Origin of the sequence: Bacteroides propionicifaciens DSM 19291 = JCM 14649 (genome assembly GCF_000375405.1) — a bacterium.
Classification (GTDB): Bacteria; Bacteroidota; Bacteroidia; order Bacteroidales; family Bacteroidaceae; genus Bacteroides_E; species Bacteroides_E propionicifaciens.
Genome location: NZ_AQWS01000003.1, coordinates 1 through 115343 on the forward strand (window position 1 = coordinate 1; position 115343 = coordinate 115343).

The 115343-nt window shown below is 37.9% G+C and carries 90 protein-coding genes, 2 tRNA genes and 1 pseudogene (1 of these 93 running past the window's edge); 46 read left to right on the top strand and 47 right to left on the bottom strand.

Annotation, left to right across the window (positions count from 1 at the left end; translation table 11 throughout):
• From B091_RS0101270 to B091_RS0101280, 3 genes are all read right to left on the bottom strand, one after another.
• Positions 1-241 (bottom strand): SoxR reducing system RseC family protein (locus B091_RS0101270; protein ID WP_018108194.1); only part of this gene is annotated, 241 nt, incomplete at its 3' end.
• 401 nt (positions 242-642) lie between these two features.
• Positions 643-2094 (bottom strand): DUF3078 domain-containing protein, encoded by a 1452-nt coding sequence (locus B091_RS0101275; RefSeq protein ID WP_018108195.1) that lies wholly within the window; start codon positions 2092-2094, stop codon positions 643-645.
• Between the two features lie 144 nt (positions 2095-2238).
• The gene (locus tag B091_RS0101280; RefSeq protein WP_025069356.1) at positions 2239-2871 is read right to left on the bottom strand and encodes a LuxR C-terminal-related transcriptional regulator; all 633 of its coding nucleotides are present in this window, start codon (positions 2869-2871) and stop codon (positions 2239-2241) included.
• Between the two features lie 465 nt (positions 2872-3336).
• Here B091_RS0101280 and B091_RS0101285 point away from each other — a divergent pair, with 465 nt between their 5' ends.
• The 3 genes from B091_RS0101285 (at position 3337) to dpp5 (ending at position 9127) form a co-directional block, all read left to right on the top strand.
• Positions 3337-4938, top strand: a complete 1602-nt coding sequence (locus tag B091_RS0101285) for a CTP synthase (RefSeq protein ID WP_018108197.1) — start codon at positions 3337-3339, stop codon at positions 4936-4938.
• Positions 4939-4985: 47 nt separating this feature from the next.
• On the top strand, positions 4986-6857 hold the full coding sequence (gene yidC / locus B091_RS0101290; RefSeq protein WP_018108198.1) for a membrane protein insertase YidC: 1872 nt from the start codon (positions 4986-4988) through the stop codon (positions 6855-6857).
• 203 nt (positions 6858-7060) lie between these two features.
• A complete protein-coding gene (dpp5, locus tag B091_RS0101295) occupies positions 7061-9127 on the top strand; it encodes a dipeptidyl-peptidase Dpp5 (RefSeq protein ID WP_026166280.1) in 2067 nt (688 codons plus the stop codon).
• A gap of 98 nt (positions 9128-9225) precedes the next feature.
• Here the strand turns inward: dpp5 and B091_RS0101300 are convergent, their stop codons facing one another.
• Both B091_RS0101300 and B091_RS0101305 read right to left on the bottom strand, forming a co-directional pair.
• A complete protein-coding gene (locus tag B091_RS0101300) occupies positions 9226-10299 on the bottom strand; it encodes a PspC domain-containing protein (protein WP_018108200.1) in 1074 nt (357 codons plus the stop codon).
• 4 nt (positions 10300-10303) lie between these two features.
• Positions 10304-10645 (bottom strand): PadR family transcriptional regulator, encoded by a 342-nt coding sequence (locus B091_RS0101305; RefSeq protein WP_018108201.1) that lies wholly within the window; start codon positions 10643-10645, stop codon positions 10304-10306.
• A gap of 297 nt (positions 10646-10942) precedes the next feature.
• Here B091_RS0101305 and B091_RS11630 point away from each other — a divergent pair.
• The 7 genes and pseudogenes from B091_RS11630 (at position 10943) to B091_RS0101340 (ending at position 19847) form a co-directional block, all read left to right on the top strand.
• Positions 10943-12258: pseudogene (locus tag B091_RS11630) on the top strand (NAD(P)-dependent oxidoreductase).
• Between the two features lie 222 nt (positions 12259-12480).
• Positions 12481-13137, top strand: a complete 657-nt coding sequence (gene nth / locus B091_RS0101315; protein WP_018108202.1) for an endonuclease III — start codon at positions 12481-12483, stop codon at positions 13135-13137.
• A 118-nt stretch (positions 13138-13255) separates the two neighbouring features.
• Positions 13256-14515, top strand: coding sequence for a phosphoglycerate kinase (locus tag B091_RS0101320; protein ID WP_018108203.1), 1260 nt, complete (start codon positions 13256-13258; stop codon positions 14513-14515).
• A gap of 103 nt (positions 14516-14618) precedes the next feature.
• Positions 14619-15683 (top strand): hypothetical protein, encoded by a 1065-nt coding sequence (locus B091_RS0101325; protein WP_018108204.1) that lies wholly within the window; start codon positions 14619-14621, stop codon positions 15681-15683.
• 28 nt (positions 15684-15711) lie between these two features.
• A complete protein-coding gene (locus B091_RS0101330) occupies positions 15712-16626 on the top strand; it encodes a glutaminase (RefSeq protein WP_018108205.1) in 915 nt (304 codons plus the stop codon).
• A 142-nt stretch (positions 16627-16768) separates the two neighbouring features.
• Positions 16769-17350, top strand: a complete 582-nt coding sequence (locus B091_RS0101335) for a 3'-5' exonuclease (protein ID WP_018108206.1) — start codon at positions 16769-16771, stop codon at positions 17348-17350.
• A 316-nt stretch (positions 17351-17666) separates the two neighbouring features.
• Positions 17667-19847 carry a tetratricopeptide repeat protein gene (locus B091_RS0101340; RefSeq protein ID WP_018108207.1) on the top strand — a complete coding sequence of 727 codons (2181 nt, stop codon included), beginning with the start codon at positions 17667-17669 and terminating at the stop codon, positions 19845-19847.
• 19 nt (positions 19848-19866) lie between these two features.
• Here B091_RS0101340 and B091_RS0101345 read toward each other — a convergent pair whose 3' ends face one another.
• The 4 genes from B091_RS0101345 to B091_RS0101360 are packed head-to-tail and all read right to left on the bottom strand — an operon-like array spanning position 19867 to position 22309.
• A complete protein-coding gene (locus B091_RS0101345; protein WP_018108208.1) occupies positions 19867-20448 on the bottom strand; it encodes a Maf-like protein in 582 nt (193 codons plus the stop codon).
• Between the two features lie 12 nt (positions 20449-20460).
• On the bottom strand, positions 20461-20982 hold the full coding sequence (locus tag B091_RS0101350) for a KdsC family phosphatase (RefSeq protein ID WP_025069353.1): 522 nt from the start codon (positions 20980-20982) through the stop codon (positions 20461-20463).
• A complete protein-coding gene (locus B091_RS0101355) occupies positions 20982-21770 on the bottom strand; it encodes a Rossmann-like and DUF2520 domain-containing protein (protein ID WP_155888227.1) in 789 nt (262 codons plus the stop codon). The genes B091_RS0101350 and B091_RS0101355 overlap by 1 nt, the downstream gene beginning before the upstream one ends.
• A complete protein-coding gene (locus B091_RS0101360; RefSeq protein WP_018108211.1) occupies positions 21770-22309 on the bottom strand; it encodes a nitroreductase family protein in 540 nt (179 codons plus the stop codon). The genes B091_RS0101355 and B091_RS0101360 overlap by 1 nt, the downstream gene beginning before the upstream one ends.
• A gap of 540 nt (positions 22310-22849) precedes the next feature.
• Here B091_RS0101360 and B091_RS0101365 point away from each other — a divergent pair.
• From B091_RS0101365 to B091_RS0101445, 17 genes are all read left to right on the top strand, one after another.
• A complete protein-coding gene (locus tag B091_RS0101365) occupies positions 22850-23842 on the top strand; it encodes a GNAT family N-acetyltransferase (protein WP_018108212.1) in 993 nt (330 codons plus the stop codon).
• Between the two features lie 188 nt (positions 23843-24030).
• Positions 24031-24435 (top strand): methylmalonyl-CoA epimerase, encoded by a 405-nt coding sequence (gene mce, locus B091_RS0101370; RefSeq protein ID WP_018108213.1) that lies wholly within the window; start codon positions 24031-24033, stop codon positions 24433-24435.
• Positions 24436-24478: 43 nt separating this feature from the next.
• The gene (locus B091_RS0101375) at positions 24479-26032 is read left to right on the top strand and encodes an acyl-CoA carboxylase subunit beta (protein WP_018108214.1); all 1554 of its coding nucleotides are present in this window, start codon (positions 24479-24481) and stop codon (positions 26030-26032) included.
• 19 nt (positions 26033-26051) lie between these two features.
• The gene (locus tag B091_RS0101380; RefSeq protein WP_018108215.1) at positions 26052-26969 is read left to right on the top strand and encodes an OadG family transporter subunit; all 918 of its coding nucleotides are present in this window, start codon (positions 26052-26054) and stop codon (positions 26967-26969) included.
• A 30-nt stretch (positions 26970-26999) separates the two neighbouring features.
• Positions 27000-27425 (top strand): acetyl-CoA carboxylase biotin carboxyl carrier protein, encoded by a 426-nt coding sequence (locus B091_RS0101385; RefSeq protein ID WP_018108216.1) that lies wholly within the window; start codon positions 27000-27002, stop codon positions 27423-27425.
• Between the two features lie 12 nt (positions 27426-27437).
• Positions 27438-28598 (top strand): sodium ion-translocating decarboxylase subunit beta, encoded by a 1161-nt coding sequence (locus B091_RS0101390; protein WP_018108217.1) that lies wholly within the window; start codon positions 27438-27440, stop codon positions 28596-28598.
• Positions 28599-28879: 281 nt separating this feature from the next.
• Positions 28880-29596, top strand: a complete 717-nt coding sequence (locus B091_RS0101395) for an ABC transporter ATP-binding protein (protein WP_018108218.1) — start codon at positions 28880-28882, stop codon at positions 29594-29596.
• A gap of 12 nt (positions 29597-29608) precedes the next feature.
• Complete coding sequence (locus B091_RS0101400; protein ID WP_018108219.1) at positions 29609-30859, top strand: ABC transporter permease; 1251 nt, start codon at positions 29609-29611, stop codon at positions 30857-30859.
• Positions 30860-30866: 7 nt separating this feature from the next.
• The gene (locus tag B091_RS0101405) at positions 30867-32114 is read left to right on the top strand and encodes an ABC transporter permease (protein WP_018108220.1); all 1248 of its coding nucleotides are present in this window, start codon (positions 30867-30869) and stop codon (positions 32112-32114) included.
• A gap of 33 nt (positions 32115-32147) precedes the next feature.
• Entirely contained in the window at positions 32148-33245 is a 1098-nt protein-coding gene (locus B091_RS0101410; protein ID WP_018108221.1) for an efflux RND transporter periplasmic adaptor subunit, read from the top strand.
• A gap of 56 nt (positions 33246-33301) precedes the next feature.
• Positions 33302-34585 (top strand): TolC family protein, encoded by a 1284-nt coding sequence (locus B091_RS0101415; RefSeq protein ID WP_018108222.1) that lies wholly within the window; start codon positions 33302-33304, stop codon positions 34583-34585.
• Between the two features lie 356 nt (positions 34586-34941).
• Positions 34942-37254, top strand: a complete 2313-nt coding sequence (locus B091_RS11635; protein WP_018108223.1) for a GH92 family glycosyl hydrolase — start codon at positions 34942-34944, stop codon at positions 37252-37254.
• A gap of 120 nt (positions 37255-37374) precedes the next feature.
• Positions 37375-37836, top strand: a complete 462-nt coding sequence (locus B091_RS0101425) for a GNAT family N-acetyltransferase (protein ID WP_018108224.1) — start codon at positions 37375-37377, stop codon at positions 37834-37836.
• Positions 37837-38041: 205 nt separating this feature from the next.
• Positions 38042-38635: a cytochrome c nitrite reductase small subunit gene (gene nrfH / locus B091_RS0101430; RefSeq protein WP_018108225.1), complete on the top strand. Its 594-nt coding sequence runs from the start codon at positions 38042-38044 to the stop codon at positions 38633-38635.
• A 13-nt stretch (positions 38636-38648) separates the two neighbouring features.
• Entirely contained in the window at positions 38649-40148 is a 1500-nt protein-coding gene (nrfA, locus tag B091_RS0101435) for an ammonia-forming cytochrome c nitrite reductase (RefSeq protein WP_018108226.1), read from the top strand.
• 74 nt (positions 40149-40222) lie between these two features.
• Positions 40223-41470 (top strand): cytochrome c biogenesis ResB family protein, encoded by a 1248-nt coding sequence (locus B091_RS0101440; protein ID WP_018108227.1) that lies wholly within the window; start codon positions 40223-40225, stop codon positions 41468-41470.
• Entirely contained in the window at positions 41467-42249 is a 783-nt protein-coding gene (locus tag B091_RS0101445; RefSeq protein WP_018108228.1) for a cytochrome c biogenesis protein, read from the top strand. Before B091_RS0101440 ends, B091_RS0101445 begins: the two co-directional genes overlap by 4 nt.
• Here the strand turns inward: B091_RS0101445 and B091_RS0101450 are convergent.
• Positions 42240-43535, bottom strand: a complete 1296-nt coding sequence (locus B091_RS0101450) for a bifunctional folylpolyglutamate synthase/dihydrofolate synthase (RefSeq protein WP_018108229.1) — start codon at positions 43533-43535, stop codon at positions 42240-42242. The genes B091_RS0101445 and B091_RS0101450 overlap by 10 nt on opposite strands.
• 133 nt (positions 43536-43668) lie before the next feature.
• On the opposite strand from B091_RS0101450, the gene B091_RS0101455 reads away from it, so the two are divergent.
• Positions 43669-44991 carry a PhoH family protein gene (locus tag B091_RS0101455; protein ID WP_018108230.1) on the top strand — a complete coding sequence of 441 codons (1323 nt, stop codon included), beginning with the start codon at positions 43669-43671 and terminating at the stop codon, positions 44989-44991.
• A gap of 115 nt (positions 44992-45106) precedes the next feature.
• Positions 45107-47017, top strand: a complete 1911-nt coding sequence (locus B091_RS0101460; protein WP_026166283.1) for a polysaccharide biosynthesis protein — start codon at positions 45107-45109, stop codon at positions 47015-47017.
• 589 nt (positions 47018-47606) lie between these two features.
• On the opposite strand, the gene dnaB is transcribed toward B091_RS0101460, so the two are convergent.
• Entirely contained in the window at positions 47607-49130 is a 1524-nt protein-coding gene (dnaB, locus tag B091_RS0101465; RefSeq protein ID WP_018108232.1) for a replicative DNA helicase, read from the bottom strand.
• Positions 49131-49363: 233 nt separating this feature from the next.
• On the opposite strand from dnaB, the gene ispE reads away from it, so the two are divergent.
• Entirely contained in the window at positions 49364-50179 is an 816-nt protein-coding gene (gene ispE, locus B091_RS0101470; RefSeq protein ID WP_018108233.1) for a 4-(cytidine 5'-diphospho)-2-C-methyl-D-erythritol kinase, read from the top strand.
• 499 nt (positions 50180-50678) lie between these two features.
• Here the strand turns inward: ispE and galE are convergent, their stop codons facing one another.
• A complete protein-coding gene (gene galE, locus B091_RS0101475; RefSeq protein WP_018108234.1) occupies positions 50679-51713 on the bottom strand; it encodes a UDP-glucose 4-epimerase GalE in 1035 nt (344 codons plus the stop codon).
• A gap of 198 nt (positions 51714-51911) precedes the next feature.
• Between galE and ric the strand changes: the two genes are divergently transcribed.
• Positions 51912-52637 carry an iron-sulfur cluster repair di-iron protein gene (gene ric / locus B091_RS0101480; protein WP_018108235.1) on the top strand — a complete coding sequence of 242 codons (726 nt, stop codon included), beginning with the start codon at positions 51912-51914 and terminating at the stop codon, positions 52635-52637.
• A gap of 117 nt (positions 52638-52754) precedes the next feature.
• Here the strand turns inward: ric and B091_RS0101485 are convergent, their stop codons facing one another.
• The 9 genes from B091_RS0101485 to B091_RS0101525 all read right to left on the bottom strand — a co-directional run bounded on the left by B091_RS0101485 (position 52755) and on the right by B091_RS0101525 (position 68522).
• Positions 52755-54608: a glycoside hydrolase family 13 protein gene (locus B091_RS0101485; protein ID WP_018108236.1), complete on the bottom strand. Its 1854-nt coding sequence runs from the start codon at positions 54606-54608 to the stop codon at positions 52755-52757.
• A gap of 90 nt (positions 54609-54698) precedes the next feature.
• Positions 54699-56873, bottom strand: coding sequence for a glycoside hydrolase family 97 protein (locus B091_RS0101490; protein ID WP_018108237.1), 2175 nt, complete (start codon positions 56871-56873; stop codon positions 54699-54701).
• 46 nt (positions 56874-56919) lie between these two features.
• Positions 56920-58788 (bottom strand): alpha-amylase family glycosyl hydrolase, encoded by a 1869-nt coding sequence (locus tag B091_RS0101495; protein ID WP_018108238.1) that lies wholly within the window; start codon positions 58786-58788, stop codon positions 56920-56922.
• A 58-nt stretch (positions 58789-58846) separates the two neighbouring features.
• Entirely contained in the window at positions 58847-60883 is a 2037-nt protein-coding gene (locus B091_RS0101500) for a SusE domain-containing protein (RefSeq protein WP_018108239.1), read from the bottom strand.
• Between the two features lie 19 nt (positions 60884-60902).
• A complete protein-coding gene (locus B091_RS0101505; RefSeq protein ID WP_018108240.1) occupies positions 60903-62531 on the bottom strand; it encodes a RagB/SusD family nutrient uptake outer membrane protein in 1629 nt (542 codons plus the stop codon).
• Between the two features lie 11 nt (positions 62532-62542).
• Entirely contained in the window at positions 62543-65623 is a 3081-nt protein-coding gene (locus tag B091_RS0101510) for a SusC/RagA family TonB-linked outer membrane protein (protein WP_018108241.1), read from the bottom strand.
• Positions 65624-65864: 241 nt separating this feature from the next.
• Positions 65865-67484 (bottom strand): DUF6377 domain-containing protein, encoded by a 1620-nt coding sequence (locus B091_RS0101515; RefSeq protein ID WP_018108242.1) that lies wholly within the window; start codon positions 67482-67484, stop codon positions 65865-65867.
• 49 nt (positions 67485-67533) lie between these two features.
• Positions 67534-67776, bottom strand: a complete 243-nt coding sequence (locus B091_RS0101520; protein WP_018108243.1) for a hypothetical protein — start codon at positions 67774-67776, stop codon at positions 67534-67536.
• A gap of 140 nt (positions 67777-67916) precedes the next feature.
• Positions 67917-68522: a nitroreductase family protein gene (locus B091_RS0101525; RefSeq protein WP_018108244.1), complete on the bottom strand. Its 606-nt coding sequence runs from the start codon at positions 68520-68522 to the stop codon at positions 67917-67919.
• 312 nt (positions 68523-68834) lie between these two features.
• Here B091_RS0101525 and B091_RS0101530 point away from each other — a divergent pair, with 312 nt between their 5' ends.
• The 3 genes from B091_RS0101530 to B091_RS0101540 are packed head-to-tail and all read left to right on the top strand — an operon-like array spanning position 68835 to position 74711.
• Entirely contained in the window at positions 68835-70382 is a 1548-nt protein-coding gene (locus B091_RS0101530; protein ID WP_018108245.1) for a type I restriction-modification system subunit M, read from the top strand.
• Complete coding sequence (locus tag B091_RS12790; RefSeq protein ID WP_018108246.1) at positions 70379-71560, top strand: restriction endonuclease subunit S; 1182 nt, start codon at positions 70379-70381, stop codon at positions 71558-71560. Before B091_RS0101530 ends, B091_RS12790 begins: the two co-directional genes overlap by 4 nt.
• Before the next feature lie 43 nt (positions 71561-71603).
• Complete coding sequence (locus tag B091_RS0101540; protein WP_018108247.1) at positions 71604-74711, top strand: type I restriction endonuclease subunit R; 3108 nt, start codon at positions 71604-71606, stop codon at positions 74709-74711.
• Positions 74712-74844: 133 nt separating this feature from the next.
• Here the strand turns inward: B091_RS0101540 and B091_RS0101545 are convergent.
• Positions 74845-74918: transfer RNA gene (locus B091_RS0101545), tRNA-Ala, on the bottom strand.
• A gap of 78 nt (positions 74919-74996) precedes the next feature.
• On the opposite strand from B091_RS0101545, the gene B091_RS0101550 reads away from it, so the two are divergent.
• The 3 genes from B091_RS0101550 to B091_RS0101560 are packed head-to-tail and all read left to right on the top strand — an operon-like array spanning position 74997 to position 77649.
• The gene (locus tag B091_RS0101550; protein ID WP_018108248.1) at positions 74997-75299 is read left to right on the top strand and encodes a DUF4286 family protein; all 303 of its coding nucleotides are present in this window, start codon (positions 74997-74999) and stop codon (positions 75297-75299) included.
• On the top strand, positions 75299-75868 hold the full coding sequence (ruvC, locus tag B091_RS0101555; protein ID WP_018108249.1) for a crossover junction endodeoxyribonuclease RuvC: 570 nt from the start codon (positions 75299-75301) through the stop codon (positions 75866-75868). Before B091_RS0101550 ends, ruvC begins: the two co-directional genes overlap by 1 nt.
• Complete coding sequence (locus B091_RS0101560; protein WP_018108250.1) at positions 75865-77649, top strand: alpha-amylase family glycosyl hydrolase; 1785 nt, start codon at positions 75865-75867, stop codon at positions 77647-77649. The genes ruvC and B091_RS0101560 overlap by 4 nt, the downstream gene beginning before the upstream one ends.
• Here the strand turns inward: B091_RS0101560 and B091_RS0101565 are convergent.
• Positions 77639-78670 (bottom strand): endonuclease/exonuclease/phosphatase family protein, encoded by a 1032-nt coding sequence (locus B091_RS0101565; RefSeq protein ID WP_018108251.1) that lies wholly within the window; start codon positions 78668-78670, stop codon positions 77639-77641. The genes B091_RS0101560 and B091_RS0101565 overlap by 11 nt on opposite strands.
• 72 nt (positions 78671-78742) lie before the next feature.
• A complete protein-coding gene (locus B091_RS0101570) occupies positions 78743-80203 on the bottom strand; it encodes an aminoacyl-histidine dipeptidase (RefSeq protein WP_018108252.1) in 1461 nt (486 codons plus the stop codon).
• Between the two features lie 168 nt (positions 80204-80371).
• Here B091_RS0101570 and B091_RS0101575 point away from each other — a divergent pair, with 168 nt between their 5' ends.
• Together B091_RS0101575 and B091_RS0101580 are read left to right on the top strand one after the other, a co-directional pair.
• Complete coding sequence (locus tag B091_RS0101575; protein WP_018108253.1) at positions 80372-80590, top strand: hypothetical protein; 219 nt, start codon at positions 80372-80374, stop codon at positions 80588-80590.
• Positions 80591-80647: 57 nt separating this feature from the next.
• Positions 80648-81268, top strand: a complete 621-nt coding sequence (locus B091_RS0101580; protein WP_018108254.1) for an OmpH/Skp family outer membrane protein — start codon at positions 80648-80650, stop codon at positions 81266-81268.
• Between the two features lie 102 nt (positions 81269-81370).
• Here B091_RS0101580 and B091_RS0101585 read toward each other — a convergent pair whose 3' ends face one another.
• From B091_RS0101585 to ettA, 23 genes are all read right to left on the bottom strand, one after another.
• Complete coding sequence (locus B091_RS0101585) at positions 81371-82768, bottom strand: hypothetical protein (protein ID WP_018108255.1); 1398 nt, start codon at positions 82766-82768, stop codon at positions 81371-81373.
• Positions 82769-83006: 238 nt separating this feature from the next.
• Positions 83007-83930 carry an NAD(P)-dependent oxidoreductase gene (locus B091_RS0101590; protein WP_018108256.1) on the bottom strand — a complete coding sequence of 308 codons (924 nt, stop codon included), beginning with the start codon at positions 83928-83930 and terminating at the stop codon, positions 83007-83009.
• 21 nt (positions 83931-83951) lie between these two features.
• Positions 83952-85025, bottom strand: coding sequence for a 3-phosphoserine/phosphohydroxythreonine transaminase (serC, locus tag B091_RS0101595; RefSeq protein ID WP_018108257.1), 1074 nt, complete (start codon positions 85023-85025; stop codon positions 83952-83954).
• Positions 85026-85204: 179 nt separating this feature from the next.
• Positions 85205-86536 carry a DEAD/DEAH box helicase gene (locus tag B091_RS0101600; protein ID WP_018108258.1) on the bottom strand — a complete coding sequence of 444 codons (1332 nt, stop codon included), beginning with the start codon at positions 86534-86536 and terminating at the stop codon, positions 85205-85207.
• A gap of 147 nt (positions 86537-86683) precedes the next feature.
• Positions 86684-87244, bottom strand: a complete 561-nt coding sequence (locus B091_RS0101605) for a Fe-S-containing hydro-lyase (protein ID WP_018108259.1) — start codon at positions 87242-87244, stop codon at positions 86684-86686.
• Between the two features lie 10 nt (positions 87245-87254).
• The gene (locus B091_RS0101610) at positions 87255-88103 is read right to left on the bottom strand and encodes a fumarate hydratase (protein ID WP_018108260.1); all 849 of its coding nucleotides are present in this window, start codon (positions 88101-88103) and stop codon (positions 87255-87257) included.
• On the bottom strand, positions 88100-89041 hold the full coding sequence (locus B091_RS0101615) for a lantibiotic ABC transporter (protein WP_018108261.1): 942 nt from the start codon (positions 89039-89041) through the stop codon (positions 88100-88102). The genes B091_RS0101610 and B091_RS0101615 overlap by 4 nt, the downstream gene beginning before the upstream one ends.
• A 2-nt stretch (positions 89042-89043) precedes the next feature.
• Positions 89044-89361, bottom strand: coding sequence for a DUF4387 domain-containing protein (locus B091_RS0101620; RefSeq protein ID WP_018108262.1), 318 nt, complete (start codon positions 89359-89361; stop codon positions 89044-89046).
• 19 nt (positions 89362-89380) lie between these two features.
• On the bottom strand, positions 89381-90742 hold the full coding sequence (locus tag B091_RS0101625; protein WP_018108263.1) for an acyclic terpene utilization AtuA family protein: 1362 nt from the start codon (positions 90740-90742) through the stop codon (positions 89381-89383).
• Between the two features lie 12 nt (positions 90743-90754).
• On the bottom strand, positions 90755-92014 hold the full coding sequence (locus B091_RS0101630; protein ID WP_025069346.1) for a methylaspartate ammonia-lyase: 1260 nt from the start codon (positions 92012-92014) through the stop codon (positions 90755-90757).
• Between the two features lie 19 nt (positions 92015-92033).
• The gene (locus tag B091_RS0101635; protein ID WP_018108265.1) at positions 92034-93500 is read right to left on the bottom strand and encodes a methylaspartate mutase subunit E; all 1467 of its coding nucleotides are present in this window, start codon (positions 93498-93500) and stop codon (positions 92034-92036) included.
• Positions 93466-94899, bottom strand: a complete 1434-nt coding sequence (gene glmL / locus B091_RS0101640; protein ID WP_018108266.1) for a methylaspartate mutase accessory protein GlmL — start codon at positions 94897-94899, stop codon at positions 93466-93468. Before glmL ends, B091_RS0101635 begins: the two co-directional genes overlap by 35 nt.
• 1 nt (position 94900) lies before the next feature.
• Positions 94901-95314: a methylaspartate mutase subunit S gene (gene glmS / locus B091_RS0101645; protein WP_018108267.1), complete on the bottom strand. Its 414-nt coding sequence runs from the start codon at positions 95312-95314 to the stop codon at positions 94901-94903.
• 606 nt (positions 95315-95920) lie between these two features.
• Positions 95921-97171: an NADH:ubiquinone reductase (Na(+)-transporting) subunit F gene (gene nqrF, locus B091_RS0101650; protein WP_018108268.1), complete on the bottom strand. Its 1251-nt coding sequence runs from the start codon at positions 97169-97171 to the stop codon at positions 95921-95923.
• Positions 97172-97191: 20 nt separating this feature from the next.
• Entirely contained in the window at positions 97192-97788 is a 597-nt protein-coding gene (nqrE, locus tag B091_RS0101655; RefSeq protein WP_018108269.1) for an NADH:ubiquinone reductase (Na(+)-transporting) subunit E, read from the bottom strand.
• 56 nt (positions 97789-97844) lie between these two features.
• The gene (locus B091_RS0101660; RefSeq protein ID WP_018108270.1) at positions 97845-98477 is read right to left on the bottom strand and encodes an NADH:ubiquinone reductase (Na(+)-transporting) subunit D; all 633 of its coding nucleotides are present in this window, start codon (positions 98475-98477) and stop codon (positions 97845-97847) included.
• A gap of 14 nt (positions 98478-98491) precedes the next feature.
• Positions 98492-99181 (bottom strand): NADH:ubiquinone reductase (Na(+)-transporting) subunit C, encoded by a 690-nt coding sequence (gene nqrC / locus B091_RS0101665; protein ID WP_018108271.1) that lies wholly within the window; start codon positions 99179-99181, stop codon positions 98492-98494.
• 16 nt (positions 99182-99197) lie between these two features.
• Complete coding sequence (locus B091_RS0101670; protein ID WP_018108272.1) at positions 99198-100376, bottom strand: NADH:ubiquinone reductase (Na(+)-transporting) subunit B; 1179 nt, start codon at positions 100374-100376, stop codon at positions 99198-99200.
• A gap of 22 nt (positions 100377-100398) precedes the next feature.
• Positions 100399-101748, bottom strand: coding sequence for a Na(+)-translocating NADH-quinone reductase subunit A (locus B091_RS0101675; protein ID WP_018108273.1), 1350 nt, complete (start codon positions 101746-101748; stop codon positions 100399-100401).
• A gap of 243 nt (positions 101749-101991) precedes the next feature.
• Entirely contained in the window at positions 101992-103395 is a 1404-nt protein-coding gene (locus B091_RS0101680) for a C1 family peptidase (RefSeq protein WP_018108274.1), read from the bottom strand.
• Between the two features lie 177 nt (positions 103396-103572).
• Positions 103573-105552 (bottom strand): choice-of-anchor J domain-containing protein, encoded by a 1980-nt coding sequence (locus B091_RS0101685; RefSeq protein ID WP_018108275.1) that lies wholly within the window; start codon positions 105550-105552, stop codon positions 103573-103575.
• 12 nt (positions 105553-105564) lie between these two features.
• Positions 105565-108303, bottom strand: a complete 2739-nt coding sequence (locus B091_RS0101690) for a TonB-dependent receptor (protein WP_018108276.1) — start codon at positions 108301-108303, stop codon at positions 105565-105567.
• Between the two features lie 192 nt (positions 108304-108495).
• Positions 108496-110184: an energy-dependent translational throttle protein EttA gene (gene ettA, locus B091_RS0101695; protein ID WP_018108277.1), complete on the bottom strand. Its 1689-nt coding sequence runs from the start codon at positions 110182-110184 to the stop codon at positions 108496-108498.
• Between the two features lie 137 nt (positions 110185-110321).
• Here ettA and B091_RS0101700 point away from each other — a divergent pair.
• The 7 genes from B091_RS0101700 to phoU all read left to right on the top strand — a co-directional run.
• Positions 110322-110394: transfer RNA gene (locus tag B091_RS0101700), tRNA-Lys, on the top strand.
• A 140-nt stretch (positions 110395-110534) separates the two neighbouring features.
• On the top strand, positions 110535-111212 hold the full coding sequence (locus tag B091_RS0101705; RefSeq protein WP_018108278.1) for an HD domain-containing protein: 678 nt from the start codon (positions 110535-110537) through the stop codon (positions 111210-111212).
• Between the two features lie 254 nt (positions 111213-111466).
• Positions 111467-112282: a PstS family phosphate ABC transporter substrate-binding protein gene (locus B091_RS0101710; protein WP_018108279.1), complete on the top strand. Its 816-nt coding sequence runs from the start codon at positions 111467-111469 to the stop codon at positions 112280-112282.
• Between the two features lie 10 nt (positions 112283-112292).
• Positions 112293-113483, top strand: a complete 1191-nt coding sequence (gene pstC, locus B091_RS0101715) for a phosphate ABC transporter permease subunit PstC (protein ID WP_025069342.1) — start codon at positions 112293-112295, stop codon at positions 113481-113483.
• 8 nt (positions 113484-113491) lie between these two features.
• Positions 113492-114349 carry a phosphate ABC transporter permease PstA gene (gene pstA, locus B091_RS0101720; protein ID WP_025069341.1) on the top strand — a complete coding sequence of 286 codons (858 nt, stop codon included), beginning with the start codon at positions 113492-113494 and terminating at the stop codon, positions 114347-114349.
• 12 nt (positions 114350-114361) lie between these two features.
• Positions 114362-115108 carry a phosphate ABC transporter ATP-binding protein PstB gene (pstB, locus tag B091_RS0101725; protein WP_018108282.1) on the top strand — a complete coding sequence of 249 codons (747 nt, stop codon included), beginning with the start codon at positions 114362-114364 and terminating at the stop codon, positions 115106-115108.
• An 11-nt stretch (positions 115109-115119) separates the two neighbouring features.
• A protein-coding gene (gene phoU, locus B091_RS0101730; RefSeq protein ID WP_018108283.1) for a phosphate signaling complex protein PhoU crosses the window boundary here: on the top strand, positions 115120-115343 show its beginning. Its footprint extends 460 nt past the window's final position; only the first 224 of its 684 coding nucleotides appear in the window; its start codon is at positions 115120-115122; its stop codon lies off the right edge, out of view.

Consider the following 115343-nt stretch of genomic DNA (forward strand, 5'->3'; position numbering starts at 1 on the left):
CAAAAGCAAGCAAGACTGCTTTAAGACCCATCGACGTTTGAGCTTCCAAAAGCACTACATCTCCCACTTTATAAGAGTTATTGGGCTCGGTGACATCAATAAACTTTTCCTTACTTTCCGAAGAGGAACAGTGCCCCTTAGCACTACATGATGCGCAGGCAGTTGTCTGAACAATGCGTACTTTAATTTCCGCACCTTCAATGCTTTCTACAATTCCTTGATGTTGGATAGTGTTCGTCATAATTGCAAACTATACTTTACAAATTCGAACAAATTTAAGTAATATTTGCGAACTTACGGAGTATATTCTATTTTTTATATTGAATAAGAAAGGAAGTTTTCACTTAAAAATCAGCCTCACAACCCTGAAACCATTTAAATACGCTGATTAACTTACACTTATACAAACCTACATTATACATTATCACCCAGTAATGTGTTGCATAACATATCTTAATCCAAAACAACTCTAGAATTTTGCAATAAATAATAACTAACCTTAGTTAGAATAGCTGAACGACTTACTCGTTTAGCTAAAGCAACCTAGTGGCAACCAGAAAGTGAGTAAGTCGTTTTTAAATTAAAAAGGAGAGCAATAAAATTACTCTCCTTATATATAATATTTAGTAAATCAGTAGGCCACTACCATTTATAGTTTATCCCAAAACTCAACAGCTCCTTGAGTTGAAAGTAGCTTCGACCAGGGATCTTTTTTACATTATCATCAAACCGTGCATGAACAAATATCTTTGTCGATAAGTATCTATTTAAGATAAAGTTAAAAGTATTTTCCCACTCAGCTTCAACTTTGTCGTAACTAGTAAAATACTCTAAACGCGTTGCCCAAGTAACAGTATTAATTATTTTCCACTCCATAATATACTTGAACCTCGAACCAACCTCATGTCTGACAGACTTACCCTCGTCAACACCGAACTGAGTCTCATCAACATCTTTACGACGTACATAACGCAGGTTATAATCGGCAGGCAATAACATCAGAGAGAGTTTAACCTTAGGTTTTTCAAGCTTATAGTCCATACCTAAACTGACAATGAAGTTCATCGGCGAAAGAAAGGCTGAAACCATATCCGTTGAATTCTTCTTATAGCTTGGCGAGAACTGTGTATTAATTTCGGCTGCAAGGGTATAGTACCACTTCTTAGCAGCCTGCAAACCTAGTTTCGATGTCAAACGAATAAGGTCAGTATTAATACGGTATTTACGAATAGTATCTGAAGATGCCGTATTAAACCCAAATTTGGCCTCGGCTAAATTCTCAAATTGTATTTTCTCCCTATCGTTATAGTTGGCAAACAAACGCAAACTAGCCAACATTGAATTGGTGCTCTCCCCTCCTTTATACCAGTTTTCTGAAATATAGTTTTGTGTGATCTGAAGAGAGCCATCACCACCCGTTAACCACCAGTTGGGCTTCTTTATAAGACTCTTAACCATCGAAAGATCCTCTTTTAAGTCCTCATCAGCTCTAAAAAAAGGTGTTACACTCTTTTTAGGTATATCTTTATCTTTTTCAACTTCAGAAAAGTAAATCTTCTGCCCCATTATACGGTCTTCAGTTGTAACAGCCAGACTAATATCATTGAGATACATAGAAAGAAGGGCTTTATCAACGAGTTTGTTTGCTCGATTTAATACCTCCCACTTACTAAGATTTAATGGGGGTATATTTTTAGGCTGATCTGACGACACAAAAGGATTATAAGGCTTTAGCTCCGGTAGTCCTAACTGTTTAATTGGTGAATTATAATAAGCCAAAGGCAATTGCAGCTTATAATAAAAAGGATTAGGGGCAATATAACGTGGAGGTACAGACTCATCATTTAAATATTCTAACTCCCCTATATACTGATTATACAAATAAGAAATAGTATCTATCCGTGGAGTATCTAGCTGCATATTCAAACGTACAAATAGGTATTTATTTAAATTAGAGGGTAAAGTATCAGATGCATGAATAGAAGTAAAGGCTGCTTCGTAATTATCATTATTAGAAGCACCATAAACATTTGTAATCCCCACACAAAGAAGGATTAGACTCAAGCAACTTAACCTTTTCAATTTATTTTTCATATAACTACAATAATACAACTCTACAAATGTACAGCAATATCAGAGAATAACCACGTTTTAGGTAATCAAATACGCAAGAATGTTGTCACAATGTAGCATTACGACAACACGCTACAAAATAAATAAAAACACGAAGAAATAAAACTAAAGCAGCTTCTTAGATATGACTACAGATATAGCTTCCGTGATACTTTCGACATCTAACTTTTTGAATATTGACTTTCGATAGAACTTTATTGTATCAAATGATTTGTTGAGTTTTTTTGCAATAGAACTAATCGTAAAGCCTTGTGCAGAGAGGCGAATGACCTCCTTTTCAATATCTTTTAGCTCAACATTGGGTTGTAATAACCACTTCATCTCTTGTCTGTCGTATGTCCAAAGTTCTTTATTGTTCTTATGAGCCATCTCGATGGTTCCCATTTTAGGATATGGAGACATAGAAGTCAAACACAATAGCAAACGAATACTCTTATCTGGTGCAACCTGAATGGGAGTAAACTGGTGATGTATTAAACTGGTAAAGCTTGTTTTTGCATTTTCGATATGGAAATCAAAGGTCAATACATAATCCGAAGGGTTAACCTCTGGGCGACTATAAAAATACCGTGCCGCTTGCCTTGCTGTTTGGATATAACTAAGGTCTGCTTGGGGAACATACTCAGTTAAGAATCCATCACCTTTACTAATTATGTCATCTGGAGATATTCCAGCTACAGAATAACAATTCTCAGAAATATACAAAAACTGATTCAAAGATAAGTCTAATACACTCACATTACGATAGGTTAATCTTGAGATTCCGTTAAGAATATCTAAGCAAGAAAAATATTGTGAATCAGTATTAGTAGGAGCATTAACTTTATTATCTAGGGTTGGGAAATTATATTCATGTCGTCAAAGTTTAGTATGGTTTAAACAAATATAAAATATCTTATGAATAAACCTATAAATATTTATTGACAAAAGACAGGCATAAATGATTATTCATGTATTACGAAACAATAAAGCAGGATTATACAATAACCACATTCAGAACATCAATAACAATCTATTATGGATCAAAACTACAGGGATAATAGACCGATATACAGAGAGTAACTACGTAATTATCCTTTTTATTATAATTTGTTCATCACAAAAGAGTCTTTGTTCTTCTTTTTTTTTAATTTTGCACCATTTTGGATCTTATTCGTAAAAGATCGCATTCTAAGTAAATAATCATATAAAACTACATTAGTTGTGGGAGAAACAAAGTATATTTTCGTAACAGGTGGGGTTGCCTCTTCATTGGGTAAAGGAATCATTTCTTCATCAATAGGTAAACTTCTACAAGCTAGAGGTTACTCGGTAAGCATTCAAAAGTTTGATCCGTATATCAATATTGATCCAGGTACACTTAACCCTTACGAACATGGAGAGTGTTATGTTACTGTTGACGGACACGAAGCGGATTTAGATTTAGGACATTATGAGCGTTTTCTAGGAATTGAGACTACTAAAGCGAATAACATTACTACAGGACGTATCTATAAAAGCGTTATAGACAAAGAGCGTAGAGGTGACTACTTAGGTAAAACAGTTCAGGTTATCCCACATATTACGGACGAAATTAAGCGTAACGTTAAATTATTGGGAAAGAAATTTAATCTTGACTTCGTAATTACCGAAATTGGTGGCACCGTTGGAGATATTGAGTCATTACCTTATATCGAAAGTATACGTCAATTAAAATGGGAAATGGGATCGAATGCTGTATGTGTTCACCTTACATATGTTCCCTATTTGGCGGCAGCTAAAGAATTAAAAACAAAACCAACACAACACTCTGTTAAGACTTTACAATCGTTAGGTGTTCAGCCAGACATTCTTGTTCTTAGAGCAGAGCATGAGTTAAGCAATAACCTACGTAAGAAAGTTGCTTTATTCTGTAATGTCGAAGAAGGTGCTGTAGTACAATCAATCGATGCTCCAACCATTTACGAAGTACCTTTGCTTATGCAGGCTCAAAATCTGGATAAGACAATCCTTAAGAAGATGAATCTCCCTACAGGAAACGATCCAGAGCTTTTACCTTGGAGAAAATTCCTTGAACGCAGAGAGAATGCAACAGAAGAAGTTACTATTGGCCTAGTAGGTAAATATGTAGAACTTCCTGATGCTTACAAGTCAATTCTAGAAGCGCTTTCACAAGCTTCAACATACAACGATCGCAAACTAAATATCGAATTTATTCAGTCAGGTAACATAACAACCGAAAACGTTAGTGAGAAACTAAGCAAAGTTGACGGAATTATAGTTTGCCCAGGTTTTGGTGAAAGAGGTATTGAGGGTAAATATATTGCAGCAGAATATACTAGAAGAAATAATATCCCTACCTTTGGAATATGTCTAGGTATGCAGTGTATGGCTGTCGAATTTGCTCGTAATGTTTTGGGTTATAAAGATGCCAACTCAACAGAGTTCAATGAAAACACCAAACACAATGTTATCGACATAATGGAAGAGCAAAAGGCAATCACAAGTATGGGTGGTACCATGAGACTTGGTGCTTATGAGTGTTTCGTTAAGAAAGACAGTAAGGCATACGAAGCGTATCAGACAGAACATATCCAAGAACGTCATCGTCACCGTTATGAGTTTAACAACGTATACCTTGATGAATTCGCTAAAAATGGTATGGAGTGCGTCGGAGTTAATCCCGAGTCTGAGTTGGTCGAAATTATCGAAATTCCAACTCATAAATGGTACATCGGTGTACAATTCCACCCTGAGTATGGCAGTACTGTACTAAACACTCACCCATTATTCTTATCATTTATTAATGCATGTATCTCTAAATAAAGAAACAGACAGAAGAGAAAAATAATAAACAATCAACGCAAATATTCATGGATAGAAACACCGTAACTGGCTTTGTACTTATAGGTCTATTATTAGTAGGATTTGGCTATTTTACCCGACCTGATGCAGAACAGATGGCTGCAATTCAACAGCAAAATGATTCAATAGCAGCTATTCAGGCTAATCAAGATGTTTTAGAGAAAAAACAAGCAGAAGCCCTAGCCCAAGATGTGGCAGCTCCTGCTGTAATTGACTCTACTTCACTCTTTTTTCAGGCTAGCAAAGGTGCTGAAGAACTTATTACCCTAGAAAATGAAGTAATGAAAGTTACTTTTTCAAACCTAGGAGGTAGAGTTTATTCAGCTACCCTAAAAAAGTATAAAGACCAAGGAGATGCTGAAGGCAATAACAAAAAAGACTTAGTTCTATTTAAGGATAAAGAAAACAAGTTCAATATTAACTTCTACAATCAAAATGAGGTTATACAAACTAAAAACTATTTCTTCACCCCTATAAATGTTACTGATTCTGGGTTAACAATGCGATTAGCAGCTGACGAAAACAGCTATATCGATTTCATTTACAATCTAGATGCTCAAGATCCAGAAAATTATTTGGTTGATTTTCAAATCAAAGCCAACGGTATGGCTGGTAAGATTGCTAACAATAACTATATAGATGTTGATTGGGAACAACTTACTCCTCAGCATGAAAAGGGTTTTGTATTTGAGAACCGTTTATCACGTCTGACCTACCGAACGTTTAAAGACGATACTGAGCGACTATCTGAGTCAAGTCCTGTTACTGAAACTCCTGAGGAAAGACTAAATTGGATTGCTTTTAGAAGTCAATTCTTCTCTACAATCCTTATTAGTGACCAAGGTTTTGAATCGGCTACTTTAGGTTCTACACCAAAAGAAGAAGGTACAGGCTATATCAAAGATTACAAAGCTGACGTTAAAACCTTCTTTGACCCACTAGGCAAAGAAGTTACTCAGATGTATTGGTATCTTGGTCCAAACCGATACAAGACACTTAAAGCATTCGACTCAGAGAAAGGTTACGATTGGGAGTTAAACTCAATTGTTTATCTTGGCTTCCCTGTTGTAAAACAGATCAACCGCTGGTTTACCATTAACGTATTCGACTGGTTGAGCACGTTAGGTATAACCATGGGGATCGTATTATCGATCATGACTATTTTGGTTAAGCTTTTGGTTTATCCTGCAACAAAGAAGACCTATATGTCGTCTGCTAAAATGCGAGTACTTAAACCTCAGGTAGACGAAATCAATGCTAAATATCCAGACCAATCTGATGCAATGAAAAAGCAACAGGAAGTCATGGGCCTCTATAGTCAGTATGGTGTCAGCCCAATGGGAGGATGCTTACCAATGCTTCTGCAGTTCCCTATTTTGATGGCATTGTTCATGTTTGTTCCTAGTGCAATCGAACTAAGACAAGAAAGCTTCTTATGGGCATCTGATTTATCAACCTACGATGCGGTAATTCGTTTCCCATTTACTATTCCTTTCTTAGGTAACCATTTGAGTCTATTCTGTCTATTAATGACGATAACTAACGTTATTAATACAAAATACACTATGGCTCAACAAAGCACAGGAGCACAACCACAAATGGCTGCTATGAAATGGATGATGTATTTGATGCCAGTGATGTTCTTATTCATCCTTAATGACTACCCTTCAGGATTATGTTATTATTACTTCCTATCAACATTGATAAGTATTATAACTATGATTGTATTGCGTAGAACCACTAATGATGATGTTTTGCTAGCACAATTAAATGCTAATAAGAACACGAAGAAGAAAACATCTGGATTCGCAGCTCGCCTTCAAGCGATGCAAGAAAAACAAGAACAAATGAAACAACAAGGACCACAAAATCGAAAATAAGATTATAGTGCAAGTCAGAAAAGGAGAAACTAAATTAAGTTTCTCCTTTTTTTATTCTATCCAAGATACCACTATGTAAGCCAAATCAAGTAATTTACTAGCATTTCACGCTTAGAAGAGGAAACTATAGACTTAAATAGATATCTTTGTTTTAAAATAAATCTATCATAATTATAGTTACAATGAAATCAAAATTATTAATTATGGCTGCATCTGCTGCACTTACCTCGTGTGGAACGACACAAGATAGCGATCAAGATAAGCAAGACTTGATTGGCAGATCATCCATTCAGATCAACGATCGAGAACTCACTCCCGAAGCATTGTGGAGCATGGGAAGAATTGGTGGGCTTACTGTATCACCCGATTCTAAACAGTTTGTTTATTCTGTAAGTTATTACAGTGTACCACAAAATAAGAGCAACACAGAACTCTTTACCATGAATGCAGATGGAAGTGATCATCAGCAAATCACCCATAGTCCATTTAGTGAGAACAGTGCAGTATGGATTAAACAAGGAACAAAGATTGCTTATATGAGTGCCGAGTCGGGCTCACCACAACTTTGGGAAATGAATCCAGACGGCAGCAATAAGAAGCAACTCTCTAATGTTGAGAATGGCATTGAAGGCTTTCTATTCTCACCCGATGAAAAGAAAGTTGTTCTTATATCGACTGTAAGAGTTGTGGAAAGCACTGCTGAGCGTTATCCAGACTTGCCTAAAGCAACAGGAGTTGTAGTTAACGATTTAATGTACAAACATTGGGATGAATGGAAGACTGAAGTACCTCACCCTTTCGTCGGAGATTTTGATGGTAACCAAGTTACTAACCTAACAGATATAATGGCTGGTGAACCCTACGAAGCACCACTACGACCATTTGGAGGAACTGAGCAACTTGCTTGGAACAATACATCCGATAATATCGCTTACACTTCACGTAAAAAGACTGGCAAAGAGTATGCCTTTTCGACCAACTCAGATATCTATATCTACGACCTAAATAAAAAAACAACCAAAAACATCACCGAAGGAATGATGGGTTACGACACAAACCCTCAATACTCTCCCCAAGGTGATAAGATTGCTTGGTTAAGCATGGAAAGAGATGGCTATGAAGCCGACCAAAATCGTTTATTCGTAATGGACCTCGCAACTGGCAACAAGAACTTTATATCCAAAAAGTTTGATTCAAATGTTGATGATTATGTATGGGCTCAAAACGGCCAATCGATCTATTTTATCGGTGTATGGCATGCAACATCTCAGATATATCAAGTTGAAGTTAAGTCAACAGACTTGAAACAAATAACGGAAGGAATGCACGACTATGCGTCGGTAGCACTACTAGGAGATCAGCTCATTGCCAAACGTCATTCATTGAGCTCAGGAGATGAAATCTTCGCTGTAGCTAAAGAAGACGGAGTGGCGACTCAGTTAACTTTTGAAAATAAGCACATCTACGACCAAATAGATATGGGACGCGTAGAACAAAGATGGATCAAAACCTCAGACAATAAGCAAATGCTTGCTTGGGTGATTTATCCTCCTCACTTCGATCCAAACAAGAAATACCCGACCCTACTTTATTGCCAAGGTGGACCTCAAAGCCCCGTAAGCCAATTCTGGTCTTATCGTTGGAACCCTCAACTTATGGCAGCAAACGACTACATTATTGTTGCACCTAATCGTAGAGGATTACCAGGATTCGGTTTAGAATGGAACGAAGCAATTAGTGGCGATTATGGTGGTCAGGTAATGAAAGACTACTTTGCTGCTATCGATGAAGTTGCTAAAGAACCATTTGTTGACGCTGATAGATTGGGCTGTGTTGGTGCAAGCTTTGGAGGCTATTCTGTATATTGGTTAGCAGGTCATCACGACAAACGCTTCAAAGCTTTCATTGCTCACGATGGTATCTTCAATATGGAGATGCAATATCTTGAAACTGAAGAGATGTGGTTTGCACAATGGGATATGGGCGGTGCCTACTGGGACAAAAACAACGCTATTGCCCAAAGAACATTTGCCAACTCTCCACATAAATTTGTAGATAAGTGGGATACTCCTATCCTTTGTATCCATGGCGAAAAAGACTATCGTATCTTAGCAAGCCAAGGTATGGCAGCCTTCAATGCCGCTGTAATTAGAGGTGTGCCAGCTGAGCTACTTGTTTACCCTGACGAGAATCACTGGGTGCTACAGCCTCAAAATGGTATTCTATGGCAGCGTACATTCTTTAGCTGGCTAGATAAATGGCTAAAGTAAAATCAAACTCTTTATAGAACATGAAAAATGGCTCTGCTTTCACAAGTAGAGCCATTTACATTTGCAAACAAAAAGTATGATAAAAAACTAATAATGCCTTATATTTCGATAGAAACAAACGATGCCATCGGCCATTGATAAGCTGCAGTTCCAATTATAAATAGAACTAAGGCAACAAACCACACTATGAAAATTCCCCATTTTAGCCCCTTACTTGCAGGTTTGAACTTCATTAAGTTCTTTAACAGCAAATATAGTACGATACCCATTGGGATAATCAATACAATCAAACCAGCAGAAGCTGTTAGCAAAGATATACCCTCACTAAAATAGATAAAGGGGCCACCAATATTTGCTAGCAAAGCCGAACCGCCAGCAATAAGTCCTATAATTACAGCTAAAAATATTAGTATAACTAAGATCCAAGCTGGAGCAAGGACTATCATAAGAAACACAAAACACACTTTTAGTAAAACACCGAAGGCATTTAGAACCCTATCTATTGGCCGACTTCCTGCAGCATTACTTCCTATATTTGTGTCTTTTTTTTTTCCATCACTAGCCTCTTCACTAACACGCTTTCCGATATTCTCTACCGTGACATCCTCTCCATACATATTGAGTTTGTCAATCGCAGTATCAGCTTGAGGTACAAGAATCCACATCACAACGTAAGCTACACAAGTCGTCCCGAGGGTAACAAACATCAGTGCCACTAAAATTAAACGAACAATAGTGCTGTCAATTCTAAAATAAGCCGCTAAACCTCCTGCAACCCCTCCTATTATCTTGTCATCAGGATTTCTAAACAACTTTCGACGCTGAAAATCCGTAAAATCATAAGCTGAACGCTGTTTCTTATCTGAACTAGAGCTAGACTCGACATCCTCAGATTCATTTTCTTCAGATTGAGTATCAAAATCTTCAGGGTTACCAATGCGCTTAATCACAGCCTCAACCTGACTAATCACAATTGACTGATTCTGACGACTAATATCTTGAGATAAAAGTTCGGAAAATCGAGCTTCGATATCTGCAACAATCTCTGTATGGTCGTGATGATTCTTAAAGTAAACTCTAATATTATCTAAATATTCCTTTAGCAACTGATAAGCATCCTCATCAATATAAAAAACTACTCCCCCTAAATTTACTGTTACCGTCTTTTTCATATTATTATTCGGTTTTAGATTTTCTACTAGCTATATATTCAACCGAGTTGTTCAACTCTCTCCACGACTCTTCTAATTCACCTAAAAACACTTTTCCCTCAGCAGTTAAGGCATAATATTTTCTTGGTGGTCCTTGTGTAGATTCTTGCCATTCATAACTAAGCAAGCCGTCGTTCTTTAACCTTGTGAGTAAAGGATACAAAGTACCTTCTACCACAATAAGTTTAGCTTCTCTCAACTTGTCAATTATATCGGAAGAATAAGCAGCCTCTCTATCAAGCAATAACAAAATGCAATATTCGAGTAGGCCTCGACGCATCTGAGATTTTACTTTTTCAACTTTCATAGATCATTAATTAATATATCGACAAATATATATAATCCCAAACTACTATGCAACACATAGTAGTATATTTAACACAAATAAAGCTTATCAGGCTGATTGACGCTATCTCATATCCCCTACGAAGCCCTGTTTAAGGTAATAGTATTGTATTAAGGAACTTGGGTTACCACTGAAATGAGCACTTTGGATGCAGTCCATATTTAATTTTATTAAATTAACCAAAGTGCTATGTACAGATAGCAATTTAAACCTTACTTTTAACTCCTAAACTGTCTAATAAATAATAATTCACTCAAAATGAGCTCTAAGAATATAAGATTTAAAGAAGATGATGCTGGCTACAGCATGAAGGAAGCAATTAATGAGGCAAAGAGATGCCTAAATTGTAAGAAACCATCCTGCATTAAAGGATGTCCTATAGCCAACGATATTCCCGATTTTATATATCAGTTATCGATGGGAAATATGGGAGCTGCCATGAAGATCATTAATGAAAAAAGCAATCTACCCGCTATTTGTGGACGAGTATGCCCTCACGAAAAGCAATGTGAAGGTCACTGCATTTTACAAAAAAAGGGAGAAAGTATTCATATAGGTAAGCTAGAGCGTTTTATTGCTGATTTTGACGCTGATATGGATCTAATCCGAGACCGACTCCCTCAGAAAACAAGAGGTAAGGTTGCAGTCATCGGTTCAGGACCTGCAGGGTTAACCGTTGCTGGTGACTTAGCCAGAAGCGGTTTTAATTAACGGTTGTCGAACGCCAAGGAGAGGCTGGAGGCGTACTTATGTATGGTATACCCGAATACAGACTTCCCAAAAAAGTAGTTCGTAAAGAGATTAAAAAAATAGAAAACCTGGGAGTAACCTTCCTTACCAACCAAGCCGTGGGCGAAGACTTAACTGTCGATACACTTTTCGATCAAGGCTACGACGCTGTGTTTATTGGTTCGGGAACTGCTATTCCTAAAGCACTAGATATTCCTGGAAGCAAATTAAAGGGTATCCTACAATCTTCCTATTTCCTGCGAATGGCTAGCCTATATAGTACAGGCAATGTCGAGAGAGATGAGGTGCCTGCACGTGAAGGTGAACATATCGGTATTGTTGGTTGTGGCAATGTAGCTATGGATGCTGCAAGAACTGCTATCCGCATGGGGGCAAAAAAAGTCACAATAATATCTAATGAGACCATAGACAAGATGCCAGCAAATCAATTTGAATATGATTTTGCTGTAAAGGAAGGAGCTAATTTTCTTTGGCAGACAGATACTCGAGAGTTTATCAGTGATGAATCTTCGGAATACGTTGGAGGTATTCGCGCCAACACACCTGAGGGAGAAAAAATATACAAGTTCGACCGCATCCTACTGGCTATAGGGTCTAGACCTGCTAACAAAATTGTATCCACTACAACTGGCATCGACGTAGATGACACAGGTTATGTTATCGCCAAAGAGAAACCCTACGGAATGACAACACGTAAAGGGGTCTTTGCAGGAGGTGATGTAGTGCACCAACCGCAAACCGTGGTTTTGGCCATGAAAGATGCAAAACTAGTTGCTAGTGGCATTGCTCAATATGTAGATGCAGTAAAACTTCTTAAAGACTAAAAAGACTATCAAAATAAATAAAACAGATTTGAGCTTATAAACTCAAATCTGTTTTTTTGTTTATACGCGCCCACATAAAACCATTAGGGTGAAAATTAGGTACCAGTAGGTCATCGCCAGTAAACGAGTAGCTCGCTCAAGTTTGATGAACCTTTAATTGATTTCCACGTTAAATAGCAGTAAATTTGATTAGTTAGTTGAAACTATTTATAGAGAATATTAATGACAAAAAAAGAAAGATATAAGAACGTTATAGATTGGTTCCTGGAACATATGCCGGTAGCAGAGACCGAACTGCACTATTCGAACCCCTACGAGCTATTAGTGGCGGTCATACTTTCGGCTCAATGCACCGACAAACGGGTTAACATGGAAACACCAGCCCTGTTTATGGATTTCCCTACCCCTGAGGCACTAGCAAGTACAACTCCTGATGTTATATTTGAATATATCAAGAGCATCTCTTTCCCCAACAACAAAGCTAAACACTTGGTCGGCATGGCAAAAATGCTTGCAGAAGACTATAATAGTCAGGTACCCGGTGAGATGAAAGAACTGATAAAATTACCTGGTGTAGGACGCAAAACTGCCAACGTTATTTTGTCAGTTGTTTTCGACAAACCAGCTATGGCAGTTGACACTCACGTTTTTAGGGTAGCCAATCGCATTGGTCTGACGAACAACTCAAAGACTCCCCTAGAAACAGAGAAGGAGCTCGTTAAACACATCCCAACCGAATATATTGCAACAGCACACCACTGGCTTATCCTTCACGGACGCTATACTTGCCAAGCACGTAAACCCAAATGCGAAAGCTGTGGTTTAAAGTTATACTGTAAGTATTTTTCTAAAAAATATAAGCCAAGTTTAATTTCCTAAAACCAAAGTTATATTTTAAGTGTTTAATTTAAGGAAAAAAAGAAATAAATACTAACTTTGCAAGCATTAAATAGAGATAAAATTATCATTTATATATTAACTTTTTTAATAGAGTATTATGCAATCAATCGAAAAATTCAACTTTGCTGGTAAAAGAGCATTTGTTAGAGTGGATTTCAACGTGCCATTGGATGAAAATTTCAATATTACAGACGATACACGTATGCGTGCAGCATTACCCACTTTGAAAAAAATATTAGCCGACGGCGGTAGTGTAATTATTGGTTCACACCTTGGTCGCCCTAAAGGTCCTGCAGATAAGTTTTCATTGAAACATATCACAAAACACCTTTCCGAATTACTTGGTGGTACAGAAGTTCTATTTGCTAACGACTGTATGGGCAAAGAAGCTGAAGAAAAAACAGCAGCTCTTAAACCAGGTGAAGTTCTTGTTCTAGAAAACCTACGTTTCTACGAAGAAGAGCAAGGCAAACCTTTCTTGGCTGATGATGCTACTGACGAAGAAAAAGCTGCTGCTAAAAAAGCTGTTAAAACAAAACAAGCAGACTTTACTAAGAAACTAGCTTCATACGCTGATTGCTATGTTAACGACGCATTTGGTACTGCTCACCGTGCCCATGCTTCTACAGCATTAATTGCAGACTACTTCGATGTAGATAGCAAAATGTTTGGTTACCTAATGGAAAAAGAGGTAAAGGCTGTTGAGAAAGTTATGAAAGATATCAAAAGACCATTTACAGCTATCATGGGTGGGTCTAAGGTTTCTTCAAAAATCGAGATCATCGAAAACCTATTAAATAAGGTAGACAACTTGATTATTACTGGTGGTATGGCATTTACTTTTGCTAAAGCGCAAGGCGGTAAAATCGGTAATTCTCTATGTGAAGACGATAAACTAGACCTAGCACGTAGCATTGAAGCTAAAGCAAAAGCTAATGGCGTAAACCTAATACTTCCTGTTGATGCTAAGATTGCTGATAAGTTCGCAAACGACGCAAATACACAGATCGTATCAATCAATGAAATTCCTGACGGTTGGAGTGGTCTTGATGTGGGTCCTGAAACAGAAAAAATCTATGCTGAAGTGATCAAAAACTCAAAAACTATTCTTTGGAATGGTCCTACAGGAGTTTTCGAATTTGACAATTTTTCACACGGATCTCAAGCTCTAGGTGAAGCTATTGTTGAAGCAACTAAGAAAGGTGCTTTCTCTCTTGTTGGTGGTGGTGACTCAGTTGCATGTGTCAATAAATTTGGCCTTGCAAATGGTGTATCATACGTATCAACGGGTGGTGGTGCACTTTTGGAGGCAATCGAAGGAAAGGTTCTTCCTGGAATTGCAGCTATCGAAAAGTAAATATTTCTTAAATATATAAGGCAACTCTGAAAAAGAGTTGCCTTTTTTGTTTAAGAAATGCAAATTTTAGTTTAAATTTATCTCAACTAATTATTTATATATTATGAAACGATTATCCACTCTGGGACTTAGCCTTTTTCTGGCTACAGGTATCTATGCCCAAAACTTTGGTGAAGTAGTAAATACTGTAGCTGAGCGCTTAACGTTTTCGGGCTATGCGCAAGCAGGTTATAAATACACCAACCGCTACGAAAAAGAGAATAGTTTTGAATTGACCCGAATTTCATTATGTCTTAATGCACAGATTACACACAACATCTCCGCAACCATTGACATTGACCCCAAAAATGGTAAAGCGAATGATTTCTACGCGAACTATGCAATGTTGCCTTATCTGAAAGTTAAATTTGGACAATTCAAGAATCCCTACTCATTTGAAAATCAACTTTCAGCTTCGGTAATAAACCTCATTAATGGAGGATCACAGGCCGTACGTTACTTAACCTCATCAGATGGTAGTGATATTCTTAATTCTAGCAATGGAGGACGTGATATTGGTCTTATGATTTATGGAGACTTTCTCTATGGTGTATTCAATTATGGTCTTGCCATAATGAATGGTCAAGGCTATAATGTGACTGACCGCAACAACCACAAAGACTTCATTGGTAGCCTAAATATGAACTTAGGAGATAATCTGACTCTTGGTGGTTCGTTCATTTTGGGTAAAGGAAATGCCGTTAAAGCCAATCCTGCTTTAGGAGTTGAAGAAGATGATAACTACACGAGAAACCGCTGGGCTGCTGGTATCAAATACAAATCAGACCTATTTAGTTTAACCTCAGAGTATTTAGCTGGAAAAGATAATAAATACAAAAGTCGTGGTTGCTATGTTACTTCAGCATTCCATATAACATCAAAGCTTGATGCTATTCTCTCTTACGACTACTTCAATACAAGAGATTTTACAGCCGAGTATTCGGGTGAAGCTAAACCCGAAAACACTTTTGATGACACACTACGTGGAGAAATCCAAAACAACTACATCGCAGGTTTACAATATTGGTTCTATCCTAAATGTAGAGTACAAGTACAATACCTATACAATCAGTGTCACGTTGAGAAGAATGGTTCAGCTCTAATGGCACAACTTCAAATCGGATTTTAAGAATAAAAATAGCATAGCATTTATCAAAATGGGTTATCAAGAAATCCTTCAATATATTTATAACGAAACTCTACAGTTATCACATATAGGTGAACCTGCATCGTATATTCCTGAACTTAGGAAAGTTAATCCCAATCAATACGGGATCTGCCTTAAGACTTTAGAAGGGAAGACATACTGTGTAGGGGATAGTCAAGAGGCCTTTGCTATACAAAGTATAGCAAAGGTTTTTGCCTTAGCTATGGCCTTTCATATCAAAGGGGAACGTTTATGGGAAAGAGTTGGTGTTGAACCTTCTGGAAGCGCATTTAACTCAGTAATCCAACTAGAGATGGAAAAAGGTATTCCGCGTAATCCACTTATCAATGCTGGAGCCTTAGTAATCTCGGATATCCTACTTTCTGAACTCGATTATCCCGAAGAACAGTTTCTTAAGTTTGTACAAGAACTTTGTGGCGACTCAGACATCCGATATAACGAGAGTATGGCTGTTTCGGAGCGTGAAAATGGTTTTTTAAACGCTGCTATAGCCAATATGCTAAAGTACTATGGTAATATTGAAAACGATATAGAACGCGTGCTTCGCTTCTATTTCCGTCAATGCTCGCTGACCATGAATTGCCAACAACTTGCTTCAGCGTTCATGGCATTTGCCAACCATAAAAAGAAATTTGAATACTTTCAAACTAGCCTAACTGGCTCTCAAGTTAAACGTATAAATGCTATTATGCAGACATGCGGCTTTTACGATGAAGCTGGAGATTTTAGTTTCAAGGTTGGACTTCCTGGCAAAAGTGGAGTTGGTGGAGGAATAGCTGCTATTTGTCCACGTAAATATGCCATTGCTGTCTGGAGCCCAAGGCTAAATAAAAAAGGGAACTCAGTTATGGGAATGAAAGCGCTCGAACTACTAACTACAAAAACCGAAGAAAGTATTTTCTAAGCGAACATTTTCACTTTTTACAAAGTTATAGGTAGGGTACACAAAAATATTTTGATGTACCCTATTCTTATTATAAATATCGCTAAATACTATGAGTTAAATTACGATATTTACAAACTGAGTTAAAACTAAAGACTAAATCATGAAAGAAAATATATATCTATTTTTTGATACCGAAACCACTGGCCTACCACTAAACTATAATGCTCCTGCCTCCGATCTAAATAATTGGCCAAGACTTGTACAGCTAGCCTATGCACTACATCGTGAAGACGGTAGTGAGATTCTCCAAGTAAATCAAATTATAAAACCTGAAGGCTTTACAATCCCTCCCGAGGTGAGTAAAGTACACGGAATAACAACCGAAAAAGCTATAACAAGTGGAGTAGATCTAAAATTAGCTTTAGCACAATTTACAAATGCCCTAAAGCAAGCAGACTACTTAGTTGCACATAATATAGCTTTCGACGAAAAGATTATGGGTGCAGAACTTCTTAGAAATGGTATGCAAGATCTCTTTGAGAATGCTACTAAAATATGCACAATGAAATCGAGCACAGACTATTGTAAAATCAAAGGTCCTTATGGTTATAAATGGCCTACGCTACAGCAACTACACTCAACTCTCTTTGGGCTGGGTTTTGGTAACGCCCACAACGCTTCTGCTGATGTAGAAGCAACTGTAAAATGCTTCTTTGAACTCAAAAGCTTAGGTGAAATCTAAATTACTGACACAGATGGCACACTCTTTAGAGTTTCTAAATTATCTGCCTTCGGTATAATTTCACGTCAGCCGGACAATTGTCAACCACTAAAACTACTCATAAGGAGCTATAAAGAGCAATGAGAGAGTCATTTTCAAATGAGAATGGATGAATTACTTAAAAGCAAGTGAGAATTGTAAAATATTCACTATACTATTACTATAGACATTCTGAATGTCATAGATTGAGTAAAATCAATTATGGCATTGTATTTGTTACTATATAATAGGAATAAAGACGACAACTAAGAAAAGCTAAAGACTAAGATTTAAGAGCATGGAAGTAAAGATATTGAACGAAAAACAACAATTTATTTTATCTCTTTTGCAAGGGAGACGACTTAAAGAAGCTGTTGATGAACTGGAGCGTATTTTCTGGAATAAACCAGAGACAGAAATTAATACTATCAAAACTACATATGAGTATATGCTAAAATATATGCTTGATGGTGTCAAAGATCCCGAAAGATATAAACTACACGATAAACTTATTCAAGAAACACTTGAACTAAGCGACAAGTATTTTATCGAAGCTTTTGATGGAATTTCAAACAGAATTTACCACCAACGTAGAAGAACGGATAAACCCCGACTAGACAATGTTACCTATGGCAGTCTTTTGGCTACTCTAGAAGGTTTTAACGACGAATTAGCCGTAAGTAATTTGGTCGAGGATAAAGAAAACATCAACCATGTACTTGCTCGACACGAAAAAGCCCTGGCTGATTTATTCCCTAAAGCGTGGCTTTCGAACTCTTGGACGCTTGCTGAAAGAGAAGAGGCAAACCAGTTTTTAGAATCTAAATTACTGAGCGAAAACGATCTTTCTCTTTTTATAAGTGCTGTTACTCTTGGTCTTTTGTCTTTATTTGATGCTAGGAAATTTGCATGGCTCATAGAAGCCTACAAAAAAAACTTTGTATTTGCTAGTCCCCGTGCTCTAGTGGGTTTAGTTATGGTTATCAACCATCAAAAGAACCGATTAGCCTACTACCCTGAGCTAAATGCTCAACTTTCGTTCCTATTCGAAGATAAAAAAACAACAGACTTAGTTAACGACATCTATCTGCAATTCTTACAAAGCCAAGAAACCGAGAAGATAGATAAGAAGATGCGTGAAGAGATCATCCCTGAAATGATGAAGAATGCTTCAAGCATGCAAGACCTAAAACTTGGCTTCGAAGAGGCAGAAGACGAAGAGGGTCATAACCCTGATTGGCAAGAAGCAATGGAAAAATCGGGTATGGGTGATAAAATCAGAGAAATCAATGAGCTGCAAATGCAAGGAGCTGATGTTTATATGAGCTCTTTCTCAACACTAAAAGGCTACCCCTTTTTCTACTCTATCCAAAACTGGTTTTACCCCTTTGAAAAGCGTCACTCAACCGTTTATTATGAGTTTGGCGACCAAGACGAAAAAGGTTCTATTGTCGATCTGATCTTGAATTCGGGACTATTTTGCAACAGTGATAAGTATTCGCTATGCTTTACGTTTCAACATATCCCTAAATCTCAAAGAGATGCTATGCTAAGTCAGCTAACCGAACAACAAATGGGAGGACTTGAGGAGGAGCAAAAGATGGCTAAACTCCAAGAGCTTACCGAAAAACCTAGTGTGATAACTAACCAATACGTACACGACCTTTATCGATTCTTTAAGCTCTTTAGATTCAAGAACGACTTTCCCGATATATTTAGCTCACATATTAATTTCCACGAGATAGAGCAATTTGACTTTATAAAGAAAGATTCGGGTTACTTAAACGATCTAGCTAAGGTATTCTTGAAGAATGAGCATTATGAGCGAGCAATTGAGATGTATGAATTACTCAAAGACAATAAGAATGTCAGCTTTGAACTCTTTCAGAAGAAAGGATACTGCTACCAAATGACTAATCAGTACGAGTTAGCTATCGAATCTTATATTAAAGCGGACACCTTAAAGCCGGATAATGTTTGGACAAACCGACACCTGGCTTATTCCTATCGAGCTAGTGGTGAGCATGAGAAAGCCTTGTTTTATTATTTGGCAGTAGAGAAAGCACAACCCAATAACCTTTCAATACTTTTCTACATCGGGATGTGTTATACAGCTATGGGGAAATACGAAGAGGCGCTACAATACTTCTTTAAGATGGACTTCCTAAAGCAGAACAGCAAAAGAGCTTGGCGAGCTATCGGTTGGTGCTCGTTCATCTCGGGCAAACTAGAGCAATCTCAAAACTATTACATGAAGGTACTCGAAAACAAACCCTCCGCCATCGATTACCTAAATGCAGGCCATGTAGAATGGAGTTTAGGCAATATTAAACAAGCTGTTGCAATGTACAATCAAGCTTTGAGCTTATATCAAGATAAAGACAAATTTATCGAACTACTCTTGAAAGATAAACCTCATTTAATAGAGCAAGGAATACCCCAGAGAGATATTCCATTGCTTATTGACTTATTAAATTAGCAGAATAAAGTAATTAACTTTACACTTTTAATAGCTCCCTGTACAGTCTCTGTATGGGGAGTCCCATTACATTAAAATAGCTTCCTGCCATTGATTCTACAGCTACAAAACCAATCCATTCTTGGATTCCATAGGCTCCTGCTTTGTCATAAGGTGCAAAAGTGTCAATATAATAGTTTATTTCACTCTCGCTCAACTTAGAAAACGTAACCTCTGTTTTAGAGTCGAACAAGATTGTTTTCTCCTTGGTCACTATACAAACACCTGTAACTACCTCATGTGTAATACCCGACAACAAACTCAGCATACGCTGTGCATCAACTCTATCTTTGGGCTTACCCAAGATTTCGTCATTTGCGACAACCACAGTATCCGCTGTAATTAGTAATTCATCCTCCCCTATCAACTCTTTATAAGCATCAGCCTTTTTTTGAGCTATATGCTTTGCCACATCTACTGGAGCCAGAGTTAAAGGATAAGACTCATCAACATTCTCTAGGGTTTTAATAGTAAAATCTATCCCCAACCCCTTGAGTAGTTCGTGACGACGAGGTGAATTTGAAGCAAGGGTTATTTTGTAATTTCTTAGATTTTCTAACATAATTCTCTTCTATTACCAACCAAAAGCTTCATCAGCCATCCAAGTACCTTGAGCTTTTAATACCTGCTCAACCACATCTCTTGCACATCCATGACCTCCGTCTTTATTCGAAATATAGAGTGAAAGGTCTTTTACTTCGGGAACAGCGTCTTTTGGACAACAAGGAAGTCCACAGTTTCGCATAACCTCTAAGTCAGGGATATCATCTCCCATATAGAGAATCTCTTCGTCCGAAAAATTATACTTCGCTTTAAGGTCATTGTAATCTTTAATCTTCAATGAAGACCCCAAGTAAATATCCTTAGAACCCAAGCCTTGATAACGGATACGAACAGCATCCGTTTTTCCTCCACTAATAATAGCTACACATAAGCCTTGCTTCACTGCCAGTTGTAGAGCATAGCCATCTTTTGTGTTGACCATCCTCATAGGCTCTCCCGAAGGATGCAGAGGAATCATTTCACTACTTAGCACGCCATCAACATCAAATACTAGCGCTTTTATTTTCGTTAAATCGTAATTTATTGTACTCACTATTTGTCTATTTTATGTTTCGATATATTTTTACTTAGCAAGCGATAAACTTCTTGCACATCGGGATAGGCAGCAAGCATACTTAAATGTCTGTTCATGACATCTTGATCGTTTCTAATTGCTGGTCCTGTTTGAGCTGCATGTGGCTCTACTTCGTGAATCTTGCGGGTAGTCTCATCGATTAAAGAAAGCATTACATCGAATGGTAAGTTATATCTTTCTAAAATCTCAGCTGAGAGCGAATACATATGATTCACAAAATTACACGAAAACACCGCAGCTAAATGTAGCTTTTTTCGCTGTTCTGAATCTGCCTGATGAACCTTCTTACTCAATACCGAAGCGATATCAAGTAAGGTTCTTTTGTCGGCCTCACTATTTGCCTCGATAAACAGAGGTATATTGTCAAACTCTACATCACGAGCTTTGCTGAAAGTTTGCATAGGATAAAATACACCATATCGCTTGGCATGAGATTCAAATATCTCCATTGGTACACTACCTGCCGTATGAACTACAAGAGAATCGGTACGTAATCCAATGATATCAGGTAAATTCTCCATTAAAGCTTCATCAGATAGAGCCACAATATAAAGATCTTTGCCCGAATCAATCTGATCCCACTGTGTGGTATGACTGGCTCTAACCTGTGTTGCCAATCCTTTTGCAGCCTCCAGAGTACGGCTATATACCTGATCTACACAAAAACCCTTATTATAAAAAGCTTTAGCCAATTGGGTTGCTAGATTTCCAGCTCCAATCATGACTATATGATAATCTCTTAGCACTATTCTTGTCCTCCGAATTTATTAAGATGAATTTTTTCCCATTTCAGTTTATCATCATCAAAAGGCTCTTTCTCCTCAGCCTTATGTCCTACTGCAATAATAGCAGAAACCTGAAACTGCAAGGGGATATCTAGAATCTCACGGACATTTTCTTCAGCTGAAATGCCAGAAGCATCGGTGCGTTCTCTTACTTGTACCCAACAGCTCCCCAACCCAAGGCTTTCAGCTTGCAATTGAATAAGAGTTGCTGCAATTGAAACATCTTCTATCCACACATCCGAACTCAACGGATTAGCTAGAATAACAATAGCTAGTGGGGCTTTGGCTATTAGACCAGCACCTCGTTCCTTACAAACGGCTAGCTTTTCGAGCTTTTCGAGGTCATCAACCAAAACAAACTCCCAAGGGGTTGATCGTTTAGAAGAGGGTGACATCAGGGCAGCTTTCATAAGTTCGACCACCTGATCTTCACTTATTTTTTCAGAAGTAAATTTACGTATACTGCGTCTACGCTTCAATAATTCTGTGAAATTTTCCATATACAAAATATCTTATTTTAGACTTTAGATTTGGACAAAGATAATAAAATATACCTCTCTGTCTTGACGAATATCTCCTTAGTTTTAGTAAATAAAAGGAAAACTAAACTAAATAACCGACCTTTAATTAACATTTATAGTACCTAACACCAATCTTGCTAAACACATCCGTCTGTCGGGAATGAAAGCTAAAATGACTAGGTACTTATGGTGGAATCAATTACTGGTTTAGCCCTAACGACTAACTCATTTAATCACGTATAATAGCGTAAGGATATGAATTGAAAAAATAATGAACTCAAAATGTTTTAAACCACTAAAACTCGTTTTTAAGCATAGTAAAGGTCAAATATGGATTTAAAAATTATCTTTAGAATAAACTAACAATTACAACTAACTTATATTCTCCATATCGGAGCAAGCAAACTCACGGATAATGCACTAGCAGTCAAGCCTAGAGGAGTGCTACTTCTGAGCAAAACTAATATTTTAGCAGATCTAGAGAATAAGTGTAGATTTAAATCTGTATTTTTGTATTATATGGCGATAAGATTAACCACATATTATTGCTCGGAAAACATTCCCAGCTTACCTGGTAACAACTTTTTCCACTCTAAAGAACTATTCGTTGTTTACGAGAACACGAAAGGCTATATACCCATACTTATAGTAGCAACTGATGGAAAGATTGTACTTGGCAAACTGCTCGCAGCAATCCGAAGAAATACAGTAGGCATCTTCTTCCCAAACATGATCAAAAAATGTGAGGTGTATGGGTCGGGAGAATATTTTTGTGCTAAGGAGCAACAAGAAAGCTTATTCGGAATGCTCATAGAACACCTCACAGCAGAGACTATACGCAAGTGTTTCTTGATGGAGTTTCGTAATTTAGGCAACTCTCTTATCGGATATCGCTATTTCAAAGAGAACAAATATTTTGCTATAAACTGGTTACGCGTTCGTAACAAGTTTGAGAAAGGCAAGCCTATAGAGCAGGATTTTAGCCAATCTAGAATTCGTCAAATTCGTAAAGCCCTCAAAAATGGAGCACAGGTTATGGAGGCCACAACACCCCAAGAAGTAGAGCAGTTTGCTCGTATGCTCCATAAAATATACTCAGCTCATATCCGCAAACACTACCCAAGCATTGAGTTCTTCCAACACCTTATAAAGACTTTTAATACTGCAGGACAAAAATTAAGTGCCATCTACATTGTTAAATACAAAAACAAAATCATAGGTGGTTCTGCTTGCGCATTTTCAGATAATAAAGCTTATTTATGGTTCTCTGGAGGAATGCGTAAAACCTATGTAAAACAATACCCTGGAGTTTTGGCCGTTTGGGCTGCTCTTAAAGATGCTAAAGAACAAGGATTTGAGAGTTTCGAGTTTATGGATGTGGGGCTACCCTTTAAGCGCCACAGCTATCGAGAGTTTGTATTGCGATTTGGTGGGAGCCAAAGTAGTACACGCCGTTGGTTTAGATTTAGATGGAAATGGTTAAATAAACTATTTCGCAAACTATATGAATAATAAATATTTTATAATTAACTTGAGTTGTACTAATGAGTTTTCAATAAATTTACTGGATAAGAACAAAGAACTAGCATGAAGATTTTAATTGCTGAAATATTTCATTATTAATATGAAATTAACTTACTTTGTCCATATCTAAATAAAAATAGAAAGACATTTGTCACTCTTAAAAAATAATAATCATTATGAAAATTTCGCACATTGAGCATTTAGGCATTGCTGTAAACAGCATTGAAGAGTCTCTTCCATTTTACGAAGACGTTTTAGGTTTAAAATGTTATAACATTGAAACTGTTGAAGACCAAAAAGTTAAAACTGCATTCTTAAAAGTAGGCGATACTAAAATTGAACTTTTGGAGCCAACATCTCCTGATAGCCCTATCGCTAAATTCTTGGAGAAAAAGGGCCCTGGTGTTCACCATGTTGCTTATTCAATTCAAGATGGTGTTCAAAATGCACTTGTTGAAGCAGAATCAAAAGGCGTAAGATTGATTGATAAAGCTCCTCGCAAAGGCGCTGAAGGTCTTACAATTGCTTTCCTTCACCCCAAATCTACTGAAGGTGTTTTGACAGAACTTTGTGAAAAATAAACGCAAATATTAACCCGATATTAATTCTATTAAATAATAAATTATGAGTAACCAGCTTGCAAAAATTAAAGAGCTAGTAGAGCTACGCGCTCAAGCTCGTCTTGGCGGTGGTGAGAAAGCTATTGAGAAACAACACGCCAGAGGAAAATACACTGCACGTGAGCGTATCAATATGCTTCTTGACGAAGGTAGCTTCGAAGAGATGGATACATTCGTTAAACACAGATGTACAAACTTTGGACAAGATAAAAAACACTATCTAGGTGACGGTGTAGTAACCGGTTACGGTACTGTTGATGGCCGTCTAGTATATGTGTTTGCACAAGACTTCACAGTTTGGGGTGGATCATTGTCTGAAACAATGGCTCTTAAAATCTGTAAAGTAATGGATTTAGCCATGAAAATGGGTGCACCTGTTATCGGAATCAATGATTCGGGTGGTGCTCGTATCCAAGAAGGTATCAACGCTCTAGCAGGTTATGCGGAAATTTTCCAACGTAACATTGAAGCTTCAGGTGTTGTTCCTCAAATTTCAGGAATCTTCGGCCCTTGCGCAGGTGGTGCAGTATATTCTCCAGCACTAACAGACTTTACACTTATGACAGAAGGAACATCTTATATGTTCTTGACTGGTCCTAAAGTAGTAAAAACTGTAACTGGTGAAGACGTTAGCCAAGAAGACCTAGGTGGTGCTAGTGTTCACTCGACTAAATCGGGCGTTACTCACTTTACATCAGCTACTGAAGAAGAAGGTATCAAAACAATCCAACAACTTCTTAGCTTCATGCCTTCGAACAACTTGGAAGAAGCTCCTTTCAAAGAGTGTACTGACCCAATCGACCGTATGGATGACCTATTGAATGAAATCATTCCTGATAATCCAAACAAACCATACGATATGTACGAAGTAATTGGTGCACTTATCGATAATGGTGAATTCCTAGAAGTACAAAAAGACTTTGCTAAAAATATTATTATTGGTTTCGCTCGCTTCAACGGCCGTTCAGTAGGTGTTGTTGCTAACCAACCAAAATTCTTAGCTGGTGTACTAGACAGCAACGCTTCTCGTAAGGCTGCTCGTTTCGTACGCTTCTGTGATGCTTTCAATATTCCTTTAGTTACACTTGTTGACGTTCCTGGATTCCTTCCTGGTACTGGTCAAGAATATAACGCAGTTATTCACCACGGTGCAAAACTACTTTATGCTTACGGTGAAGCAACTGTTCCTAAAGTTACTGTAACATTAAGAAAATCTTACGGTGGTTCACATATCGTTATGAGCTGTAAACAACTTCGTGGAGACATTAACTACGCTTGGCCAACCGCTGAAATTGCAGTTATGGGTGGTGCAGGTGCTGTTGCTGTTCTTTATGGAAGAGAAGCTAAAGATCAAGAAAATCCAAAAGCTTTCCTTGCTGAAAAAGAAGACGAATACACTAAACTATTTGCTAACCCATACAATGCAGCTCGTTTTGGCTACATTGATGATGTTATTGAGCCACGTAATACTCGTTTCCGCGTAATCAAAGCATTGGAGCAGTTGAAGACTAAACGTCAAACTAACCCAGCTAAAAAACACGGTAACATACCATTATAATGTTCTAACTTTATAGTTTATGAATCAGAAGAATATTGGCTTAATCCTATTCTTTACAATCTGCTTTGTCATTGGATCCAATGCACAAAGCAGATCAAGCCTAAGAATAAATGAGGTCTTAGTGACCAACGAGGATAACTTTGTAGATGATTACGGCCAACATAATGGTTGGATCGAAATTTGGAACAGTTCTTTCTCTTCAATTAATATAGGAGGATGCTATTTAACCAACGACAAGAGTAACCCCAAGAAGTATTTAATACCCCGAGGGGATGTTTTGACAATAATCAAACCCAGACAACACATCTTGTTTTGGGCTGATGACAGACCGCAAAGAGGTACCTTCCACCTAAACTTCAAACTTGAAGCTGGCAAGGATAATTACATTGCTCTTTACGACTCTAATGGCAAGACACTCATTGACCAGATTAATATCCCCGCTTCAATCACAACTGACCAATCTTATGCAAGGGTTGAAGATGGTGTGAGCCAGTGGATCATTAAAGATGGAACTCAAGACAATTATGTCACTCCGAGTACCAACAATATGATTGAGCATGCCAATATTAAAATTGAGAACTTTGAAAAACATGACTCTGGGGGCATTGGTATGTCTCTAATAGCCATGTCTACAGTTTTCACTGGTCTGATTCTTCTTTACCTAGCATTTAAACTAACAGGTAAAATAGCTATTACAATGAGTAACAGAAAAGATATGAAACAAACAAATAAAGCAGCAGACAGCAAGTCTGCTTCAACAGTAAAGACAGCCCCACAAGGTAAAGGAGCTAGTGAAGATATTGTTGCAATATCAATGGCACTACACGAATACTTTGGTGGAGATCATGACGTGGAAAATATGGTTCTTACTTTTAGCGAAGTAGGTGCAAGCCATTCTCCATGGAGCATGAAACTTTTTGGCCTACGTAAAAGATAATTATTGTATCACAAGTTAAGAACGAAAACAATGAAAGAATATAAATACAAAATCAACGGAAAAGACTTTAAAGTGGTCATCAATGATATCAAAGATAACATTGCTAGCGTTGAGGTAAACGGAAATGCTTACGAAGTTGAAATGGAGAAACAAGTAGCTCCAGTAATCGAAAAACCAGCTCCAGTTGCAGCACCAGTTCAAGAAGCAGCACAACCAAGTGCACCTTCTGCAGGTAGTGGCAAAGGCACTGGCATTCAATCACCATTGCCTGGTGTTATTGTTGACATCAAAGTAAACGTTGGTGACACTGTTAAACGTGGACAAACTGTTCTTATCCTTGAAGCGATGAAAATGGAAAACACCATCAACGCTACAAAAGACGGTAAAGTCTCTGCGATTAAAGTTAACAAGGGCGACTCTGTACTTGAAGGTACTGACCTTATCATTATTGAGTAATAATTAAGTATTATGGGGGATTTCTTATCTTTTTTAGGAAACAACCTTATTGACTTCTGGAGTTACACCGGAATGGCCAATGCAACCATTGGTCATCTAGTCATGTTGGGTTTTGGATTATTTTTTATTTATTTGGCCATTGCCAAAGAATATGAACCTATGCTTCTTATTCCTATTGGCTTCGGTATTTTGATAGGAAATATTCCTTTTAACTTAGAGGCAGGACTACAAGTGGGTATCTACGAGGAGGGATCAGTTCTCAATATCCTATATCAAGGAGTAACCTCAGGTTGGTACCCACCACTGATCTTCTTAGGTATAGGCGCAATGACAGATTTCTCTGCACTTATATCCAACCCTAAACTCCTTTTGATTGGAGCTGCTGCACAATTTGGTATATTTGGAGCTTATATCATAGCGCTTCAGATGGGTTTTGACCCAAGCCAAGCAGGTGCAATAGGTATTATTGGTGGAGCTGATGGTCCTACAGCTATATTTTTATCGTCCAAACTAGCCCCCAACTTAATGGGAGCAATTGCAGTTTCGGCATATTCATATATGGCCTTAGTTCCGGTTATTCAACCTCCTATCATGAGGTTATTGACCACTAAAAAAGAGAGAGTTATTCGCATGAAGACCCCTCGTCAGGTATCACACACCGAAAAAGTAGTCTTCCCTATCATAGGATTATTACTGACTACCATGTTGGTACCCTCGGGATTACCCTTACTAGGAATGCTGTTCTTTGGTAACTTACTCAAAGAGAGTGGAGTAACAAAGAGACTGGCCAATACTGCTAGCGGACCATTAATTGATACAATTACCATACTTCTTGGTTTAACAGTTGGTGCATCTACTCAGGCTTCTGAGTTTTTGACTATCGACTCAGTTAAGATCTTTGGACTTGGTGCTGTATCTTTTATTATGGCCACAACAGCTGGAGTATTGTTTGTCAAGATTTTTAATCTATTCTTGAAGAAGGGTAATAAGATTAATCCTTTAATAGGAAATGCAGGCGTTTCGGCTGTGCCAGACTCTGCACGAATATCACAAGTTGTTGGAAGCGAATACGACCCAACTAATTATCTTCTCATGCATGCTATGGGTCCCAATGTAGCAGGTGTTATAGGATCGGCTGTTGCCGCAGGTATTCTACTTGGATTCTTATACTAAACACTACTTGGATCATCTATATTTTAAGAGTAGGCTCACAAATTTGTGAGCCTACTCTTTTTTTGCACTTGCTACAAGGCATTAGAAAGCCCATTCAATCCGATAACGAATAAATATATTATTATATTTGGTACTAGGTATTGCATAGAAGCATTATTTGTATATATTTGTATTAGTTAATAACAATAGGATAGATATTTGAGTAATAAAATGATAATTTAATCAAGTATTATTATAAAATACTATCTTAGTTTTTTGATTAATAAGAAAAACAAACCATTGTGATACATCTAGAGAACATAAACAAAACATACCCAGGGCTTGTGCCATTGCATGTGCTTAAGGGCGTAAATTTAGACATAGAAAAAGGGGAGTTCGTTTCTATTATGGGCTCTTCAGGCTCTGGTAAATCAACACTGCTCAATATCTTGGGTATTTTAGACACCTACGATGAGGGGAAATACTTTCTTGACAATACGCTGATTAAAGACCTGAGTGAACGAAAAGCAGCAGAGTATCGCAATCGTATGATTGGATTCATCTTCCAATCTTTCAACCTTATTTCGTTTAAGAATGCTGTCGAAAACGTAGCACTCCCCCTATTCTATCAAGGCATAAGTAGGAAAAAAAGAAATGCATTGGCGCTGGAATACCTAGATCGCTTAGGCCTTAAAGAGTGGGCACACCATATGCCCAATGAAATGAGTGGTGGACAAAAACAACGTGTAGCCATAGCTCGAGCACTGATAACAAAGCCACAAATCTTACTGGCAGATGAGCCTACAGGCGCCTTAGATAGCAAAACATCAATTGAGGTTATGGGAATTCTCAAAGAGCTTCACGAGCAAGGTCAAACCATAGTTGTAGTAACTCACGAGAGTGGTATTGCATATCAAACAGAGAAAATAATTCATATCAAGGACGGTTTGATTCAAAATATTGAAACAAATGCAGAGCGGAAAGATAGCCCATTCAGTATGGAAGGTTACATAAAATAAAGCAACGGCACTATGATTGATTTATTACAAGAAATATATGCCTCAGTCAAAAAGAATAAATTGCGAACTCTACTAACGGGCTTCGCAGTCGCTTGGGGTATATTCATACTAATTGTATTGTTGGGTGCTGGAAACGGTTTACTCAATGCCTTCAAAGAAAACAGTGGTGGTCTGAGTAGCAACTCAATTACTCTTTATGGAGGTAAAACAAGCATGCCTTCACATGGTTACCAACGTGAAAGGTCCATTGATCTTAAAAACATAGACATCGAAGTTATAGAGAATCAATTGGGAGAATACCTTAATAATGGTGGGGGAAATTTCAACCTATCTCGCACAGTATCGAGCTCAAAGGATTATATAGCTGGTGATGTTTCGGGAACCTACCCATCATTCAAAGACACAGAAGGTTTGATTATCAAAGACGGTCGATATATTAACCAAGCAGATGTTGATCAGAGGCGACGCGTTATTGTTATCCACGAAGATGCTGCCGAAACCCTGTTCGACAAAGACAATCCCATTGGAGGAACGCTGATGATTGATAGCCTTGCCTATCAGGTAATAGGCACATACGAAGGGAAAGGATTTAGAAGTAATACTGATTTCTATATTCCCATTCAGACAATGAAGCTCATATATAACAAAGACAATCTAGATCGAATCACATTCTTATTGAGCGACAAGATCACATCTGAAGCTCAAAACGAAGAACTCGAACAGAAATTGAGAGCCATCATGGGGCAACAACATAAATTTGATAAGGAAGATAAAAGAGCCCTATGGATTTGGAATAAATTGAAACAACATCTCCAACAATTGGATGCTGCAACCTACCTAACTATTGCAATATGGGTAATTGGTATTTTCACACTACTTAGTGGCGTTGTTGGTGTGAGCAATATTATGCTTATCACGGTTAAGGAGCGAACCAAAGAGTTTGGAATACGTAAAGCTATTGGAGCAAAACCCTCTAGCATACTAAGACTGGTACTTGTCGAAAGTATTATTATCACAACTTTTTTTGGATATGTCGGCATGATAGCTGGCATAGGTGCTACCGAGCTACTTAACTCCTATATGGGAAGTCAGACGGTAGATGCTGGAGCCTTTAGTACGACAATGTTTAGTAATCCTACAGTAGATATTAGCGTAGCTATACAAGCAACACTAACTTTAATTATTGCAGGTACTATTGCAGGGTTCATACCTGCTCGTAAAGCAGTTAAGATTAAACCTGTATTAGCTTTAAATGCAAAATAGATGAGATATGAGATTTGATTTAAATAGTTGGGAAGAGATTTTTATAACTCTAGCACGCAACAAGTCACGAAGCCTGCTCACTGCATTTGGAGTATTCTGGGGCATATTTATGCTCATTGTCTTAATAGGATTGGGCAATGGTCTTAAAGGCTTTATGAGTAGGAACTTTGAAGGTGTAGCTCACAACACAAGTTTTTTGAGTAGCAATCGAACTTCTTTGCCCTACAAAGGATTTCAAAAAGGACGAACCTGGAACCTTCAAAACAAAGACTTAGGCCTACTGCTTAAAATCGATGGGATTGAAAAAGTTTGTCCTGTAGTATTTAGGTGGGGTTCATCAGTATTCTATAACGAATTAACGAGTAAAGGATTTATCATTAATGGGACATTACCTGTATATGCTGAACTCGAAACCCAAGATTTAGCATACGGTAGATTTATTAATGCTATAGATGTTTCTGAAAACAGAAAAGTATGTGTCATCGGCGAACAGGTTTACAATGATTTATTTAAAGGTACAGGAGACCCTACGGGAAAAAGCATAGGAATTGAAGGCGTTTATTATCAGGTAATTGGAGTACTGAATGCCAGTAACTCAAATGTCAACATCGGAGGGAATAGCAGACAAAAGGTTTTTATGCCTCTATCCACTATGCAAAACATCTACAACGAACGTGATAAAATAAACATTATCATGCTCGGAGGAAGTCCTGGGGCTGTCATGAGTAAACTTCAGCCAGAGGTAGAGCAAGTGATTAAAGCGGCCAATAGCATCAACCCCGATGATAAGCAAGCCGTTTTCTTCCTAAATACAGAAGCATTGTTTGGCATGGTAACCAACCTGCAAATGGGAATTAATATCCTGATTTGGTTGGTAGGTCTGGGAACATTGTTTGCAGGTATCATAGGGGTAAGCAATATTATGATGGTGACGGTAAAAGAACGTACCACTGAGTTTGGAATTCGGAGAGCTATTGGAGCCCTCCCCCAAGATGTACTCGGTCAAATTATATTAGAAAGCATAGTTATCACAATACTTGCTGGGACTGTTGGGTTATTGCTAGCTGTACTCACTCTTTCGGGTGTTGAATCCATAATCAATCAAGCTCAAACCGCTCCTATTAATTTCCAAGTGTCTTTTGGTTTAGCCATAGGTACATTTATAATTTTGATGTTACTCGGTGTTTTTGCTGGCCTTGCTCCTGCCTATAGGGCCTTAGCCATTAAACCAATTGACGCCATAAGAGAAGAATAAATCCACAGAAAACAATTATAATATCATTCAAATATGAAAAAGTATATCAAGTACATCGTTTTTATAGTCATTGGGCTACTTTTCATCCAAACCTTTGTGTTCTTATACAAAAAGTCACAGCCAAAGAAGGAGTTCTATGAAATTGTAGAGCCTCAGATGAAGAGTATCGAAAAATCGACTATTGCTACAGGAACTGTAGAGCCAAGAGATGAAGTTGCCATCAAGCCCCAAATTTCGGGAATTATTGATGAAGTTTACAAAGAGGCAGGCCAAAATATCAAGAAAAACGAGGTTATAGCTCGTGTTAAAGTTATAGCTGAATTGGGACAACTCAGCACTACAGAAAGTAGATTGAGAACGACTCAGATTAACTTATTACAAACAAAAAAAGACTTCGATCGTATCGCAACTCTTTTTGAGAAGGGGATTATTAGTGCTGAAGAATACGAAAAAAGCAAACTAAGTTACGATACTGCTACAGAAGACTTCAAGTCGGCCAAAGATTCTTACGAAATTGTTAAAGATGGTTACTCCAAAAGTCAAGCTGATCTTAGCAATACTTTGATCCGTTCTACCATTGATGGACTGATACTTGATGTTCCTATAAAGAAAGGTAACTCAGTGATCCTTAGCAACAATTTCAACGATGGAACAACGATTGCAACTATAGCCAATATGGACGACTTAATCTTCAAAGGTTATATTGATGAGACCGAAGTGGGAAAGATCCACGAAAATATGATGGTTAAATTAACCATTGGAGCCTTACAAAATGTTACTTTTGATGCACGACTAGAATATATATCACCCAAAGCTAAATCGGAGAATGGTGCAAATCTATTCGAAATCAAAGCAGCTGTGCAACGCCCCGATTCTGTTTTTATTCGTTCGGGATATTCAGCCAATGCTACAATCGTACTAGAGGAGGTTAAAGATGTGCTTACAGTACCCGAAAGAGTATTGGATATGACTCCCGAGGGCAATTATGTTTGGATTGAAACAATAGCAGGCGAAGACCAGGCTTTTGAGCGTAAACCTGTCGAAGTGGGATTAAGCAACGGTATAGATATACAAATCAAGTCGGGCATACAACTAGGAGATAAACTTAAAGGCTTACCTATAAATAAATAACTTAAACAATGAAGACTTTCACACTTAGTAAAATCACGACACTACTGATCTGTTTGATGTGCTCAGCTTGGGCCATGGGGCAGAATGCTGCATGGAGTCTTAAAGACTGTATTGATTATGCTATAGCCAATAATATAGCAATCAAACAAGCTCAAAACAAAATCGAGCAAAACAAGCTAACCAAAGATACCCGTAAATGGGCACGTCTACCAGATCTTAATGCATCTGCTGGTCAAAACTGGAGCTGGGGTCGTTCGCCTTCACCTATTGATAATAGTTATTCGGATGTTCGTTCAATGAATATTAATTATTCGATAGCTACTTCTGCTCCTATATTTACTGGACTTGAGATTCCTAATCAATATGCTTTAGCCAAATTAGACTTAAAAGCATCTGTCGAAGATCTCAACAAAGCCAAAGAAGACTTGTCTATTAACGTTACTTCACAGTATGTTCAAGTACTCTTTAATCAAGAATTAGAGGGTATTGCACAACAACAAGTTGACTTAAGCAAAGAACAGCTTAACCGTGGTTCTGAACTTTATAAGGTAGGTAAACTTTCGATTGCAGAGCTAGCAGAGCTTAAATCTCGAGTAATGCAAGATGAACTAAGACATGTTGAAACAAAAAATAATTATAACTTAGCTCTTCTTGATCTCTCGCAGATGCTTGAGTTAACTACCCCTGAAGGTTTCAGTATAGTGCCCATGGACGGACCCTTAACTTTTGAACCACTAACAGCACCCGATATTATCTATCAAAATGCACTACTATTCAAGCCACAGATTTTGGCGGCACAGTTTCGCTATCAAGGTGCACAAAAAAGTATTCGCATTGCACAAAGTGGTTATATGCCTAAGCTCTCTTTTAATGCAAATATGGGGTCAGGCTACTATTATGTTCAAGGTAGAAGTGCTAAAAATCTTGGAGAGCAAGCTAGTGATAACTTAAACAAGTATATTGGTTTCTCACTGAGTGTACCTATTTTCAACAGATTTAGTACGCGAAATCAAGTACGTAACGCTCGATTGGGACTAAACAATCAATTGCTACAACTTGAGAATGAAAAGAAAATCTTATATAAGGAAATTCAACAAGCATGGTACAATGCCACAGCAGCCGAAACTAAACATCTTTCAAGCCAAACTGCACTAGGTGCAAGTAGCGAAAGCTTTCTTTTAATCAAAGAGAAATATGAGTTGGGGCAATCCAACAACCTCGAATTCAACGAGGCTAAAGTAAACCTAATGAAGGCAGAGTCTGATAATCTTCAGGCGAAGTATGAATACCTCTTCCGAGTTAAAATACTAAACTTCTATAAGGGTCAAATGATTGACTAAGGCAAAGAAAAATATAGAAAACCCCAATGCATGATTTAATGCATTGGGGTTTTCTGTTTTACATTAGTTCATGCAATACATTGTCGAGTTATTGAGACTTTAACTAATAAATGTTAATAACAAGACAATAATACAGTCTGACGAGAATTTTAATAATCTCTATTTGTTATAAACAAAACCTTTGATACAGAAATAGTCATGAAGCAGTAAACGAAGTATCCATAACATTTGAATTCTACTAAATACAGTTTTACTTTGTTACCATACTAAGACCAAACCTAAGACATTAGTAAACTACTAGATACACAGCTAACAACTCTTAAATCAATATAAATTTAGCAATTAGAGAAATTATTATGAAAACAATGAAAAAAGTAATGCGACTTGGTGCACTAACGGGCCTACTTATGGGTGGTTTGGTAGCTTGTAGCCAGTCGACGCCTACAGTAGATGTTTCTAATTTGACGCAGTTCGTCGATCCACTTATTGGCTCGGGAGATCATGGTCACGTGTTTGTAGGCGCAAGTGTTCCATACGGTATGGTTCAGCTTGGCCCAACCAACATCCATGCGGGATGGGATTGGGTTTCAGGATACCACTTTACAGATTCTACAATCTTTGGATTTTCTCATACACACTTAAGCGGTACCGGAATTGGTGACTTGCTTGATATTCTTGTGATGCCTATTACAGGTAACCCTAAGCTAGCAAAGGGAGAAGATACGGTAACAGAGGAGATTCTAGAGACTGGGTACGATACTGGAATGTATTCACTCTTTAATCGAGATACAGAAGTAACTAAACCTGGCTACTACGCTGTACACTTAGATAGATACGATATTAATGCCGAACTCACAACAACAGAACGTGTAGGACTACATAGATATACATTCCCCAAAGCAACGGATGCTGCGATTGTATTCAATCTAGCAGATGCGATAAACTGGGATGAAACAGTAGAGGGTTATATTACTCAAGAGAGTGTGAACTCTATTTCAGGTTACAGATATTCTAAGGGATGGGCTAATGACCAAAAACTATTCTTTACTGCTGAATTCTCTAAACCAATGAAAAGCCTTGAGCTTTATGATGGTGAAACTTTAATTGATGGTACAGAACTGACTTCAACTAAAATCTATACGAAAGTACTTTTTGATACTCAAGATAAGGAACAGATCCTTGTTAAGGTAGCATTGTCTCCAGTGAGCATTGAAAATGCTAAGCTAAATTTGAATGCGGAATTAACAAATTGGGATTTTGATACTGTTGCAAAACAAGCCGATTCCAAATGGAATAACGAGCTTCAATCTGCCGTAATAGAGTCAAAAGACCCTTCAGTATTGCGCAATTTCTATACAGCTCACTACCATACCATGATTGCTCCATCACTTTTCTCGGATGTAAACAACGACTACCGTGGAGCTGATGGCCAAGTACATACTAACTCAAATTCGAATACCTATACTACATTCTCTCTTTGGGATACTTATAGAGCTGCACACCCTCTTATGAATCTTATTCATCAAGATAAGGTTTCGGATATGGTTAACACTATGCTTAATATCTATAAAGAGCAAGGAAAACTTCCTGTTTGGCATCTAGTGGGTAACGAAACCAATTGTATGGTAGGTAACCCTGGAATTCCAGTTGTAGCCGATGCTTACTTGAGAGGCTTCAAAGGCTTTGACAAGGATTTGGCATATGAAGCTCTAAAAAACTCAGCACTCCGTGACGACCGAGCTTTAGATGTTTACAAGAAATATGGCTACATCCCCTTCGACACTGAAGCTGGTGAAGTAGAATCAGTAGCTATGGGTCTTGAGTATGCTCTAGCAGACTGGGCTGTAGCGCAAGTGGCTAAAGAAAGAGGTAATCAAGAAGACTACGAGTATTTCTTAAACCGAAGTAACTCTTTTGCTAAATATTTCGATCCTACAACTAACTTCATGAGAGGTGTCGACACAAAAGGTAAATTCAGACCAACTGAAATCAACCCATATCACTCAAAACACCGTGAAGACGATTATACTGAAGGCAATGCGTGGCACTACAAATGGTTAGTTCCACAAAACGTTAATGGCCTTGTAGAACTACTAGGTGGTGAAGATGCATTCATACAACAGTTGGATACGTTATTTACCCTAGACGGAGATATGGGTGAAGAAGCTTCTCCTGACATATCTGGCTTAATTGGCCAGTATGTTCAAGGAAATGAGCCGAGCCACCACGTACTTTATATGTATCCTTTTGTAGGACAACAATGGAAAACAGCCGAACGTGTAAGACAAGTATTGACAACTCTCTACTTTGATGCTCCTGCTGGTCTTTCGGGTAATGAAGACTGTGGACAGATGTCGGCTTGGTACATGCTTTCTGCTCTAGGTTTCTATCAATTAGAGCCTGCTGGAGGACGTTATATCTTTGGTAGCCCAATCGTTGACAAGGCCACACTTAAAGTGGGTAAGGATAAAATATTTACTATTGTAGCCAACAATAATAGCCCAAAAAACATCTACATTCAAAGTGTAAAACTTAATGGTAAAGATTACACTAAATCTTATATTACCCACACTGACATAAGTAACGGTGGTGAGTTAATATTCGAGATGGGTAGCAAACCATCACAATTTGGAGTAAACCCTGCTGATAGACCTGTTGCAGTACAATAAGCTATCTCAATCTACATATTACAGAAATAGGGTCGCATTAACTTGCGACCCTATTTTATGTCTATACTTATAATCTAAATCATTATATTTGAGCCCTCAAAACAATTAAAGCAACTAGATATGAGCCAAAAAGTAAAATGGGTGCTGAAAACCTTTTCAGAACTAAATACAGACGAACTCTACGAGATACTGCAAAAAAGACAAGATGTGTTCATTTTGGAACAGTGTTGCAGATATCCTGACCTTGATGATAAAGATAAAATAACGCTTCACCTGATGGGTTGGATTGAAGATAAGCTTGTAGCCTATTCAAGAATCTTTCCGCAAGATATTCTTTTTGATGATGCTGCCTCGTTTGGTCGAGTATTAACCGACTCCTCTTATCGAAAGCTTGGCTTGGGCAAAAATCTCGTTAAACAGCTTATTGAGGTTATTGAGAATAAACTACACTCCCCTAAAATAAGAATTGAAGCACAATATTACTTGGTACGCTTCTACGAAGATTTTGGGTTTAAAGCTTACGGTGATACTTTTATGGATGCAGGGGTTGAACATATTATGATGGTTCGAGATAAAGCATAGGCTATAACGAGTAGAGTACCTCCTGATCGCGAAATACTATAGCCTAGGTTCTTTAACATAAATAGAGGCTAATTTTAAAAGCATATTATACGTAAAATATCATTTATTTCATTATATTTAAAAACGAATCATTAAGTACTTTTAATAGGCTGATATAAAAAAAATAAGAGCATATTATCCTAAGCAATCTAAAACTGAAACTTGTATGAAATCTCTTTTACGTCATATTCCTACAAAGTTTATTGCACCTCTGGTTATTCTTATTGGTGTTATATTTGGTCTTGGCGGCTATACGATTTATATGTCAAGAGCCTATTCGTACCTCTCCGATGACCCCTCTGCATGTATTAACTGCCACATTATGACTCCCTACTACCAATCTTGGGAACATAGTTCTCATGCACAGTGGGCTACATGTAACGATTGTCATGTCCCTCAAAACAATATATTCAATAAATATTTTTTTAAGGCTAAAGATGGGCTTTACCATGCTGCCATATTTACGTTAAATGCTGAACCGCAAGTAATCAGACCAACAAATGCTAGTTATGAGGTTATTATGGATAATTGCATTCGTTGCCATACACAGCTCAATCAAGCCTTTGTTAATACGGGGATGATTTCCTATGCCGATACCAAAGAGGGCAAAGGGAAAGCGTGTTGGGATTGTCATACTGAAGTTCCTCACACTCAAATCAGTAACTTGTCATCGTCGCCCAATGCAATTGTGCCACTGCCAAGTTCGCCAGTACCCAATTGGTTAAAGCAGTCTTTAAAAAAGAAAAAACAGAAACAATAAAAAACGAAGTGATATGTTCAAGAAACTAGGTGAATCCATTAAAAAAAGACCCGCTATTGGTTGGATACTATTCGCAGTAGTCATGGTCGGCGTGTTTTTATTGGGACTATTAGCGGCCTCAATAACGGAAAGAAGGGCTGAAATAGCAACGTTACTCAATAACAAACAGATTGAAATTGAAGGTATCGAGTCGAGAAACGAACGTTGGGGGATTAATTACCCACGTGAATATCAGACTTGGCTAAAAACACAAGATATGGACTTTAGCAGCAAGCATATGGGAAATGTTCCATCAGATGTGCTTGAGGCACGCCCCTCAATGGTTGTGATGTGGGCTGGTTATGCCTTTTCTAGAGAATATACTGCACCAAGAGGGCATATGCATGCAATTGAGGATATTCACAATACCCTGCGAACTGGTACACCAGGAGATGGTGTTGATGATATGCAGCCTGGTACGTGTTGGGCATGTAAAAGCCCTGATGTGCCCCGACTTATGCATGAGGTAGGTATTGAGGAGTTTTACAAAGCTAAATGGAGTCATTGGGGTTCAGAGGTAGTAAACCCAATTGGGTGCGCCGATTGTCATGACCCACAGACGATGCAACTCAAAATTACTCGTCCTGCACTTGTCGAAGCATTCGAAAGACAAGGCAGAGATATAACTAAAGCAACTCAACAAGAGATGCGAAGTCTTGTTTGCGCGCAATGCCACGTAGAATATTACTTTAAAGGAGATGATAAATACCTCACTTTTCCGTGGGATAACGGCTCTAGCGTAGAAGAAATTGAAGCCTACTACGATGAAATCGAATTTACCGACTGGACTCACAGCCTCAGCAGAGCACCTATGCTCAAAGCACAACATCCCGATTATGAGATATTCAATATGGGACCACATGCTAAGCGTGGATTAAGCTGTGCTGATTGTCATATGCCCTATCGTTCTGAAGGAGGTATAAAATATTCTGATCATCAAGTAGTCAGTCCACTTAAAAACATAACAAGTACTTGTCAGACTTGTCACCGAGATAGTGAAGAGAACCTACGTGAGTACGTCTATGAATATCAAGATAAAGTTCTTGAGATACGCGATCGTATCGAAGAGGTATTACCCAAAGTTCATATCATGGCAAAAATTGCATGGGATAATGGTGCTACCGATCAAGAGATGGCACAAGCCCTGAAGTTAATTCGCCAAGCACAATGGCGTTGGGACTTTTCGGTAGCCTCACACGGAGCTTCTTTCCATGCACCAGTTGAAACACAGCGGATGCTAGCTCATAGTTTAGATAGATCATTGCAAGCACAACTAGAGCTTCAAAAGGTATTCCACGACAAGGGAATTACCGACTTCCAAATGCCTGACATCTCATCCAAAGACAAGGCACAAGAGTATATTGGTCTCGATATGAAAGCTTTGAAATCGGCTAAAGAGCAATGGATAAAGACCGTACCTCCTCGTTGGCTTAAAGAAGCTAAAGAGAATGGTAGGTTATTATCTAATCTGTAAATTGCATCAACAGAATATAAATCAAAAGAGTGTTTAGGTAGCTATGCTATTGACACTCTTTTTTTAGCATTAAGATGAAGAAACGACAATTTTGGCAATTTCCTTGGGGATTTAAAGAGAGCCTTCTCATTGTGATAGGCGTACTTATAATGGGGTATGCACTCCAACTAAGTTTGGGGAGCTTCAATTATTATCTGCTGGTATCTCCTATTAACATCATTTTAGGAGGTACACTTATCCTGTGTATACTACTTCTTCAGTTTACCCGTAAAAGCTCATTCTACAGATGGTTATCAGGCTCAACCTTAGCCTCATGTTTGATTGGTGTTTTATTGGTACTAACTTTGCTAATGGGCTTAACTCCTCAAACCAGTTCCCCATACAGCATACCACACAATTTAGCTTCACAGCTTGGGCTAGACAGAATGACCTCATCGTGGCCATTCGTTATGACTTATCTTTTTTTACTCTTAAGTCTTGGGACATTAATAGCCAGAAGACTACGTAAGCGGGTACTCCAAGACTGGGCTTTCCACCTCACCCATATCGGACTTTGGCTGTTTTTATTCTTTGCTGGTTTTGGGGCTGCGGATATCACCCGATACATCATGTATGTCCAAGAAGGACAAGTAGAGTGGCGAGTTTATGATGCTCAAGGAGAGATGCTTGAGTTGCCGCTGGCAATTCAACTTAATGATTTTATCATGGAGGAGTATCCACCTAAGCTTGCTATAATCGACCGTAAAACTGGTGCCATACAACCCGAAAACAATCCAGACTTATTTCAGCTTGACTCACTTCGTAATCGAGGCAAACTCTGGCGTTACGATATATCTGTAGAGAAATATATTCACGAAGCAGTCAGGAACAGTGATAGCACATACGCACAAGTATTTATGCCTGGAGCTAGCCCGGCAGCTCTTGTTAGCTTAACTAATCAAGATACATTCACACAAGGGTGGGTTTCGGGTGGAAACAGAGCACAGCTCTATATGAGTTTACCAATAGATTCGACTTATGCTTTAGTCATGACACAACCCGAGCCCAAAAGCTTTATATCCAAAATTGACTTGTTTACTGAACAGGGCAAAGAAATTGCTTATGAGCTTAAAGTCAATAGCCCATTAAGGGTAGGTGATTGGAGCATATACCAATATGGATACGATAACGAGGCAGGTAAAATGTCGACCTATTCGTCTTTTGAATTGGTTTATGATCCTTGGCTACCTTGGGTTATTGGTTCTATTTATATTTTAGGAATCGGATGTGTCGTGATGCTATTTCAAGGATATAATAAAAAGAAGAAAGGAACAAAAAAATGACTTGGGATCAATTTATTTATTATGCAATACCCACAATTCTACTGTGGTTGCTAAGTGCAATGCTTATTTTCAAACAAAGCTACCGCAAATTAGCCAAACTACTAACTTGTCTGGGTATACTAGTTTTCTTTAGCTTCGTTATTGGGCTTTGGATAGGACAAAACCGACCTCCCCTAAGAACTATGGGTGAAACACGACTCTGGTATTCATTTTTTATATCTGTCGTGGGGTTAATCACCTATTACCGTTGGCGATACTCGTGGCTACTTTCGTTCTCTAATATCGTGGCAACAGTTTTTATCTTCGTCAACCTACTTAAACCGGAGATACATTCGACCAATCTTATGCCTGCACTGCAAAGCTATTGGTTCATCCCCCATGTTACAGTTTATATTCTCTCTTATGCCATGCTTGGGGCTGCCACAATAACCTCTTTCATGCAACTCAGACTTATCCATCAAAAAAAGATAGACAAGAATCTCGATCTTCTCATGGATAATCTTGTCTATCTCGGTTTGGCATTCCTGCTTTTAGGCATGCTTATGGGGGCACTTTGGGCTAAAGAAGCTTGGGGTCATTATTGGTCATGGGACCCAAAAGAGACCTGGGCTTTTATCACCTCTTGTGGCTATCTACTCTATATTCACCTGTGCATTAGGAACAAATATCCTAAGCTCACACTATGGTTATTAAGCTTCTCTTTTATATTGCTTATGATTACCTGGGTTGGTGTCAACTATTTGCCAGCTGCACAAGGTAGTGTACATGTTTACTCGTAAAACCAAAAGCTAAGCAAATCGGCTACGATAAAACTACTTCCGCCAATAAAGATAAAATCATCTGGGTTAGCATCTTTAAGGGTGGCCAAAGTCGCCTCTTTTACACTAGAGTAGACAGTGCCATGCAAACCTTGTTCTCCTGCTAAATCAGCCAACTCATTGGCTGGCATAGCACGCTGAACAGAAGCTTGAGTAAAGTAGTACGTTGCATTTTTAGGGAGTAGAGCAAGTACACCACGAATATCTTTATCATTAACCATACCCAACACAAAATGCAGCTTCTTATAGTCTTGATGCGACAGTTGCTTAACAATAGTTGAGATACCAGCCACATTATGGCCCGTATCACAAACCATACGTGGAGCAGACTGTAACTCCTGCCATCTACCCATTAATCCCGTAAGCTTAGTAACTTGTTCGAAACCAGCTCTAATATTAGATTCACTGATTTTGTAACCCATCTGAAGCAATAAAGGCAAAGCAGTAAGAACAGTATTGGTATTCATCAACTGACATAATCCACCTAACTCACCTTTTAAATGTCCGTAAGGTATGGCCATGTAATCCCATCCTGAAGCCATTTCTCTACTTTCAGCCTCATCAACAAGTGAATTGTCTTGGGCGAAATATATAGGAGCATTTACCTTATCAGCAATTTCCTCAAATATAGGACGTGTTTCAGCTACAAACTCTCCGATAACAATGGGAATGTTTTCTTTAATAATACCACCCTTCTCTCTAGCAATCTCAGCAAGTGTATTGCCTAAGAACTGATTATGATCGTTACTAATATTGGTAATGATCGATAAGTCAGGGCTAATGATATTCGTACAATCAAGTCGACCCCCCAACCCCACTTCAATGATAGCAACATCAATTTGATTCTTCGAGAAATAGTCGAACGCCATTGCTGTAGTAAGTTCAAAGAAGGAAGGTGACAAAGGTTCGTAGAATGCTCTATACTCAGCAATAAAGTCAACTACAAACTCTTCTGAAATAGGCATCCCATTGATTCGGATCCTTTCACGAAAATCTATTAAGTGAGGTGAGGTATATAAACCTACCTTATAGCCTGCCTCTTGAAGTATGGCAGCCAAAGTGTGAGAAGTAGATCCCTTTCCGTTAGTTCCACCCACATGTATTGTTTTAAACTGAGTGTGTGGATGATTTAGGTGTTCATCTAAGGCTAAGGTTGTAGACAACCCAGCTTTGTAGGCAGTACTACCTTCTTTCTGAAACATGGGAACACAGTTGAAAAGATAGTTTACAGTTTCTTTGTAATTCATAAAGCAAATAATATATATTTTTCGAGCCTTTATTACTTATAATCACTATATTGAATTAGTGATATCAAGCAATAAGACTTGTCGTATACGGCATAATCTGAGTGCAAATATGAATAAATAAAATTGAACAAATATGGCTAAGAAGAATTTTATTTTGGATACAAACGTTATCCTACACGATTATAACTGCATAAATAGCTTCGAAGAGAATGATATTTATCTCCCAATAGTTGTCCTAGAAGAACTTGATAAGTTCAAAAAAGGTAATGAACAGATAAACTTTAATGCAAGAGAGTTTATCAGAGAACTTGACTTATTGAGTAATGGAGACGTTTTCAAACAAGGTGTTTCACTGGGGGAAGGTCTTGGCAAACTCTTTATTGTAGTGGGCAAGCTGAATTGTCCCAAAACAAACGAAGCATTTCCAAATCATATCCCCGATAACTATATTCTTGCGACTACAGAGCATATTACGCTCAAATTGCCCGAGATTCAAACCATTCTAGTCTCCAAGGATGTTAATCTTCGCATGAAAGCGCGTGCCTTAGAACTACAAGCCGAAGACTATATTAGCGATAAAGTGCTCAATATTGACCTTTTTGCTAGCCAACACGACATCATTGAGACCGAGGATAGTGACCTCATTGAGCGAATTTACTCTAACGAATCGGGAGTTGACATTAAAGAGGTCGAGTTCGGAATGACCCTACGCCCCAACGATTACTTTATCCTAAAGAGTAATAAGAATAGTGTATTATCTCGCTACAACCCATTTACAAAGAAGGTACAGAAAGTCAACAAGTTTAAGAACTTTGGCATTGAACCTCGAAATGCCGAGCAAACTTTCGCTTTGGATATTCTCAACGACGACAATGTGAAACTGGTTGCTATTACCGGTAAAGCTGGTACAGGAAAAACGCTTTTAGCCTTAGCTGCAGCACTCCGACAAAGTAGCAATTACAAGCAAATACTGCTTGCACGCCCCATTGTTTCACTTTCGAATAAAGATATAGGCTTCCTTCCTGGTGATGCTAAAGACAAAGTAGCACCTTACATGCAACCGCTTTTTGACAACTTAAACGTAATTAAAAATCAATTTCAGTCTACAGCCTCAGAGGGTAAAAAACTAGATGACTACCTAAAAACAGGTCAGTTAGTCATCGAAGCACTTGCTTTTATCAGAGGCCGTAGCCTTAGTGATATGTATTGCATTGTGGATGAAGCTCAAAATCTAACTCCTCACGAGATTAAAACGATCATTACAAGAGCTGGAGAAAACACGAAGATGGTATTTACTGGAGACATCCAACAAATTGACCATCCTTACCTCGATGCTGAGTCGAATGGGTTGGCTTACATGATAGATAGGATGAAGGATCAGCCAATTTTTGGCCACGTCAACTTAGTGAAGGGCGAGCGAAGCGAATTAAGTGAATTAGCAAGCAATATCCTTTAGCGAAAATTGCTTACAAGCCCCTATTTAACGGATTCTTGCAAATAATATAGCCATTTTTCGATACGTTAAACAATAAACCTTTATCTTTGCCGGACGAACTATAAAAAATGTAAACGTGAACTTATCTTTTATCAAGCGATACTTATCGCCAAGAGTATTGCCGATTTGGATGATACTCTTTATGGATGTAGCTGTAACCATACTTTCGGTTAGCGTAGCTTATGTCCTCAGATTTAGCCTGCCCATACTTGTAGAAAACTCTTCTGAAATCATCAAGAACATTGGTATAATAGTCTTGATCAATCTTGTTTTTTTTAGAGTATTCAAGACTTACTCCAATGTACTGCGATTTTCCTCATTTATAGATATTCTACGCATTATAATATCGCTATCAGCTTCATATGGCTCCTTAATAGCTTTGGAATACTTACTTAGAACTACAACGGGAGCCTCAAATATTCAGACAAGTGTATTACTAATCGCATTTGTAGTCAATGCCACCCTTATGGTAACCTCGAGAATAGTTGTTAAGACATTCTTCGAAATGGTAGGCAGTTATTCATCTAAAAGTACTAGAGTCTTTATTTACGGAGCCAAAGAAGCTGGAGTGAATATAGCAAAAGCGATACGCATAGGAATGAAAGATCACTATAGACTGAAAGCTTTTATAGCAGATGAACCTGAACTGATTGGTAAAGTGATGATGGGCGTTGATATCTATCCAAACGATCAAAACATCTACGACAGATTAATTGATAAAAGAGTTACGACTATTATTGTTTCTCCCAACAAGATAGATGCACTCAAAAACTCTATTCTTACAGATGAACTATTAAATCATAGAATTAAACTACTTACAGTACCTCCGATTAGTGAGTGGAATGCAAATACGCTTTCATCTAATGAAATTAAAGAGATCCAAATTGAAGATCTACTACAACGTGATTCTATAGAGGTAGATATCCGTAAGATTGCTTCACACTTAGAAGGCAAACGCGTAATGATCACAGGTGCTGCTGGCTCAATTGGTAGCGAAATCATGAGACAGGTTGCTTCGTTTAATCCATACAACCTTATCTTAATTGATCAGGCAGAAACCCCTTTACACGACATAAGACTTGAACTTCTAGACAAATGGAGAAATCTTAGTTCGGAAACAATCGTAGCTGACATCACTAATTCAACACGAATGGAGGCTATTTTTAATAAATACCAACCTCAATACATCTTTCATGCCGCTGCCTACAAGCACGTACCCATGATGGAGGACAATGTTTCGGAGTCAATTCAGGTCAATGTTGGTGGAACAAAAATCATTGCTGATTTAGCTGTAAAATACAAAGCAGAGAAGTTTGTTATGATTTCGACAGATAAAGCAGTTAACCCGACCAACGTGATGGGCTGTTCTAAACGCATTGCCGAAATCTATGTACAATCTCTTGCACAAAAACTCTCGGTAACCAAGGAAGCACACGTACATTTCATAACCACTCGATTTGGTAATGTCTTGGGGTCAAACGGCTCAGTAATTCCTCGATTTAAAGATCAAATCAAGAAAGGTGGCCCTGTCACAGTCACTCACCCCGAAATCATTCGATACTTCATGACTATTCCTGAAGCTTGCCGCTTGGTTCTTGAAGCTGGTAGCATGGGTAACGGTGGAGAGATTTACATCTTCGATATGGGAGAACCTGTCAAGATTCTAGATTTGGCCAAACGTATGATTAGTCTTTCAGGATGCGAAGACACCGTAAAGATTGTATTTACAGGGCTTCGACATGGAGAAAAGCTATACGAAGAACTGCTCAATGTTAAGGAATCTACCATCCCAACCTATCACGAAAAAATCATGATAGCCAATGTTAGAAAATATGAATTTGATGATGTTAATACTCAAATCAAAGACTTAACTAAACTCAGCTATTCTTACGATCAGATGGCTATTGTAGCATCAATGAAGAGCCTTGTACCTGAATTTATCAGCAAGAATTCTTGTTTCGAAGAGTTGGATAAAGTTGTAATTTAAGGCTACTGTCAACAAATAAAAAAGCCTCACATCTGGTTTACTTGTCCCTATATACGTTTATATATTTTATTCAAGCAAACGTGAGTTGTTCAACCTATCAAAGAGAGAACAAAACTAAAGGAGATTTAGGAGTTGCACAATAGAAATCGAAGAGCTAAGGCTAGTATTTTGAGATAAAATAATAAGAGGCTGTATAACAGAGATGTTATACAGCCTCTTAAAGTTACTAATCAACACAAATGATCATCTTATCGCAAGAGAATAATCTGTGACAACTAACAACGTATTCCATGTTAGTAACTTTACACAAAACATTACAAACAACTTAATTAAGATAATCTAATGAAATAAAACTATACAGACGTATCTATTACGTCTTCGTTGTCAGTTATATATCTCTTTCACTAAAGAGACATGATGCAGATAAACATATCTTATATCTCATAAAAGATGGATATCTATGTGCAATATATAGGTTTATTTTAATATAAAACAATTTAAGCGAACAATAATTAATCTTTAACTATAAAAACAATCCCCTAATAGCTTATTTTAACTATTAGGGGATGTTTTATATCTTTTTGAGTAGTTAGAACGGTAATGGTCCTTCAGACGATGAGAACGACTCTATATTTTCTGCTGGATGAGGAGCACCCTGATTCATTTTAGAACCTAGCATGGTTGGAGCATCGGGTGTAGGAATTATCATGTCATCATCAGGGTTCTGGAACTTAGCGAACTCTCCTTTAAATCGGAGCAGAACATCACCAGTTGCACCATTACGGTGTTTTGCAATAATAATCTCAGCCATACCACGCAGGTCATTACCACGTTCATCTTGAGTTATCTTATAATACTCTGGTCGGTGAATAAAGCATACCATATCGGCATCTTGCTCAATAGCTCCAGACTCACGAAGGTCACTTAGCTGAGGACGTTTACCCTCAATGCCCTCACGGTTCTCAACACCACGATTAAGCTGTGATAGTGCTATGATGGGGATATTAAGCTCTTTGGACAAACCTTTTAACGAACGAGATATCGTACTCACCTCTTCCTGACGGCTACCAAACTTCATACCGTTGGCATTCATAAGCTGCAAATAGTCAATAATCACAAGCTTCACTCCATGTTCACGAACAAGACGTCGTGCCTTTGTACGAAGCTCGAAAACAGAAAGTGAAGGTGTATCGTCAACATAAAGTGGAGCATCAAATAAATCTTTAATTTTATAGTCCAGTTGTTGCCATTCGTAAGCAGCCAACTGACCACTCTTAATCTTTTCACCAGGAATCTCACAAACATTCACAATCAGACGATTAATCAGCTGCACGTTACTCATCTCCAGGGAGAATAACGCTACAGGTTCTTTTAAATCGACTGCTATATTCTTGGCCATAGACAAAACAAAAGCCGTTTTACCCATCGCAGGACGTGCAGCGATAATGATTAAGTCGGATTTCTGCCATCCAGAAGTTATCTTATCAAGTTTATGGAATCCACTCTCAAGACCACTCAAACCATCAGTACGAGCTGCCGCTTTTTGCAGCAATTCGTAAGCCTCAGCAATTACAGGATTAATCTGTGTATAGTCTTTCTTTAGGTTTTGCTGCGAAATTTCAAATAGATTACCCTCTGCCTCCTGCATTAAGTCATCCACATCAATAGTCTCATCAAATGCTTTGGTTTGGATTTGACTGGTAAAAGTAATTAGCTCACGAGCTAAATACTTTTGAGCAATAATTCGGGCATGATATTCGATATGTGCAGATGAAGCAACCTTACTACTAAGTTGAGCAATGTAGAATGGTCCTCCTGCTTCTTCTAGAGCACCACGCTTAGCAAGCTGATCTTTGACAGTAAGAATATCCACAGGCTTCTGATTCATTGCCAAATCCGTAATAGCACTGTAAATTAATTGGTGACGATATTCATAAAACGAATTAGGACGTAGAATCTCACTCACTAGCGAGTATGCGTCTTTTTCAATCATCAACGCACCCAGAACGGCTTCTTCTAGCTCAGGAGCTTGGGGTTGTATTTTACCAAAATCACTAACCGAAGAGTTTTCTTGTTTATAATTATTTCGCTTATACTTAGCTGCGTCAGACATATATGTATCGTTTATTTGAAATATTGGATTATGCAATAATGAGAGCACCGTTTCCCTTTCATATTTTCTGAAAAGGTCTGCAAAGATAGGGTTCAATTTACCAAATATCAACTGAACTATGAAGCTTTTCTACTTCATTTATGAAATCTAACATTTAAAGTCTCACACATTCTATCTCAACAACAAAGTATATTAACTTTGCAGCTTCTAGCAAAATATAAATTTAGCGTGCCATGATAACATTTCCAAATGCCAAGATAAATTTAGGGCTCAATATTGTGGACAAACGTCCCGATGGATACCATAATTTAGAGACTATCTTCTACCCCATTCCCCTTGAAGATGTTTTAGAGATTAAAGCTGCAGAGGATATATCTTCAGACTTTGAACTATACATTAGTGGAATGGAAGTCGAAAGCAACGCCGACAAGAATTTGGTTGTTAAAGCCTATAAACTCCTAAAAGCTAAGTTCGACTTGCCACCGATACAGATCTTTCTTCATAAAGCTATTCCTTCGGGAGCTGGCCTTGGAGGAGGGTCATCCGATGCTAGTTTTATGCTCAAACTACTCAACGATTATTTTGAATTACAATTAAGCACTACAAAGCTCGAAGGGCTCGCAACTACTCTAGGTGCCGATTGCCCCTTCTTCGTTCAGAATATCCCAACCTTTGCACAAGGGATTGGTGAGGTATTTACACCAATAGACTTATCATTAAAAGGGTACTACCTTTACCTTATTAAACCAGAGGTCTTCATATCTACAGCGATGGCCTTTAGTAATATTAGCCCCAAACACCCTAAGGTTTCATTAAAAGATATTCTAAACCTACCCATTGAGCAGTGGAGAGATCTTATGATCAATGATTTTGAAGAGCCTATATTTAAGCTACTCCCTGAGCTAAAGCAACTAAAAGATTGGATGTACGAGCAAGGTGCAGTCTATGCAGCCATGTCGGGATCAGGGTCAACAATCTATGGACTCTTTAAAGAGCCACACCTATTAGAGAACAACAGGAAAGAGGGCAAGTATCTCTTATATCTATAAATCTAAAAAGGACTACCAACACAGGCAGTCCTTTCTAAAACTAACTAAACTAATCTACCATAATCTAATCCTTTGTTCTTCTCTAAAAGAAGTCGGGATAAAACTATTCGCAAGATTCTCTTACTATCTATATATGCAAAAGGCATGCCAAAGCATAAATAGCGAATATAATAATGTGCATGGAGCTACAAAGAAACCGATTGGGGAAAATATAACCTATCTATCCACAACACAGTGTAGAGAAAAGACTCAACTGTACAAAAGACTAAAGGTATAGGGACAAAAAAAAGTAGTACCACGATTACCATCGCAGTACTACCCAACACAAACACAAAATAAAACACGACAAAACTACTATTAAAGCCTGGTCATTTTATGCCTTTGCATAATCTTACGTGATAGATTTCTCATCCTTCTGCGTAATTTATAACCGACTTACATACATATAACAAGTCGCGTTTTATTTTGTTCATGCGAATATATATTTAACATATATTTCTTACTGAATTCCTCGCTCGCGGAGTTTCAATTGCCAGTTCCAAGCAGATAATAATGTATCTTCAATGCTCGTGCCAGCCTTCCATCCAAGTTCATTATTAGCAAAGTCTGGATTAGCCCAAACTTTTTCGATATCTCCAGCACGACGACCTACAATTTTGTAGTTCAGCTTAACACCTGTCGATTTTTCGAAAGCATTAATTAGGTCCAGAATAGACAAACCGATACCAGTACCGATATTGAATACCTCAACTTTTTCTTTTTGCTTATCCTCCAAGATACGATTGATCGCTATTACGTGTGCTTTTGCAAGGTCAACAACATTAATAAAGTCACGAATACAGGTTCCATCAGGAGTGTCGTAGTCATCACCAAACACACTCAATTGTTCACGGATACCGATAGCAGTTTGAGTAATATAGGGAACTAAATTTTGAGGCACACCATTGGGAAGCTCTCCTAGAAATGCAGTAGGATGTGCACCAATAGGATTAAAATAACGAAGCATAATTGCCTTAATTGGAGCACCCGACGCAACTGTGTCGCGAATAATCTCTTCGTTAATCTGTTTTGTATTACCGTAAGGTGATTCTGCTTTTTTGATTGGAGCATTCTCAGTTACTGGCAACTCATCTGGCTGACCATACACTGTACATGAAGAAGAAAAAACAATTCCTTCAATACCATGTTTTGGCATTAGATCGAGCAAGTTGATTAACGAAACTAAATTGTTTTTATAGTATAGAAGAGGCTTCTCAACCGACTCTCCCACTGCTTTGCTAGCTGCAAAGTGAATGATGGCTTTAATGCCTTTCATTTTTGTAAATAACTGGTCAAGCCCGTTGTAGTCTAAGCAGTCTAACTCAAAAAACTCAGGACGAATACCCGATACTTTTTCGATATTATCAACCACATCAGCATTAGAGTTCGACAAGTTGTCGATGATGATTACTTCGTAACCACTGTTTTGTAGTTCTACGACGGTATGAGATCCTATGTATCCAGTTCCACCCGTAACAAGAATTCTATTTTTCATGATATCATTTATAAAGTGAACTACAAAAATATGAATTATAATCAACACCATTAAAGATCTAAGAAGAATCTTTACGATACTAGAGGCTTTAAAATTATTTTGGATACATGTCACATATGCGACGGTTTATCTTATCCTAAACCCATTACTTTGCTAAAGTAAAAAAGTCTAAAGTCGAATATTAATAAAAATAGAATTATGAATATTACACATCAAACCAAGGTTGGCGAAATAGTAGCATCAAATATTAACTTAGCAAAAGTGCTAAACGATTATGAAATTGATTTTTGCTGCGGAGGTGAACGTTTACTTTCTGAAATTTGCAGTGAGAAAAACATTGCTTTTGACGAGGTTGTAACTGCACTAAGTTCAAATGCCGAACAGCTATCAACTCCAGGTTTACAATTTGACAATTGGAGCCTTGATTTACTTGTCGACTATCTTGTTAAATATCACCACAACTACATTAGAGTAGAAGGCCCTAAAACGTTGATACTCCTACAAAAGGTAGCTAAGGTTCATGGCAATGTTAATCCTAAATTGATTGATATTTACACGTTATTTCAAGAGTCATTAGTAGATCTTCACGAGCATCTTGACAAAGAAGAGATCATTCTGTTCCCCTTCATCGAAGAGTTATTAAAGACAGAAAAAGAAAACCTTCAACTTCCTAATTTCCATTGCGGAAGTATAGAAAACCCGATATCGGTAATGATCCATGAACACAGCAATGAGGGCGATCGATTTAGAAAAATAGCAGCACTTAGCCAAGAGTATAGTTGCCCAGAATATGCTTGCGATTCGTACAGATTGGTAATGCAGATTCTTTCGGAATTCGAAAGTAATTTACACCTACATATCCATGTCGAAAACAATATCTTATTTCCAAAGGCAATAAGCTTGCAAGAAAAACTTAGTAAATAATTACTAGAACGATCGTCGTTATCGTCGTTGGTGGTAAAATAATAAAAATGCGGTGCAAAGAGCTTAACTCTATGCACCGCATAACTAACTATAAAACACTAAACGTAAAACGAAATCTTAGTTTAATTCTAGAATTACTACATCTTTGGGAGAGAGTGATAACTTCTCACCACTAAGGTCGAACATATTGCCCGAAATAACATCTTTACCAGACTTAACCCCCTTCAATACCTCAGCATAAGGAGCAAGAGGGAAGGTTTTTTCATTCTTGCTACCATTAAAAATCACCAATATAGCTTTACCCTCGTGACTTCTGTGGTACGCATAGATCTGATCAGTTGGTGAGAATTGCATCAATGTACCTTCTGACACTACCTTATTGTCTTTTCTCCAATTAAGCAGTTTCTTAGTATAATCGAATATACGGTTTTCTGCAGGCGTACGATCGCTAGCTTTGAACGCATTGGTGGTATCGCCTTCCCATCCACCAGGGAAATCTTTACGCAAATGACCATCACCCTTACCTTTATCACCAAACATCATAATCTCTGTTCCGTAATAGATTTCGGGAATACCGCGAGTAGTCAACATCAAAGCCAAGGCTTGTTTGTAACGGTTGAAATCTTTGGTCTGTTCTTCATTCTGATAAAAACGAGAAGTATCGTGATTATCAAGGAAAGTCAGCAGGTTATTGGGGTTAGCATATACTATATCTTCAGCAAAATACTCATAAAATTTAGACATTCCCTCTCCCCACATTGAAGTCTCCTCATCAAAAGCCGAATTCAAAATGTAAGTCAAAGGGAAATCCATAACTACAGGTAAGTGAGAGTTTTTAGGATAAGCCAAACGACTGTTCTCTTGCCAGTACGAAATAGCAACATTTGTATTTAACCAAGTCTCCCCTACTATTGAGAAATCTGGATATTCACGACGAACATCTAAACACCATTTTGACATAAAGTCGAAGTCGGCATAAGGGTGCGTATCTTGACGGATACCATCGATACCCGAATACTCAATCCACCAAATACTATTTTGAGTGAGGTATTTAGCAACATGACGATTGCGTTGGTTTAGATCGGGCATTACCTCAACAAACCAACCATCAACAGCCTCTTTCATATCATACTGCGAAGCGTAAGGATCGAATTGAGGAATTGTTTTGTAAGAAGTTTGTTTGAAATTATCTTGAAAGTTAAACCAATCGTGTGCAGGTTTATCCGTAAAGAAGATATGCTCACTACCACAGTGGTTGAAAATCATATCCATAACCACCTTTAAGCCTTTTTGGTGTGACTTATCTACCATATCAACAAACTCCTCGTTCGTACCAAAACGTTGATCTACATTATAGTAGTCGGTAATAGCATAACCGTGGTATGAACCACCAGTCATATCATTTTCTTGAACAGGGTTAAGCCAAATAGCCGTAACACCTAGGTCAACGATATAATCGAGGTTATTGGTAATACCTGCGATATCACCACCGTGGCGACCATCAGGATTATTTCGGTCTAAACTCTGGTCACGCATTCCCTTAACTACATCGTTTTTAGGATTACCATTCGCAAAACGATCGGGCATAATCAGATAAAGTACATCCGAAGAATTAAAACCTAAGGCTTTTGTCTTCTGATTACGAGATTTAAGCTCATAAGGAATTTGCTGAGTCTTCTTACCCTTTTTTAGGGTTATCGTAAAATTCTCAGCACTAGCATCAGCAATATTTAGGTAAAGAAAAAGATAGTTAGGGTTCTCAAGGCTAACCACCTCATCGATTTTGACTTTATTTGATGAAATCGTTACAGTCGAACCTGACAAATCTTTACCGTAAAGCATAACTTGCAATGAAGTCTCTTTCATTCCAGCCCACCAGAAAGCAGGTTGTACCTGATCCACTTTCATAGCAAAAGTAGAAGCAGAACTTAGCAAAACTGCTAAGAGAAGTAAATGTATCTTTTTAAACATAAAACGTACGTATTAATGATTAAAGAACCCTCTGAGAGCTAATTTTATTTAGGCAGACAGAGGGTTAAATATATTTAGAATCGCTTAATATTATAACTCTACAATACTAATAGCATATCCACCTGCAGGAGCAAGTTTTTGTTTAAGCTTCGATTTAGAAGTAATTTTTTTCTTCTTGATCTCGTAAGCTTGAGGATTAGTTTTGTAGTGAGCATCTTTAGCATCAGCATAGATAGTCATCTCATATTTCTTTCCTGGCTCCAAGAAGTCGAAAGAGATATTCGAAGTATAACCATTTTCGCCAGCTACACTACCTACGAACCAACGTGTACCGTCTTTCTCTTTACGAGCAACAGTTAGGTACTCACCTGGCTCAGCTTCTAGGTAGATACTTTCGTCCCAATCGAGTGCTACATCTTTGATGAATTGGAATGCATCAGCAAATTTTTCGTAGTTCTCAGGGATGTCAGCAGCCATTTGAAGTGGGCTATACATCGTTACGTATAGAGCCAATTGGTTAGCTAGTGTTGAGTTCAAGTGAGAGTGGTTGTCTGGGTTATATTTGCTTATATCCATTTCGAAGATACCAGGAGTATAATCCATAGGACCACCAATCTGACGAGTAAAAGGAAGTACAGTTACGTGGTTAGGCTTATTACCTCCAAATGACTGATACTCTGTTCCACGAGCAGACTCGTTACCAATCAAGTTAGGGTACGTACGGCTAAGCCCAGTAGGACGAACAGCTTCGTGCGCATTAACCATGATTTTGTAATCAGCAGCTTTCTCAACAGCGTGTTGGTAATGGTTTACTATCGATTGGCTGTAGTGATGTTCTCCACGAGGGATAATATTACCTACATAACCACTCTTTACAGAGTTGTAACCGTTATCAACCATAAATTGGTAGGCTTTGTCCATATGACGCTCGTAGTTGCCTGTTGAACCAGAAGTTTCGTGGTGCATCATCATTTTGATACCTTTAGCTTTAGCATAGTCACGAATCTCTTCAACATCAAAGTCTGGGTAGGGAGTTACAAAGTCGAATACATAGTCTTTTGAACGTGCAAACCAATCTTCCCAGCCTTCGTTCCAACCCTCAACTAGTAGCGCATCAAAACCGTGCTTCGAAGCAAAGTCAATATAGCGTTTTACGTTTTCGGTTGTAGCACCATGTTTGCCGTTAGGCTTAGTTTTGGTGTAATCTGTTTCACCAAGGTGAACACTTAATAGATCATCAGTATATGCCCAAGAGCTCATACCAGTAATCATTTCCCACCATACACCCATATATTTCACTGGTTTAATCCAAGAGGTATCAGCATATTTGGTTGGCTCATTCAAGTTAAGAGTCATGTCCGAAGCCAAAATATCTCTAGCATCATCACTCACAATAACAGTTCTCCAAGGAGTTGTAGCTGTAGCTTGAATATACCCTTTATCACCCAGTGCATCAGGAGTAAGATGTGATTCAAAAATCATATTCTTATCATCCAAATCAAGGTGCATAGCAGAGTAGTTAACAAGCGCAGCCTCGTGAAGGTTAATATAAATACCCTCATCACTCTTCATCATAAGTGAGGTTTGCACACCTGTTGGAGAGAAAGGAGTTTGAGAAGTATTAGGAGTAATTGCTGTAGGCATTAAACCTCTAATTTCAGAAAGCTTCGAGGTAGTATAGTCATACTCTTGCGTATCATAGTCTCCTGGAATCCAGAAAGCTTTATGATCACCGTGCATAGCAAACTGAGTTTTTTCTTCTTTGATAACGAAGTAAACTAAGTTTTCTTGCTCAGGAAACTCATAACGGAAACCAAGACCATCGTCAAACAGTCTAAAACGAATGTCAATATAACGATCAGTATTAGGTTGGTTCAACGTTACCAATAGCTCATTGTAATGATTTCTAATTTTACTTGACTCTCCCCAAACAGGAGTCCAGGTCTCATCAAAAGCGTCAGTTACTGTTTTTGTTATTTCAAAGCCATCATAGAGATTGGTAAGCTTGTCATGCTCTTGAGCATTTGTCTCAGGAGCGAAGTCATCAAACGATGCAGGAGCACCATCTATTCCTCGTTTTAACTCAAGTCCTAATGTACTAGGCTTGATAACTTGCGTACCCTTATACTCTAGCGTATAAGTTGGAGCACCCTTATCGTTGACATAGAAGTCAAGGGTAAGCTCTCCATTTGGCGATTTTAAGTTTTGTGCAGAAATGCCTCCTATAGCTATTAAAGCACAAACTAAAGTCCATAATCGTTTCATAGGTTATCTTAATTTAATTAATTGGTTTTATCCTTGTACTATTTCTTTATTTTTGAATCCATATTTTGTATTCTCCCGGCAATAACTTTATGGTAACTTGAGAAGAAGTAGTTACAACCTCATTGCTAAAGTAATCCGTCCAATTGCCTGCCTCGTCTAAATCTAATGTTACAGAATGTTCTTTCACATCAAAATTGGATACTGCACATACATTCCCTTGTGCATGCTTTAGAAGAATCTTTTTAATGAATCCCTCTCCTGCATCTATGATATAGTCTTTAGTAGTAAAAGCAGGAATCTCTTTTCGCATCTGAATAAAATCGGCATACCTATCATAAAGATGACGACGAGCTGGTTCTTCCATATATTCCCAATGCGGAGGTTTGGGAGCTAAACGATCATCGTTTAATTCAATATCGTAGCCTCTTTCTCCAAATTGCCAAATCATCTTTGGACCAGGAACAGTGAAGTAAAAAGCAGCAGCAGCCTCAACTCGGTCTAATGCTGTTTCTAAATTCTTAACGCTATAATCTCCTTCTTCTTTACCGTATGCTAAGTTCTTAAACATAAGGCGTTCTTCATCATGACTTTCCATATAAGCCACCAGCTGTGGAGTTGAAAAGCCCCTTTGAATATAAGAAGTTCCATTTAAATCGTTTTGATCATAGCCCATAGTAGTTTGATTGTAAGGAGGGTTCATATTTCCCCACAAGTAGATATCAAGTTCTGCTAATTCTTTTTCTTCAGCATTATCTGTCAAATGTTCAAAGATTACAACGGCATCTTTTTTACGTTTCCATATCTCATCTGCCATACGACTTAAGATGCGAATACGTGCTCCATCATAAGCCCAACCATCACCAGGAGTATTGGTAAAGCCCTTGGTAAAGTCGAAGCGGAAGCCATCTACTTTGTATTCGCTCATCCAATAAGAGCATACACTATCCACAAAAGCTTGGGTAACTTCGCTTTCATGATTAAAATCTTGTCCCCAATGGTATTTGGGATTAGGTGATTTTACGTTAAACCATGGATTAGTAGGATTGATATTTCCGTTATCATCCTTTGCTAATTTCACCAAAGCACATTGATCAAAAGCATGATTCAGAACCATATCCATAATCACAGCTATACCTTTGGAGTGACATTCATCTATAAAGTCTTTATAGGCTTTGGGTGTGCCATAAGCTTTGTCGGTAGCAAAATAGTAAGAAGGGTTATATCCCCAACTGTCATTTCCTTCAAATTCATTAAAAGGCATCAGTTGGATTGCATCAACCCCTAGAGTTTTCAGGTAATCGAGTTTCTGCTGTACAGCCTGAATGCTTCTTTTTTCGGTAAAATCACGAATCAGTAATTCATAAATTACCATATTCTGAGGATTCTTCACCTTAAAAGTTGGCACTTTCCAGTTGTAATCATCTTGCTGAGTTGATACCAGCATTGCCAATTCATTCTTAGCTCCTGCTGGATACTCCACTAAATTGGGATAGATAGATGAATCTATGTATTTATCATTGGGATCTAGAATAGTAGTTGCATAGGGATCAGCAATACGTATTTTTCCATCTATGAGGTACTGACAAGCATATTGCTGTGCAGAGTCAAAACCTGATAAATGAATATAAAAGCGATCTCCTTCTTTATGAAGAGTAAAAGCATTATCGGCTTTCCAATCATTGAAATCTCCTACTAGCTTTACCTCTGTTCTTTGAGGTGCATAAAGTACAAAAGCTAATGTTTCATCATTTATTCTAGTAATACCATCTCTTAGTTCACCGAGTTTGCCATCCACCTCGTAAATACCACTAGGCTTTGGTTTATGTCCTAACCAAGGATTTTTGTCTTTGTCATTATTACAAGAGATAAGTAATAATGGGAGAATAGATATGAATAGTAATAATCTGTTTTTCATACGTATCTTTTATTTAAAGCAAGCTAGGCAGAAACCTGCCTAGCTTATCTATTATTAATTATTGCACAGAACCTGTATCATTAGAGAAATCTAGGGTAACCTTTTGATTGGCAAGTACAGGAACGTCTTCAAAATCACCTCCATTACCTCTATATTCTATAATGCCATCACGCACAATTAATTCCATTCTCCACCAGTCTATACCTTCAGCATAGGTATTAGTAACATAGATACGTAGGTTACCATCAGCTTTGGTAGTTGCACTCATAGTAGCACCTTCAACAGCGAAAGGATTTTTACCTTGATCCCAGCCACCAAAAGCATCACCCATACCATGCACTTGAGGCACTTCGATACTAATTAAGTCGTTGACCATATCAATGAAAATCATGTAAAGACCGTCTTCTGCTACAACAGCATTACCATCTTTCACTTCAAATCCATGAGATGTACCTAAGTTAACGAAGTCTCCACCCCAATCAAGTTTTGAGTTCCATTTGAATGGAGAACCTGCCTTGATGTATTTGATAGTCCAGAACTTACCTTCTTGACCATTTACGGGTATCATTTCAACGACACCTTCACTAGCCCAATCCCAGCTACCAAATGCATCACCAATCATATATAGATTTTCAGGGAAAGCTGGATCTTCTTTTACTGCTACTTGATTGGTAACTACCTCTGAAGTGAACACATTATCAAGACTCATTACCTGAGAGACAACTCTCCAGTTCAATTTAACAGCATCGCCCAACTGAGCATCAGCTTTCAGTTCATTAATCTTTGCTAGTAAGTCTGTACCAGTAGTAGTATACGATAATTCTTTTGTAGTTACTAGGTCTATTGCTTGAGTAAACTCTGTATCTAGAGCCATTTGCAAGATATAGGTTACTGCTGTTGGAGTTTGACCACCAAAATCAGCAGCACTCCATGTAATCGTAGTTTTAGCAGATGCATTCAGTGTGATATCACCTAGATCAATGAATTCAGCAGGGGTAATCTTATCAGGATTAAGTGCTTCTCCTTCTTCGATAGAGTAATTCAAATTATTATCATCATTAATGTTTACTCTGATTACATAAACACCAGCCTCAACAGCAATGCCTTTATTTCCAGCAGCCAACTGACCCTCAGCAGAGCCTTTACCATAAGTTAAGTCTCCATCTTTACCATCGGCACGGAAATAGATTTCACCTTTTTCGAGAGTAGTAGTTGTGAAGAACTCTTGCTCTGTACCATCAAAAGCAAACTGAACATCAGCTCCTTTCACAGCAGAGCCAGCAATACCAAATGAATCCATAGAAGCAATCTTCACCAATGTTTCCGAAGCCTTATTGAAAGAGAACTTATAGAAGTTTTTACTATATACTTCTATATTTTGAGAACCTCCATCATTAAACAATTTCAATTCTGGAACTTCTTTGTCTTTGTTTTCATCTTTCAGACCCCAGTTTCCATTACCCCAGGCTGCACTATCCGTAATCTTGAAACCATTGCTTGCCTTGCCATCAAAGCCAATCCAAGCTGAATAAAGATCTTTTTGGTCTTCATCAAATCCAAATAGGAATTGTGCTAAAGAGAAGTTCCAACCATTATAGTCGCCGATTACCCATACCTTAGGATAAGTAAAGTAAGATACAACTTTTGCTTGATGTATATTGGAAAAAACAGGCTGAGCCGATTCACTAATAGAGCCTTTGATTCTAATCTCGATATCTTGAGCTACACCATGAATAAAGCCGTAAACTCTTTGCAACTCTACCATAGCTGTATTCAAAGACTTGTTCAAGATTTCTGTTTCTAACTTTGGAGTAGAAGTAACCACTTTAGGGTTTTCAAAGTTCTTACCAGCTAAGTCTATTTCTACAGTATAAGTAACTGCAGCATTATAGCCAAAGTCCATTTTACCCCATTTAAAGGTATCAACGATATTTTCGGCTCCTTCTTTATCCAAATCATAATCACCTTTTACAGGAGCAAATTCGCTAGGTTTTGCATCCCCTGGGTGATATGTAACTTTATCCAAATCATCAGAACACCCATAGAGACCTACGAGTAGAACTGTAAGGATAGATATATATTTTCTTAATTTCATTGTTTCTCAGTATTAGATATTAATAACCTTTGTTTTGTTCCAAACTAGTATTTACAGATAAGTCTGTTGAAGGAATAGGATACACATTACGGAATTCTTCAATTCCTGTACCTTGCTTTACTCCACCTTTAAACTGCCATACATATTTATTGGAAGTAAACAATCCATAACGAACCAAGTCTGTTCTACGAATTCCTTCCCAATATAATTCAAGAGCTCTTTCATTTAATAAAAAGTTGAGAGTAAGATCTGATTCCGAAATGTTACCAAGATTACTGCCATAACCTCTTTCACGAAGTTTATTTACTAATCGAAGAGCTTCAGTTTTGGAACCTCCTTGACCACCACGCAACACTGCTTCAGCATAGTTGAGATACACTTCTGCCAAACGGAATAAAGGAATATCGGTATCGGGATGAGTATCATTTGAACCTGGAGTACCATCCGATTTTAGATTGGTGTATTTATATACTGCCCAGCCTTCTGTTTCAAAGGTTTTTGTGTATGAGGTTTCAATATCTATTGAACGATTAGCATCATAGAAAATACCCCTTTTATCATTGATTTCATCTGCCTTAGGGGTATCTTGGTTTTTATAAGCAAACTTCTTTACTAAGTTAGAAAGTGCACGGTTACCACTCCATCCATTTTTAGTTCCAGAGTTTTCTACAGAAACCTCGTCATTACCTCTTGATGCAGCGATCAAGAAAGTCATACCTCCGTAAGTCTGAGTTCGAGTAGCCTCATAGACAATAGGGAAAATGATTTCTTTAGTTACTTCTGGACGATTATTGTCAGCCATAAATAAATGACTATACTCTTCTGTTAAACCAAAGTTACCATCGTTGATAAGTTCTTTGCTCACTTTGATACAATCATCCCAACGAGCAGAACCCGTATAAACTTCTGCATTCAAGTACATTCTTGATAGGAGTGCATTGACTACCCCTTTATCAGCACGTCCATAATAGTTGGCCGTTTTAGCTTCTGGAAGAAGATTTTTTATTGCTAAAAGCTCTTCCTCAATCCAGTTAAATAGAGCCTCTCTACCAATCTGACCGGGTGCTGTACTATGATTTAACTCGGTAATGAATGGAGGATTTCCATACATATCCATCAAATAGAAATAAGACAAAGCTCTCATAAAACGTGCTTCTGAACGGAAACCATGAACGGTTTCAAAGAAGCTTTCTTCAATTCCTCTTGAGCTCATATTACCATCTGTAGTTTGAGATAGATATTCATTCGCCAAGGCTACGATAAACATAGCTCGCTGATAAGTACCTTCTATAGATTCATTTCCTACAGCCGTCCATTTCATCTCATTCACTTCTGGCACCCATGGATCTGGCCAAGAGTTGATACATTCATCAGTAGTACCTACTTGAAGGTTCCACATAGAGCGGTAAAACTGAGCATTACCAGCATCTAGCCCATCAATATCAGAGCTTCCTGAACCATCTTGCCCACTCATAGCCAAGACAGAGTATATTTTAAATAATCCTTTTTTATAGTTCTCTGGCTTAGAGTAAACTACATCTGCTGTATTTATATTAGGGTCTAGTGGTGATACATCTAAATCGCTCACACATCCAGTTGCTAAAGGTAGCAACAGAGCTAGACTATATATTATATTTTTTACTTTCATGGTTCTGATTTTTAGAAATTAAGATTAACACCAAATGTATAAGTTCTTGGACGAGGCCAAATATTACCATCCACTCCATTATTTTCTGGGTCTAAACCTGAATAGTTAGTTATGGTAAATACATTCTGCATGGAGAATGACAGACGACCAGATAATTTTGTTCCAAAGAATTCATTGAATCGGTAACCTAAAGTGATATTATCCATTTTTAAGAAAGAAGCATTTTCTAAGAAGTAATCAGATTTACTTTGTGTAGATGAAATAGGTTGTGTGAAACCTGTTTTCAATGCAGTTTCATGGATGTTAGTAAGGAATCCCTGACCACCATATACATTGGCTAATGAATAATTAGTTGCAGCTACATCATTAAAAGCATAGTTTCCTATATTAGCACGTAAGTTAAATCCTAAATCCCAGTTTTTATAAGAGAATGAAGAATTGAAACCCAAGTAAACCTTTGGCATAGGACTCTTTGTTAGGTAACGGTCTGCATCGGTAATTTCTCCATCGCCATTTCTATCCACAAAAGCACCTTCGATAGGATGACCTTTTTCGTCATACACTTGTTGGTACACGTTGAACGTAAATGGAGCATAACCCATCATGTGCTTCTGTACATTGGAACCAGTACCACGACCACCACCACCTACTTCAATACCAGGATAGCTTGCGTTATCACCTTGTACTAGTTTGGTAATCTTACTCTTATTCCATGTTAAGTTAAAACCTAAATCCCAGTTGAAATCTTTTGTTTGAATAGCTACTGCATTCAAGTTGAACTCAACACCTTTATTTTCCATCTTACCAATATTGGTTATCAGACGGTTGGTAAAGTTCGTTCCAGCAGGAACGTTTACAACACCTAAAAGGTCTTTTGTTTTCTTCTTGTAATATTCTAAAGAACCATTGATACGATTATTCAGGAATCCGAAATCTAAACCAAGGTTGTATGTATCTGTAGTTTCCCACTTCAAATCCTTATTGAATTTTCCTGGTTTAAGTAGATATTCACCCAAGTACATAGATTCTTGATTGGTACTTTCTTGGTAAGCTGCATAATAAGGATAGAAATCACTACCTAAATCTTGCTGACCAGTAGCACCATAACCTATACGGAGTTTTAAGTTGGAAAGGATATCTTGATTCTTCATAAAGGCTTCTTCTGTGATTGTCCAAGCAGCTGCAACTGAGCTAAATGTACCCCAGCGATTGTCTTTATGGAAACGAGAAGAACCATCTCTACGAACAGTACCTGTAAGCAGGTATCTATTTTTAAATACATAGTTTAAACGACCATAGAAGGATACCAAGTAGTTTTCACTAGGATGAGCATAAGAACCTTCTTGTATGTATTCAGTTTCTGCGTCATTTAGAACCCAAGCATCATCTTGCTTTACAGGATATCCAGCCACTACAGGAGAGTAGTTTTTAGTATAATCTTCATAATAGAAATGCTGGTAAGAGTAACCCATCATTGCATTGATACGGCTCTGAATAGCATCTAAATCTTTTTCAAAACTAGTATAGAATTCCAATAGCTGATTTCTACGGAAGTTGTTCCAGTGAGATCTACGACCTACCCCTTTAAATAAGTCATCTTTTTCAGCCATATATGAACCTACCTGAGGACCTTTATCTCCTTTACCACGAGCTACGTCATAACCTAGGTTTAGGTTAAATCTCAACTCTGGTAGTGGATGAAGTTTATAGTCAAACTGAATATTACCAATACTACGTTTGGTTTTACTATTATCAAATTGATCATAAAGAAGCTGAACAGGGTTTACGCCTACTTCACCGTTCACATCGCCATCACCATTTGGGCTAGATGGTTTTGTCCAGTTCCAGTAACCATTATACGCACCCGATTCATTATAAACAGGTTTGGTAGGATCAAAGAAAGCAGCCCCACCTACAACACCTGCATCCACAAAGTCATTATCATTGATCACCCCTTTTAAGTTGATATTTACACTTAAATGATCATCAAAAAACTTTGGATTAACACTCATATCTAGAGTATATCTCTCATATTTAGATCTCTTCAGAGTACCTGCTTCATTGTTATAACCTAAAGAAACACGATAAGGAGTATTAAATGTTGTTCCAGATAAACTCAAGTTATTATCTGTACCAAAAGCTGTACGGAATATTTTATCTTGCCAGTTAGTACTTTGATCTGGGAAAATATTTAAATAATCGTTGATGATTTCCTCATTAGCAGGAGTATTCTTGAAAGCTGTAGTAGCTACCTCTCTGAACTGATTAGCACTTAGCGTTTTTACTTTTTTATAAGGATCATTGATACTAAACGTACCATTATAAGCTACCTTAATCTTATCCTTTCCACCTTTTTTAGTGGTAATTATAATAACACCATTAGATGCTCTTGATCCATAAATAGCTGTTGCTGAAGCATCTTTTAATACAGTAAAAGTTTCAATGTCATTGGGGTTGATACTACCCAAAGCATCTGCCATACCTGGAGCTCCATCATTTGCCAATGGAACACCATCCACTACGATAAGTGGATCATTACTAGCATTCAGTGATGCACCACTACGGATACGCAGTTTTGATGCTCCACCTGGCTGACCAGATGGTGGTTGTACAAATACACCCGATACTTTACCTTGGATGAGTTCTTGTGGGTTAGTTACTGATCCACGATTGATATCGTCTGCTTTTATAGAGGTTACAGCACCCGTTAAATCTTCTTTTTTAATCGAACCATAACCGATAACCACAACTTCATCAAGAAGCTCTGTGTCATCTACTAATTTAATTTTAAAGGGCTTTTCGGTTGCCACAATTTCTTGTGATTTATAACCGATAAAAGAAACTACTAGTGTAGAATTTTTGGGAGCCATCAAAGTGAAATTACCATCGTGATCGGTAATTGTACCCTCTGCTGTTCCTTTTACTATTATATTGGCACCTGCAATAGGGCCAATCTGATCGAGCACCACACCACTTACCTTTATCTTACCAGCAGTTGACGTGTTTTGTGCAAGAACATTTATACTGGTCAAGAATGCCACTAGTAAAAAGAGGCAGGCTTTTAGACCATAATGTTTACGCATATAAACCATTTTAAAAAGTATTATAGTTAACAATAGAATTAAAAAAACATCTTTATTAATAAGAGTAGTCAGCCATTCATGCTGAATTTATCTTACAACAAAGCTAGTTGTTCTAAAAAGAGCATCCTATACCTAGTAAGCATACTAAGTAAACTCACACTATTATTATACAACTGATTATCAGCAGTATATGTTCAAGTAATTAAAATAAAAAGTAAGGTTATTATAGCCTCATAGGAGGTAAAATGAGCTATTTTATTTGCCCAATACGGATTACTTCGTCTAAAAACTCATCCTTCGATGCTTTTGCCTTGTTACGGACTTTGAGACGGTAGTTATAGATTGTCTGAGGTGAGTAGTGCAGGAATTCTGCGATTTTGACGCTGTCGTTGATGCCCAATCGGACTAAGGCAAAGATGCGTAATTCGGGAGTTAAGAGGTCCCCTTCTTTAGGTGTAATAATTCCTTCAGGAGTCATCAATTCATTAAAATCTTTAATAAATGAAGGGTATATCTTTAAAAATATAGAGTCAAACTGCTTATAAAACTCTCTAAGCTCATCGGCAACTAGCGAGTTATCGTCAACCATACGAGATAATTGCTTGGCTTGCCCAGTCTGTAGGTTACGTTTAACAAGCAGTCTAAAGTCTTCGAGCTTACTGATGTACGAAGAACATACATTGAAGAGATGACTAATATACTCCTCTTTAACATGGTCAGATTCGGAAAGTTTCAGATTAACTGTCTTGAGTTCTTCATTGATTTGAATCAGACTCTCGTTGAGCAGACTCTGCTCTCTCCTAGCTTTTGAGAGCTGTCTCATCTGCTTATAAATATAATAAATAGAGATTAAGACAATAACAAAGAGAACCAGTGTTATCGTAAGCACCAATATAAGATTGGAGCGTTGCTCTCGCATCTTCGTATCGTACGCCTTATTTATCAGGGGTAACATTTCGGATACCTCAAGGGTACGCAAACGTGAGTTACTAAACACTGCATCTTCCATGGCACATTTCATATAGTCGTAAGCACGACTAATATCACCTTGATCGAAAAGAATTTCGGCAAGTCGGTGAAGCGAGATGTATTCTTTGACTCCACTCTTAAGGTCTTCAATAGCAGAAAGTGCCAGATAATATTTTTCTTTCTCTATATCCCCCAGATAATGATAAATTTCGGATAGTGTATAGTTTATCAGCGGCGAACCTTGCCCAAACTTAGCATAGGCTGCAAGTGCAATATCCAATGCCTTATCGTAATTGCCCAACATGGTGTAGTAAGAGCTTTCGACAAGAGCATAACTCATATCATCGGGATTGAGTGTCTGCAACAAGGTATCTTTATAATTGAATAGAAGTTTATTATAAGCTTTTCGCTCTGTATTGAGCACAGCATAATCGGCCATAAGCATATAGAGCGAATGGTAAAGATGGTAGAAATAGGCAGGGTCAAAACTATCCCAGTTTTGTGACCGCACCAAGTTCAAAATTTCTAAGGTCTCCTTATACATCCCTGTGGTACGATAGACCTCAGCCAAATTCATATAGGCACTGGCTAATGCTTGTGGTGTATTTATAATCTCAGCAAGTTTGATACGTTGTTCTACCACAACATAAGCCGAGTCGGTTTGATAATTGGCATAAAGCTCGAACAAGTTCTTGAGTAGCGTAAAGCGTTGCTCATTCGAACCTGCTATTTTAAGCTGATGTTTAAGTGTAGAGATATCCTTCTCCTTAAGCTCTGCATATTCCGATCTGTCATGCACCACCTTGTCAAGCTCATTTAATAATGAATCGAGCTTAACTTTGGCATTAACATTATTGGATAAAATGAAGAGAAATAAAAAGAGAACTGTGTATCTATACATGGATTAAGGCTTTATATGAGGTGAAGATTGAATATATAAAAACTTTGTTCTACTTATTAAACCGTCGGATACGATCACCGAAGTTTTTTACTCTATCTTTTCTTTTCTGGTTGTCTTGTTTCATCTTGGCAAATAGGCTAATCCACCAAGCAAGAAAAAGAATAAGAAACAACCAATAGTAGTCATAAAGCAACTCAAAGCCCGATTTTAAGCCAAGTCCTACAAAAACTATTAAGCAGATGGAGAGTAGCCAAAACAGACCACTAACAAGATTAGATTTATAGCGTGACATATAACTTTGTTTTTTACAAAAATAATCAACCTTTATGAATTATACCTATATAAGAACGCCTTTTTCGTTAGAGGTAATAAAATAAATTGAGGCTGAGCAACATAGTATGCTCAGCCTCAACAACGATATCAATTATATAACTATTCAAACAAAAGTGATCGTTTTTCGATTGGGACAAATTCTTTAGGACCTGCAGCGGCTACAGGACGTCCAAAAGGCATTTGTGCGATTAAACGCCAGTTTTTATCAAGCTTCCACTCCTCTTGCACGACTTGGTCAATCAGCGGATTATAGTGTTGAAGTGTTGCACCTAAGCCTAGTTCTTCGAGCATTGTCCAAACAGCAAATTGATGCATGCCCGATGAATGATGTGCCCAAACAGGGAAGTTCTCGGCATAAGATGGGAATTTGGCTTGCCACTCTTGGTTTACCGACTCATCAATGAAAAAGAGTACGGTACCATATCCTGCACGGAAACAAATATCAATTTTTTCTTCAGTCTCTACAAATTTATCAGCAGGTACAATTTTGCGGAGAATCTCCTTAGTCATATCCCATAGTTTGTGGTGCTCGGCACCCACTAGCAAAACAGTACGTGTTGTTTGGTTATTGAAAGCCGAAGGAACATGCATCACAGCAAAGTCAACGAGCTGCTTAATATCCTGAGTTGATTGGCTGATTTTATCGTCGATGGCATAGATGGAACGTCTGTTTTCGATAGCGTCCCAAAGTATATTGTCAGTCATATTATAATATAATTTTAGTTATAAGATTCTTGTCTTACTCTAGAAACAATCCACCCCTATTTTGGTTCGAAAAGACACTCTTAGAATAAGTTTTGTTATTAATTAAAATGAGTAGGTTGCATGAGTCGCTCCACCTAGTGGTTTGGGTGGAGCGAGTAAGTGGTTTGTGGGGAGGGATTGAGTAGCCTGAATTTAACTTAAAAAAGCACGATTAGATACTTTCTTTAATTTATAAGAAAAATTTCCGTTAACTTAGTATCTCAAATTCATACAAACCTCAGTAGAACTAAACAATATTTTAAAGACTAAATAATGACAAGTACAAGCCAAAGAGCTGAATTACAAGCTAAGATATGGAAGATTGCCAACGATGTGCGTGGCTCCGTTGACGGATGGGACTTCAAACAATTCGTTTTGGGAACGCTATTCTATCGTTTTATTAGTGAGAATTTCTCTAATTACATTGAGGCAGGTGATGATAGTATCCACTATGCTGATTTGCCTGACGATGTTATCTCTGCCGAGATAAAAGAAGATGCTATTAAGACCAAAGGCTATTTTATCTATCCTAGTCAGCTTTTTGTGAACTTAGCCAAGAGTGCCAATACAAACCCAAATCTTAATACCGACTTAAAGGTCGTTTTCGATGCTATTGAGAGTTCTGCCAATGGCTACCCCTCCGAACCAGATATAAAAGGTTTATTTGCCGATTTCGATACGACCAGTACAAGACTTGGCAATACGGTCGAAAATAAAAACAGCCGTTTGGCTGCTGTGCTTAAGGGTGTTGAAGAGCTCAACTTTGGAAGTTTTGAGGATAATCAGATTGACCTGTTTGGTGATGCTTATGAATATCTCATTTCGAACTACGCTGCCAATGCTGGTAAATCGGGAGGTGAGTTTTTTACACCACAGCATGTTTCAAAACTTATTGCTCAGTTAGCCATGCACAAGCAAACTTCGGTAAATAGAATCTACGACCCTGCGGCAGGTTCGGGGTCTTTGCTCCTACAAGCCAAAAAACATTTTGATAATCACATTATCGAAGAGGGCTTCTTTGGACAAGAGATCAACCATACGACCTATAACCTTGCTCGTATGAATATGTTTTTACATAATATCAATTACGACAAGTTTAATATTGTGTTGGGAGATACGCTTAGGAACCCCAAGCTAGGAGACCATAAACCATTCGATGCGATAGTTTCGAACCCACCCTATTCGATAAAATGGATAGGTAGCGATGATCCTACCCTAATCAACGACGAGCGTTTTGCTCCTGCTGGGGTGCTTGCTCCAAAATCGAAAGCCGATTTTGCGTTTGTACTTCACGCCCTCAACTACCTTTCGAGCAAGGGAAGGGCTGCTATAGTCTGTTTCCCAGGCATTTTTTATCGTGGGGGTGCTGAGCAGAAAATCCGAAAATACTTGATTGATAATAACTTTGTAGAGACAGTTATTTCGCTAGCTCCTAATTTATTTTTTGGTACTTCGATTGCTGTAAATATCTTGGTGTTATCTAAGCGTAAGCTTGATACAAAGACGCAGTTTATTGATGCGAGTGGTGAGAATTTCTTTAAGAAGGTTACGAATAATAATATTCTCGAAGATAAGCATATCGAAAGTATTATGCAGCTATTCGATAGCAAGGCGGATGTGGATCATGTGGCTGTGTCTATCGACAACACCAAAATAGCAGATAACGATTATAACCTTTCGGTTAGTTCTTATGTTGAAGCTGAAGATACACGAGAGGTTATTGATATTGTAGAGCTAAATGAAGAGATTGCCGAAACAGTGGAGAAGATAAATGCACTTCGTGCGGATATTGATGAGATTATAAAGGAGATTGAAGCATGAATTATCTAGATAAATTATTGGATGGGGTTGATGTGGAGTGGAAAAGGCTTGGAGATGTTGCAATGATCGGAACAGGGAATTCGAATCGAAAAGATGAAACCATCAATGGTAAATATCCATTTTATGTTCGCTCCAAAAACATACTAAAATCAGATACTTTTCAATTTAATGAAACTGCAATAATCATCCCTGGTGAAGGTGGAATAGGTGAAATATTTCACTATGTCAATGGTAAGTATGCTCTACACCAACGTGCCTATAGAATAAAAGTTGTTTATGACGGTTTTGATACAAAGTTTTTATATTATTTCATGAATGAAACCTTTAAAGAATACATAGCATCAAAAAGTGTTGGAGCAACATCTACCTCTATTAGAAAACCAATGCTTGAAAATTATATAATCCCCATCCCACCCCTCGAAATTCAACAGAAGATAGTAGATATTCTTGATAGTTTTACGGAGCTTACTGCGGAGCTTACTGCGGAGCTTACTGCGGAGCTTACTGCTCGTAAAAAACAGTATGAATATTATCGTGAGCAACTACTTAGTTTTGAAGATGGTGAGGTAAAACATTTAGCACTAGGTGATAATAGCATTGGAAAATTCATACGTGGAGGAGGCTTGCAGAAAAAAGATTTTACAGAAACTGGAGTTGGTTGTATTCACTATGGACAAATATACACCCACTATGGAACATACGCTAGTGAGACTAAAACATTTGTTTCAGAAGAGTTCGCTAAAAAAGCTCGAATGGCTAAATCAGGAGATTTGGTTATAGCAACTACAAGTGAAAATGATGAAGATGTATGCAAAGCTGTCGCATGGTTAGGAAATGAAGATATTGCAATAAGTAGTGATGCTTGTTTTTATACTCATAAACTAAATGCTAAATATGTTGCCTATTTCTTTCAAACAGAGCAATTCCAAAAACAGAAAAGACGGTTTATTACAGGAACAAAGGTTCGCCGTGTAAATGCTAAAGATATGAGTAAAATTTTAATTCCTGTTCCTTCTCTCGAGGAACAAGCTCGTATTGTATCTATTCTCGATAAATTCGACACACTCACTACCTCACTAAGCGAAGGACTACCTAAGGAGATAGAATTGAGAAAAAAACAGTATGAATATTACCGTGAGATGTTACTTTCATTTCCGAAAGATAATTTAGAAGCATAACCTTATCTCTTACTATGAAAACACCCTTTAATACCAACGAAAGATGACACAATATAAAACCATAGCCGAGTCAAACAACTATATTGTTCTCGACGAATATGCCAAACAAGATATCGCGCGTGAAACCGCTGTAGTCTATCAATCGGAAGCAGCTCTTGAACGAGAATTCATTGAAGACCTCGTTAACCAAGGCTACGAAAACCCCACCAACCTGACTACTGGTGCAGCTATGCTAGCCAACGTAAGGTTGCAGCTCCAAACGCTAAATGACATGACATTTACCGATGCCGAGTGGAGACGCTATTTAGAGGAATATCTAGACAGACCAAGCGACAACCTGATTGATAAAACAAGGAAAATTCACGACGACTACATCTACGACTTTGTTTTCGACGATGGTCATATCCAAAACATCTATTTGGTAGATAAAAGGAATATCACACGCAATAAAGTGCAGGTTATTTCGCAGTTCGAGCAAAAAGGAACTCAACTAAACCGCTACGACGTAACAATCTTAGTCAATGGACTCCCCTTGGTGCAAGTAGAACTCAAAAAGCGTGGTGTTGCCATTCGTGAAGCCTTTAATCAAGTACACCGCTACACCAAAGAGAGCTTTAATAGTGAAAACTCACTCTTCAAATACTTGCAAATCTTTGTTATCTCAAACGGCACAGACAGTCGTTATTTTGCCAATACGGTGGAACGAAACAAAAACAGTTTCGACTTTACCATGAATTGGGCAAAAGCCGACAACACATTAATCAAAGACCTCAAAGACTTCACCGCAACATTTTTTCAGAAAAATACATTCTTAAATATCTTACTGACCTACTCTGTTTTTGATATAAACAACACGTTGCTGATTATGCGCCCCTACCAAATAGCAGCAACCGAACGCATTTTGTGGAAGATAAAGAGTGCTTACCAATCGAAGAAATGGGCAAACACCGAGAGTGGTGGTTTTATTTGGCACACCACTGGGTCGGGCAAAACCTTAACCAGTTTTAAGGCAGCACGACTTGCTACACAACTCGATTTTATTGATAAAGTATTTTTTGTGGTCGATCGTAAAGACCTCGACTACCAAACAATAAGAGAGTATCAACGTTTTTCACCCGATAGCGTTAACGGATCGGAGAGCACCGCAGGCCTAAGGCTAAACATCGAAAAGGACGACAATAAGATTATAGTAACCACCATTCAAAAACTAAACAACCTGATAAAGAGTGAGAACGATTTGGCAATTTATCAGAAACAAGTGGTTTTTATCTTCGACGAAGCACATCGCTCTCAGTTTGGCGAGGCCCAGAAGAACCTAAAGAAGAAGTTCAAAAAATACTATCAGTTTGGTTTTACAGGAACACCAATATTCCCTCAAAATGCTTTAGGAGCTGAAACCACTGCCGATGTATTTGGTCGTGAGTTGCACTCTTACGTATTAACAGATGCCATTCGAGATGACAAAGTGCTCAAATTTAAGGTGGACTATAATAATGTCCGCCCACAATTTAAAAAGCTAGAAGAAGAGCAAAACGAGCAAGAACTGAGTGCAGCCGAAAATAAGAAAGCACTCCTCCACCCTGCTCGTATCAAAGAAATTTCGCAATACATCCTAAAAAACTTCAAGATCAAAACGCACCGCAACGAGGGCAGCAATAAGGGCTTCAATGCCATGTTTGCTGTAAGTAGTGTCGATGCAGCCAAATGCTATTACGATGAATTGACAAACCTCCAAAAAGGGGTTGAAAAACCACTACGAATTGCAACTATCTTCTCTTATGCAGCCAACGAAGAGCAAAATGCCAAAGGAGATATTGCTGATGAAACCTTTGAGCCTTCAGCTCTAGATGTCAGTGCAAAAGAATTTTTAGTCAAGGCAATCAACGACTACAATACCATGTTCAAAACGAACTATGGAGTAGATAGCAACCAGTTCCAGAATTATTATCGCGATCTATCTGATCGAGTAAAGAAACAAGAAATAGATTTGGTTATTGTTGTGGGGATGTTCCTTACGGGTTTTGATGCACCTACACTCAACACGCTATTTGTAGATAAAAACCTTAGGTATCACGGTTTGATACAAGCATTTTCGCGTACCAACCGAATTCACAATGCCACAAAAAGCTTTGGGAACATTGTTACATTCAGAGATTTGGAGCAAGCTACAGTCGATGCGATTACGCTGTTTGGCGATAGCAATACCAAAAATGTCGTGCTCGAAAAAAGCTATAAAGAGTATCTTGAAGGTTTTACGGATATTATGACAGGCGAAGCTCGTAGAGGTTATATTGAAGTAGTAAAAGACTTAAATGAGAAGTTCCCCAACCCCGATGAAATCGCAACAGAGAAGGATAAGAAAGAGTTTTCTAAGCTCTTTGGCGAATACCTACGCATAGAAAACATACTTCAAAACTACGATGAATTTACCTATCTCAAAGCTTTACAAAAAATCGACCCGAACGATACAAAGGCTGTTGAGCAGTTTAAGGAGAACTATTTCGTTACGGACGAAGACATATCGACCATGCGAGAGGTAGAGGTGCTACCCGAACGTGCTATTCAAGATTACCGTTCGACCTATAATGACATTCGTGACTGGCTAAGAGATGAGAGAAGCAGTAAAGAAGCAGAAGAATCCAATATCGATTGGGATGATGTAGTTTTCGAAATTGACCTACTCAAATCTCAGGAGATCAACCTAGATTATATTCTGGAATTGATCTTCGATCAGAATACAAAAGAGAAAGACAAAACAACCTTGGTCGAAGAGATACGTCGTATCATTCGTGCAAGCATCGGCAACAGAGCAAAAGAGAGCTTGGTAGTAGATTTTATCAACGAAACCGATCTTGATACCATTCACGAAAAGGCGGAAATAATCAAATCATTCTTCGAATATGCACAAGAAAAGCAAAAGACCGAAGCGTCAGCATTAATCGCTGAAGAGAAATTGAATGAGGAGGAAGCAAAGCGATATATCACATCCTCACTAAAAAGAGAGTTTGCAACCGAGAACGGTACAGAACTCAATGCTATATTACCAAAAATGAGCCCACTAAACCCGCAATACTTAACTAAGAAGCAGACGGTATTCCAAAAAATAAGTGCCTTTATCGAAAAGTTTAAAGGTGTGGGAGGCAAATTGTAGAAATGTCGCTAATGATGTAATAAAAAACATCATACTTGTAGTAAAATAAAAAGGACTGAAACAGAATTAATTCTATTTCAGTCCCTGATTTGGTCCCGCTTAGTTGTAGCCAACTAATAATCAATGCAGATTGTGGAGTATATCGGACTCGAACCGATCACCTCGACACTGCCAGTGTCGCACTCTAGCCAGATGAGCTAATACCCCAAATTTGATATCACAAAGATAATATCTTATTCTGAATTTATTACTATTTTTGTACTGAAATAAATTAATGCTTACATTATGCTTATATACAATACAACATATCACGTTGACATTGCTGAAGAAGATAATTTTTTGATTTGGGTTAAAGAAGTCTTTATTCCTGAAGTAATCCAACAAGAAGTATTGCAGAACCCTAGAATCTGCAAGATATTGAGCCATAGCCAGCCCGACCAAGTCAACTATGCCCTGCAATGGGAAGTTGAATCAGCTGCTGTGCTTCATAAATGGCATATGGAATATGGCGACTACGCTAAAAAAGAAGTAACTAAAATATTCAAAGAAAAGGTACTTAGCTTTGACACTTTAATGAAGGTAATCTAATGATACAACCTGTAAAGGAAAAAATCATTCTCGGTATTGACCCAGGAACAACTATTATGGGGTACGGTGTGATTAGAATTAATGGCACTACCCCAACTATGGTTGCAATGGGCATTATTGACCTTCGAAAAATCAAAGACCATTATCTCAAACTCAAACATATTCACGAAAGAATATACGGACTTATTGATAGTTTTCTTCCCGACGAAGTAGCTATTGAAGCCCCCTTCTTTGGTAAAAACGTTCAGTCGATGCTGAAACTCGGTAGAGCACAAGGTGTAGCCATGGCTGTTGCCTTAAGCCGAGATATTCCCATAACAGAATATGCCCCACTAAAAATCAAGATGGCCATTACAGGAAGTGGAGCTGCTTCTAAAGAGCAAGTGGCCGATATGCTACAACGAATTTTACGATTCGACAAATCAGAGATGCCAGTATTTCTTGATGCTACAGATGGATTAGCGGCAGCCTACTGTCATTATCTACAAATGGGACGCCCTCAAATAGCTAAAGGATTCAAAAGTTGGAAAGACTTTATTGCTAAAAATCCTACAAGAGTATCCAAATGAAAACAAGAATATCTTTTCCCCCTTCTATAAAACTGCTTATGCTAATTGGATTGCTACTCGCTTCGGCATGTGGGCAAACTGATACAAAGGATAAATACCTATTATATCCTACACCAGAGCAGGCAGTAGAAGAGATGAATTATACACCCGACAAAACTAAGTTTCAGCTTTGGGCACCTACCGCAGACGAAGTGAGAGTACTTATCTACAAGAACGGTGACAGTGGACATACTGAGAAAATGTATAATCTGACTTTAGACGAATCCACTGGAGTTTGGAGTGCCGAAGTTGAAAGAGACTTAATGGGGCTCTACTATACTTTCAACATCAAAGTTAACGATTTATGGCAAGGCGATACGCCAGGAATTACAGCCAAAGCAGTGGGCATAAACGGTAAACGTGCCGCAATTATTGATTGGAGCAAAACCAATCCTGAGGGATGGAACCAAGACAGACCGCATGCCCCAAAAGACGTATCAGCTAATATAATTTACGAACTTCACCTACGTGACTTTACAATAAACAAGTCTAGTGGAATATCAACCTTGAATAAAGGAAAATATCGAGGTTTATACGAAGTGGATACTTACTACGACAACCCTACAATTCAAACAGGAATAAATCACTTAAAAGAGTTGGGTGTTACTCATGTTAAACTCATGCCAGTATTCGACTTTAACGGCAAAGACGAGCTCATTGCTGACGCAAGCAGCTATACTTGGGGATATGATCCATTAAATTTCAATGTCCCCGAAGGCCTATACTCGAATAATCCTAAAAACCCCTACTCTCGAATTATAGAGTTCAAGGAGTTGGTGATGAACTTACATAAAGCCGGTATTAAAGTTATTCTTGATGTGTCGTATGCCTACTCGAATCCACAAAACAGTAATTTCCAGAAGACCTTTCCTGGTTACTACTTTGCACAAGACCAAGAAGACAATTTCATTATAAGTCAGAATGGCAAAGCAAAACTTGCAACACAACGCCCTATGGTGCGTGAATTTATTATTGAGTCGATGATGCATTGGATTAGTGAATACCATATTGACGGGTTTGCTCTTGACCAATTCGACCTTTATGACCCAGAAACCCTGAAGGATATTGAATCTGCCTTGAGAAAGAGTAACCGTGGTGTAACCTTAATGGGATCACCTCAGCAAAAGACGTTAAGAATGCCCCTAGCTAGCAAAGGCGATATTCCTGAATCTATGAAAAGCTTCGCTACTGCTCTTCGTTCAAACCCAAACGACAGCATAATGAATTCCTATCTACTTGGAGATGTAAGTCAAGTAGAAGAGGTTAAAGCGGGGTTAACTGGAGGTGTAAAGCACCCTCAACTCTACTTAGACAGTTTAGATAATGCCTGGACTCGATTTACGACTACACCTCTGCAGGCAATAAATTTTATCTCAAGCTCTGACGGACTAATTCTCGGAGACTACCTTGAGATGAATAGCACTAGTTCACTCTATAATATTGAAAAAGTAAGACTCAGCAAGCTAGCCTACACCTACCTTTTGACTGCACAAGGTACTCCACAGCTTTATGCAGGAGAAGAGTTTTTACGTTCAAAAGGTGGTACATACAATAGCGCTAAACTAAGCGACTCTATCAATCAAATCAATTGGGATTTAAAAGCGAAACACCTGGAGTTCTTTCAGTATATAAAAGGTTTAATTCAACTGCGGAAAAATCACCCTGCCTTTCGGATGTTGACTGCAAATAATATTAATAAACATGTGGAGTTTCTACCCACCGAATATGCTATTAATAAGTGAGTTCCAACTCTAAGATTATGGGTAAGTGGTCGCTAAATCCACCCAAATAATGCATTCCATTATAGGTTCGGAAAGGTTTAAAGCCACCGAACTTTTCATCTTTGATAAGCAGAAAGGGTAGATTTACAATACGCGCCTCTTTGGAGGCAGTATGACAAGAAGAACTGTCATCCAATAAACCACCACTAACAATAAGGTGATCAAGAATATCCCAGCTATTTTTATATTTATAAGTCCCTCTACACCGTTTACGATCGGCCGAAAAAGCCAACATATGATATAAATAATTACGGTCAACTATCTTATCGTTTGGGTTTTGTACGGATAAGATTTTAGAGATGCTTGTATTCTTTGGATAATCGTTAAAGTCGCCCATAATAATAACCTTAGGGAACATTCGATTAGTCAGAATAGAGTCTGCCTTTGCTCTGAGAACTTTACTAACATGAATACGGTTGGGTTCGGATTGTTTTGCCCCACCAAACCTTGAAGGCAAGTGTGCAATAAATAAATCAAGTGTATCCCCTGATACCACCTGACCTACAATATGCAATAAATCTCTAGTTGCACGCTTCCCAACAGGTAACTCACCAACAGGAATCGACTCAGTAGCTATTAGTTTGAATAAGTCTGGTTGGTATAGAAGAGCGACATCAATACCTCTAAAGTCGTCGGAATGGGTAACAACATAGCGATAATCCAGATTTCGTAGCCCTGTACGATGAACTAAGTCGTAAAGTACTGAATCATTCTCAACTTCGCATAAACCAATAAGTGCTGGAGGATTCCACTCGCCCGAGGCTATAATGGCCTTAGAGAGTTGCTGTAACTTCTGATAATAGCGGTAACCGTTCCAATGCTTTAGCGAATTAGGGAGAAAATCTTCATCGTTTTTGAGAGTATCATTCTCAACATCAAATAAATTTTCAACATTCCAGAACAGCACCTGAAAGGATGATTTCTGTTGAGCATTTGCAAGAGAGCAGATTAAGCAAAAAACTGCGACTAAAAGTATTCGCATAGCTTTGAGGGTATTGATACAAAAAAAGGCAAGCCTAAAGCCTGCCTTTTTGAGATATATAGAATTTATATTTTATTTGGTAGCTGGGATATGCTTTAATACATCAACTAGATGATCCCAGAATAGCTCAACAGTAGAAATTTGTAAACGCTCATCAGGAGAGTGAACTCCACGCATTGTTGGACCGAACGAAACCATATCTAAATGTGGGTATTTATCAAGGAATAAACCACACTCAAGACCTGCATGGATAGCTTTGATTTCAGCGTCCTTATTAAACAGACGCTTATAAGACTCAGCAGTGGCCTCTACAATTGCAGAGTGCGGATTAGGTTTCCAACCTGGGTAACCATCACCATGACTTACTCTAGCACCACCAAGCTCGAATGCAGCACGTACAGTATTTGCAATATCATCACGAGACGAAAGGATAGAACTTCTTTGGCTAGTTTCAATACGAATCACATGCTCAGGTTTCATCTTGATTGAAGCCAGGTTAGTTGAAGTTTCAACCAAACCAGGCATATCAAGACTCATCGCTTGCACACCGTGAGGCACAGCATAAATTGTTTTGATAAGCTTATCCATGGTAATTTTGTCAATAGCAAGCTTATGTGGAGCTTCTGACTCTAAGATAAACTTCATATTAGGCTCAATTGCTCCCAATTCATTCTCGATTTCCGCTGCAAAAATATTTAAGTCTGCACGAACATCGTGTTTGAATTTTTCGGGTACAGCACAGATAGCGATAGCTTCACGAGCAATAGCGTTGCGCAAGTTACCACCATTTACTTCGCAGAGGTAAAGATCATACTTCTTATTTAAAAGATGTAAGAAGCGGTTAAGGATTTTATTTGCATTACCCAAACCTAAATGAATATCACCACCAGAGTGACCACCCTTAAGACCTTTAATATCTACTTTGAAGAAGAAATAACCCTGAGGGACCTCAACTGTTTTGTAAGTAAACTCAGCAACTGAATCAATACCACCCGAACATCCGATAAACAATTCACCTTCGTCTTCAGAGTCAAGATTGATTAAGATTGAACCAGAAAGCATATTATCAGCCAATTCGAAAGCTCCAGTTAAGCCTGTTTCTTCATCAACAGTAAATAAAGCCTCAATAGGACCATGCTCCAAAGAGTTATCGGCTAAGATTGCCAATTGAGTAGCAACTCCAATACCGTTATCAGCACCCAGAGTAGTACCTTTAGCCTTTAACCAATCTCCTTCAACAAGAGTCACAATAGGATCTTTGAAAAAGTCGTGTTCAACATCGTTGTTTTTCTCACAAACCATGTCAACGTGCGATTGAAGAATAGTAGTTTGTCTATTCTCATATCCTGGAGTTGCAGGTTTTAAGATAACAACATTACCTATCTTGTCTTGCTTATATTCTAAGTTGTGTTTTTTGGCGAAATCCACTAAGTATGCTAGAATTTTCTCTTCATGTTTTGAAGGACGTGGTATTTGGCAAATTTCATTGAAGTAATGAAATAGACCAGCTGGTTTTAGTTCAGTTATATCCATGATTAAAAATTTATTGTATTAAGATAAGGCGCAAAGTCCATATCATTTATTAATATCTAAATATAGTTAAATAAACGTTTATCGTAGTTTCTTATATGTTTTTCATACTAAAAATGTATGTCCAACTCATTCAAAAGTCTATCTTTGTATTACACAAAAATAATAGAAATGTTTGAGACAATCCTTATAACCGTTGCAATACTTGCGCTTTCTTTCGCCTTTCTAGGCATTAAGATGCTATTAGTGAAGGGTGGGAAATTTCCAAACACCCATGTAAGTGGTAATCCTAAAATGAAAGCTTCAAAAGTTAGCTGTGCACAGTCGCAAGATAGAAATGCACGTAAAGATTCTAAATATGAAGAGTTTGTGGAATCTACCCATAACTAGTTTTAGAAACCTATTAAATTTAAACTTGATACAAACGCATAATTCACAAATTAATTTATGAAGACGAAATTAAACTACCTTATTAAAGGACTTTTTGCTTTTGCTGTAATTGCACTTTTCGTTCAATGTAAAAACGATGGAGCTGCTACGCAAACAGCATCGACTGGTTCTGAAAACCTTTCATTAACTGCTACAGCAGGTGATATTAAAATTGCCTATGTAGAGATGGATACTTTATTGATGAATTATAACTTCTGGAATGATGTTACAGAAGCTATGATGAAAAGACAAGAGGATATGTCTGCTACCATCAATCAAAAGGCTAGAGAACTAGAAAAGGAGTTTAATGAGTTTCAACGAAAGATTGAGAATAACGCCTTCTTAAGCCGTGAGCGTGCAGAACAAGAACAATCACGTTTGATGAAGAAAAGGAATGATATCGAAGAGCTACAAAACAAATTAGCTCAAGAACTATCTGCTGAGGCACAAAAAAATGATTTAGAAATTCGTGATGCTATTGATTCATTTATTCAAGAATACAATAAAGATAAAGGGTACAGCTTTATTATTAGCAATACAGGTAACAACAGCCTTTTATATGCTAACAAATCATTCAACATCACTCAAGAAATTGTTGATGGATTAAATGCTAAATACTCTTCACCAAATAAGAAATAAGTAAGTTTTATATACACAATTACTAATAATCAAATAGGCTGCCAAACAATAAAATTGTTCGACAGCCTATTTTCATTCACATCAAAAAAAACTAAACGAAAACTAGTTCACTTTAGTATCCGTACCAGCAGCAAGTACAACTACAGGGTAATAAGAGTCAAAAGTAATATGATTAATATACTGACCTTTATTGTTTAGGTCGTAAATATGAATTTGATTAAAGCCACCTCCCATCACAGGAATAAACAAGCGGTTATTAATATCAATACAAGGTTTTGTCGAAACAGCAGCTATAGCAGACTGAGGATAATACGCACCAAAGCCTCTTTTCTCTTCATGGGTTACACCATCTTTAACAAAACGAAGCTTATGTTCTACCTCACGGATAATATCAAACGAAGAATTCAACGTCAGAATTCGAGCTGGATAAGTATCAATATCAATAAACTCATTAGAATCTGAACTTTTAGCTTCAACCACTACTTTCACATTATTTTTAAGTTGGCTATCTTTAATCATCGAAATCACGCGATAACCCTCGCCCATTTCAACTTCTCTGGCTACTTTTCCATCTGAGTTCAATACAATAATTCTAGAACCATAAGCAAAAGCTACCTGATCTTCATATCTATAAAAAGGAGCATTCAAAACTTTCTCTGCCGAAAATTCTTCAGAATTACCCAAGACTGCATAATTCTCATCCCACTCACCAGTGAGTAAATTACCCTTTGTAAACGATCCGTCGAAAGATGACCAGGTTAATATCGTATTACGATCGAGCATAGCAAGCTTATGAAGTGCAACTCTAGGCATTTTGTGGATTTTAAGCACTTTAAGGGTTTGAGCATCTATTTCAATCAATCGAGATAAATTTTCAGTGTTGGTGTAAGCAGATTGTGCTAGATACAGTCTGTTCTTATAGATATCCAAATCATCATAGGCACCTTCAAGCTGAAGTTCGTCGTTCAAATTAGGATTTTGATCCAGCAAAATATCATACGAATCGGGGGTTGCCAAATCATTATCAATAAACACTAAATGCTTAGATCCATTAGTTCCTGTACTTGAATGGGTAGTAAAGCCAAAAACACCTTTGCTAAATATCCCTGATAGTTTCGCTACTTTGAGTACTTGAGAATAAGAAGTAGCAGCTGCACGTGTAGTGGGCAAGCTCGAACTAACTGACTCTACTAATCCTACAGATAATTCTCCCGAACGTCCTTCTAGAGTTAATTCATTCGATCCCTGACCTACAACTTCATCATCCAAAAGCCATACGATCTCACTAGATCCCTGATTTGCAACATCTACAACAAAGTGAGACTTTGTCTGGCTAGTAACTTCTATTTCAGAATTAGCAGTAATTTCTTCTCCATTATGTAAAACAGTTTTAAGTGTTACATAATCATTATTGTCACTAGGCTGATTTTCCTCTACTTTATCAGAGCACGATGCAAGCACAGAAAGCAGTGTCAATGCACTAAAGAATTGTTTCTTCATTTCTAATTATTTAATATTTATTTCGATTCAAATATATTACTTATTACACCATGAAGTCACATATTTCAACAATACTGCCTAGTAATTAAACAATAAAACCAGATATGGTAATCTATATTTCTTTAAGATGACATTAAGCAAGAATAAAACATTCATAAATGATTACAATAAAGCCCCATAACATCGATGTTATGGGGCTTTATACCTTAAAACTAAATAATACAGGAGTTAGATAAAACTAATTGACTTTAAACTCAGTATTTCCTGATAGGAAGAAATCTATTAATTCGCGAGCTGCAGCAATAGCAGCATTATTATTGGCTTCAACTGTTTGAGCTCCCATTTTCTTAGGAGTAGCAAAGAATCGAGGAGAAAAGTTGCTAAATTCAGCAAGTCTATCAGGAGCTATGTCAGTCAAAAACTTAAAGTTAGGCTTTTCTTGAAGCATGTTTAACATTGCTTCCTCATCAAGAATCTCCTTACGGGCAGTATTGATTATAGCACCATCAGCAGGTAGCAAGCTAAGTAATTCAGCATTAACTACACCTTTAGTCATAGGAGTATAAGGTAAGTGAAGAGATACAATATCAGATTTTCTATAAAGTTCTTCTTCTGAACAAACAGGAACAACTCCATTCCTGTAGATAGTCACTGAAGGAGTATAAGGGTCATAGGCCAGAATTTTCATACCAAAGCCTTTGGCAATTCTAGCAACATTTACACCTACATTACCAAAAGCATGAATACCGAGGGTTTTACCTTTGAGTTCAGTCCCTGAAACTCCATTGTAGCCATTTCTGGCACCCATAATCAGCATTCCAAAAACCAACTCTGCAACAGCATTTGCATTTTGACCAGGAGTATTCATTACAACTACCCCAGCATCATGTGCAGCTTTGATGTCAATATTATCATACCCTGAGCCTCCACGAACAATCAGCTTTAGCTTTGACGCTGCCTGAATAATTTCTCTATCTATAATATCACTTCGGACAATTAAGCCATCGAAGTCTACAATTTTATCTATCAGCTCATTCTTATCAGTATAGCCTATTAATTGCTCTAACTCGATATCCGCCGATTTTAAAGCTTCTTGCATGGCTTGAACCGCACTCGAAGCAAATGGCTTCTGTGTAGCCAAGAGCACTTTTATCTTACTCATAATAATCTTTTTAACAGTTAGTTATTTAACGTGTTTTTGTTCGAATTCTTTCATCGCATCAACTAAAACCTGAACACCACTAATTGGCATTGCATTATAGCACGATGCACGGAAACCACCAGTAGTACGATGGCCTTTAATTCCAACAATTCCTTTAGCTAGAGTAAAGTCTAGAAACTCTTTCTCTAATTCCACATATTCGGGTTTAAAGACAAAGCAAATATTCATTCTTGAACGATCTTCTTTTACAACTGTTCCTTCAAACATAGCGTTACGCTCAATTTCGTTGTAAAGCAATTCGGCTCTCTCAATAGCTCTATCCTGCATAACCTTTACACCACCCTCTTTCTTAATCCAGCGTAAAGTTTGAAGAGCTGAGTAAATAGGTAAAGCTGGTGGAGTATGAAACATCGACTCTTTATCTACATGTACTTTATAATCTAGTATAGTAGGAATATGACGCTGCATTTTTCCTAAAGCGTCGTTGCGAACAATAATAAATGATAACCCCGAAGGAGCTAAGTTTTTTTGTGCTCCGCCGTAGATACATATATATTTGGAAACATCTATAGGACGAGAGAATATATCTGAAGACATATCAGCAATCAAAGGGATCGGAGATTCTATATCTTCTAAGAATTCAGTTCCATAAACTGTGTTATTGGTAGTATAATGTAAATAATCAGCATCAGCAGGAATGACATAACCTTTTGGAAGGCATTTATACTTTTGATCTTTAGATGATCCAATAACATCAACTTCTCCAAAAGCTGCAGCTTCTTGAATAGCTTTATGAGCCCAAGTCCCTGTATCTAGATAAGCAGCTTTAGTCTTTAAAAAGTTGAATGGTACCCTACAGAACTCCATACTAGCCCCACCTCCTAATAACAAAACAGTATAGTTTTCAGGAATTGATAATAATTCATGAAATAGCGATCGAGCTTCATCCATTACTGCTTGAAAGTCTTTCGAACGATGACTAATCTCAAGCACAGACAAACCTGAATCATTGAAATTCAAAACAGCATCAGCTGTTGATTCGATTACCTCACGGGGTAAAATTGATGGACCTGCATAGAAATTATGTTTTACCATGTCTTATTGTTTAATGAAAAAATAGAGTAAAAAGCGAATGTAGCAAAAGGTTTTAATAAAACCGAATTAAAACGATCTATTTGACTCAATAACGAAGTATTACTGCTCAAATTGATTTGATTAAGCTTCAAATTAAACCATATTAACAGTAAATAAATTACAAGCAAGACATATAGTCATTAATAAGCCTCTTCAATTATAGTTTTCATACCTTTAATTTTTTCGTTGGCACATCTTCTTAAAACAAGCTGAGCAACCTCGGCTTTTACTGCTACAAACGAAAGATGGTCTTTTACGCTTATTTTCCCTAGTTCGTTTTTTTCCAACTTTGCAACCTTATGCATATATCCAACAATATCAATCACATTAAGTTTGTCCTTCTTACCCTTACCGATGTACAGCGTAGTCCAAACCACCTCAGCTGGTGCAGGAGTTGACAGGGGTAAAGGCATCTCTTTTACTTCCGCATCAATAAAATCTGGCAACGACTCTTCTTGATGAAGTATTAAATACGATGTTCCTTTGGCTTCCCAACGAGCAGTACGACCATTACGATGCGTAAATGCATCTTGATCGAGAGGTAAATGGTAGTGAATTACGTGTTCTACTTCGGGAATATCTAAACCACGTGCAGCCAAATCAGTAGCAACAAGAGTAAAGACTGATCCATTAGTAAATTTAAATAACGAACGTTCACGCCAATCCTGCTCTAAACCACCGTGAAAAGCAGCACAGGCAACCCCGTTACGTTTCAAAAACTCAACAGTACGATCTACAGACTCTCTATGATTGCAGAAAACAATAGAAGATTCAGCACCTAAGACACAAAGTAGCTTGAGTAAGGTATCAAGTTTATCCTTTTGAGGAGATACAACTTTGAGCAAGTCTAGGCGAACTTCCAAATCCTTGTTATCGTCTAAGTAATTTAGCTTTAACACACGATTTACTCCTGTAAACTTAGGGATTTCATCGGCATCAGTTGCAGAAAGAAGTATTCGACGTCTAAGAGAGGTCATAAAAGCGATAATAGCCGACATGTCTTCTTGAAAACCAAGCTCCAAAGCCTTATCAAACTCATCTATAATTAGTAATTCTATTGAGTCGGTATTAATATTACCTCGATCAAGATGATCTAAAATTCGTCCTGGAGTACCAATCAAAATCTCTGGATTACCTGTAAGAAGTGCATTCTTTTCATCTAGTAGTGAATGCCCACCATAAGCACAAAGTACTTGATGTCCCGACTTCATAGAGCTAAAAACACGACTAACCTGAAGTGCTAATTCTCTAGAAGGCACTAGAATCAACGTACTTATACCTTTTGATTTGCCTCTATTTTCAAGTTGAATTAAAAGAGGAAGAAGATAAGCCAAAGTTTTACCTGAACCCGTAGGTGATAAAACAATTAGGTCGCGAATGTCAGTTGCAACACGTATAGTTTCTTGCTGTAAGGGAGTTAGCTGCTCTATTTGAAGAGCATGCATAGCATCTTTTATTATATCATTATTCATATGTAGTGCAAAGATACAAAACGAGTTGCGATTACACTTAAACTAGATGTGCATTTAATTCGCTAAGATTATATGAATAACAAACCGTAGGCAATTATCACAAATGAATGATAAACACCTACGGTCTTAAACTTTAAAACAACACAACTATGAAACTACTTCATATTTTTTTCGACCAATATCATAATAGTTTACTCCTCTACTGTCTATTGCAACAATAGCAGGAAAATCTTTAACTTCAAGTTTGCGAACAGCTTCTGTACCCAACTCTGGATAAGCTATTATCTCTGCATTAACTACGCATTTAGCCATTAGTGCAGCAGCTCCTCCTATTGCAGCAAAATAGATTCCACCATGTTCAACCATCTTATCAATTACTGTCTGATCGCGCAATCCTTTACCAATCATAAATCGTAATCCTTGCTCAATTAATAGAGGAGAAAACTTATCCATTCTACCTGCTGTAGTAGGCCCTACTGAGCCTATAGGCTTACCAGGCTTTGCCGGACAAGGCCCTGCATAATATACCACAGCTCCATTAAAATCAAAAGGCAACTGCCTTCCGGCTAGAATATCATCAAAAAGCCGCTGATGCGCAGCATCACGAGCTGTATAAATCTCCCCCGTAAGATAAACCATATCACCTGCACGCAAACTGGCAGCAGCTTCAATGGTAAGGGGGATTCTGAGTTCAATTTTATCGTACATAATTTTCCTCCTATAATTTTCCTTCAGCGTGCCTTGTAGCATGGCAGCCAATGTTTACTGCAACAGGCAAACCCGCAATATGCGTGGCTTCAGTGATTATATGGACAGCCATAGCTGTAGTACTCCCTCCAAAACCAGCAGGACCAATACCCAACTGATTAATTTGAGCCAATAAGTCTTTTTCTAGGCTAGCCAATTGCTCATCCGAATTAATAGACCCGACCTCACGCAAGAGTGCTTTTTTAGCTAAATAAGCACAACGCTCCATAGTTCCTCCTATTCCAACACCAACAATAATCGGGGGGCAAGGATTTGCTCCTGCCTCAGATATAACATCAAGAATAAAGTCTTTTACTCCTTGCAACCCTTGGCTGGGTGTTAGCATTTTAAGCTGACTCTTGTTCTCACTGCCAAAGCCTTTTGGAGCTACAGTAATAGTCAATTCATCGCCTGCTACAACATCATAATGAATTACTGCTGGTGTGTTGTCGTTAGTATTTATTCGCTTAAGAGGGTCAGACACAACTGATTTTCTCAAAAAACCCTTTTCATAGCCTTGTCGGACACCTTGGTTAATTGCATCACCAATGAAGCCACCATCAAAAATAACATCTTGACCTACCCGAACAAAAACCACGGTCATACCAGTATCTTGGCACATCGGAGAAGATTCTGTTTGAGCTATTTCTGCATTTTGTAGAAGTGTATTCAGAATATCTCGCCCCAACATCGATTTATCTTCCTTTGCTTGTTTTTCCAAACAACGTTTAATATCGGATGTCATTACACAGTTGGCCTCGATGCATAGATGTTCAACCAAAGTTATGACATCAAACAACTTAATAACTCTTGTTTTCATAGACTATTCCGTTTAAAGAAATGAATCGTATTCCTATTCGATAAGTCACTTTCGGTATCACCAATTAACCCCACCAAACAGTAGGTATTCGTCTTTTTGTCATGCACAAAGCCTCGTATTAAATAAAAGTCCTCAATTTCTGCGGTATTTGTCATGTGGATTCTTGGTCCATCACATACTTGAACCCATTTTCCAATCTGAATATGGTCGTCATCGCAGTAAGATATTGGTAAAGCCTCAGCTATAAGTTCGTCTATACGATGTGCCAAATAGCCAAAATCAATTTCAATATCATGTATAAACCGCAAGACGAAACCACAACGAATATCCGAACTATAATAGAACTCTGGACTAATCTCCATTTCATCTTCTAAAATACGCATAGTTAATTCTTCGGCAGAGTGTGCCATCTTTCTATAGCGCTGCGATTGGTTAACTATTTTATAGATACTCTGAGGAAGAGGACCGAAAATACTAGGCCGTGTAACAATAATCTCCTCACCTATCCCCACAATTATATCTGCATTGACCCCTAAAGCTGGGTAGATAAGATTGAAATGCTCAATGACTACTCTCCTTTTACGTGACAGAACCTCTTGGATAAAATCTACAATCTCATACATCTGTACGAAAGCCATGGCAAATCGCACATCAATATGATAAGAAGCCGCATCGTCTAGATCCTCAAAGATATTACGCGCTTGCATAATTTTACGAGGACTCATCACATCATCATCGTTAGACAATTCAAGGCCAGGGAACATCCCCTTTATTAAAGAGGATTTCCCAGATCCTGAATCGCCAACAATCCCAATTAACTTATCATTGTAATGAAGATGTTGCTGAGCAATTTGCTCACCCAGAAATATCAACCGCTCTTTACCACGAGGAGCATAATATTGAGATGATACAGAATACTCTTGAATCAGATTACGCATAATTATAAATTAAAATCGTATTGCATTAGGGGTGCATGTTGCTGTGCACCATACACATCTGTTTCACCTAAAGCCCCTGATGGAATAGGCCGAACAATAGTTATCTTGACAGCCTTTGCAGGATCAAAATAGACCAAGCTTATAATGTTTTTTTCGGGAATATTATAAAGAGGGGCAAAAGTGGATTTGGAGATAAACTGTGCCTCCTTTGCTCGATTATAAGTTTCAAAATCTTTGAATATTATATCAAATGTCAATTCATATGGGCCCGAATTCTTACTCCGAATTACAGTTGCCACATCCATTAATTTTGTTTTCATAGTGTATAATCCTCCTGGTTTAATTTTTAATGTCTAAGTATTCGATAGGGAAAGGTAACAAAGGATCGGCGACCTTTAATAAATGATAGATGCTAAACTCAAAAACTTCTCCAACTTTACAGTCGGACGGTGAAAATGGAAAAGCTAAGTTTCCAGCAGTTGATATTCGCCCTTCATAACCGTAGTGTAACATTGTACTGCGTGTAAATCCGCAAATTGTATCGGCTAAATCTTGGGTTGGGGCAACAGCCTCAATAATAATCATCAATTCATGACTTAGGGGATTATTTAATCCTTTGAACAACGACATAACTCCGTTCTTACCATAGATTTTAAAGTCTAAGAAGTACGACAAATCGTAATGTTTAAAGTTATCTTCAACACGCTTGCGAACATTAGCAACAATATCATCAATATTTTCTATCATGATAGGATCTTTTGTTGCCGCACAAGAAATAGTTCTAAACCCAACGCGTCGAACTCCTTCCAGTTTTACAGTATACTCTTCAGTGGGTTCAAACTTTGTCCCAGCAACAAAAACTTTATTATCGGATATTTGCTCAAAACTCGTATTGTAAAGATTAAGCTTACCCCCTGGCCCTGGAAGTTCGTAAGGGTTAGTTTTCTCATAAAGCGTATGCGCTGCAACCGAGAGCGTCGTGCATTTACGTTCAGGAGATAACGGCTCTAAGATAAAGCCATCTTCACGCAAGTATCCAAACATACAATCACTTCCACTACCAGGAATACAAGTTATTGCTGCACATTCAAGAATTTTACCCAAATGGAGTGCTAATCCTTTGTCAAATCCTTCTCGAACAGCTAGGCAAGCAAATACGGATGGATCATACGATCGACCTGCCAAAATAACATCTGCACCAGAATTGAGTGCCTCGATAAAAGGCTCTTCACCCATTTGGGCAACAATACGTACAGCTTGATCGATTGCATCTTCTGTTAATTCTTCCGCTGGGTAGAGAGGTGAGATATTACCTTTAAGAAATTCATTTCTTATAAAGTCTTTATCAAATTCTGATTGAATGACAGCGAGTTTAAAATTAAGCTTCTTCTCTTCGGCTATTTCTTTAATAATATCAAGCGTTAGTTCCACATGAGGTCTTCCACCAGCTCCACCTGCAGATCCGATAATTACCGGTATTTTAGCATTAATCCCTGCAGGAATCATAATTTCCAAATCTCGCTTAACTGAATTTCTATCAGTGAAAGATATTCCTGCTCCCAAGTAGTAAGGTCCTGGATCTGTTGAACCAGCATCTACAGCAATAACATGAGGTTTACGTTCCATACCTGCTTCGAAAGAGGCTAATGGAAAACCATAGCCCAAAATTGCAGTTGGTGATAATATTCTTAATTCTTTCATGATACTAAGTATTTAAAGGTTCAACTTATCGGAATATTTCTTAAGAGCTAGAATTCGGCTCATTTCATTATAGACAAGCATTACGCCTTCATCGACTCCCATACCAGGTTTTGCCAATATCTGAATAGGGGAAGTAGCCATCGCAATATGACTGCAAACTTCCGAAGAACGAGAAGTCTCATTACATGTCCCACCTAGATAGGCATCTATACCCTCTTTGTTACAGAATACAACAGCTTCTATCGTATTGTTGATACCACCTAAATCAGGAGTTTTAATTTGGATCATGTGACCTGCCTTAGCCTTTGTGAAATCACAAATATCTTGAAGTGTATTACACCATTCATCAGCAACAATCTTCACTTGGATATTTTGCAAATCTATCAACTCACGAAGCTCTCGCATCGCTTTAATCTGTGCTTCCTTGCTATCGAAGTCAATAGGCCCCTCAACACGGAGTTCTAATGGTGATACGAGTTCTACCAACTCTCCTAAATAAGTAGCAATTCGATCGAGATCATTATCGAAAACTATACCAAGCGTACCATAAACATCAATATGAATCACTGGGTTATATCCAGGATAGGGTCGATGCGTATCAATACGCTTAACCAACCACTCCAAGTAAGCTTTTATTTTCTCTCCATTTGCCCCTACTTTGGTTTCAACGTTATTAAATAGTGCATGAGGCAGAACATCAACTCCTTTAATTATCATTTTATCGACATTATTGTATCTGTCATCACCCGATTGGGCAAATATTGGAATAATGTGATCTGACATTTTTAGATCATACTCATCGGCAATGATATTAGCCATATAAGTACCTTTGGCTTTAGCAACAGCATCAAGACAAGCTTGAGTAACACCATAACGAATAGCGGTATGATATAATTTACCTGTAGATGGACTGATTGCCTGATCTATTTCATTGGCTAAATCCTTAAAACTAGTAATCTCTTTGCCTTCATAAAGAGGAGCTATCTCTTTTTCAATTAACGGAATAAAAGTCTCTGCCAAGAAAAGAGGGTCTCGACCACAAGCACCCGAATATTGGACTGCCGCGCAGTCACCATGTGCTATTGCTCCATTTTCGAGCAAAAACAATATAGAAATCGATTCTCCCGATTGCCTAACGGACGTAAACCCAGAGGTCAAAGGATCACCAATATAAAAACAACCATCATTTTTGGCACCTTGCTTTATCGCTTTCTGGTCGTCGAAATAGAAGCCTGTCTTACCTGGTGCACATAACATTTTTAATATTTTCATAGCTTTTAGATTATAAGGTTTAAGTATTATCGTGTTGACGTGGACGTCCTACTAAGAATCCTTTACCGATGGCATAAACATCATCAATAACCATTTGGAAGTTTACGGGTCTGTTTTCAAACTTTCCACGCTCTTCTAACTTACTACGATGGAAATCGTGCAACTCTTTAGTAAAAGGTATGTTCCCAGCATCTAGAATACGAATAGCACCTTGGTTGTCACGTGCAGGCATAACTTTACCAGCATTAAAACGACTAGGTGCAAAAGGAATATCAAGTACACCTGCTTCAAAAGCGGCGATACACCCTAAAGCCAAGTCTCCCTTGCCAAGCTTCTCAACATGAGATAAGATGCACTTCATCTCAGCCTTTATAATCTCACTCTCTTGTAAGACAGCTGGTATCTGTGTGAAGTCTTGATCTCGTAGCATAGATATGACTTGTCGGGTAGCCCGAAGCCCTGCTGCATTAGCCTCTTTAGTAGGTACACCTGCAGCCTCATGAGGTGTTTTAACAATAACTTTAGAAGCTTTAGCCAAAGCTGCAGTTGCAGCACCCCAAGAAATTACACCGAATGCTTTTGATTCATCTTGTGGGAAGCCGCCCATCCATTGGTGGAAAACGGTGGTAATCCTTACATCATGAAAACCATAAACCGCTAAATATTCTTTTGTGGCCTCACGTAATGAGCTCAATGCTGCCACATCTTGAATTAAGTTTCCACATTGTCCGTAACCAACGGTTATATCTTTCACACCTTGCTCAGCAGCCATCAATGCTTCAATCACAGCAACACTATTAGAGATGCAGGCAGGAATAAGTGTTCCAGTCAACGGGCCAAACGGCTCCCTATTGATAGATACCCCGGCCTCTTCGTACAAACCAACTAATCGGTCGGTGTATTGCCAATGGGCAAGTGTACTCTCTAACGAATAGTTCTTAGAGTAAGGGATGTTATAAGATATTCCTCCTCCTTCATAGGAAGTGAAACCGCCAGCAATCGAAAGTTCTGTAAGCAAACGTGCATCGGGAGTACCATGACGAACTTGAACAGGACTTTTAACGCTCGAGGTAACCATTCTACAAATTTCAAGACCATAGTTTACAACAGGAAAACCATTCAACATCGATCTTCCCGACTCCTTACTTCTATTGATGCCAACCTCAGCTTCGGCATATCTATTTAAACGCGTATAGCTATCAATAGTTGTGGGCAATAAATCGGCCTCCCCTTCATCTTCAAGATACTGAAGAAGCTTAATGTGTTCATCATAAAGAGCAACACCAGCCCGAGGTTGAATAAGTGTTACTCCTTCAGCTGTTGCACTTTGGAGCTTGGTTCCAAAGCGTTTAACATCAGGAATAGATTTTTGATAAGCAACAGCTTCATCAAAATCGACCTCCTTCCCTGTAGGCCATTGAGATAATACCTCTTTGCGCTCAGCAAAGAAATCATCTAGTGACAATTTTTTGTTTCGAATTTTCATAGTGTTTAGTATCTAAGGTTAGTATTTTGATTTCTTGTTTTAATAAAGACAATGCGAGCTCTGGATCAACTAAGGACAATAAACCCATAGAAGCAAAAATATATTTACTATCACATAAAAACTGAGGACTCTTAGGTTTGGCATATTCATAGCTTGAAGCACTATAAAGACAACCTCGAAGAATAGATATTGGATTCTGACTATTTACGATGACACCACCAATGCCTATGACAGATGGAATATTAATTAAATCCTTTCCTGACAAAGTATAGACTTCACCCATAGGTGTGAAAGCTTTAGTATAAACCCCTACATGGCGCTCAACTGCCAGTTGAACAGCTTGACGAGCGAGAATCTGCTCTATCATGGCAGCAGTACTTGTAGGAGGAGCTATACGATTAGGTTCTTTATCACAAGCTTCGACCCACTCATTAATCTGGGTGGCTGGAATGCCTGTGGTTTTGGACAGGAGATCTAGATTGATGTTTTCAAGTAGAGAAGTCAGGCTATAACGCATACCTAAATCCCCTTCAACTGTTCGCTTACCGTAAGGTTCAGGAAGCCCTTTGTACATTACATTATCTATCGAAGGATACCCTCTAGACATAGAATATATATCAGTAGTTGCACCACCAATATCAATAGCCATAAAGTCACCAATACCTTTGCTCTGATTAGTCCCTTGACTTAAAAGCTCACAAGCATTAAGAACAGCCAAGGGAGTGGGTATTATTTCATACTCAGTGAGGTTTTGAACTCTACTTAGCCCTTTGGCCTGAATAATTCTAGTGATAAATAGCTTATGGATACACTCCTTAGCAGGGACTGTGTTGAGCACATTAAATTGAGGCATTACGTTATCTGTGATAATAAAGTCACGATTAGCAGCAGTAAATATATCAGCCACCTCATCACTAGCACTCTTATTACCTGCATATATAATAGCAAAAGGAACTTTGCTTTGGGCTAGACGGTGTGCATTAGCTAAAACAACGGCTTTATTACCACCATCTGTACCACCACACAACAACACAATATCGGGCTGAATTTGGGAGATTTCTTCTGCCTCTGATCTAGATATTTCGTAAGCATAGGTTTTAATTACTTTGGCACCAGCACTTGCTGCCGCCATTTTAGCAGCTTTGGCTGTTAAATCTGGAACTAAACCCAGAGCCACCATCTTAAGGCCGCCAGCTGCGCTACTACAAATCAGTAATTTATCATATTGAAATTCACCAATCTTTTGTTTCAGTGTGGATAGAGCTTTTTCAAAACCACACATCACATCACTAGATATAGTGGTAAAAGCAGAAGAAGTACCTAATATTTTTTTTGCTTTACCATCGATAACAGTAAGTTTGGTATAAGTACTTCCAAAATCGACAGTGAGGTAGATCATATCAGTTCATTTTTAAAATTTCCTTCAATTCATCTATCGTAGTGTCAATAGTTGTTCCTGGAGGATAGATTCGAGTAAATCCCATTTTATCAAACCGCAGAGCAACATCTTCAAAGTTTTGCTTACCTACAACCAAGTTACCACCTGCTAAGAGAGGAATACCTTCCAAGCCAGCTTCATTGCATTTTTCACGGAGACCTTGGCAGTCAATCTCACCATGACCATATAAAGAGGAGACTAAAATAGCATCAGCATTGGTTTCTAAAGCAGCTTCAATAAATTCCTCTTGAGAAACCATTACGCCTAAATTGACGACTTTAAATCCTGCTTCATTTAATGCAAAAGCGATGATTTTATTACCTACAGCGTGAGCATCGGCACCAATGACACCAGTAACAACAGTTCTTGTATTCATAGCAATAGTATATTAAAGTTAATATGTAGTGATAATATTACTCTTAATGGTATACCATAAACCAATAGCTAATTGTGCAGCAATTGGTTTTAAAATTAGATTAAAGGTTCTACTACAAACTTAGCATTTATTTTGACATAACATATAAATTTAGCTAATATATCACATCTATATTTAATATAATTGCTAATATAGACGTACCTACAGGGCATCAATGGTATATAAATCGTATATACAACCATAATGATTAGGTAATAATTTCAGACAAGCTCCGTTACTAAAATGAACATATAGACACCATATCGGGGGAATGAGAGCAAATAGTATAGAAATAGAGAGTTATATCAAACACAACTAGAGTTAAACTGCAATTATACTTTTATAGAAAAAGAATTATCAAGAATATTATTGAACAAAAACTTAGTTAATATACATTAACTTCAGAGAAAGATGAGTTACTAAATAAACAAACTAACCCACTTAAAGTATCAGAGCATGTACACATATAAAACAAGTCTATAAAACGCTATACTATAAAGAACAAAAAAAGCCTTGTCAACAAATTCGTTGACAAGGCCTCTAATTATATAATACGGAGGTTAATAATTAACCACCAAAATCGTCAAATAAGATGTTCTCACGTGGTACACCCAAATCGTAAAGCATTTTTTCAACAGCATTACTCATCGGGCCAGGACCACACATGTAGTACTCAATATCTTCAGGTGCATCATGATCCTTTAGATACTCATCATAGATAACTTGGTGAATGAATCCTACAGAACCTTTCCAGTTATCATCAGGCAATGGAGCACTTAAAGCGATATGGAAGCTAAAGTTGGGAAATTGCTTTTCGAGTTCACGAAAATCTTCTTCGTAGAAAATTTCTGCTTTAGAACGAGCACCATACCAATAAGAAATCTTACGATCAGAAATCTTAAGAGTCTTAAGCAAGTGCAACAAGTGAGCACGAAGAGGAGCCATACCAGCACCACCACCAACATAAAGCATTTCGTTTTTAGTTGTTAGGATTGGATGGAAATCTCCATAAGGACCACTCATCATCACCTTATCTCCAGGCTCTAACGAGAAGATATACGATGAAGCAATACCAGAATTGACTTTCATGAAGCCACCTGTCTTAGGGTCAAATGGAGGAGTTGCAATACGTACGTTCAATGTGATAACGTCACCCTCAGCAGGGTAGTTAGCCATAGAATAAGCACGAATAGTCTCTTCGTCATTCTTACAGTTTAGATCCCACATTTTGAACTTATCCCAATCTCCGTGGAATCTTTCATCAATTTTGAAGTCTTTAAAAGGGATATTAAACTTAGGTATGTCAATTTGAGCATAGCTACCAGGAATAAAGTCCATATGTTCTCCTTCTGGCAATTTCACTACGAACTCTTTGATGAAGGTAGCAACGTTACGGTTAGAGATAACCTCACACTCCCACTTCTTCACACCAAGAACAGACTCGTCAATCTGTAGCTTCATATCTTCTTTAACTTTCACTTGACAAGCTAAACGCCAGTGTGCAGCTTGTTCTTTACGAGAAAAGTGTACTTTTTCAGTAGGAAGAATTTCACCTCCCCCTTCAACTACCTGACAAGTACACTGCCCGCAAGATCCTTTTCCACCACAAGCAGAAGATAAAAAAACTTCATTCTGAGCCAATGTACCAAGCACAGTACCACCTGGCTCAGTATCCAACTCCTTTTTCCCGTTTATCAGGATTTTGACCTCACCTGATGGGGATAAATATTTTTTTGCAATAAGCAAAATTATAACAAGTGCTAAGATTACACCGAGGAAAACCAAAATACTTGTTATTATTAAAGGTAAAGATGTCATTGTCTTATTTCTTTTATCAATTAAATATTCAGTCCTGAGAAACACATGAAGGCCATAGCCATCAGACCTACCACAATAAACGTGATACCCAAACCTCTAAGAGGTGCAGGCACATCAGAATATGCCATTTTTTCACGTATAGCAGCTAATCCAACAATCGCTAATAACCATCCAATACCTGATCCGAAAGCATATGTTGTAGCCTCACCAACGTTAACGAACTCTTTTTGTTGCATAAAAAGAGAACCTCCCATGATAGCACAGTTCACTGCAATTAGAGGTAAGAAAATACCTAATGAAGCATATAGCGAAGGGCTGAATTTTTCAACAACCATCTCCACCAACTGCACAATACCAGCAATTACGGCGATAAATAGAATAAAACTCAAGAAACTCAAATCAACACCTTCAACTAAAGCATTGGCTTTAAGTACATAGTTTTCGAGCAAGTAGTTAATTGGTAATGTAACAACCAAAACAAAGGTTACTGCAATACCAAGACCTACAGCTGTTTTAACGTTCTTCGATACAGCCAAGTATGAACACATACCTAGGAAGTATGCAAAGATCATATTCTCGACAAAAATCGATTTAACAAATAAACTTAGATAGTCCATATTATTTTAGAATTTAAACTTGAAACAAGAAACTTACTTCAAGTTAAATATGCATATTAATTTTCTTGTAACTCTTTGTGTTTACTTCTCTGATACCAAATGATACATGCGCATAAAATCAGAGCCATTGGGGGCATTACCATCAAACCATTATTCATATAGCCTAACTCGTAGAAAGACTCAGGAATTACTTTAAAGCCTAGAAGCTCGCCAGCACCAAATAGTTCACGGAAAAACCCTACAATTACTAAAATTTTAGCATAACTAAGACCATTACCTACCCCATCAAGAAAAGATTCCCAAGGACCATTAGCCATAGCAAATGCCTCAAGACGTCCCATCAAAATACAGTTAGTAATAATAAGACCAATGTAAACTGAAAGTTGCTTGCTTACATCAAATGCATAAGCCTTCAAAATTTCACTTACAACAGTTACTAAAGCAGCAACAACAACCAACTGAACAATAATACGAATACGATTAGGTATCGTTTTACGTATTAAAGAAATAATCACGTTGGCAAAAGCTACAATTACAGTAACCGATAATCCCATCACTATAGCAGGCTCAAGCTTAGAGGTAACAGCTAATGCTGAACAAATACCTAACACCTGAACAGTTACTGGGTTGTCGATCCCTAATGGAGCTTTAAATATTTCTCTATTTTTTTTAGAAAATAATTGACTCATATATTATCCCTCCCTTAATTTTTTAAAAATGTTGAATACTGGCTGATGCTATTTTTAATCATCTTGTCGACACCATTAGAGGTAATCGTACCACCAGTTATACCATCCACTTGATAGTTTGGATGCTGCACCTGACCATTCTTAATGACGCTCAAGACAACTGACCCATTTTCCATTACAATTTTATTATCAAACTGTGTCTGGAACATTGGTGTTGAAATTTCAGCACCTAAACCTGGAGTCTCACCTGCATGATCAAAATAAACACCATAAACTGTATTCTTATCACTATTTAAAGCAACATATCCCCAAAGGATGTTCCAAAGTCCGTTACCAAAAACAGGAATAATATATTTGGTTTCACCATTTACCTCACAGATATATAAAGGCAGTTCGCGCTCAGCCAGAGGCTTAGCCAACTCAAACTTCATATCAATAGCAAAACCGCCAGTTTCGCTCATTACCTGAGCATCCGAATTAATGATTTCATCAGCCTTAACGTATTTAGCATACTCAGCTTGAACATCATCAACCTTACTTGCATCTATATGCAAAGCACTAAGGATTTGCTTCATCTTGTCAATATCCTCATTCTTCTTTTGCGTTGGCTTCAGTGATTCTGAGACGAACGCGAGTAAAAACGCTACGATAACAACCATTACCGAAGCATAAATAATAGTATAAGTATTACTATTTGTATTCATTTTATTTCGGTTTTAATTAATTGTTAGAGTTAATAGCACGTTTAACACGAGCACTAATATTTGATTGAACTACGTAATAGTCGATCAATGGGGCAAAGATGTTCATCAATAAGATAGCTAACATCATACCTTCAGGATAACCTGGGTTAAGCACACGAATAACGATAGCCATAATACCAATTAAAAACCCGAAAATATATTTACCTGTTTCAGTACGCGCTGAAGTTACAGGGTCAGTAGCCATAAAGACTGCACCAAAGCAGAAACCTCCAAGAGCTAAGTGCTCATACCAAGGCATGTGAGCCATTGCAGTATCAGGACCGAATTGATTAAATACGATACCCATAAATGCACCTCCAACAAATACAGAGAACATGATCTTCCAACTAGCAATACCTGTAATTAAAAGAATTACAGCACCAATCAAGATCGCTATAACACTAGTTTCAGCAATAGAACCAGGGATTAAGCCAGTCACCATATCCATGGTAAAGGCTGGAACCTGATCGGCTGTGCCAGTAGAAGCTATTCCAAGTGGTGTCGCTACGGTTAGACCGTCTACAGTTTTACCTAAACCGAAAATGCTTTCCGAAGAGACCCAAACTGAATCTCCCGACATTTTAGTTGGGTAGGCAAAGAATAAGAAGGCACGAGTAACCAAAGCTACGTTGAAAATATTCATACCTGTTCCTCCGAAAATCTCTTTTGCGAAAATTACCGCAAAGCCAGTAGCCAATGCAAGCATCCACAACGGACAATCAACAGGAACAATCATAGGAATCAGAATTCCCGAAACCAAGAAACCTTCTTGAATTTCTTCCTTCTTCCATTGAGCAATAATAAACTCAATACCCAATCCTACACCATATGATACTACAATTTTAGGCAATACGGCTAAAAAACCGTAACCAAACATCTCCCAAAAAGTTCCTAGCTCGCCAACTGCATGAATGTAATGTTGGTAACCAACATTATACATACCGAACAAAAGAGCTGGAATAAGAGATATAACCACAAAAGACATTAATCGCTTACTGTCAGCAGAATCATGAATATGCGCACCAGATGTAGAAGTAGTATCGGGTACAAATATAAATGTTTCAAAACCATCGAATAGCGAATGGAATGCGTGGAGTTTACCACCCTCTTGAAAATGTGGTTTTATCTTATCTAGATAATTTCTTAACGCTTTCATTTATTTATATACATTTTAAATATTAAGACATTTCTGCTCGAAGCATATCTAAACCGTTGCGCACAATCTTTTGAAGCTCTACTTTCGAAGAACAAACAAATTCACATAACGCAAAATCTTCAGGGGCAATTTCATACACTCCTAGTTCTTCCATACGGTCGATATCACCTGCTAAGATTGCTTTAATAAGAAATTCAGGGAATATATTCATCGGAAGTACTTTATCGTACTCGTTAGAGAAAATCATATGACGTTTTCCTCCTTTAAGACGAGCATCTAAAGCGTACTCTTTATTTCCTTGTAACCAAGAGAAGTAAGAACGATTCACACTAAATTGGTCTGTACGTGGAAGAATCCAACCAAACAATTCATGTGCATCGTCACCTTCAGGGATTACTGATACAATTGAGTCGGTAGCACCTAAGAAACCATCTTTAGAGATTTGAGTACCTGTAAGTACACTTCCGCTAATATAGCGTAGGTTCTTATCTTTAGTTACTCTGCCCTTAAATAGTTTAGTAAGTTGTGCACCAAGAATTAGTTTACAATAGCTTGGTTTATCAACTTCAGAGCCAACAAAAGCTACTGTACGAGTAAAATCAAGCTTACCTGTGTTGAATAAGCGACCAATGAAGATCACTGCTTCTGCCTTAACAGTCCAAACAATTTCACCTTTATTAATAGGATCAATATGGTTAATCTGAACACCTACATTTCCTGCAGGGTGAGGTCCGTCAACGTAGTTTAACACTACATTTCTAGCCTCCTTAAGAGCGGGAGCCGATTGATTTACGTGAAGAGTTAAATATGTTTTTGCAAGTTTTGCCAAAACATTAAGACCAGTTTGGAAGTTTTTTTCGTCACCTTTAAGTTTAAATTCGAAACTTCCTGCTAGAGGGTTGCTATCAAAGCCAGAAACGAATATAGCTTTAGGAGTATTATTTGGGTTTGCTACAACATCATAAGGACGTTCTTTTACAAAACCAAAAAGACCAGTTTCAAGCATGATTGATTTCACTTCCTCTTTAGAAAGTTTATCAACATCCTTTTTGCCAAAGTCTATAAACTCTTGCTCTTTTGAAGGACGAACTGTTACGTTCAATACCTTTCTTCGAGCACCTCTTTCTACAGCAGTAACGACACCACTTACAGGTGAAACAAATTTCACTTCGGGGTTCTTCTTGTCATAAAACAAGGGAGTCCCAACCTTTACTCCTTCTTCAGGCTTGACAATCACTTTTGGTGTTACACCATGAAAATCATCTGGAACTAAAGCATACAGCTCCGGATTTTCAACAGTAAACAACACCTCTTCGGCTTTGCCTTTTAGAGAGATATCAAGGCCATTGCGTAACCTTATTACATTTGCCATGTTATTACAAATAATGATTTTGTTTATTTACTAACAAAAGTAATAAATTAAACTTTGAATAAAGAGAAAAAGAGAAACCTTTTAGGGATATATTTCCTTAAAAGGCTTCTCTATATTAAAGCCAGAGGGCTTATTAAATATATAATACTCAAGAGTATGCTAATAATAATTTATTTTAAACGACAGACCATTCATAAATAACATTATCTATAACAAAAACATCTTAATATCAAACATATGTCTTTACTTTTCATGCATAAACATAGGATCCCAAGCAGGCAAGCGAATTGGTTTTTTATTTAACAATTTCATTACTTTAGCCGGTACATATTTCTTTTCTACTACTAATCTAAACATATATTCGTTGAACCACTCATCTGTCATTATCAAATGCCCATTATGACCGTGGTTTGCTCCCCAACTATTCTCGACCATCCACTTATTCGTATTCCCTTTATCATCTAGATTGACTGCCATTAAAGTCATCGCATGTGAAGAGCCACTTGCGAAAGATTTTACGCGATCTTTCTTATCCATAGTAAAGCTCATGTCAAAGAGCGAAGCATAGTCGTAATTATTAATATCTAACACACCCCTTTCAGAATCCAAGAATTTACCTACATCGCAAGAGAAGTACATCATCGTACTGTCTTTTAGAGAAGTTATCGCCATCTCCTTAATATCTTCGACTGGTAGGTTTATATAAGTCCAGTTAGTTCCATCGTATTGGTGACGGTCGTAATCGATTTCATAGGTTTGATAATATTCTCGACTAGGATCATTCATTAGCATAACGTAATTGTCAATTAAATACTCATCACCGTATTTAGCTAAAAATGATTTTGGAGTATGTTCCTCAGTAGCTACTACCTCACCCTTGGCATTTTTACGATCCCAACTAAATTCAGTAGGTGGATTTCCTAAATTTAAGGCAAGTATCTTATAAATGCTCGAAAGCATCTCTGTTTTATCCTCAATTAGTTTGGCCTGAGAAGCTCCATTTGCAGCTTGCTTACGCAGCTCCATACCAAACTCGCGAAGCTTTAATATAATAATCTTAGCCATTGGTCCCGTATTCTTACTACTCATAGTTTCGGGCATCACTTCGCTAGGTACCAAGCCGTACTTACCTACAATATCAGCAACTCCTGCAAATGTTCCACCATCACTAAGTGGGTTCTTAAATAGCCACTCGACCATCTGATCGTTATCCTTTTTGTCACGGGTATCAATAATACCTTGTAAGAATAAATTTGATTTTTCTAACTGATCCCAAAAGAAAGGATATACTTCTGAATATTCAAAAGCACCCATATCGTACTGAGCTATCACTTTGGCACGCATCACGTTTAAGCCTGTAAATAGCCAGCACCTTCCCGATGAAAACTGATTAGTTATCCCCTTAGAATTTACTCGTATAGAGAAGTTTCCATCAATAGGTTCTACATCTGCATTCACTGCGAGTTTATTTAAATCGGTACCATTTAAAGCATTACGGATTGCCTTGTCTTGGGTATTGTAAGTATAAGAACTCTGAATTTCGCTCAACATTTTAGTCGAGATGCCTCCCCGTTTGTTTGATTGAGCATTTAATAACACTCCGCCCATGCAAGCCAAAGATGCAGCAGCTAGAATTAATTTCCTCATATTCTAATAGATATTTAGTTAGTTTATCAACTAAGCAAATGTAATTTATTTATCACAGGATAACTAAGATTATTTTAACTAATATTTTTGACTAAATGGACATAAAACAAATGGAGAGGAATTGCTATAACGCAATTCCTCTCCATCTATTAATTAGTTACCAAGTATCTTTTTGGCTTATCTCAACTTTAGAGAACCTTCAATATATTTAAACTCTCCTTTACCTATAACCTCATACTGAATAGTATATCCAATATTTGAGTTATTATATGCTTCAAAGTTGACCGTATAAATAACTTCCATATTATCTACAGGGGTAGCATCTGGATAAGCTACTTCCAATCCAATCATAAATGCATGCGGTAATCTTGACATTACTAGGTCAAGAATTTCAGCATTAGACATAAGTGTTCCATCTTCTTTGGTGTAACCCTTAGCATATTGCTCTGTGTATTTACCAACTCTAAGATCAACATTGTTTTGGAAAGCAGATGTACCAAAATAGTAATCATTATTCCCATACGTCGTTACGTATCCTTTGCCCTTCTCGGTAATACCCAACTCTTTTTGATCAATATTTTCCCAAACCCAATCGGTAATTGGCTGATAAAAAGCAGATACTGCCGCATTCCCCTTCTCAGCAGGTAAATTAACTACTGTACTAGGATTATATACCCAACTGCCGTCAGAGAAAACGAATTGGCTAGTCGCAGACACAAATGACTCAACAAAGCTCCATGAACTGCCATTGTACTCGTACTGAGCAGATCCCATACCATCATCATAAAGATAAACTAATGTTTTAAGGTCTTCAGCCTGAGCATAAGGATATCTTACGGATAAATATTTAGGTAAGTACTCTTTAGGATTAGCTTTTCCAAATTTATCAATACCCATCGCTTCATAGTCACTTGCATTTGGTGTAATTACATCATTTACCTCTAACCAAATAGTACCGTTAAACTTGTAAACATTTGATTTATTGAATACAGTAGATTCAGAAGAACGTGTAGACAACCTTGTCGTAGGCTTCTCTAGAGAAACTTGAACCTCATCAATTTGAACTGTTGTTGTAATCGCACCCGCGACCTCCTTTATACCATTTCCTTTATAGACAAAAGCAACTACAACATTCTTGTCAGCATACGGAGCCAAATTATAAGCTCCTACCGAAACAAAATTAGGTGTTTCACCTCCATCTTCAGGAACAGGAAATTCAAAAGAATCGGAAATATCTGTCCAAGTAGCTTTAGTTATATCGTCGGTGTAGCTGTCAGAGATCAATACACTTAATGGTAAACCATTATAATATCTGAATTTTAAATTAAAAGTAAGAAAAGCGTCTTTCTGAGCTTTCATACTTGGAGTTAAGATATAGTTTTCTTCTTCTGCGTTCGAACCGTTAGCCGAGAACTGTAGGTACGAATTATTATTATAAACTCTTATTTGCCATTCTCGTGCCCCAAGAATATTCTGTTGAGTCCAACTAGGTACGTCCTTATCATTAAATTCATTGAAATCTTCAAAGAATATAATTGGATCAGTTCCTGATTGGCCTGGCTCAATAATAGAGTACTTATAATTCACTACTGCATACTGGTCTTTTTGAGCATCAACATACTTAGCATTTAACAGAGCATCTATCGATTTATTCAAAGGCTTTTTATCTGTTACATACTCAATGCCAGCCTCACCCCATACTTGCTCATAATCATTGCCATCGAGCGTGTAGTTGTGAGCTTGCTCTAGCTTAGTTAAGATTTCCGGTTTATTTACATCCTCATTATAAGTTAGCTTTATAGCTGCGGTATTATCTTTCGTATACCACTTTGTAATCAAAAAGTTGGGTGCAAAATCAGCTGCAGTAATTAACTCGCCAAAAGACTCATTAGAAGCTATGGCTTTTAATGCATTCTGATAGATTTCAGAAGGAGTACCATCTTCTGTTTCCACCTTAGCATCTAACTCTTTGGCAAAAGCTACATTGTCTTTGTTTTTGGAAATCGCACTATAATCTTCTGGGAGTAAGGTATACTCTACTGCAGAAGTATTATCAGGCTTAGCTAAATCTTCCAAACCCTTAAAGTGTTTATCGTTGTAGTCGCAGCTGCTCAATATTAAAGCGCAAGCCAACAGACCATATATATATTTTTTCATCTTATTAAGCTATTAAAAGTTTAACTTCAATCTTACATTAAATGTACGTCCAAATCCGTAGAATACCCCGTAAGCTTGCTGCCAAGTTCCACCCGCATCTGTTGCATCTGTTATGTATTCCTGATCAAATAAATTAGTTACATTACCCGATAAAATAGAAGTAATATTTCCTATTTTGAACCTATAACTTGCATTAAGGTCGAATATTCCTGCCGAAGGAATTCTCCAAGGCGTTGCAAAAGAGGTTTCAGAGTTAGCTATAATGTCACCTGATTTGAAGTTCCAATCTGCATAGTTTCTACCATAAAACAAATAATCAATTCCTAAACGTAGCTCCTTGGTAGGTTTGAAAGTTGCACCCAAAGCAGCCGTCGTCTGAGCCGAGCCTCCAACTTTTACATCTTTCAAATCCAACTGACTCCATGCATGATCAGAAGCTTGAATTCCACTAGCAACTACTCCTCCATCTAATGTTTTTAAGGGTTGTCCTTGTGAATTATAGAAATATCCTTTAGGGTTGCTTACCCATTTCCAGTCACCAATAGAGAACATACCAGTAATATCTAACCATTGGAATGGTTTAGCTGTAAAATCAAGTTCAATACCTTGGTGACGAGCATTTACACCTGACATATTGATTGTAGCTCTATCAATTTCCACTCGATTATCATCAGTAATTGAAACCCCTTTAGTCATAGTTTTATCTTTCCACTCTGTATGATACATGTTAAGATTAGCTGCAAGGAAAGAAGAGCGGAAACCATACCCTAGTTCAAAAGACAAAATCTTTTCGTTTAACGCATCTTTGTTAGTCGCATTACTCGTTGTACTTTGTAAAAAAGCACCTCCTGAAAAATAAGGAGCACGGCTAATAAATCCGACATTTGCAAATACGTTATGGTATTTATTAATATTGTAATTTAAACCCGCTTTTACAGTTCCGCCTAAGAAGTTAAGTGTAGAAGATTTAGCATTTGCTTTATCGTAGTAAAAACGATCATATCTCCAATAAGAAGTATTGGATAAAGAGCCCGATACAAATGCACTCAATTTATCAGTATTGTACTCAATTTGAGCAAAACCACCACCTTGTACGACATTACCATCATAATCTCTATAAATAACATCTCCCACGCCCAATTTTTGAGTTGCAAACATTGGATTTGCTGCATTGCTATTTAAAGCAGGACTAATATTTCTTCTATTTTCGTCTAAGAAGTATTCCCCGCCGTAAAGATCAACAAGTTCATTGGTATGAATACCTTTATAATATCTCAAATCAATACCACCAAAGAAATCGAATACCTCTTTTATCTTAGTGTTATAAGTAGAGAGCAAGCCATACCAGTTATGCTTATTTATCGATTTAGACATCGCCATATAGGAACCATTCTGACTTGCCTTATTATAATCATATACCTCGTCATAAGCAAAAGTACCATCCGGTTTTCTAAAGTAATTATTTAGTATCCCATTACTAGTACCATACCAAAGGTTTCGATTATTTGTATTGAATTCTTCATTCTTACCGTAACCTTGCCCGCTATAACCATAACCATTACCAATAGAAGCATAAAGAGCTGTACTCAAACTTGAGTTGCGATCAATTTGCCAGGAGTGGTTTAATGAAAGTTGAGGCTTGTGATATACATTGCGTTGAGAAGTCTTGCGCTCACCATTGATACCATGACCGTAAGTAGGATTATATTTATATTTATCGTTTTCGCCCATATAACGTGTACCAAACTCTTCCCATCCTGCTATAGTTAAACCATCGTTACGATTACGCTGATTATGCCATTGAGGAGCTCCAAAAGCAGTAAACGACAATTGGTGATCGTCATTAATTCGTTTGGCAATGTTTAAGAAGTAATTATATCCCTCGAACTCTGTCCCTTGAATATAACCATCTCCCCAAGTTTTACCACCTAGAAGAGTCATAGCCCAACCACTTTTGGTTAGACCTGTTGAAACATTGAATAAGATTTTGTTATAACCATCATTACCCATAGCGTAGCTCACAGAACCACCTTTTTGAGCATCAATAGTACGCGTAATAATATTAATTGATCCCCCAACAGAAGGTGCAGCAACTTTAGAAGCTCCCATACCACGTTGAGTTTGCATTGAACGAGTAACATCGGATAGACCAGCCCAGTTCGACCAGTATACTCCTCCCCACTCCATATCATTCATCGGTACACCATTAATCATTACTGCAATGTTTTCGGATTTAAAACCACGCATATTGATTTTTGAGTCACCAAAACCACCACCCTGTTTGGTTGCATAAACACCGGGTGTAGCTTTCAAAATCTCAGGGAACTCTTGAGTTCCTAGCTTTTCTTCTATAAATACGGGATCGATAGTAGATAGAGCTACTGGAGTTTGTCTATCTTTTGCAATAGACGATGTAATAGTAACGTCGGCAAGAGCAAAAGCATCTTGCTTCAATTGAATAACGCCAAGATCGACTGATCCTTTTTTTGTTATCTTTTGTTTTAAATCGACATAGCCGATATAACTAAATTTAATTGTTCCGTTGGTAGGAACAGACTGAGTAAAGAACCCATCAATGTCGGTAATTGTACCTTTTGATGTTCCATCAATTGTAACAGATGCTCCAATTAATGGCTCTCCTGTTTCTTGATCTACGACTTGACCCTTTACCGTACTTTGAGCAACAGCTGTTGCCGCCGAGCAAAGTAAAGCACAAGTCACAAACAGAAGCTGAAATAAACGCTTTTTCATAATTCTCTAGTTTGTATTAATAATAACTGAATACCTAAATCGTTATCAAAGATACACTTAATGAAGCATATAATGGTTACGATAATGTTACATTTATTAACCCTAATAATGAGTATTTGATATAATAACACAAAAAAAGAGGACCATAGGTCCCCTTTTTAGTATAAATAGTTATAAATAACTTGCTAGCACTTAATCATTTGTTAATTTTCTATAGCGAATTCGTTGAGGTCCAACATCACCTAGACGTTTAATCTTGTGCTCCTCATATTCAGAGTAAGAACCCTCAAAGAAAAACACATTTGAGTTTCCCTCAAAGGCAAGAATATGCGTACAAATTCTGTCTAAGAACCAACGGTCGTGAGAAATAACCACGGCACACCCAGCAAAATCATTAAGACCCTCTTCAAGAGCTCTCAATGTATTTACGTCGATATCGTTGGTAGGCTCATCGAGTAATAATACGTTACCCTCTTCTTTGAGTGCCATAGCCAAGTGAAGACGATTACGCTCACCACCCGAAAGAGCAGCACATTTTTTCTCTTGATCAGAACCTGCAAAGTTAAAGCGAGAAAGATATGCACGAGCGTTAAGGTCACGCCCACCAAGCTTAATGGTATCATTACCCCCCGAAATTACTTCGTAAACAGACTTCGTTGGGTCTATATCTTTGTGTTGTTGATCAACATAAGCAGTTTTGACAGTTTCTCCAACTTCAAAAGTACCTGCATCAGGCGTCTCAAGCCCCATTACTAAACGGAACAATGTAGTTTTACCAGCACCATTAGGGCCAATAACACCTACAATACCGTTAGGAGGTAAACTAAAGTTTAGGTTATCAAAGAGTAATTTCTCGCCATAAGCCTTAGTTACACCCTGAACTTCAATAACCTTACTTCCCAATCGAGGTCCATTAGGTATGAAAATTTCGAGCTTTTCTTCTTTCTCTTTTACGTCAGCATTCATTAATTGATCATACGCATTAAGACGAGCTTTACCCTTAGCTTGACGAGCTTTAGGAGCCAACCTTACCCACTCCAACTCACGTTGAAGTGTACGACGACGTTTGCTTTCTGTTTTCTCTTCCATTTCCATACGCTTGGTCTTCTGCTCCAACCAGCTTGAGTAGTTCCCTTTCCAAGGAATACCCTCACCACGGTCAAGCTCCAAGATCCAACCTGCAACATGGTCTAAGAAGTAACGGTCGTGGGTAACAGCAATAACTGTTCCCTCATACTGTTGAAGATGTTGCTCTAACCAATCAATAGATTCAGCATCCAAGTGGTTGGTAGGCTCATCAAGAAGAAGAATATCAGGTTTGCGTAGCAATAATCTACATAGAGCAACACGACGGCGCTCACCTCCTGATAGGTTTTCAACCAATTGGTCTTCTGGAGGACAACGGAGTGCATCCATAGCACGTTCGAGTTTGCTATCTAGATTCCATGCATCAGAAGCATCAATAATATCTTGTAGTTGAGCTTGGCGAGTAAACAGCTTATCCATTTTATCGGAATCTTCATAATACTCGGGCAAGCCAAACTTAAGGTTAATCTCTTCGTATTCATTTAGAGTGTCAACAACTTCTTGCACACCTTCCATAACTACCTCTTTGACAGTTTTGGTGTTGTCTAGCTTTGGTTCTTGCTCTAAATAACCCACAGAATATCCTGGAGAAATTACAACTTCTCCTTCGTATGATTTTTCTACGCCGGCAATGATCTTTAATAGTGTAGATTTACCCGAACCATTTAAACCCAGGATTCCAATCTTAGCACCATAAAAGAAAGATAAATAAATGTCTTTAAGGACATACTTATTGGGTTGGAATGCTTTACTTACCCCAACCATTGAAAATATAACTTTTTTATCGTCAGCCATAAACTTTTAAATAATAGTGTGTTAATGCCTATATGCTAACAAAGATAGTAAATATAAATTGAAAAAATTAAGAATTAATTTGGGATGTAAGAATTATTCGTTTATATTTGCACTCGCTATCAAAAAGCAACAGGATTGATTCGTTAGCTCAGCAGGTAGAGCACAACACTTTTAATGTTGGGGTCCTGGGTTCGAGCCCCAGACGGATCACTCAAAAGGAGGAAAACTTGTTAAAGTTTTCCTCCTTTTTTATACTGCAACCTTAAGATTTACTTTAGCTTCTGTCCCAACCTTTCGATTTCTTGTAACTCATTACTACAAATACATCTAGAACAAAACATTAAGATAACATGGACGATAACAAGAAAATAATTACTTATAAAGATATTAAACAATCACCAGAGGTTAGAGCCTACATCAAACAGGCTGATATCTCACTTGCGGCTTTAGGCCTTACTGAACATAGCTTTGCACATGTAACTAAGTGTGCTGAAGTAGCGGGTAAACTACTCCAAGACTTGGACTATGAACCCAGAAAAGTAGAACTAGCCAAAATTGCAGCCTTCATGCATGACATAGGTAATGTAATAAACCGTGTTGACCACGCACAAAGTGGAGCTATGATGGCTTTTTGGATTTTAGATAAAATGGGTATGCCCTACGAAGAGACAGCAATGATTATCAATGCCATAGGGAACCACGATGAAGGTACTGCTTACCCTGTCAATGCAATTGCAGCAGCAGTTATTATAGCCGATAAAAGTGACGTAAGACGTAGCAGAGTGAGAGATAAGAAAACCATATTTTCGGACATTCATGACCGAGTAAACTATGCCGTAGAGAAAGCAGAACTTATTATGAATAAAGAGGATAAAGAAATTGTTTTGAATCTTAAAATTGACACCTCTATTAGCTCTGTGATGGACTATTTTGAGATTTTCCTTCAGCGAATGCTCTTGTGTAGAAAAGCAGCCAACTTCTTTGGACTTGACTTCAAGCTAAATATCAACGATAGCGAGCAAGCATAATAAAAGAAATAATGCTAATATAAAATGACTTACTGGGATGCCCTAAACGACCTACTCGCTTAGGGCATCCCAGCTATTAACAAGACTCATCTCACTTACTCACCCTCAAAAGCCTAATCTAGTCCAAAATAAAACCTTAACAAATTCGTAATAATTTCTATTCTCATTCGTAATATCTACTCTCTAGATTTGCTCTCAGAATAAAAGATTGAGTATTTATTAAGATAATATACGAAGTCGATTGAATTACGAATATGAATAAAATTTTAGGTATAATCATTCTTGGTTTCTTGCTACCACAGCTGAGTTTATCCCAAAAGATAAAAGGCTCCGACACTGTGCTCCCTCTTTCGCAGAAAGAGGCTGAGGTATATATGCAAAAACATCCCGAAGCTACCGTCACTGTTACTGGAGGTGGTAGTGGAGTGGGCATTGCTGCACTACTAGAAGGAACTACCGACATCGCACAATCTTCAAGACGAATTAAGTTTGACGAAAAAAACAAACTTAAGAACATGGACAAGGAGGTTGTTGAAGTTATTGTAGGTTACGACGCACTAGCCGTAATTACACACCCCTCAAACCCAATTAAAAAACTCACTAGAGAGCAGCTAGAAGGTATCTTTAGAGGTAAAATTAAAAACTGGAAAGAACTTGGAGGAGAAGATTTAAGAATCATTCCTTATTCAAGAGAAACCTCATCGGGAACTTACGAGTTTTTTAAGGAGAGTGCCCTAAGATATAAAAACTACATGAACGGCATCATGAGTATGCCAGCCACAGGATCAGTAATTCAATCCATTAGCCAAACTAGAGGAGCTATAGGCTACGTAGGGCTTGCTTACGTTAACCCAAGTGTTCAAGCTATGGAACTCTCTTTTGATGGAGGAAAAAACTACTCGAACCCCTTAAACACTGAAACGAGTGATGTGATTTACCCTATTGTTCGCCCACTCTACTTCTACTATATCCAGAAGGAAGAAGCTGGAATTAAGCCATTTCTTGATTATGTATTATCCGACGAAGGACAACAACTAGTAGCCGACTTAGGTTTTATCAAAGTAAAATAGCATGAGAAAAATACGCAAAATTATAGAGAAGATTGTTGAGGGTATTCTAACCTTGAGTGGAATGGCAACAACATTAATCATCTTGCTAATCATCGTTTTCCTTTTCAAAGAAGGATTTGGTTTCTTCAAAAGCCCTGTAGTTGAAAAAGGTTACGAAGTATGCTTAAACAGTAGCAATACGGTAGATAAGCTAAGCTCGTATCAGATCAAACAGATTTTTGACGAAGATATCACCAATTGGAAAGAGGTGGGTGGAGCAGATGCCCCCATCACCCCCTACCGATTCGAATACCTATTTGAGCAATATGACGAAGCCGACTTTGGCGAAGAGTATAAGTTATTACCTGCAAAGATTGCAGAGATTATAAAGGCAGATCCAAACATCATAGCTTTTATGCCTACCAAGTATGTGCCACAAGATTTATCGATACGTACACTACCTAGAGAAAACTTTGGATTTGTAGATTTCTTTTTCGGTAAAGAGTGGATGCCAACAGCAACACCAACTGCACAGTTTGGAATCTTACCCCTAATCCTTGGAACACTTCTGGTGAGTATAACAGCAATTCTAATTGCACTACCATTGGGTCTGGGTGTAGCCATTTACCTATCGGAGCTTGCAAGCAAGCGAGTTCGTAAGATATTAAAACCTGTTATCGAACTACTCGCAGGTATCCCCTCGGTGGTCTATGGATTCTTTGGTTTGGTAGTCTTAGTTCCACTTGTCCAAGATTGGTTCAACCTCCCTGTAGGAGAGACTGCATTTACGGGAAGTTTACTTCTGGCTATAATGGCTCTGCCAACTATTATTACGGTAGCCGAGGACTCTATGCGAAATACACCACGTGCTATGCGTGAAGCCAGTTTAGCACTGGGTGCAACACAATGGCAGACCATATACAAAGTGATTATACCTTATGCTAAGTCGGGGATTTCAGCAGCTGTTGTGCTAGGTATCGGACGTGCGATAGGTGAAACAATGGCTGTTTTGATGGTAACAGGTAATGCCGCAGTTATGCCAACTACCCTATTCGAACCCATACGTTCAATCCCAGCAACGATTGCAGCCGAGCTTGGTGAAGCACCTTCGGGTGGAGCACATTACGAAGCCCTGTTCTTGTTGGGTTGTATCTTATTCTTCTTAACACTTATCATTAGTATTTCAGCAGAGGTCATCTCAAAGAGACATCCTCAAAATTAAAGTAACAAATGATGAATAAAAAAGTAACACAGAAAATAGCCTTTACGATATTCAAATTATTGGGTGTTTTAATTGTAGGAATACTACTTTGGATACTAGGATTTATTATCTTTAACGGCATCGGCGTGATTAACTGGGAGTTCTTAAGCACAGGTCCTAAAGACGGAATGACGGGTGGCGGAATTTTTCCTGCCATCGTAGGTACCCTCTGCTTGATGCTTGGAAGCATCGTGTTTGCATTCCCCTTAGGTATCATGTCGGCCATCTACACCAGCGAATATGCAGGTAGTGGTTGGATAGTACGTTTTATCCGTGTAATGACTAATAATCTTGCAGGAATACCTTCAATCGTATTTGGTCTTTTTGGTATGGCACTGTTTGTTAATACCATGGGATTTGGAGACTCGATTATTGCTGGTTCGATGACCTTAGGGCTACTTGTATTGCCCATTATAATTAGAACAACCGAAGAAGCGATTCAAGCTATACCTGACTCTTTTAGACAAGCCAGTTTGGCTTTGGGCGCAAGCAAGCTTCAAACCATACGAAAGGTGGTTTTGCCGATGGCTTTTCCAAACATTATAACGGGTCTGATTCTATCTATTGGTCGGGTTTCGGGAGAGACAGCCCCTATTCTTTTTACAGTAGCTGCCTATTTCTTACCCAAATTACCGACCTCTGTTTTTGACCAAGTTATGGCACTTCCCTACCACCTATATGTGGTAGCCACAAGTGGAACAGATGTAGAAAAATCGAGACCAATAGCCTATGGAACAGCCTTGGTTCTTATCGCAATAGTTCTGATAATGAATCTACTTGCCAATGTTCTAAGAAGATATTTAAGCAATAAAGTAAAAAAAGATTAAGACTAAGCAATCATGATAAAGACAGAAGATATAAATTTCTACTACGGCGACTTCCAAGCGATTAAGAACATCAGCATGGAAATTGAGCCCAATACGGTTACAGCTTTTATAGGCCCATCAGGTTGTGGAAAATCAACTTTTTTGAGACTATTCAATCGCATGAACGACTTGATTGATGGCACACGCCTAACTGGTAATTTCATTATTGACGGACAAAATATCTACGACAAATCCGTCCAGGTTGATGAATTACGCAAGAATATAGGAATGGTGTTTCAGAAGCCAAACCCTTTCCCTAAATCAATCTTCGAAAACGTAGCCTACGGACTTCGCGTAAATGGAAATAACAATAAGAAGTTTTTAGAAGAGCGTGTCGAAGAGGCACTAAAAAGCACAGCACTTTGGGATGAAGTCAAAGACAAACTCAAAAAGTCGGCTTTCGAACTTTCTGGAGGTCAGCAACAACGACTTTGTATTGCTAGAGCCCTTGCTGTATCACCCTCTATCCTACTTATGGACGAACCTACATCGGCACTTGACCCCATTTCAACCTCTAAGATTGAAGAGCTAATCTTTAAGCTTAAACAAGACTATACCATCGTCATTGTAACCCACAACATGCAACAAGCAGCAAGAATTAGCGATAAGACTGGTTTCTTTATGCTGGGCGAATTAGTGGAATATGCCGATACAAAGAAACTATTTACTAACCCGGCTAAAACAGAGACTCAAAACTACATTACGGGTCGTTTTGGATAAACCTTATGAATATGAAACCAACAGAATTAGAATTACAAGCGCTTCGCACAGAAACAGATGAAATGTGGAAATTAGTTTTATCTCAAATCGAGAAAGCCAAGCTTTGCTACCTCAGCTACGATAGAGAATTAGCATTCGAAATCATCAGTAGAGAAAAGAGAGTCAACGCTTACGATTCAAAAATAGACAGCGATTGCGAAAACTATATAGCACTTTATGCTCCTGTAGCCATTGA

Bases quoted from the DNA above. Each gene is read 5' to 3' on its own strand.
- nrfA (WP_018108226.1), top strand. From the start codon at position 38,649: ATGTTCAAGAAACTAGGTGAATCCATTAAAAAAAGACCCGCTATTGGT.
- B091_RS0101450 (WP_018108229.1), bottom strand. From the start codon at position 43,535: ATGAATTACAAAGAAACTGTAAACTATCTTTTCAACTGTGTTCCCATG.
- ruvC (WP_018108249.1), top strand. From the start codon at position 75,299: ATGATACAACCTGTAAAGGAAAAAATCATTCTCGGTATTGACCCAGGA.
- B091_RS0101710 (WP_018108279.1), top strand. From the start codon at position 111,467: ATGAATAAAATTTTAGGTATAATCATTCTTGGTTTCTTGCTACCACAG.
- ispE (WP_018108233.1), top strand. From the start codon at position 49,364: ATGATAACATTTCCAAATGCCAAGATAAATTTAGGGCTCAATATTGTG.
- B091_RS0101635 (WP_018108265.1), bottom strand. From the start codon at position 93,500: ATGAAAATTCGAAACAAAAAATTGTCACTAGATGATTTCTTTGCTGAG.
- B091_RS0101610 (WP_018108260.1), bottom strand. From the start codon at position 88,103: ATGAAAACAAGAGTTATTAAGTTGTTTGATGTCATAACTTTGGTTGAA.
- B091_RS0101540 (WP_018108247.1), top strand. From the start codon at position 71,604: ATGACACAATATAAAACCATAGCCGAGTCAAACAACTATATTGTTCTC.
- nrfH (WP_018108225.1), top strand. From the start codon at position 38,042: ATGAAATCTCTTTTACGTCATATTCCTACAAAGTTTATTGCACCTCTG.
- B091_RS0101390 (WP_018108217.1), top strand. From the start codon at position 27,438: ATGGGGGATTTCTTATCTTTTTTAGGAAACAACCTTATTGACTTCTGG.
- B091_RS0101385 (WP_018108216.1), top strand. From the start codon at position 27,000: ATGAAAGAATATAAATACAAAATCAACGGAAAAGACTTTAAAGTGGTC.
- glmL (WP_018108266.1), bottom strand. From the start codon at position 94,899: ATGATCTACCTCACTGTCGATTTTGGAAGTACTTATACCAAACTTACT.
- B091_RS0101670 (WP_018108272.1), bottom strand. From the start codon at position 100,376: ATGAAAGCGTTAAGAAATTATCTAGATAAGATAAAACCACATTTTCAA.
- B091_RS0101705 (WP_018108278.1), top strand. From the start codon at position 110,535: ATGGACGATAACAAGAAAATAATTACTTATAAAGATATTAAACAATCA.
- B091_RS0101305 (WP_018108201.1), bottom strand. From the start codon at position 10,645: ATGAAAGTTGAAAAAGTAAAATCTCAGATGCGTCGAGGCCTACTCGAA.
- B091_RS0101380 (WP_018108215.1), top strand. From the start codon at position 26,052: ATGAATCAGAAGAATATTGGCTTAATCCTATTCTTTACAATCTGCTTT.
- B091_RS0101365 (WP_018108212.1), top strand. From the start codon at position 22,850: ATGGCGATAAGATTAACCACATATTATTGCTCGGAAAACATTCCCAGC.
- pstA (WP_025069341.1), top strand. From the start codon at position 113,492: ATGATGAATAAAAAAGTAACACAGAAAATAGCCTTTACGATATTCAAA.
- dnaB (WP_018108232.1), bottom strand. From the start codon at position 49,130: ATGTCTGACGCAGCTAAGTATAAGCGAAATAATTATAAACAAGAAAAC.
- pstB (WP_018108282.1), top strand. From the start codon at position 114,362: ATGATAAAGACAGAAGATATAAATTTCTACTACGGCGACTTCCAAGCG.
- B091_RS0101660 (WP_018108270.1), bottom strand. From the start codon at position 98,477: ATGAGTCAATTATTTTCTAAAAAAAATAGAGAAATATTTAAAGCTCCA.
- B091_RS0101405 (WP_018108220.1), top strand. From the start codon at position 30,867: ATGAGATTTGATTTAAATAGTTGGGAAGAGATTTTTATAACTCTAGCA.
- B091_RS0101530 (WP_018108245.1), top strand. From the start codon at position 68,835: ATGACAAGTACAAGCCAAAGAGCTGAATTACAAGCTAAGATATGGAAG.
- B091_RS0101375 (WP_018108214.1), top strand. From the start codon at position 24,479: ATGAGTAACCAGCTTGCAAAAATTAAAGAGCTAGTAGAGCTACGCGCT.
- B091_RS0101510 (WP_018108241.1), bottom strand. From the start codon at position 65,623: ATGGTTTATATGCGTAAACATTATGGTCTAAAAGCCTGCCTCTTTTTA.
- B091_RS11635 (WP_018108223.1), top strand. From the start codon at position 34,942: ATGAAAACAATGAAAAAAGTAATGCGACTTGGTGCACTAACGGGCCTA.
- B091_RS0101320 (WP_018108203.1), top strand. From the start codon at position 13,256: ATGCAATCAATCGAAAAATTCAACTTTGCTGGTAAAAGAGCATTTGTT.
- B091_RS0101455 (WP_018108230.1), top strand. From the start codon at position 43,669: ATGGCTAAGAAGAATTTTATTTTGGATACAAACGTTATCCTACACGAT.
- B091_RS0101440 (WP_018108227.1), top strand. From the start codon at position 40,223: ATGAAGAAACGACAATTTTGGCAATTTCCTTGGGGATTTAAAGAGAGC.
- yidC (WP_018108198.1), top strand. From the start codon at position 4,986: ATGGATAGAAACACCGTAACTGGCTTTGTACTTATAGGTCTATTATTA.
- glmS (WP_018108267.1), bottom strand. From the start codon at position 95,314: ATGAATACAAGAACTGTTGTTACTGGTGTCATTGGTGCCGATGCTCAC.
- B091_RS0101410 (WP_018108221.1), top strand. From the start codon at position 32,148: ATGAAAAAGTATATCAAGTACATCGTTTTTATAGTCATTGGGCTACTT.
- B091_RS0101400 (WP_018108219.1), top strand. From the start codon at position 29,609: ATGATTGATTTATTACAAGAAATATATGCCTCAGTCAAAAAGAATAAA.
- B091_RS0101620 (WP_018108262.1), bottom strand. From the start codon at position 89,361: ATGAAAACAAAATTAATGGATGTGGCAACTGTAATTCGGAGTAAGAAT.
- B091_RS0101300 (WP_018108200.1), bottom strand. From the start codon at position 10,299: ATGAAAAAGACGGTAACAGTAAATTTAGGGGGAGTAGTTTTTTATATT.
- dpp5 (WP_026166280.1), top strand. From the start codon at position 7,061: ATGGCTGCATCTGCTGCACTTACCTCGTGTGGAACGACACAAGATAGC.
- B091_RS0101505 (WP_018108240.1), bottom strand. From the start codon at position 62,531: ATGAAAGTAAAAAATATAATATATAGTCTAGCTCTGTTGCTACCTTTA.
- B091_RS0101675 (WP_018108273.1), bottom strand. From the start codon at position 101,748: ATGGCAAATGTAATAAGGTTACGCAATGGCCTTGATATCTCTCTAAAA.
- B091_RS0101560 (WP_018108250.1), top strand. From the start codon at position 75,865: ATGAAAACAAGAATATCTTTTCCCCCTTCTATAAAACTGCTTATGCTA.
- B091_RS0101685 (WP_018108275.1), bottom strand. From the start codon at position 105,552: ATGAAAAAATATATATATGGTCTGTTGGCTTGCGCTTTAATATTGAGC.
- B091_RS0101495 (WP_018108238.1), bottom strand. From the start codon at position 58,788: ATGAAAAACAGATTATTACTATTCATATCTATTCTCCCATTATTACTT.
- B091_RS0101690 (WP_018108276.1), bottom strand. From the start codon at position 108,303: ATGAAAAAGCGTTTATTTCAGCTTCTGTTTGTGACTTGTGCTTTACTT.
- B091_RS0101340 (WP_018108207.1), top strand. From the start codon at position 17,667: ATGGAAGTAAAGATATTGAACGAAAAACAACAATTTATTTTATCTCTT.
- B091_RS0101500 (WP_018108239.1), bottom strand. From the start codon at position 60,883: ATGAAATTAAGAAAATATATATCTATCCTTACAGTTCTACTCGTAGGT.
- B091_RS0101625 (WP_018108263.1), bottom strand. From the start codon at position 90,742: ATGAAAGAATTAAGAATATTATCACCAACTGCAATTTTGGGCTATGGT.
- nqrF (WP_018108268.1), bottom strand. From the start codon at position 97,171: ATGACATCTTTACCTTTAATAATAACAAGTATTTTGGTTTTCCTCGGT.
- ric (WP_018108235.1), top strand. From the start codon at position 51,912: ATGAATATTACACATCAAACCAAGGTTGGCGAAATAGTAGCATCAAAT.
- galE (WP_018108234.1), bottom strand. From the start codon at position 51,713: ATGAAAAATAGAATTCTTGTTACGGGTGGAACTGGATACATAGGATCT.
- nth (WP_018108202.1), top strand. From the start codon at position 12,481: ATGACAAAAAAAGAAAGATATAAGAACGTTATAGATTGGTTCCTGGAA.
- mce (WP_018108213.1), top strand. From the start codon at position 24,031: ATGAAAATTTCGCACATTGAGCATTTAGGCATTGCTGTAAACAGCATT.
- B091_RS0101580 (WP_018108254.1), top strand. From the start codon at position 80,648: ATGAAGACGAAATTAAACTACCTTATTAAAGGACTTTTTGCTTTTGCT.
- B091_RS0101525 (WP_018108244.1), bottom strand. From the start codon at position 68,522: ATGACTGACAATATACTTTGGGACGCTATCGAAAACAGACGTTCCATC.
- nqrC (WP_018108271.1), bottom strand. From the start codon at position 99,181: ATGAATACAAATAGTAATACTTATACTATTATTTATGCTTCGGTAATG.
- B091_RS0101275 (WP_018108195.1), bottom strand. From the start codon at position 2,094: ATGAAAAATAAATTGAAAAGGTTAAGTTGCTTGAGTCTAATCCTTCTT.
- B091_RS0101550 (WP_018108248.1), top strand. From the start codon at position 74,997: ATGCTTATATACAATACAACATATCACGTTGACATTGCTGAAGAAGAT.
- B091_RS0101615 (WP_018108261.1), bottom strand. From the start codon at position 89,041: ATGCGTAATCTGATTCAAGAGTATTCTGTATCATCTCAATATTATGCT.
- B091_RS0101515 (WP_018108242.1), bottom strand. From the start codon at position 67,484: ATGTATAGATACACAGTTCTCTTTTTATTTCTCTTCATTTTATCCAAT.
- B091_RS0101575 (WP_018108253.1), top strand. From the start codon at position 80,372: ATGTTTGAGACAATCCTTATAACCGTTGCAATACTTGCGCTTTCTTTC.
- B091_RS0101325 (WP_018108204.1), top strand. From the start codon at position 14,619: ATGAAACGATTATCCACTCTGGGACTTAGCCTTTTTCTGGCTACAGGT.
- B091_RS0101600 (WP_018108258.1), bottom strand. From the start codon at position 86,536: ATGAATAATGATATAATAAAAGATGCTATGCATGCTCTTCAAATAGAG.
- B091_RS0101425 (WP_018108224.1), top strand. From the start codon at position 37,375: ATGAGCCAAAAAGTAAAATGGGTGCTGAAAACCTTTTCAGAACTAAAT.
- B091_RS0101485 (WP_018108236.1), bottom strand. From the start codon at position 54,608: ATGTTTAAAAAGATACATTTACTTCTCTTAGCAGTTTTGCTAAGTTCT.
- serC (WP_018108257.1), bottom strand. From the start codon at position 85,025: ATGGTAAAACATAATTTCTATGCAGGTCCATCAATTTTACCCCGTGAG.
- B091_RS0101520 (WP_018108243.1), bottom strand. From the start codon at position 67,776: ATGTCACGCTATAAATCTAATCTTGTTAGTGGTCTGTTTTGGCTACTC.
- B091_RS0101490 (WP_018108237.1), bottom strand. From the start codon at position 56,873: ATGAAACGATTATGGACTTTAGTTTGTGCTTTAATAGCTATAGGAGGC.
- B091_RS0101630 (WP_025069346.1), bottom strand. From the start codon at position 92,014: ATGAAAATATTAAAAATGTTATGTGCACCAGGTAAGACAGGCTTCTAT.
- B091_RS0101565 (WP_018108251.1), bottom strand. From the start codon at position 78,670: ATGCGAATACTTTTAGTCGCAGTTTTTTGCTTAATCTGCTCTCTTGCA.
- B091_RS0101445 (WP_018108228.1), top strand. From the start codon at position 41,467: ATGACTTGGGATCAATTTATTTATTATGCAATACCCACAATTCTACTG.
- B091_RS0101585 (WP_018108255.1), bottom strand. From the start codon at position 82,768: ATGAAGAAACAATTCTTTAGTGCATTGACACTGCTTTCTGTGCTTGCA.
- B091_RS0101330 (WP_018108205.1), top strand. From the start codon at position 15,712: ATGGGTTATCAAGAAATCCTTCAATATATTTATAACGAAACTCTACAG.
- B091_RS0101570 (WP_018108252.1), bottom strand. From the start codon at position 80,203: ATGGATATAACTGAACTAAAACCAGCTGGTCTATTTCATTACTTCAAT.
- nqrE (WP_018108269.1), bottom strand. From the start codon at position 97,788: ATGGACTATCTAAGTTTATTTGTTAAATCGATTTTTGTCGAGAATATG.
- B091_RS0101605 (WP_018108259.1), bottom strand. From the start codon at position 87,244: ATGTACGATAAAATTGAACTCAGAATCCCCCTTACCATTGAAGCTGCT.
- B091_RS0101415 (WP_018108222.1), top strand. From the start codon at position 33,302: ATGTGCTCAGCTTGGGCCATGGGGCAGAATGCTGCATGGAGTCTTAAA.
- B091_RS0101360 (WP_018108211.1), bottom strand. From the start codon at position 22,309: ATGGAAAATTTCACAGAATTATTGAAGCGTAGACGCAGTATACGTAAA.
- B091_RS0101335 (WP_018108206.1), top strand. From the start codon at position 16,769: ATGAAAGAAAATATATATCTATTTTTTGATACCGAAACCACTGGCCTA.
- ettA (WP_018108277.1), bottom strand. From the start codon at position 110,184: ATGGCTGACGATAAAAAAGTTATATTTTCAATGGTTGGGGTAAGTAAA.
- B091_RS0101590 (WP_018108256.1), bottom strand. From the start codon at position 83,930: ATGAGTAAGATAAAAGTGCTCTTGGCTACACAGAAGCCATTTGCTTCG.
- B091_RS0101680 (WP_018108274.1), bottom strand. From the start codon at position 103,395: ATGAGGAAATTAATTCTAGCTGCTGCATCTTTGGCTTGCATGGGCGGA.
- B091_RS12790 (WP_018108246.1), top strand. From the start codon at position 70,379: ATGAATTATCTAGATAAATTATTGGATGGGGTTGATGTGGAGTGGAAA.
- B091_RS0101345 (WP_018108208.1), bottom strand. From the start codon at position 20,448: ATGTTAGAAAATCTAAGAAATTACAAAATAACCCTTGCTTCAAATTCA.